The sequence below is a fragment of the Pantoea sp. PNT03 genome, from assembly GCF_014852515.1.
GTDB lineage: Bacteria > Pseudomonadota > Gammaproteobacteria > Enterobacterales > Enterobacteriaceae > Pantoea > Pantoea leporis.
This window is the reverse complement of the sequence record NZ_JACVBT010000001.1, coordinates 1,608,366-1,723,708: the sequence shown is the minus strand read 5'-3', so window position 1 is coordinate 1,723,708 and position 115,343 is coordinate 1,608,366. Positions and strand designations below refer to the sequence as shown.

The following is a 115,343-nucleotide window of genomic DNA, read 5'->3' as shown; positions in this document are numbered from 1 at the left end:
GCTGCAGCTGCTGGCGCGTGAGGGCATTGATATGCCGATCACCGGTTTTGCTTCTTCGCCGGATGATACTGATGATTTGATCGCGATGGTGGGCGGTGCGCCGCTGGTGGTGAAGCTGGTGGAGGGCACACAGGGCATCGGTGTGGTGCTGGCGGAAACGCGGCAGGCAGCGGAGAGCGTGATTGACGCCTTTCGTGGCCTCAATGCCCATATTCTGGTGCAGGAGTTCATCAAGGAAGCGCAAGGGCGCGATATTCGCTGCCTGGTGATTGGCAATGAAGTGGTGGCGGCGATTGAGCGCGAGGCGAAAGAGGGCGATTTTCGTTCCAATCTGCATCGCGGCGGCAAAGCGCGTGCGGTGGAGATCACTGAACAGGAGCGCAAAATCGCGGTGAAAGCCGCCTGCACGCTGGGGCTGGAAGTGGCCGGTGTGGATATCCTGCGCGCCCAGCGTGGTCCGCTGGTTATGGAGGTAAACGCCTCACCGGGACTGGAAGGGATTGAGGGCATTACCGGTTTAGATATCGCCACCATGATGATCACGTGGATTGAGCAGCACGCTTGCCCCGGCTATCGTCCTAAAACCGGCGGCTAACCGGCGCTTTTCAGCGGTTTTCGTGGCATCCAGATCGGTTTTTCCGTAAGCTAAGGCGCTTATTTCTTCACCCCACAGGATATTACGATGGATTCACTGGTCGTTCCGGACATTGACGTGCTGCGTCGCTGGCTGGATCAACAAAATATCACCTGGTTCGAATGCGATGCCTGTCAGGCACTGCACCTGCCGCACATGCAGAATTTTGACGGGGTGTTTGATGCAAAAATTGACCTGGTGGATAACGTTATCCTCTTCTCCGCGCTGGCAGAAGTAAAACCTACGGCGCTGATTCCGCTGGTGGGCGATCTCTCGCAGATCAATGCCAGTTCGCTAACGATTAAAGCCTTTGTTGATATTCAGGACGACAATCTGCCGAAGCTGATTGTCTGCCAGTCGATCAGTACCAGCGCCGGATTAACCTTCGGGCAGTTCTCCCACTTTATGAAGCAGAGTGAAGAGGGCGTTTCCATGGTGATCATGGAAGCCTTTGCTAATCACCTGCTGGTGGTTGAAGAAGAAGAGGAGCGACAGCCGAGCTCCAGCAGCCACGCGATGCTGCACTGAGTTCCCCGCCTCGCTAACTGCCGCTTTTTGCGGCAGTTTTCATGTTTGCCCCACCACTTTTTATTCTGCACTTTGCCCTTTATTGCCAGATATTAGTCGTGCTTTATGCCACTAGTGCCAAACCCCATAGCAGAAACATGCATAACTCATCGCAAAAAGGCGTTTTTTAAGCTGGGATCTGGTGAAGGTGGTGCGGGGGGGCTATTCTTGCGGGGCTGCTTGAGACGTGCAACCTCAGCGCAGGTATAGGTTTTTGCTATTAAACTCCCGCTGAATATTGATTCATTGTGTGCCTGTGATTTAACAGAAAACGCAACGTCCGGATCGCCGTGTATGCAGCGTTGTGATGACCCGCTCAGGAGGAAGTAAAACATGTTCAACCAACGTCAAAAATGGTTGTCAGGTGTGGTTGCTGGTGCATTGATGGCTGCGGCCGGCGGTGTGCAGGCCGAAGGCAGTACGGTACATGTGTATAACTGGTCCGATTATATCGCGGCGGATACCGTGCCGAACTTCGAAAAGCAGACCGGCGATAAAGTGGTGTATGACGTCTTTGATTCCAACGAAGTGTTGGAAGGTAAACTGATGGCCGGTAGCACCGGTTATGACGTGGTGGTGCCGTCGTCCAGCTTCCTCGCGCGTCAGCTGCAATCCGGCGTATTCCAGGAGCTGGATAAGAGCAAGCTGCCGAACTACAAAAACCTTGATCCCGATCTGATGAAGAAACTGGAGCAGCACGATCCGGGTAACAAATTTGCGATTCCTTATCTGTGGGGCACCACCGGCATCGGCTATAACGTCGATAAAGTGAAAGCCGCACTGGGCAAAGATGTGCCGCTGGATAGCTGGGATCTGGTGCTGAAACCGGAAAACCTGGAAAAACTGAAAGGCTGTGGGGTTTCCTTCCTTGATGCGCCGGAAGAGATTTTCGCTACTGTGCTGAACTACCTTGGCAAAGATCCCAACAGCTCTGACGTGAAAGATTACTCTGGCGCAGCCACTGATTTGCTGCTGAAATTGCGTCCGAACATCCGTTACTTCCACTCGTCGCAGTACATCAACGACCTGGCGAACGGCAACATCTGCGTGGCGATTGGCTGGTCGGGCGATATCCTGCAGGCGAAAGATCGTGCGGATAAAGCCAACAACGGCGTGCATGTCGGCTATATCGTGCCAAAGCAGGGCGCTCTGGCATTCTTTGACATGTTCGCGATTCCCAAAGACGCGAAAAATGTGGAAGGCGCCTACCAATTCCTTAATTACATGATGGATCCCAAAGTCATCGCTAATGTTTCCAACAACATGAACTATGCCAACGGTAACAAAGCCTCGCTGCCGCTGATCAATGCGGACGTGCGCAACAATCCGGGCATTTTCCCAACGCCGGATGCCATGGCCAAACTGTTTGTGCTCAAGGTCCAGGATCCGAAACTGGATCGTGTGCGCACCCGTGCATGGACTAAAGTAAAAAGTGGTAAGTAATTCGTTCTGAACGATTATTGCCTGAAGACGACAGCAGAGGCGCAGTAATGGCCTCTGTTGTGCCATTTTTAGCGGCTGGCTGTGCCGCGCGATTTTAGCGCCGGAGAAATGTTAGTGAACGACGCGATTCCCCGCCCCCCAAATAAAACGGCTAAGGCGATGACGCCGCTGCTGGAAATTCGCAACCTGACTAAATCTTTTGACGGCCAGCACGCCGTGGATGATGTCAGTCTGACCATTTACAAAGGTGAGATTTTTGCGCTGCTGGGCGCATCCGGCTGTGGTAAATCGACCTTGCTGCGCATGCTGGCGGGATTCGAACCGCCCACCAGCGGCCAGATTGTGCTGGATGGCCAGGATCTCTCCCATGTTCCGCCGTATCAGCGCCCGATCAACATGATGTTCCAGTCCTACGCACTGTTCCCGCACATGACGGTGGAGCAGAACATCGCCTTTGGCCTGAAGCAGGACAAACTGCCGAAAGGCGAAATCAGCAGCCGCGTTGAAGAGATGCTGTCGCTGGTGCATATGCAGGAGTTCGCGAAGCGTAAGCCGCATCAGCTCTCTGGCGGTCAGCGTCAGCGTGTGGCGCTGGCGCGTAGCCTGGCGAAGCGGCCAAAACTGCTGCTGCTCGACGAGCCGATGGGCGCACTGGATAAAAAGCTGCGTGACCGCATGCAGCACGAAGTGGTCGATATTCTCGAGCGCGTCGGCGCTACCTGCGTAATGGTGACGCACGATCAGGAAGAAGCGATGACCATGGCGGGCCGCATCGCCATCATGAACCGCGGTAAATTTGTGCAGATTGGTGAGCCGGAAGAGATCTACGAGCATCCCACCAGCCGCTACAGCGCCGAGTTCATCGGTTCGGTAAACGTGTTCGAAGGCTTACTGCGCGAACGCGGTGAAGACGCGCTGATCATCGATGCGCCGGGCCTGGTGCATCCGCTGAAAGTGCAGACCGATGTTTCTGTCGTCGATAACGTGCCGGTCCATGTGGCGCTGCGTCCGGAAAAAGTGATGCTGTGCGAAGAGGTGCCTGCCGATGGCTGTAACTTTGCCGTAGGTGAAGTGGTGCATATCGCCTATCTCGGCGACCTGTCGATTTATCACGTGCGCCTGCGCAGCGGCCAGATGATCAGCGCACAGTTGCAAAACGCCCACCGCTACCGCAAAGGCGCGCCAACGTGGGGCGATGAAGTGCGTCTCTGCTGGGACGCCGACAGCTGTGTGGTTCTGACGGTTTAAGGGGGCGATATGAGCCAGATTTCTCAACGCAGCGAGCCCGAAGTGGTGGGCACGCCGCTGCAGCGCTGGGCGACGCGCATCAAGATGCAGCATGGCCGCAAGCTGGTGATTGCCATGCCGTATCTGTGGCTGATCCTGCTGTTCCTGCTGCCGTTCCTGATCGTGCTGAAGATCAGCTTTGCCGATATTGCGCGCGCTATTCCGCCGTACACCGATTTGGTCACCTGGGCCGATGGTCAGCTCAATCTGGTACTCAATCTCGGTAATTACTTCACGCTGACCGACGATCCGCTGTATGCCGATGCGTACCTGACGTCGCTGAAAGTGGCGGGCATCTCCACCATTATCTGCCTGATGATCGGATATCCGCTGGCGTGGGCGGTGGCGCACAGCAAGCCGTCAATGCGCACTATTTTGCTGCTGCTGGTGATCCTGCCATCGTGGACCTCGTTCCTGGTGCGCGTTTACGCGTGGATGGGCCTGCTCAACAACAACGGCATTCTCAACCGCTTCCTGATGTGGCTCGGCGTGATCGATCATCCGCTGGTGATCCTCTACACCAACACGGCGGTGTATATCGGGATCGTTTACTGCTATCTGCCGTTTATGGTGCTGCCAATTTATACCGCGCTGACGCGTATAGATTATTCGCTGGTGGAAGCCTCGCTGGATCTCGGTGCACGTCCGCTGAAGACCTTTTTCAGCGTGATTGTGCCGCTGACCAAAGGCGGGATTATTGCCGGCTCAATGCTGGTGTTTATTCCGGCGGTCGGCGAGTACGTGATCCCGGAACTGCTCGGCGGTCCGGACAGCATCATGATTGGGCGTATTTTGTGGCAGGAGTTCTTTAACAACCGTGACTGGCCGGTAGCGTCCGCGCTGGCGGTGATCATCCTGTTGATTCTGATATTGCCGATTATCTGGTTCCACAAGCATCAGAATCGTGAAGTGGGAGAGAAAGAATGAGCCAGTTACCGACTATTCGCTCTCCGTGGCGCACTGTGATTCTGCTGCTGTGCTTTATGTTCCTCTATGCGCCGATGCTGCTACTGGTGGTTTATTCCTTCAATAGTTCGCCGCTGGTCACGGTATGGGAGAGCTTCTCGTTCCACTGGTACAACGTATTGTTCCAGGATCAGGCGATGCTGGATGCGGTGGGACTCAGCCTGACCATCGCCGCGCTCTCAGCCACCATGGCGGTGGTGCTCGGCACCATGGCGGCGGTGGTGATTGTGCGCTTTGGCCGCTTCCGTGGACACAACGGCTTCGCCTTTATGCTGACGGCGCCGCTGGTGATGCCTGATGTGATCACCGGTTTGTCCTTGCTGCTGCTATTTGTGGCGATGGGCAACACCCTTGGCTGGCCGAGCGATCGCGGCATGCTGACCATCTGGCTGGCGCACGTGACCTTCTGTACTGCTTACGTGGCGGTGGTGATCAATTCGCGTTTGCGTGAACTGGATCGCTCAATTGAAGAGGCGGCGATGGATCTCGGCGCAACGCCGGTGAAAGTGTTCTTCGTGATCACCGTACCGATGATCGCGCCCGCGATCGTTACCGGCTGGCTGCTGGCGTTTACCTTGTCGCTGGACGATTTAGTGATTGCCAGCTTCGTGACCGGCCCAGGCGCGACCACCTTGCCGATGGCGATTTTCGCCACCGTGCGTCGTGGCGTCAATCCGGAGATCAACGCTTTAGCCTCGCTGATTCTGTTTGTCGTCGGTTTAGTTGGTTTTATCGCCTGGCGCTTTATGGCGCACGAAGAAAAGCAGCGTTTACGCGATATTCAGAAAGCAAAACGTGGCTGAAAGCCGTAACATTTGTCACTATAAGAACGGGCTGATTTTATCGGCCCGTTTTATTATGGTTACGGAGCGACACCATGTCGGAAACCCTGAAACACGGTTCAATGATTGACGCTACACCGGTGCCCGTGATGGTGGCGGGCAGCGCTATCATTATTACGCGTTGCCTCAGCGTGTTGATGCTGGCCAACGAACTGGGTTACGACGAACTCGCCAACTTCGTGCATCGCAGCGCGCAAGCCTGGGATTCCACCCTGATCTTTATCGCTAGCCAGCTGATTTTCCTGTTTGAACTGCGCTGCGCCTTTATTCTGATGCGCGGCAACAATCGTGGGCGCTGGGGCTATGTCGCGACGCAAATCATTGTGCTGATCTACATGTTGATGGCATCGGTGGGCTGGATCTACCCGGAAATTTTTAGCATTCCCGGTGAAAGTAATGCGCAGATCATTCATCACACGCTGCTGCAAAAGCTCCCGGATGTGTTGGTATTAGGGCTGCTGTTTGTGCCGGCCAGCAGTCGCGCTTTTTTCCGGCGCCGGTGATACAATCGCCCCCCATTTTTTCTCCCGATTCTGACTACAGGCATTTGCATGCATTGCGCGCTTTATGATGCCGGTCGCTGTCGTTCGTGCCAGTGGCTGGAAAAACCCTATCCGCAACAGCTCAACGACAAGCAGTCGCTGCTGGAACAACTGCTGGCTGAGAAGCCGGTGGACGAATGGCTGCCGCCGGTGCAATCCGCGCAGCAAGGGTTTCGCAATAAGGCCAAAATGGTAGTCAGCGGGAGCGTGGAGCGGCCGATTTTGGGCATGGTGGCGCGCGACGGTGAACCGGTCGATCTCTGCGCTTGTCCGCTCTATCCTGACAGCTTCAGTACGGTGTTCGCGCAGCTCAAACCTTTTATCGCCCGCGCCGGTTTAACGCCCTACAACGTGGCGCGTAAACGCGGTGAGCTGAAATTTCTGCTGCTGACGGAGAGTACGCAGGGCGGCATGATGCTGCGTTTTGTGCTGCGTTCCACCAGCAAGCTGCAGCAGCTGCGCGACGCCTTGCCGTGGCTGCAACAGCAGCTGCCGCAGCTGAAGGTGATTTCCGCTAATATTCAGCCGGTGCATATGGCGATTCTTGAAGGCGACGAAGAGATTGCGCTGACGCCGGATCAGGCGCTGGCGGAGCGCTTTAATCAGGTGCCGCTCTATATTCGCCCGCAAAGCTTCTTCCAGACCAATCCACAGGTTGCGGCCGATCTCTATTCCACCGCACGCGATTGGGTCGCGCAGTTGCCAGTGAGCAGCATGTGGGATCTGTTTTGTGGCGTTGGGGGATTTGGCCTGCACTGCGCAACGCCCGAAATGCAGCTGACCGGCATCGAAATCAATGCTGAAGCCATCACCTGTGCGCAGCAGTCGGCGCAGCAGCTGGGATTAGAAAAAGTGAGTTTTGCCGCGCTGGATTCCACGCAGTTCGCCACTTCACGGGAAGCGGTGCCGCAGCTGGTATTAGTGAATCCGCCACGTCGCGGTATTGGCGCAGAGTTGTGTGCTTATCTCAGTGAGATGGCGCCGGATTACCTTCTCTATTCCAGCTGCAATCCCAGCAGCATGGCGCAGGATATCGCGCGTCTGGCTGATTATGACGTGAGCCGCGTGCAGCTGTTCGACATGTTCCCGCATACCGCGCATTTTGAAGTGCTGTGCTTGCTGAGCAAGAAGGGTGGGACGGCGTAACGTTCACCTGCACGGAGGACGTGCAGAACCTGGCAGGCAGCACGCTCCGCCATCCCATAATGCTTATTCCGGGAACCACTTCTGATTGATTTGCTGCCAGGTGCCGTTGGCTTTCAATGCCACTAACGCGCTGTTCAGCTCGTTCAGCAGCGGCGCATTGCCTTTGCGTACCGCGATACCTAAACCGGTGCCAAAGAAGTCGGTATCGGTGATGTGCTCGCCTACCGCGCTAAGATCGTCATTGGCCTTGAGCCACTGATTCACCACCGCCGTATCACCAAACACGCCGTTCAGGCGACCGTTTTTCAAGTCGAGAATCGCGTTCTGATAGCTGTCATACGCCACCGCAATCACCTCCGGATGTTTCTCCAGCAGGTATTTCTGATGTGTGGTGCCGTTCTCAACGCCAATACGTTTGCCTTTCAGCTGGCTGAAGTCGGTGAACTGGCCTTTATGCGCAATCACAATCGCCGAGTTAGCGTAGTAAGGTTGGGTGAAATCGACCTGCTTGCTGCGATCGGCGGTGATATCCATGCCGGAAATCACTGCGTCATAGCGACGGAATTTCAGCGACGGAATCAGGCTATCGAAGGCGTTGTTGGTGAAGGTGCAATCCGCTTTCATCTGCTGACACAGTGCTTTTGCCAAATCGATATCGAAGCCCACGATTTGGTTGTCGTGATCAAGGGATTCGAACGGGGGATAAGTGGCGGAAGAGGCGAAGCGGATTTTTTCCGCCGCATAAGCATTCATTGCCAGAGTTGCCAGCGCAGCAGCAACGATCCATTTTTTCATTATGTAACTCCTGTAAACCATGCCAGAGACGGAACGGGTTACACGATGCCAGTTAATGAATTTATATGCAATATTTTTGCTTATTAATTTAAACGAACAGCGGGCGCTTTTTTAGTGCGCCCGCAGGGAATAAATCAGTTACGACGCTCAAATGCCAGCGCACGCTTCTCGACCAGACGCATCATCAGCGTCAGCAAGCCGTTAACCACCAGATAGATCAGGCCAGCGGCAGCGTATACCGAGATATCGTAAGTGCGGCCATACAGCAGTTGTCCGTGGCCCATCACTTCCATCAACGTAATGGTGTAGGCCAGCGAGGTACTTTTGAATACCAGCACCACTTCGTTGGAGTAGGACGACAAGGCGCGCTTGAAGGCGTACGGCAGCAGAATGTGCAGCGTATCTTTGCGGTTCATGCCGAGCGCCGCGCAGGATTGCCATTGACCGGACGGAATGGCGCGCACCGCACCGTAAAACAGCTGCGTGGTATAAGCCGCACTGTTGAGCGACAGCGCCAGCAGCGCACATAGCCACGGCTGCGACAGCAGATGCCACAACCAGGGAATGTTCTGGATGCTGGGGAACTGGCCGGGACCGTAATAAATCAGGAAGATCTGCACCAGCAGCGGCGTGCCGGTGAACAGCGTGATATAGCCTTTCACTAGCCAATTCAGCACCGGCACTTTGAGCGCCAGCACGATGGTGCAAAGTACAGAGAGCACCAATGCCGCAATCAGCGATGCCACGGTCAGCGTCAGGCTGGTGTGTAGCCCTTTCAGCAGCTCGGGTAAGTAATCCAGCATGCTTAAGCCCCCCGCTCGAAACGCGTGGTGCGCAATTCAATGCGGCGCAGCACGAACTGACTGAACAGCGTGATAATCAGATAGATCGCCGCCGCCACCAGATACCAGGTAAACGGCTCTTGCGTGCGCGTAGCGATACTTTTGGTTTGCAGCATCAGGTCATTCACGCTGATCAGCGATACCAGCGCAGTATCCTTCAGCAGCACCAGCCATTGGTTACCCAAACCGGGCAGCGCGTGACGCCACATCTGCGGCATGATCAGGCGCAGGAAAATCGCCGACTTCTTCATGCCCAGCGCCTGGCCCGATTCCCATTGACCCACCGGCACCGCTTTCAGCGCGCCGCGCAGGGTTTGTGACGCATAAGCGGAATAGAGCATCGCCAGCGCAATCACACCACACAGGAAGGGACTGACGTCGAAGTTTTCAATTTGCACCTGCACCGGAATAGCGAACAGGCCGAGATTGATGTGGAAGCCATCGGAGAGCGTTAGCAGCAGCTGTGAGGCGCCGAAATAGATAAACAGCACCACCAGAATTTCCGGCAGGCCGCGAATCAGTGTGACCAGCGCGGTACCGAGCCACGCCAGTGGTTTCCAGCGCAGCGATTCCCAGCCAGTAAAAATCATCGCCAGCACAAGGCCGGCGATCAGTGCACAAACGGCAAGGCCGACGGTCATACCGGCGGCGCTTGCGAGTGGAATCATTTCATTCATCAGAAATTACTGCTGGAACCATTTGCTGTAGATGGTTTTGTAGGTGCCGTCAGCTTTGATCTTCTCCAGCGCCGCATTGAACTTGCCCTGCAGCTCGCTGTTGCCCTGACGCACGGCAATACCTAAACCGGTACCGAAGTAATCTTTGTCCGTCACTTTCTCACCCAGCGGCGCGAGGTTGGCGTTCTGCTTCAGCCACTCGTTGACCACGGCGGTGTCACCGAATACCGCATCGATACGACCATTTTTCAGATCCAGCACCGCGTTCTGGTAGCTGTCGTAAGGCACAACGGTGATGTCGCTGTGTTTGTCAGAGAGGTATTTCTGGTGCGTGGTGCCGTTCTGCACGCCTACACGTTTACCTTTCAGCGCGGCCACGTCAGCCATTTTGCCTTTCTGCGCGATGAAGATGGCAGAGTTGTCGTAGTACGGCTTGGAGAACAGCACTTGCTTCTCACGATCTGGCGTGATGTCCATGCCTGCCATTACCGCGTCAAAACGACGGAACTTCAGGCTGGGGATCAGGCTGTCGAACGCCTGATTAGTGAAGGTGCAGGTCGCATCCATCTCTTTACACAGCGCGTTAGCCAGATCGACATCAAAGCCCTGAATTTTGTTGTCAGAGTCGACGAATTCAAACGGAGGATAAGAAGCCTCGGTAGCAAAACGCAATGTCTGTGCCGCTGAAGCGCTCAGGCTCAGGCCAGCAAGGAGGGCAGCAATTACAACTTTTTTCATTAGAAGCATCCTGACTTAATGCGAAAGATAATTAGCAAACGCGTCGGTTTGCGGCTGTGTAAAGTGGCTGGCATCGCCTTGCTCAACAATGTGACCGTTTTCCATATACACCACGCGGCTGGCGGTTTTACGCGCCACTTCCACTTCATGCGTCACGATCACTTGTGTGATGTTGGTTTGTGCCAGCTCACGAATAATGCTGACGATCTGGGCGGTGATTTCGGGATCGAGCGCAGCGGTCGGTTCATCAAACAGCAGCACCTGCGGCTCCATCATCAGCGCACGGGCAATCGCTACGCGCTGCTGCTGGCCGCCGGAAAGATGCAGCGGGAAGCGATCGGCGTAAGGCGTCAGGCGCAGACGGTCCAGCAGCTTTTCAGCACGCGCACGCGCGGCGTTCTTGCTGAGGCCGAGCACGCGGCACGGCGCTTCAATCAGGTTTTGCAGCACGCTCAGGTGCGGCCACAGATTATATTGCTGGAATACCATGCCCACGTTCTGCCGCAGCTCGCGAATCGCGCTGTCGGAAGGGGCTTTGGTGAAATCAAACTGGTTGCCGGCAATCTGCAGGCTGCCGGAGCGCGGTTGCTCCAGCAAGTTGAGGACGCGCAGGAGCGAACTTTTACCCGCGCCACTCGGGCCGAGCAACACCAGCGTTTCACCCTGCGGACAAGCCAGGTTGATATCGAACAGGGCCTGATGGGTACCGTAAAAACAGTTTATGGCGTTTAGTTGAATACTCATGCGCAAAAAATGAATAGTAATTAGTGTCGCGGATTTTAACGTCACCAGAATAGTTATGCAATTGTGGTGGGTTAATATTTATTAAAGAGCAGTGAAACCTCCAAAGCGTAGCACAAAATCGCGCAACTCAAGGTGGATGAGGGCTGGCGAGCCCTATTTTGTTCACAAAATATCAACAAAAAGCGCCGCAAGGATGCGGCGCGCTAAACAATGGTATTAACGGCGGGAAAAGTGAACGGTTACTTTTTCGCTTCCAGCAGCTGCGTCAGCGAACCGCCGCCAGCGTGGGGCACCTGGCCGACATAACGCACATCATCAACCACCCAGCAGGTGCCTTCGTGGATCATCAGCACTTCATCTTGCCAGGTTTTGCTGTCGCGGCTCAGCTCAACCCGCAGCGGAATATTGCGCGCGTCGCGGTTAGGAATGGTGGATGCGCTGGCCACGTCCGCTGAAGTTGGGCCTTGCGCCAGGCTGGAAAAGAGATCGCCGCGGGTCCACGCCGCTGGTTTCGGATTCTGGCTGCTGGCACTCAGCAGCTTTTGATACAGGCGATCGCTCAGGTAAGGGCGATATTTCGCCAGCGTGTTGCTGTCTGGCAAACCTTGCGTCGGCTGGCTGACGCGTAAATCGTAGAACTGTTGCGCCACGCTGTCCGGACCCCCGTCAACGCAGGCAGCGGTGCGCGGGCCATTATCCTTAATCACTGGCTCAACGGTGGTACAAGCACTTAGCAGCAACGCTGCAGGAATAAGCAGCGCAAAGGCATTGTTTCTCATCTCGATTTCCTTATTGTTCACTGGCAAAGCGCCATTTTTAGCATAGAGTATAGCCTTGCTTTTAAGCGCTACGAGCTGATTCAGAAAAGGAGAACACCATGAAATTTTCTACAACGCCCACGCTGGAAGGACACAGCATCAGTGAATATTGCGGCGTGGTCGCCGGTGAAGCGATTCTCGGCGCCAATATTTTCCGCGATTTCTTCGCCGGTATCCGCGATATCGTCGGTGGCCGCTCTGGCGCCTACGAAAAAGAGTTACGCAAAGCGCGCCAGATCGCCTTTAAAGAGCTGGAAGAGCAGGCGAAAGCGCTCGGCGCCAACGCGGTGGTGGGCATCGATATCGACTACGAAACTGTCGGCAAAGAGGGCAGCATGTTGATGGTGAGCGTCACCGGCACCGCCGTGATTATTCGCTAATGCGCGTGGTTGTCCTGCTGGCGATGGCGCTGTTACTCAGCGCTTGTCAGTCATCGATTGAAGCGCGCCACGGTTACTGGGTGGATACCGCGCATCCGGCGCAGGGCGCGCGGCCGCGTATTAAGGTGGTGGTGATTCATTACACCGCTGAGGATTTCTCCAATTCGCTGGCGACGCTGACCGATCGGGAAGTTAGCGCGCACTACCTGATTCCGCAGAATCCGCCGCATAAAAACGGCAAGGGCGTGGTGTGGCAATTGGTGCCGGAAAGCCAACTCGCGTGGCACGCAGGCCCGAGTTTCTGGCGCGGCGCAACGCGTATTAATGACACTTCGGTTGGTATTGAAATCGTCAACAGTGGTTATCGTCGAACCTTAACGGGTTTGCAGTGGCAGCCCTTTACGCCGCAGCAGATCAGCGCGCTGATGGCGCTGGTCAAAGATATCACTCAGCGCTACGGCATCGCGGCGGAAAATGTGGTCGGGCACAGCGATATCGCGCCGCAGCGTAAGCAGGATCCCGGTCCGCTGTTTCCCTGGCAGCAGCTGGCAGAGCACGGTTTAGGCGCTTGGCCCGAGCAGGCAACGGTGCAGCGCTATCTTAACGGACGCGCGGCGGATGAAGGCGTGGATCAGGCAGAACTGCTGGATGTGCTGCAGCGCTATGGCTACGACGTGGCGGCGGCGACCACGCCGCAAATGCAGCGCAAGCTGATTGCGGCGTTTCAAATGCATTTCCGCCCGCGTGATTATCGCGGCATCGCCGATGCAGAAACCCTGGCGATCGCCCGCGCGTTATTAGCGAAGTACGGTGCGGCGCAGTGATACGCGGCATTGGTCGCCATAAATGGCGGCCCTTTGTTTACTGCTGCAGGAATGCCTGCCAGTGCGCCACCAGCCGTTGCAGATCCTGACGGCTGACATCCAGATGCGTGACAATACGCGTTACGGGCCCAACGCTGATTAGCACATCGCCCGACTGCATCCAGCTTTTCAGCGCGTCAACTTTCTCTGTTGGCACCTTCACAAACAGCATGTTGGTGTGCTGATTGAGCACTTCAACACCGATGGCGCTGAGCTGCTCGCCTAACCATGCCGCATTATCATGATCCTCTTTGAGACGCGCGACATTGTGCTTCAACGCATACAACCCCGCCGCGGCCAGAATGCCCGACTGGCGCATGCCGCCGCCGGTCATTTTGCGCCAGCGACGCGCTTGCTCAATGTAGGCCTCATCGCCACACAGCAGCGAACCAATCGGCGTGCCAAGGCCTTTTGACAGGCAGATGGTTAAGGTGTCGCAGTAACGCGCAATCGCTTCCAGCTCCACATTCTGTGCCACCACGGCGTTAAAAATACGTGCGCCATCAATGTGCAGCGCCAGCTTATGCTCGCGGGTGAGAGTCCACGCTTGCTCCAGATAGCTGAGCGGCAGCACTTTACCGTGATGGGTGTTTTCCAGGCTCAGAAGACGGGTGCGGGCGAAGTGGAAATCGTCGGGTTTGATGGCGGCGGCCACCTCCGCCAGCGGCAGGGAACCATCTTCCGCATGCAGAATTGGCTGTGGCTGAATGCTGCCAAGCACCGCTGCGCCGCCGGCTTCATATTTGTAGTTGTGCGCCTGCTGACCCACGATATATTCATCGCCGCGCTGGCAGTGACACAGCAGCGCAACCAGATTAGCTTGCGTGCCGGTGGGGAAGAACAGGGCGGCGGCTTTGCCGCTCAAGCGTGCGGCTTCGACTTCCAGTGCGTATACGGTGGGGTCATCGCGGTAGACATCATCGCCGGTTTCGGCTGCCATCATGGCATCGAGCATGGCAGCACTTGGGCGGGTTACGGTATCACTGCGTAGATCGATCACGTCGCTCTCCTGAAATAAAAAAGCGGGCGAAGTGCCCGCGTTATCATCATGTCTGGCCTGAATTGTTTTACCTCAGCCAGTTGGTTTTCGCCAGCTCCACGATCTCATCACCGCGTCCATTCAGAATGGCACGCATCATGTAGAGGCTGAAACCTTTGGCCTGCTCGGCTTTAATCTGCGGCGGCATCGACAACTCTTCTTTGGCGGTAATCACGTCAAGCAACACCGGGCCATCGTGCGCAAAGGCTTCCTGCAGCGCGCCGTTAAGATCGGAGGCTTTCTCGACGCGAATGCCTTTGATGCCGCAGGCGGCGGCGATGGCGGCGAAATCCGGGTTTTCGAGGTCGGTGCCGTCGGTCAGATAGCCACCGGCTTTCATCTCCATCGCCACAAAGCCCAGCACGCTGTTATTGAAGATCACCAGTTTCACCGGCAGCTTGAGCTGCGCCACCGAAATGAAATCGCCCATCAACATGCTAAAACCGCCGTCGCCACACAGCGCCACCACCTGACGCTGCTTGTCCAGCGACTGCGCGCCCAACGCCTGCGGCATGGCGTTGGCCATCGAACCGTGATTGAACGAGCCGATCAAACGACGTTTGCCGTTCATCTTCAGATAGCGCGCTGCCCACACGGTTGGCGTGCCGACGTCGCAGGTAAAGATGGCGTCGTCATCGGCGTATTCGCTGATTTGCTGGGCCAGATATTGCGGGTGAATCGCCAGCTTATCGTTAGCGGTGGCCAGTTCGTCCAGCCCTTTGCGCGCATCGACATAATGCTCCAGCGCTTTGTCCAAATGCTGACGATCGGTTTTGCTGGTGAGCTGCGGCTGCAGAGCATGCAAGGTGGTTTTGATGTCACCCACCAGCGCCATATCCACATGGCTGTGTGAGCCAAGGCTGCCCGGATTGATGTCGATCTGAATGATTTTGGCATCGGCCGGATAGAAGGCGCGATAGGGGAATTGCGTCCCCAACAGCACTAAGGTATCGGCATTCATCATGGCGTGGAAACCAGAAGAGAAGCCAATCAATCCGGTCATGCCGACATCGTAAGGGTTATCATATTCGATGTGCTCTTTACCGCGCATCGCGTGCACAATCGGCGCTTTCAGCGTTTCTGCCAGCTTCACCACTTCGTCATGCGCGCCAGCGCAACCGCTACCGCACAGCAGGGTGATATTTTTCGCTGCATTCAGCGTTTCAGCTAACGCGGCCACTTCGCGGGCGGTTGGCACCACGTGCGGCAACTGCGGCGGATACCATTCGCTGCGTGCGCTTTCCGGGGCCGGCTGCAACGCCACGTCCCCGGGGATCACAATCACTGATACGCCACGATTGAGAATCGCTTTACGCATCGCAATGCCCAGCACCTGCGGCAGCTGCTCCGGATTGGAAACCAGCTCGCAATAGTGGCTGCATTCGCGGAATAATTCTTGTGGGTGGGTTTCCTGAAAATAGCCGCTGCCAATTTCGCTGGAAGGAATGTGGGCGGCGATGGCCAAAACCGGAACGTGATTGCGGTGGCAATCAAACAAGCCGTTGATGAGATGCAGGTTGCCCGGTCCACAGGAACCGGCGCATACCGCCAATTCGCCGCTGATTTGTGCTTCAGCGCCGGCCGCGAAGGCTGCCACTTCTTCATGGCGCGTCGGCATCCATTCGATGGTGCCCATGCGATTCAGGCTGTCGCTCAGCCCGTTGAGAGAGTCACCGGTGACGCCCCAAATGCGTTTCACGCCGGCGTTTTCCAAAGTTTTTGCCAGCATTGCCGCCACAGTTTGCTTCATCGTTATGCTCCTTTCTGGTGTTGAGCCATCCATGCCGATGGCGAAAACGTGTCAGTCAGAAAGCGTAGACGATGAAGCTGGTGTGCAGGCGTGAAAAAATGCGTTATGCCGAGAACAGGGCGATAAGGATTGGCGCCAGCAAACTCATAATAAAACCGTGCACAATCGCAGCGGGCACGATCTCCAGGCCGCCGGTGCGTTGCAGGATTGGCAGCGTGAAATCCATCGAGGTTGCGCCGCTCAAGCCCAGCGTCATGCTGCGTTGACGGGTTATCAGCAGCGGGATCAGCATAATGGTGATCAGCTCACGCAGCAGGTCGTTGAAGAAGGCGGCGCTGCCTATCACCGGGCCGAACGATTCGCTCATCAGAATGCCGGAGAGCGAATACCAGCCGAAACCGCTGGCTAACGCCAGGCCGGTTTTGATCGGCAGATCCAGCAGCAGCGCGGCCATTACGCCGCCCACCAGCGCACTGCACAGCGATACCAGCGCCACCAGCATGCCGCGACGGTTGATGGTGATTTGACGCAGCGTCATGCCGCTGCTGCGCAGCTGAATACCGACCAGCAATAGCATCAGTATCAAGGCGTATTCACTGATGGTCGAGGCGTTACGCAGCGGCGCCCATTGACTCAAACCGAGCAGAAAGCCCGCCAGCACCGAACCGCACAGCTTGAGCGACTCCAGCGCCATATGCAGACGCGACGGCAGCGCTTGTGGCTTGTGCTGATGACGCCAAGGCCAGCGTCGCTCCAGCAGCCACAGCGCCAGTAGCGAGCAGGCAAGAATGCTCAGCATGCTCACCAGCGCGATGTGGAAAATGGCCAGCAAATTGCTGCTCAGGTTATCGAGAAATGCCAGGCTGGTGCCCATAAAGAACAGAATGATGTAGACCAGCGCGCTCAGCGTGCGGGCAACCGCCTGTAAAAGCGTGGTGTGGCGCAGCGGCAGCAGATAGCCGAAAATCAGCGGCAAAAGGATGATAATCAATCCGTACATGTGAGGTTTCTATCCATGATTTGCGGGCTGCCACGCTAGCGAAAAACGGTTGAAGTGTAAACCTTTTCCCCTGGCGCTGACTTGACCAACGCAGCGTGGCGGACCATGCTCAGGCAAAGTAGCAGATGGAATGTATGATGATTCTGGAACATATCGATATTCACGGTTTTCGCGGTATTAATCGGCTGTCATTGCCGTTGACCAACACCAATGTATTGATTGGGGAAAATGCCTGGGGTAAATCGAGCCTGCTCGATGCATTGACGCTGTTGCTGGCGCCCGCCGCCGAGCCTTATCAGTTTACCGAACACGACTTTCACTTCCCGCCCGGCGATATTGATGCCCGCATGCGCCAGTTGCAGCTGGTATTTCGTTTTCGTGCCCAGAGCGATGATGAGAGTGCGTTGTTTCAGCCCTTCTGGCAGCACGATGAGCATGGCCGCTATATCCGTTTCAGCACGCGTGCTAAACGTCAGGATCAGGGTGTAAAAACCAGCTGGCGTTTCATCGATCAGCATAACGATGTGTTGCCAGCGGCAGGCACCGACGCAGCGTTGGCACATCTGCGCGCTTATTATCCGGTATTGCGTTTACGCGATGCGCGTTTTGGCCGTCGTAACCGCCATGCTGACAACGATGCGGAGCGGCGCGCGACGACGCTGACGGCATTGGCGCAGGAAGTGGAAAAGCTGACGCGCGATTTGGTGGTGCGTCCGCAAACGCTGAGTGACGATCTGCTGCGTCAGGGATTGCATACTATGCAGCAGCTGCTGGAACACTATTTTCTGGTGCAGCAGTCAGGCAGCAGCGCGCCGCGCGTGGCACCGGAAGTTCGCGATGGCAGCGAAGGCTGGCGATCGCTGGATAAACTTAATCACCTGATTGCCGGCACCGAATCACGCAGTCGTCAGGTGATTCTGCTGCACATGTTCTCGCTGTTGATTCAGGCGCACGGCAATGAACAGCTGCCGGCGGGCGCGCATCCGCTGCTGCTGGTGGAAGATCCGGAGACGCGGCTGCATCCCATTATGCTGTCGGTGGCGTGGAATTTACTGGAACTGATGCCGCTACAAAAAATCGCCACCACCAACTCGGGTGAACTGCTATCGCAGGTGCCACTGGAAAATATGTGTCGGCTGGTGCGTGAATCCACGCGGGTGGCGGCATGGCGCATTGGGCCTGAAGGTTTAAGTGCTGAAGAGAGTCGCCGTATCGGTTTCCACATCCGCGTGAATCGTCCGTCGGCGCTGTTTGCCCGCTGCTGGCTGCTGGTGGAAGGCGAGACCGAAGTGTGGATTATCAATGAACTGGCGCGGCAGCGTGGCTATCACTTCGCGGCGGAAGGAGTGAAAGTCATTGAGTTTGCGCAATCGGGCTTGAAACCGCTGCTGAAGTTCGCCCAACGCATGGGCATCGCCTGGCATGTGCTGACCGACGGCGACCAGGCGGGCAGCAAATATGCGGCGACTGCCCGCAGCCAGCTGCCGTCGGCGGCACGGGAAAGCGATCATCTCACGCAGTTTCCGGCACCGGATATCGAACATTTTCTCTATAAGCAGGGTTTCAGCGATGTTTATTACCAGACGGCGCACCTGCCGTTAAACGCGCCGATGAACACGCGGCGTATTATTAGTAAAGCCATTCAGCACAGCTCGAAACCTGAGCTGGCGATTGCCGTTGCGATGGCTGCGGCTGAACGCGGGCCACAGGCGATTCCGCCGTTGCTGGATCAGCTGTTTGCGCGCGTGATGTGGTTGGCTCGCGGCCGGGCGGATTGAGGAAAGGGTGAGATGCGCCAAATAAAAATGCCAGCGTCTGCGGCTGGCATTTTTTTTCGGGAGTGGTCAGAATACGTGAAACAGCATGCGCGTTAAGCGACCGCGGCTTGCGTGGCTTCACAGGGCACGATCAGGCTGGCATGATTGCCTTTTGGTCCTTCATGGACATCAAACTGAACCTGCTGGCCAGCTTTCAGCGTTCTGTATCCCTCCATCTGAATCGTGGAGTAGTGTGCGAAGATATCGTCGCCGCCGCTAATCGGACAGATAAATCCGAAGCCTTTGGCGTTATTGAACCATTTTACTGTACCCGTCTCCATGCTTTTACTTCCCTCGCAAGACATTTTGATAAGTAGGTGAGGTCATCGAAGCTGTGAGTCGAGTTTGTTTAAAACTCAATCAGCTTGTGTTAGTAGAATGTAGAGAAACGGACCTTACCGTCAAGCAAACGGCCCTGGCGGACGGGGATAAATTCATCAAAATTTGAGGCAGTTAACGCTATTGCAAATTTTGTGATACAGGTCGCGCATGTGCTTTTAGGGCCAGTTTTTATCAACTGAAAACCGGCTTGACAGGCATGTTAAACTTTAGGAATGGGCGCAGAGATGTGCACAACCGTAACGCAGAATTTCGACGGAACATTATGGCAAACACAAACGACTGGCTTAATTTTGAACATCTAGCCGAAGATAAAGTACGCGAAGGGTTAAAGCCGCCTTCAATGTATAAAGTCATTCTGAATAATGACGATTATACACCTATGGAATTTGTTATTGACGTTCTGCAAAAGTTCTTTTCTTATGATATTGAACGTGCAACGCAGCTGATGTTGAAAGTTCACTACCATGGAAAAGCAATCTGTGGTGTATTCACTGCAGAAGTGGCGGAGACCAAAGTAGCCCAGGTGAACAATTACGCACGAGATAATGAACATCCGTTGCTGTGTACGCTAGAAAAAGCCTGAAGCCATCTCCATATAGGAGATAGGTTGTCAGAGCGATAATTGGGGGAGGTGCCAAATGCTCAATCAAGAACTGGAACTCAGTTTAAACATGGCTTTCGCCAGAGCGCGCGAGCACCGTCATGAGTTTATGACCGTCGAGCATCTGTTGCTGGCATTGCTCAGTAACCCGTCGGCCAGAGAGGCACTGGAAGCCTGTTCGGTGGATATCGTGGCTCTGCGTCAGGAACTCGAAGCCTTCATCGAACAAACCACGCCGGTGCTGCCTGCCAGTGAAGAGGAGCGCGATACCCAACCTACGCTCAGCTTCCAGCGTGTGCTGCAGCGCGCGGTATTCCACGTCCAGTCCTCCGGTCGCAGTGAAGTCGCAGGCGCGAACGTGCTGGTCGCGATTTTCAGCGAGCAGGAGTCGCAAGCGGCTTATCTGCTGCGCAAACACGAAGTGAGCCGTCTCGATGTGGTGAACTTCATCTCCCATGGTACGCGTAAAGACGAACCCGGCCAGCCGCAGAACAATGCGGAGAATCCGGTTAACGAAGAGCAAGCAGGCGGGGAGGATCGTATGGAAAACTTCACCACCAATCTTAATCAGCTTGCTCGTGTCGGCGGAATCGATCCGCTGATCGGCCGCGATAAAGAGCTGGAACGTACTGTTCAGGTGTTATGCCGTCGTCGTAAGAATAACCCGCTGCTGGTGGGGGAATCGGGCGTGGGTAAAACCGCGATTGCCGAAGGGCTTGCCTGGCGCATTGTGCAGGGCGACGTACCGGAAGTGATGAAAGAGTGCACCATCTATTCACTCGACATCGGTTCGCTGCTGGCGGGTACCAAATACCGTGGTGATTTTGAAAAACGCTTCAAAGCGCTGTTGAAACAGCTGGAGCAGGACAGTAACAGCATCCTGTTTATTGATGAAATTCATACCATCATCGGTGCCGGTGCGGCATCGGGTGGTCAGGTGGATGCGGCGAACCTGATTAAACCGTTGCTCTCCAGCGGCAAAATTCGCGTGATGGGTTCAACGACCTATCAGGAATTCAGCAACATTTTTGAGAAAGATCGTGCGCTGGCGCGTCGTTTCCAGAAGATCGATATCACCGAGCCTTCTGTGGAAGAGACCGTGCAAATTCTTAACGGCTTGAAACCGAAGTACGAAGCGCACCATGACGTGCGTTATACCGCCAAAGCGGTGCGCGCGGCGGTGGAGCTGGCGGTGAAGTACATCAACGATCGTCATCTGCCGGATAAAGCGATTGACGTGATTGATGAAGCCGGTGCGCGTGCGCGTCTGGTGCCCGTCAGCAAGCGTAAGAAAACCGTTAACGTTTCGGATATTGAAACGGTGGTGGCACGTATTGCGCGTATTCCTGAGCAGAGCGTGTCACAAACCGATCGTGATACGCTGAAAAATCTCGGCGATCGTCTGAAGATGCTGGTATTTGGTCAGGATAATGCGATTGAAGCACTGACTGAAGCGATCAAAATGAGCCGTGCAGGTTTGGGCCAGGATCGTAAACCGGTCGGTTCCTTCCTGTTTGCGGGCCCAACCGGTGTCGGTAAAACAGAGGTTACCGTCCAACTGGCAAAAGCGCTGGGTATCGAGCTGCTGCGTTTTGATATGTCCGAATATATGGAGCGTCACACCGTTAGCCGTTTGATTGGTGCGCCTCCGGGCTACGTCGGCTTCGATCAGGGCGGTTTGCTGACTGATGCGGTAATTAAACATCCGCACGCTGTGGTGCTGTTGGATGAGATCGAGAAAGCGCACCCGGATGTCTTCAACCTGCTGCTGCAGGTAATGGACAACGGTATGCTGACCGATAACAACGGCCGTAAAGCAGATTTCCGCAATGTGGTTCTGGTGATGACCACCAACGCCGGTGTGCGTGAGACTGAACGTAAGTCGATTGGCCTGATTCATCAGGACAACAGCACAGACGCAATGGAAGAGATCAAAAAGATCTTCACCCCAGAGTTCCGTAACCGTCTCGACAACATTATCTGGTTCCGTCACCTGTCTCAGGAAGTGATTCATCAGGTAGTGGATAAGTTTATCGTCGAGTTGCAGGCTCAGCTGGATGCGAAGGGCGTATCGCTGGAAGTTAGCGATGATGCGCGCGATTGGCTGGCTGATAAAGGCTACGATAAAGCGATGGGTGCGCGTCCGATGGCACGTGCCGTACAGGAAAATCTGAAGAAACCGTTGGCGAATGAACTGCTTTTTGGTTCGCTGGTTGATGGTGGATCGGTATCAGTAGCGCTGGATAAAGATAAAAACCAGCTTACTTACCACTTCCTGAGTGCGGAAAAACGTAAAACCGAAGGTACTGTACACTAAGCGTTATGCAGATATGAAAAAGGCCGGATGCGAATCCGGCCTTTTTTTGCGCTAAGTATGTGCCATCAGCGCGAGATAGAAATATCTACTTAGCGACTACGGAAGACAATGCGGCCTTTGCTCAGGTCGTACGGGGTCAACTCGACAGTCACTTTGTCGCCCGTCAGGATGCGGATATAGTTTTTGCGCATTTTACCGGAGATATGAGCGGTAACCACGTGCCCGTTTTCAAGCTCTACGCGGAACATGGTGTTCGGTAACGTATCCAGTACGGTACCTTGCATTTCAATATTGTCTTCTTTGGCCATCGAATCCTCTGGGTGTACTACCAAACTGTTGAACCGGCAAGATAATGCCGAATTCCATGATTTATGTAAAGAACCGTTGATGATTTTGCCAACGCTTCGCCGTGCGTCGCGCCGTTGCGCGTGCAGTACGGATAAATTAGGGTGTTTTTTGACGTCTGCGGGGGATTAGCGGGCTAAGAATCTGTAGCAATCGGCATCAGTTGCACAATCAAAACAGCTTCGGGAAATGTGTGAGATTCCCAACCTGGCAATTCCGGCTCGCCACAGCGAAGCGCGGACGACATACCAAACTCGCTTATTGTATCACTTTTGTCGGGAATTGTGTGCAAAACATCGGTGACCGATGTCAAAAAAGGGTTTGTGTGTGCCAGCAACTCTCGGAAACCGGTTGCCACGCCAGCGTTTGCACGTACTGCAGATAATCAACGCGAGGAATTTCCACCGCACCGAGGGACGCGGTATGCGGATTCAGCACCTGACAATCAATCAGCCGGCCCTGATGCGCCTGAAAATGTTGTGCGAACACCCAGAGCGCTGTTTTCGAGGCATTTTCCTGACGACTGAACATCGATTCACCGCAAAAAATTTGCCCCAGCGCCAGGCCATACATCCCGCCGACCAGTTGCTGTTCGCACCAGACTTCAATCGAATGTGCATGGCCCAGTTCGTACAACCGCAACCACGCACGTTTCACTTCGAAAGTGATCCATGTCCCTTCCTGACGGCCGCTGGCGCAGCCTTCCAGCACCTGCGGAAACGCATGATTCATGGTGACGCGATACGGTGAGCGCTTATGGAAGCGCGCCATACTGCGGCTGAGATGGAAAGATTCTGGCAGCATGACCGCGCGGGGATTCGGCGACCACCAGAGAATCGGATCGCCAGGAGAAAACCACGGAAAAATGCCTTGCTGATAAGCATTCATCAGGCGGGCAGGGGAGAGATCGCCGCCCATCGCCAATAATCCATTGGGCTCGCGCAGCGCCATTTCCGGTGGTGGGAAATTTAATGAATCTCGTGAAAGCTGTATCAGTCTCATTGCATCAATCACACTCAGGGCTGTTGGCTAAGACTATAGCGTAAAGCGCTGATGGAAACGCCAGTAGCGGCCTGCTTTTGAGATTAATTCGGCGTGCGAACCGGATTCGATAATTTGTCCCTGATCCATAACGCAAATGCGGTCCATGGCGTCTAAACCACTTAAGCGATGCGTCACCATAATCAGCGTCTTGCCGCGGGTGACGTGTTGCAATAACGCCAGAATTTGCTGCTCGGTGCTGGCATCCAAACCTTCGGTAGGTTCATCCAGCAGCCACAAATCGCCATCATGCAGCAGGGCTCGTGCTATCGCCAGACGACGCAGTTCGCCGCCGGACAACGGTCGACCGCCGTCGCCCATCCACGCATTCAATCCTTCGCTGTGTTCGGCGAGATGGGCCAGACCTACCTTGTTCAACGCATCAACCAGTTGCTCATCGCTGGCATCGGGTTTTGCCAGCAGGAGATTGTCGCGCAGCGTTTGGCTGAACAGATGCACGCGCTGTGTTACCACGCTAATGCGGCGACGCAATGAAGCTTCATCCCAGGTGGTGAGATCGCTATCGTTGAGGCTAATTGAACCTTGCTGCGCTTCCCAACCGCGGGTAATCAGCGCCAGCAGACTGGATTTGCCGCAGCCGGTTGGACCGAGCAGCGCCAAATGCTCACCTGCATTTAACGATAGGGAAAAATTCTGCAACACCGGTTCGGGGCGCTGCGGATAGCTGAAGCGGATGTTTTCCATTTTCAGGCTGATACCTGATGGGCTACTGATTTTTGCGCTGGGAAAACGGATCGCGGCGGGCTGTTCAATGATTTCCTGTACCCGCTTAGCGGCGCTGGTCACCTGCGACAGCGGCAGAAATGCTCCGGCAACCGGGGCCAGCGCTTCAAACGCCGCCAGTCCGCAGAACACAAACAGCGCGATCAATGCGCCCGGCGAACTGTTTCCACCCACGCCATTCGCGGAAATCCATAGCAACAGCGTAACCGTCGCGCCGCTGATGACCAGCAACACACTTTGCGCCAGCGCCTGCAGGCAATGTTGTCTGCGTTGCGCCTGTTGCCACTTCTGTTCATCGCTATCAAGTTGGTCGCGCCACTGTTGTGCTGCACCATAAATTTTCAGCTCAGACAGGCCAGTAATCCAGTGCGTCAACTGCATGCGCCAGTTGGCCTGATGCTGGGCGATTTTGTGTCCGGCTGAGGTGCCAAGCCGCCAGAACAGCGGCGGCATGAGCAACAGCGTCAAAAGCATCATACCGCCGAGCAGCAAAGCTAACGGTACATCCAGCAGCGCCAAACCGCAGGTGACCACCACAATCACCACCGCTGCACCGATTAACGGCGAGATCACACGCAGGTAAAGATGATCGAGTGTATCCACGTCGCTGACAAAACGGTTGAGCAATTCGCCATGACGAAAACGAGCCAGCTGTTCCGGCGATAGGGCGATGACTTTGCTGAAGGTGAATACGCGCAAATGTTGCAGCACGCGGAAGGTGGCATCGTGGCTCACCAGGCGCTCAAAATAACGTGCAGCCGTGCGCGTGATCGCCGCGCCGCGCACGCCGGCAGCGGGCAACATGTAATTGAACGTATAAAGTCCCGCTACGCCCGCCAGCGAAGAGGCGGCAAGGAACCAGCCGGATAAAGTCAGCAATCCGATACTGGCAAGCAAAGTGATAATGGCGAGAATAATGCCAAGTCCCAAACGCCATGGATGACGGCTAAACAGACGCAGGAAAGGCAACAAATTATTCATTATGCGATCTCCTTCTGACGATGCTGCGCCATTTCACGCAAAGGTCCATCTTGTTCAATCAGCTGCTGCCAGGGACCTTGTTGCACCAGTTGCCCGGCCTGCATCACCCACACTTCATCCCAGCTAGGGAGCTCGTTGAGTTGATGCGTGATCATCAGCGTGGTCTGCTGGGTGGCCGCCTGCTGCAGTGCGCGGATAACATGTTGCTCACTTTGGCTATCCAGCCCAGAACCGGGCTCATCAAGCAATAGCAGTTGTGCCGGTTTAAGCAGCGCACGCGCCACGGCAATACGCTGCGCCTGACCGACGGAAAGCCCCACGCCGCCATCGCCTAAAAGAGTATCTAATCCGTTTGGCAGACGACCTAAAAACTCGTCAACGCCCGCGCGCTGCAGAACCGACATGAGCGTCGCGTCATCAATGAGGCTATTAAGCAGCAGGTTTTCGCGTAGCGTTTGCGCGGGTAAATGCGGATTTTGGCCAACCCAGGCAATATATTGTTGCCAGCTATCGCGGTTGATATCACGCAGCTCCTGCCCATTAACCTGCAGTGAACCTTGATAAGGCAGGAAACCCAGCAAGACGTTCATCAGCGCGGTTTTGCCTGCACCGCTTTGTCCTACCAGCGCCACACGACTACCAGTATCGAGAGTGAAATTGAGCGATTGAGAGAGCGCTTCACCGCCAGCAGTCATGACCACCAAATTCTGAGCCTGAATATGCAGCGGTGCAGTAAGAGAAAGCTCGCGAGAAGCGTGCTCTTCGTGTGGATCGGGACTTTCGCGTAGAAACTGGTCCAGCGCATCAGCTCCGCCAATCGCTTGCGCTTTGGCGTGATAAAAGGTGCCTAAGTCGCGCAACGGCTGGAAAAATTCAGGCGCCAGAATAAGTGCCAGGAAACCAGCAAACAGCGTTACGCCGGTGCTGTAATGACCAAAATTCAGTTCGCCGAGATAAGAGAAACCGAAATAGACCGCGACGACAGCAATCGCCAGTGAGGCAAAAAATTCCAGCACGGCAGATGAGAGAAACGCCAGGCGCAATACTTCCATAGTGCGTTGCCGAAAATCGGTGGTGCTGGCGGCAATCGCTTCTTGCTCTGCCGCAGCGCGATAGAACAGGCGCAGCGTTTCACGTCCACGCAGACGATCGTAAAAATCACCACTTAGCCGGGCGAGAGCAACAAAGTTGCGGCGATTGGCATCTGCAGCGCCCATGCCAACCATCGCCATAAATAGGGGAATCAGTGGCGCGGTGACCAGCAGAATCAATCCCGCCGCCCAGTTAATTGGAAAAATGGCGATCAATATGGCTAACGGAATAAAGAGTGCCAGCGACATCTGAGGCAGATAACGCGCGTAGTATTCCTGCATCTCTTCAATTTGTTCGAGCAGCAGCGTAGCCCAACTGCCTGCTGGCTTACCTTGAATCCAGGCGGGACCGAGCACATTGAGTCGATCCAGAACCTGCTGACGCAGCGCACGGCGAATGGCAACGCCGGCGCGATGTCCTGCCATTTCGCGGGCGTAATGCAATCCGGCGCGCAAAACAAAGCATAGCAGCAGCAACAGAAAATCGGTGAGCAGTGATGCGCGCGGTTGCTGCGCGACAAGCAGATTTTGCAGCAGCGAAGCCAGTAACCAGGCTTGGGCGATAATGACCAATGCGCCAGCAAAACCCAGCAGCGAAGCCGCACGTAAGTTGCGCGCACCGTGATTACGTTGCTGACGGAGCCAGCGGAGAAGTTCTTGTTGCCGTGATTTGTTCATGCGATGCCGTTTGGTAACTCAAAAGAGATGTGAATCCCGGATGAAAACCCAGCAATATCGGGCGCGTGAACTGTAGCACGCAGGTAACAAAAAAGGCGACCAAAACTGGCCGCCTTTTAGCGATTATGATCAGGTTATTAACAACTTACTTATCGTTTTTAACCAGTCCATCGAGGAAGCGTTCCGCATCCAACGCCGCCATACAGCCGGTACCGGCAGAGGTAATGGCCTGACGATAAATATGATCCATCACATCGCCGGCAGCGAACACGCCTGGGATGCTGGTTTGCGTGGCGTTGCCGTGCAAACCAGACTGCACTTTGATGTAGCCATTCTCCAAATCCAGCTGACCATCAAAAATTGCGGTATTTGGACTGTGGCCGATGGCGACAAACAAACCAGCGACGTCCAGTGATTCAGCCGCTTCACCTTTGGTAGACAGCAGTTTCAAGCCCGTCACGCCCATTTGATCGCCAACCACTTCATCCAGCGTGCGGTCGGTGTGCAGCACGATGTTGCCATTGCGCACTTTTTCCATCAGACGGTCAATAAGGATTTTCTCAGCGCGGAAGCTGTCGCGACGGTGAATCAGATGCACTTCTGCAGCAATGTTAGCCAGATAAAGCGCTTCTTCAACGGCAGTGTTACCGCCACCAATGACGGCAACTTTCTGATTGCGGTAGAAGAAGCCGTCGCAGGTCGCACAAGCAGAGACGCCTTTGCCTTTGAACGCTTCTTCTGATGGCAAGCCGAGATAACGTGCCGATGCGCCAGTGGCGATGATCAACGCATCAGCAGTGTATTCACCGCTGTCGCCGACCAGACGGAACGGACGGTTCTGCAAATCGACGGTATGAATGTGGTCAAAAATGATCTCGGTGTTGAATTTCTCTGCATGCTCCTGCATGCGCTCCATCAACGCTGGACCGGTCAGATCGTTTGCATCGCCTGGCCAGTTCTCCACTTCGGTGGTGGTGGTGAGCTGACCTCCTTTCTCCAGTCCGGTAATTAACACCGGATTCAGGTTAGCGCGCGCTGCATATACTGCAGCAGTATAACCGGCAGGGCCGGAGCCCAGAATGAGCAGCTTACTGTGTTTGGCCGTACTCATGCGTTCCTCAATTTTTTTTCTGACAACATAGTTTTTGATTGTAGGGAAATTAACGCCGCAAAAAAAGGCTCCAGCAATTTTGTTAACAATCACTGCGAGCGGCGTAGACGATGAGTGCAACTTTTGCACGCGCGTTGCGCCAAAAGGGGGCAATGCTCGGCAATTAGTGGTGCAGCAGCATAAAAATTCTCATTTAAAAACAGCAACCCAGAACTCTATCTGGCATCTTGTACTGAATTTGGATGTTTTACTTTGACAATCGCCTGCGCTTTTGCGAAAACATTGGGAGAAGCAGAGAATATTTAGCGATTCAAAACAGAATTTCATTTCTGTTTTGGGCTGTTTAGCCGAATAAACTCAGCCTGACATTGGTAGTGACGCATGATGTGGACAGACAACATGCGTCATACGGATGGACGCGTTACTGCACAGGCTTATGGTCTTCACTTCAGTAAGGCCCTGAACAATGAGCGTTTTCAGGGTGTGGCAGGTAAAGGGAAGGAATTAAGAGAGACAATAATAATGGTAGACAATAAGAAACGCCCCGGAAAAGATTTAGATCGTATCGACAGAAATATTCTGAATGAACTGCAGAAAGACGGTCGAATTTCTAATGTCGAGCTTTCCAAACGTGTTGGATTATCGCCAACTCCATGTCTTGAGCGCGTGCGCCGCCTCGAGCGTCAAGGCTTCATTCTGGGCTACACCGCGCAGCTCAACCCGCATTATCTGGATGCTTCACTGCTGGTTTTCGTTGAGATTACTCTGAATCGTGGTGCGCCAGATGTGTTTGAACAATTTAACGCCGCCGTGCAAAAACTTGAGGAAACTCAAGAATGTCACCTCGTTTCTGGTGATTTTGACTACCTGCTGAAAACCCGCGTACCGGATATGTCCGCCTATCGTAAACTGCTGGGTGAGACCTTGCTGCGTCTGCCGGGCGTAAACGACACCCGTACTTACGTGGTGATGGAAGAGGTCAAACAGAGCAATCGTCTGGTGATCAAAACCCGGTAGTGCAGGGCAGGTGCAAAGCTTGCAGGATTTCGGTACACTCCTGTGAATTCATACAGGACCAGCGTCGGGCATGCCCGACGTTGTTGCCTTCTTAATTTACAGGCACCTGGAGAGTTCTCTTGAGCCAGGAATATACAGAAGATAAAGATGTTTCGTTACAACCGCTGAGCAGTGGACGTCGTCTGCTGGAAGCGTTGCTCATTCTTGTGGCCTTGTTCGCCATCTATTTGATGGTGTCGCTGGTTAGTTTTAACCCGTCAGATCCAAGCTGGTCACAAACCGCATGGCACGAACCTATCCATAATCTGGGTGGTAGCGTCGGCGCATGGCTGGCCGATACGCTATTGTTCATCTTTGGCGTGATGGCCTACGCCATTCCTCCCGTCATTATTGGTCTATGTTGGATCACCTTCCGCCAACGCGATCGTCAGGATTACATCGACTACTTTGCCGTTGGTTTACGCCTGATTGGCGTGCTGGCCTTGGTGGTAACGACCTGTGGTCTGGCGGCGCTCAACGTAGATGACATCTGGTATTTTGCTTCCGGCGGCGTAATCGGCAGCCTGGTCAGCAATGCGATGGCGCCGTGGTTCAGTTCGGCTGGCGGCACCTTGACGCTGCTGTGCGTCTGGGCTGCCGGCATCACGCTTTACACCGGATGGTCATGGCTGACGATTGCCGAGAAGATCGGCGGCGTGGTGATGGGTGTTCTGACCTTTGCCAGCAACCGTTCACGACATGACGAACCCTGGCAGGAAGAAGAATACGACGACGAAGAGCTTGCTGATGAGGTGTCGCCTCCAATGCATGCTGCACACTCCGTTAATGACGACGATGATGTCTTGTTAGCTAAACCGCGCAAGGTGAGCGAACCGGTTGCTGCGGAGTTGGGCGACGATCCGCTGCTGGCGAAGGCGAGTGCGGCAACTGCCGCTGCAATTGCGGTTACTACGCAAGCTGCACAGCAAACTCCAGCTGCTATGCAGCCTGCTCCAGCCGCATCTGCCGAACCCGACGCAATGCCACGCGTTGCCGAAGCCACGGCTCAGTCGACTCCGGCTCCTCAGCCTGTTGCTGCAGCGCAACAACCAATCGCGCAGCCTTCTGCTCCGCTCTATCGTTTCGAGATGCCAGGTGAAGCAGCACCTTCACCGTTTTCGCCGGCTGATGATGATGAGGGCCCGAGCATGGGCAACTGGCAGGATGCCGCTTCATCTTCTGCACCTTTAAACAGTCTCGCCGCCGCTTCACTTGCCGCTGGAGCAGTCAAAGCAGCGACATCACCTGCTGCTTATTCACCTGCCTTCGATATCGTACCTGAGCGTGATTACAACCCGCAGGTGAAGCAGGGCATTGGTCCAGAGTTGCCGCGTCCAAACAAAGTTAAGTTGCCAACACGACGTGAGTTAGCTTCGTACGGCATTAAGTTGCCTTCGCAGCGTATGGCGGAAGAGCAGGCTAAAGATGCTGAGCAGCAACAGCCAGAAGTCACTGCGTCTTACAGCGTTCCTCCACAGGAACAGGATGTTGAGCTGCAAGAGGCGCAGTTGCGTGAAGCCTTCGCGTCGCAGCAGCAGAATCGTTACGGTGAAAGCTGGCAGGAAGCGTCTGAGCCTGATGATGGGGATGCATTGCAGCAGGCTCAACTTGCACGTCAGTTCGCCGATCAGCAGCAGCAACGCTATACCGAACCTGAAGTGAAGGAAGCACCGGTATTTAATCTGGATACGTCGTCTGCCTTTGATTTTTCACCAATGAAAGATTTGGTCGACGATAGCCCGAGCGAGCCACTGTTCACTATTTCTGCATCGCCAGAGCCGGAAGAGCCCGCGCCGTGGCAACAACCTGCTGCGCCGGAGCCAGCGCCATTGCCGTCGTTGAGTGCTGAATCCAGCCCATGGTCGTCGCCGGAACAGGAAGCTTATTCTGCGCCGCCTGCACCAGTGAAACCTGCTGCGCCGGTGCAGGACAGCTTGTTCCATCCGTTCCTGGTTCGCCATGAACAGCCGCTGGAAAAACCTTCTACGCCGCTGCCCACGCTGGATCTGCTCACGTCACCACCGGCAGAAGAAGAGCCGGTGGATATGTTTGCGCTGGAGCAAACCGCGCGGCTGGTTGAAGCACGCCTGGCTGATTATCGAGTAAAGGCGGAGGTTGTAGGTATTTCACCTGGTCCGGTTATTACCCGCTTCGAGCTCGATTTAGCGCCAGGCGTTAAAGCTTCCCGTATTTCTAACTTGTCGCGTGACCTGGCGCGTTCTCTGTCTGCGGTTGCAGTGCGCGTGGTGGAAGTGATTCCAGGTAAGCCTTACGTCGGGCTTGAACTGCCAAATAAACATCGTCAAACCGTTTATCTGCGCGAAGTACTGGATTGCCCTAAATTTCGTGAAAACCCGTCACCGCTTGCAGTGGTGTTGGGTAAAGACATTGCTGGCCAGCCGGTGGTGGCTGATTTGGCGAAAATGCCGCACTTGCTGGTTGCCGGTACCACCGGTTCCGGTAAATCAGTGGGCGTTAACACCATGATCATCAGCATGCTGTATAAAGCCACGCCGGAAGAAGTGCGCTTTATCATGATCGACCCGAAAATGCTCGAGCTGTCAGTCTACGAAGGCATCCCTCATTTGCTGACCGAAGTGGTTACCGACATGAAAGATGCGGCCAACGCGCTGCGCTGGAGTGTTGGTGAAATGGAGCGTCGCTATAAACTGATGTCTGCGCTGGGCGTGCGTAATCTTGCCGGCTATAACGAGAAGATTGAGCAGGCTGCCGCGATGGGTCGACCGATTCCGGATCCGTTCTGGAAACCGGGCGATAGCATGGACACCACACCGCCGGTGCTGGAAAAACTGCCTTATATCGTGGTGCTGGTCGATGAATTTGCCGATCTGATGATGGCGGTCGGTAAGAAAGTCGAAGAGTTGATTGCTCGTCTGGCTCAGAAAGCGCGAGCGGCGGGTATTCACCTGGTGCTGGCGACACAGCGTCCGTCGGTTGATGTGATTACCGGCCTGATCAAAGCCAACATCCCGACGCGTATCGCCTTCACCGTTTCCAGCAAGATCGACTCACGTACCATCCTCGATCAGGGCGGTGCAGAATCGCTGCTGGGGATGGGTGACATGCTGTACATGCCGCCAAACTCCTCAATGCCTGTACGTGTGCATGGTGCATTCGTGCGCGATCAGGAAGTGCATGCGGTGGTTCAGGACTGGAAAGCACGCGGTCGCCCGCAATACATCGAAAGCATTACTGCTGGTGAAGAGAGCGAGAGTGCAGCTGGCGGAATGATGGGCGATGAAGAGCTGGATCCGCTGTTTGACCAGGCGGTCTCTTTCGTGGTGGAAAAACGTCGTGCCTCCATTTCTGGGGTTCAGCGCCAGTTCCGTATCGGTTATAACCGTGCCGCACGTATCATCGAGCAGATGGAAGCGCAGGGCATCGTTTCTGAACCGGGACATAACGGCAACCGCGAAGTGCTTTCGCCGCCGCCACACGAGATGTAATTTATCGCGTGCAGTTGTCTGCTTATGGGCCAGTTAACACTGGCCCATTGTTTATCTGTTGGTCGATCCCCATATCTTCGGGAGCTTTCGGCTTTTTCTCCTGTCGAAGAGACAGGATGGCAACTACGTTTAATGCTGTAAGTGTCGGGAAACAATGAATAAGGAATCGAATCAGATGAAATTACGCGTTATTGCCTGTGGCCTGTTGGCCAGTTTTGTTTCCGCATCAGTATTGGCGGATGCGTCCAGCGATCTGCAACAGCGTCTTAATAAAGTGAACAGCTTCCATGCCAGCTTCAGTCAGAAAGTGACCGATGGCAGCGGCGCCAACGTGCAGGATGGTGAAGGCGAGCTGTGGGTGAAGCGCCCAAGCTTGTTTAACTGGCACATGACCGCGCCGGATGAAAGCGTAATTATTTCTGATGGCAAAAATCTGTGGTTCTACAATCCCTTCGTTGAACAAGCCAGCGTTAGCCTGTTGCAAAATGCAGCCAGTAATACGCCGTTTATGCTGATTGCGCGTAACCAGCCAAGCGACTGGAAACAGTACAACATCAAGCAGCAGGGCGATAATTTTGAGCTAACGCCGAAGAGCAGTGATGGCAACCTCAAGCAGTTCACCATCAATGTGACATCGTCTGGCACCATCAATAAGTTCAGCGCGATTGAGCAAGATGGTCAGCACAGCGATTATCAGCTGAAGAGCCAAAACAACGGCGCTATTAGCCCAGACAAATTCACCTTTACGCCGCCAAAAGGGGTAACGGTGGACGATCAACGTCAGTGAGGTCACGGTGAGTAACCTGTCTCTGGATTTCGCTCCATCGAATGAGTTTCAGCCGCTGGCCGCTCGTATGCGGCCGGCGACGCTGCAACACTACATTGGGCAACAGCATTTGCTGGCGCCCGGTAAACCGCTGCCGCGCGCCATTGAGGCCGGGCATCTGCATTCGATGATTTTGTGGGGACCGCCTGGGACAGGGAAAACGACATTAGCCGAGATTATCGCCCATTACGGTAAAGCTGATGTTGAGCGCATTTCTGCTGTCACTTCTGGCGTGAAAGAGATTCGTGAAGCGATCGAGCGTGCCCGACAAAATCGTCAGGTGGGTCGACGCACCATCCTGTTTGTCGACGAAGTCCATCGCTTTAACAAAAGTCAGCAGGATGCTTTCCTGCCGCATATTGAAGATGGCACCATTACGTTTATTGGTGCCACCACTGAAAATCCCTCGTTTGAACTCAATTCCGCGCTGCTATCCCGTGCCCGCGTATATTTACTCAAGTCTCTTACCACTGCTGATATTGAACAGGTTCTGCTGCAGGCGATGCAGGATGACGAACGCGGTTATGGCAAAAGCGATATTGTGCTGCCGGATAATACGCGCCGTATGATAGCGGAACTGGTTAACGGTGATGCGCGTCGGGCATTGAATACGCTGGAAATGATGGCGGATATGGCTGAAAGCAATGCCGAAGGCCAGCGTGAATTAACGCCACAATTACTCAACGAAGTTTCCGGTGAAAGAGCGGCGCGTTTTGATAACAAAGGCGATCGTTTCTACGATCTGATCTCCGCTCTGCACAAGTCTGTTCGCGGTTCAGCACCTGATGCGGCACTTTACTGGTATGCAAGAATCATCACCGCCGGCGGCGATCCGCTGTATGTCGCACGCCGTTTGCTGGCTATCGCCTCGGAAGATGTGGGTAACGCCGATCCGCGCGGCATGCAGGTTGCGCTAGCGGCCTGGGATTGCTTTACGCGCGTCGGTCCAGCCGAAGGCGAAAGGGCGATTGCCCAGGCGATTGTCTACCTTGCCAGCGCACCCAAAAGTAATGCCGTTTACACCGCTTTCAAAGCCGCGATGCGCGATGCGCGCGAATTTCCTGACTACGATGTGCCGGAACATTTACGCAACGCCCCTACCAAATTGATGAAAGAGATGGGGCTGGGCAAAGAGTATCGTTATGCGCACGACGAGACTAACGCCTATGCCGCTGGCGAAGTCTATTTCCCGCCTGAAATGGCGCAGACGCGCTACTATCAACCGACTAATCGCGGGCTCGAAGGGAAAATTGGCGAAAAACTCGCCTGGCTGGCTGAGCAGGATCAAAATAGCCCGATAAAACGCTACCGCTGATAAACACCTTACGGTAAGGTGAGCAAGGATTTCATTGCATTCCATAGGGATGCAAGTCCCGCCATTCGTTCAATCAACCTTTTATTACACAGGATTAGCATGCTCGATCCCAACCTGCTGCGTAACGAGCCAGACGCAGTCGCAGAAAAACTGGCACGCCGAGGATTTAAACTGGATGTGGAAACCTTACGTTCGCTTGAAGAGCGTCGTAAAGTCTTGCAGGTAGAAACCGAAAATCTGCAGGCTGAGCGTAATTCCCGATCCAAATCCATCGGTCAGGCCAAAGCACGTGGGGAAGACATCGAGCCGCTGCGTCAGGAAGTGAACGCGCTGGGCGAACGCCTGGATGCGGCTAAAGCAGAACTGGATGCCCTGCAGAACGAAATTCGTGACTTTGCCCTCGCATTGCCAAACCTCCCGGTTGACGAAGTCCCGTTGGGTAAAGATGACAGCGAGAACCAGGAAGTCAGCCGCTGGGGCCAGCCGCGCCAGTTCGATTTCCCGGTGAAAGATCATGTTGAGCTGGGTGAAGCCGCCAAAGGTCTGGACTTTGCCGCCGCGGTGAAACTGACGGGTTCACGTTTCATTGTAATGCAGGGCCAGATTGCGCGTCTGCACCGTGCGCTTAGCCAGTTTATGCTTGATCTGCATACGCAGCAGCACGGTTATCTTGAAACCTATGTTCCGTATCTGGTGAATCAGGAAACGTTGTATGGCACCGGACAGCTGCCGAAGTTTGGTGAAGATTTGTTCCATACTAAGCCGCTGGGCGAAGAAGCGGGTAGCAGCAACTATGCGCTGATCCCTACCGCTGAAGTGCCGCTGACCAATCTGGTGCGTGATGAGATCGTTGAAGAAGAATCTTTGCCGCTCAAACTTGCTGCGCACACGCCATGCTTCCGTTCTGAAGCCGGTTCGTACGGGCGCGATACGCGTGGTTTAATCCGTATGCACCAGTTCGATAAAGTGGAAATGGTGCAGATTGTGGCGCCTGAAACCTCCATGGATGCACTGGAAGAGTTGGTGGGCCATGCAGAGAAAGTGCTTCAGTTGCTCAATCTGCCATACCGTAAAGTGCTGCTTTGCACCGGCGATATGGGCTTTGGCTCTTCCAAGACCTACGACCTGGAAGTTTGGCTGCCAGCACAGGACACCTATCGTGAAATCTCCTCTTGCTCCAACATGGGTGATTTCCAGGCTCGTCGTATGCAGGCGCGCTGCCGTAGCAAAACCGACAAGAAACCGCGTTTGGTGCACACGCTGAACGGTTCTGGTCTGGCGGTGGGTCGTACTCTGGTGGCTGTGCTTGAAAACTATCAGCAAGCAGATGGCCGCATTGAAGTGCCAGAAGTACTTCGTCCTTATATGGGCGGACTGGAATTCGTTGGCTAATCAACGCGCAATTATATAAACCCGGCAATGCCGGGTTTTTTGTTTCTTAAGCGGCAAAATAATTATTTTTTAGTCGGAATTAATAAGAAATAAACGTTATCGACAATAAATGGCTATTAATCATTAAAAATCGTAAATTCAAATAGATAGATGCCAGACTTGTATCCCTCCTCATGCCTCTAACCCTCTGAAGATAAAAAAAATAAATTGTTCCGCAGCAAATCGTGCGGCGACGAATTTTTGCACATTGACTTTAAGATAGCCGATGGCAAACTGCGCGCAATTATCGTCATTTCTTTTGGTTTTATTCCCTATGTCAACCTGGTCGCGCCCCGTCGTTTTGCTGCTTTGCGGCTTAATGCTTATGACGGTGTCTATCGCTGTGCTTAATACGCTGGTACCGCTCTGGCTTACCCATGATCAATTGCCAACCTGGCAAGTGGGAATGGCTAGCTCATCGTATTACACCGGAAACTTGCTGGGCACCTTGCTCGCGGGCTGGTTGATTACTCGTTATGGTTTTAATCGCTGTTTTTACCTCGCCAGCGTGCTTTTTGCCGTAGCGACCATGGGCATGGTGATACTGGATGGTTTCTATAGCTGGACATTACTGCGCTTTACCGCAGGTGTCGGTTGTGCACTGATTTGGGTGGTGGTTGAGAGTGCCTTGTTATGCAGCGGTACCGTGCGTAATCGCGGTCAGTTGCTGGCGGCTTATATGATCATCTATTACCTCGGCACTGTTGCAGGCCAGTTGCTGGTGAGCCGCGTGTCAACCGAGCTGCTCCACGTGATTCCATGGGTGACTGCACTGATTATCTGTGCGGTATTGCCGGTAGTATTTGTGCATGTCAATTCCAGCGCTGCGACAGAAGAAGCTTCAACGGGGCGCCTTTGGGTTATGTTGCGTCGTCGTAGTTCTCGTCTCGGCATCAATGGCTGCATTATTTCCGGTATCGTTCTCGGCTCACTTTATGGCTTGATGCCATTGTATCTGTCACATCAGGGCATGAGTGATGCAAACGTCGGTTACTGGATGGCGTTACTGGTCAGCTCCGGCATTGTCGGTCAGTGGCCGGTAGGACGTTTAGCCGATCGCTTTGGTCGCCTGATGGTGCTGCGTGTGCAAGTGTTTGTGGTTATCCTGGGTGCGATTGCTATGTTAGGTGATACTGCGATGGCGCCAGCGCTGTTTGTGCTGGGTCTTGCGGGTTTTACACTTTATCCGGTGGCGATGTCCTGGGCGTGCGAAACCGTCGCGCATCATGAGTTAGTGGCAATGAATCAGGCGTTACTGTTTAGCTATACCGTGGGCAGTTTGGTGGGGCCGGGAATGACGTCAATGCTGATGCAAAATTACTCTGACCGCCTGCTGTTTGTGATGATTGCTGCAGTTGCACTGGTTTATCTGGTGATGTTACTGCGCAAAGCCGATCATCAGGCTACTCCGGTCGCACATGCTTAACGCATTCCCATGAAATAGTAAAAAGGGGAGCCGGTGGTTCCCCTTTTGTTTGCGGTTAATACATCACTTCATGGCCGTAGCTGGCGAGGATATTCTTCACTCGCTCCATGGTTTCCTTGCTCGGCGGCTTAACACCATCCAGCTTGTACTCTTCGCCCATGGCGATCCATTTGTGTTTGCCTAACTCGTGGTAAGGCAGCAATTCGATCTTCTCTATGTTATCCATATCTTTGGTAAACTCACCCAAGCGATGAACGGAGTCATCATCATCGGAGTAGCCAGGCACCACTACAAAGCGGATCCAGGTGCGTTTGCCTCTCTTCTGCAGATAGCGCGCAAAGTCCAGCGTACGATGATTGGAAACGCCCACCAGAATCTGATGCACATCATCGTTAATCTGTTTTAAATCGAGCATTACCAAATCAGTGGCATCAAGCAATTCATCGATCACCGGATCGTAGCGACGAACAAAGCCGTTAGTGTCGAGACAGGTATGAATGCCTTCTGCCTGGCAAGCGCGGAACCAGTCACGCACGAACTCCGCTTGTAAGATCGCTTCGCCACCCGACGCCGTCACGCCACCGCCAGATGCATTCATGAAGTGACGATATGAGAGCGCATCCTTCATCAACTCTTCAACGGTAACTTCTTTACCGCCATGCGTGTCCCATGTATCGCGGTTATGGCAATACAAGCAGCGCATGAGGCAGCCCTGAAAAAAGGTAATGAAGCGGATGCCTGGGCCGTCAACGGTGCCGCAGGATTCAAAGGAGTGGATACGACCGATGGTTGACATTGCGATGAGTTCTCCAGGTGGGCCTGAATATCAGGCAGCACAATCTATGTTGTGCTCTAACAGTGAAAGTCGATTTTGCCAGGTCGCCAGCACCAGCAAACTGGCAAAACGGACTTGTGGAGAAAAGGCTCCCGCAGGAGCCTTTCAATCTCAGTGAACTACGATTACAGCGACTGAGTGAACGTACGGGTAATTACATCTTTCTGCTGCTCTTTGGTGAGCGAGTTGAAGCGCACAGCATAACCGGATACGCGAATGGTCAGCTGCGGATACTTTTCAGGATGTTCCATCGCATCCAGCAACATCTCACGGTTCATCACGTTAACGTTCAGATGCTGACCGCCCTCAATATTGGCTTCATGGTGGAAATATCCATCCATCAGGCCAGCAAGATTGGTTTTACGCACGTTATCATCTTTACCCAGCGCATTTGGCACGATGGAGAAAGTATAAGAGATGCCGTCTTTCGCGTAAGCAAAGGGCAGTTTCGCGACGGAGGTCAGTGAAGCCACCGCACCTTTCTGATCACGGCCGTGCATTGGGTTAGCACCCGGACCGAATGGCGCACCCGCACGACGTCCGTCTGGCGTATTACCGGTTTTCTTACCGTAAACCACGTTAGAAGTGATGGTCAGCACTGACTGAGTTGGCACCGCGTTACGGTAGGTTTGCAGTTTCTGAATTTTCTTCATGAAACGTTCAACCAAATCGCACGCCATGTCATCAACGCGAGAGTCGTTATTACCAAATTGCGGATATTCGCCTTCAATTTCAAAGTCTATCGCTAGACCATCTTCATCACGGATGGTTTTCACTTTGGCGTATTTGATGGCAGAAAGTGAGTCAGCCGCAACAGACAGACCCGCGATACCACAGGCCATGGTGCGATAAACGTCACGATCGTGCAGCGCCATCAGTGAAGCTTCGTAGCTGTACTTATCGTGCATGTAGTGAATGATATTCAGGGAGGTGACGTACTGCTTAGCCAGCCAATCCATGAAGTGATCCAGGCGCTCCATCACGATGTCGTAATCAAGAATCTCGTCAGTGATTGGTGCTTCTTTCGGACCCACCTGCATTTTCAGTTTTTCATCAACGCCACCGTTGATTGCGTAAAGCAGGGTTTTTGCCAGGTTGGCACGCGCACCGAAGAACTGCATCTGCTTACCGACAATCATTGGGCTAACGCAGCAGGCGATAGCATAGTCATCGTTGTCGAAGTCAGGACGCATCAGGTCATCATTCTCATACTGCAATGAGGATGTATCGATAGACACTTTTGCGGCGTATTTCTTAAAGTTAACCGGCAGTTTTTCTGACCACAGGATGGTCATATTTGGCTCCGGAGATGGCCCCATGGTGTAAAGCGTATTCAGGAAACGGAAGGTGCTTTTAGTCACCAGAGTACGACCATCGACGCCCATACCCGCCAGTGATTCTGTTGCCCAGATTGGGTCACCGGAGAACAGCTCATCGTATTCAGGCGTACGCAGGAAGCGCACCATACGCAGTTTCATCACCAGATGGTCAATCAGTTCCTGTGCTTCTTCTTCAGTCAGTTTTCCGGCCTGAATATCGCGCTCGATATACACATCAAGGAAGGTGGATACGCGACCAAAGGACATTGCCGCACCGTTCTGAGATTTCACCGCCGCGAGATAGCCATAGTAAGTCCACTGAACGGCTTCTTGAGCATTGGTAGCGGGCAGCGAGATATCTGAACCATACTTCGCAGCCATCTCTTTGATCTGACCCAGTGCGCGGTGCTGTTCAGAGATCTCTTCACGCAGGCGAATGGTGGCTTCGAGGTCAACGCCATTCTCCATATCGCTCTGCAGAGAATTGAACTGCGCAACTTTGTCTTTCATCAGAAAATCGATGCCGTACAGCGCAACGCGGCGATAGTCACCGATGATACGACCGCGGCCATAGGCATCCGGTAAACCCGTCAACACGCCTGATTTACGGCAGCGCATGATGTCAGGGGTGTAAACATCGAACACGCCCTGGTTATGGGTTTTGCGGTAATCAGTGAAGACTTTTTTCAGCGCGGGATCAAGTTCGCGGCCATAAACCTTGCAAGAACCCTCAACCATTTTGATGCCGCCAAACGGGATGATGGCACGTTTCAAAGGTGCTTCAGTTTGCAGGCCAACGATTTTTTCCAGCGATTTGCTGATGTAGCCGGCATCATGAGAGGTGATGGTTGAAGCCAGATCGGTGTCAAAATCTACCGGCGCGTGGGTGCGGTTCTCGATTTTGATGCCTTCAAGTACACTGTCCCACAGCTTAGTTGTGGCCGGCGTCGCGCCAGCGAGGAAGGATTCGTCGCCTTCATACGGTGTGTAGTTTTTCTGGATAAAGTCACGGACGTTGACGCTGTTCTGCCATTCGCCGGCGCTAAATCCTTCCCAGGCTGACGCCATTTTTTCATTCAGTTCGGACATGATATACCTGCCTTATTTAGGGAGACTTTGACGTATGGCGCGCTGACTCAGCACGCCCGTACCAATTCATCAATGCACCGGCTCATCGCCACGCAGATAGATTACCCAGTAGGTCAAACCGACTAATAATCCGCCGCCAATAATGTTGCCGATGGTCACGGGAATCAGGTTGTTAACAATAAAGTCACTAACGCTTAGTGATGGGAACTGTGCTGCGCTTGCACCAGCCATTTGCCAGAATTCCGGGCTGGAAAAATCACGGATAACGATGGCCATCGGGATAAGGAACATGTTGGCAATACTATGTTCAAAACCGCAGGCAACAAACATCGCCACCGGTAGGATCATCGCAAACATTTTGTCCATCAGACTGCGGCCGGAATAACTCATCCACACCGCCAGGCAAACCATCAGGTTGGCGAGCGTGCCGAGACTCACTGCTTCAATAAAGGTGTGATGCATTTTATGGTCAGCGGTTTGCAGGACATTCAAACCCCAGGCACCATTCGCCACCATGTGTTCACCGGCTAACCAGATCAGCGCGACAAAGAACAGCGCACCAAACAGGTTACCGATATAGACCGTCAACCAGTGTCGACCGAGTTGCAGCCAGGTGATACGGCCGCTGGCTTTTGCCACCACGATCAAAACAGTTGAGGTGAACAGGTCAGCACCGCACACCACGACTAACATTAAACCGAGCGAGAAACAGATACCGCCGATCAGTTTTGCTATGCCGTAGGGCATTGTTCCACTTCCGGTGGTCGCAGTGATATAGAAGACAAATGCGATTGAGATAAATACGCCAGCAGTGATGGCAAGGAAGAAGGTGGTTAAAGGACGTTTAGTAGCTTTATATATGCCGGCTTCTTCTGCAACTTTCGCCATTGCCGCCGGTAATAATGAATTAAAAGGGTTGTCAGCTTTCACACTAACGCTCTCCAAAAATTGCCTGTAAAGATATTAACAAAGGAGTATAGGTCAGAAATTGATGTGGATCATATTTGACCGGAAGGTAGCTGATAAGCGAAGCGTAAATGCGTCTGAGTGCTGCTTAAATTATTGAATTTATTGCAATAAATAATTTTTAATTTATGCAAAATAAGTTGAAGGTGGCTGCGGGCAAGACTAGATTTTGTTAAATATCATTAACGATTAAAGCTGAATTGTTATTTAATAATGCACTTAAATCTCTTTGTATGATCAATATAAAAAATGGCACTGATTTTTTCAGCGCCATTGACCAATACCCTAATTTCTATAAATGGAAATTTAAGCGTTAAGGCTATTTTTGTGACCAATAACGACGTTTAGCTGTCTGCAGCTTTTCATAGGCAGCGAGTAATGATTGATGCGCAGGGAAAGCTTTCAGATCCAGATCGACCGCTTGCAATCCATAGAAGGGCGCTTCGCCACTGATTGCCGCTGAAGCAGCCTCAACAGCAGCCTGGCCGTACATACGAATAAAGGCGCGATGATATTGTAGCGGATCGCGTTCCTCTTCCATTGCCAGCAGCAGCAAGGTTTGCAGACAGCGGTAGTAGTTTGCGCGCTCTTCACTAAAGATGGACTGATTAAACTCCATCGTCCATTCAGTCCAGATCAGAGCCTGATCCAGGTCGCCGCCGGCCAGCGCCAGCATGGCTTTCAGCTCGCCAATACGTAGCGTGTACCAGCCATTATCTTTGCCTGATGCCAGACCCAGCAGCTCGCGCACGCGAGTAAAGTCATCATGACCTTCCTCATCCAGTTGCACAATCAGCTCGAGATAGGCTTCGGGTTCCCATTGGCTGTCTGGCAGCGCCAGCAGGGTTTTGCGCAGTGGTGCGCCCATGCTGTTATTTGCCAGCAGCAGATCTTCTGCTGGATAAATATCAGACATGCCCGGCACGATAATGCGGCAAGCGTAAACACTCAGATGTTCATAGTCAGCGATATAGACTTCTTTATCTTCCGCACGGAAGATCGCCATTAGCGTATCAAACTCTTCGTGAGTGGTACCCGCAAAGCTCCAGTCGACGAAAGGATAATCGGCATCGTCTTTAAACATATCCCATGAAATCAGACCGCTTGAATCGATGAAATGCGTTTCCAGGTTAGCGTGTTCCGCTACCTCTTCATCATCGAACGTCGGCGGTGTGAACACGTCGAGATCTTTCAGACCACGGCCCTGCAGCAGTTCAGTAACGGTTCGCTCAAGTGCGACGCCAAAGTCCGGATGTGCGCCAAACGAAGCGAAGCAGGTACCATTTGCTGGATTGAACAGCACAACGCAGATAACCGGGTATTTGCCGCCGAGTGACGCATCGTATGAGAAGATTGGGAAACCTTCTGCTTCCAGACGTTCAATTGCTTCAATTACGCCAGGATAACGCTGCATCACCTCTGCTGGAATTTCTGGCAGGCTGATGGATTCGGCGATGATGCGATTCTTAATATGACGCTCAAACACTTCAGAAAGACCCTGCACACGCGCTTCGTTCGCAGTGTTACCGGCAGACATACCATTCGAAACGTACAGATTACCGATGATGTTCATCGGGATATACACTGTTTGCTGGTCAGATTGACGGGTAAATGGCAGGCCACAAATTCCACGCTCGTCATTGCCGGATTGCAGATCAATCAGCTCAGAAGCACCCAGGCTCTCATCAGGATCATAGAACTTGCGCAGGCGCGCATCCAAAATGCCTTCTGGCAGGCTGTCGTCCTCGGTGAGCGGGAACCATTTTTCATTTGGATAGTGAACAAAATCGCCATTAGCGATGGATTCACCCAACCAGAAATCGGCGAAGAAATAGTTAGTAGAGAGGCGCTCAAAATATTCGCCCAGCGCTGAAGCCAGAGCGGCTTTTTTGCTAGCACCTTTGCCATTTGTAAAGCACAGCGGGCAGTCGCGATCGCGAATGTGTACTGACCAGACGTGTGGCACCGGATTCAGCCAGGAAGCTTCTTCAATGTTGAAACCAAGGTCTTGCAGTTTCTGCTGAAAGCGAGCAATGGAATCTTCCAGTGCGGCGTCTTTTCCGGGGATAAACGTTTGCGTCATGGTGGCGCTCTCTTAAGTCAATGGGGTGGGCGTAAAGCGCGCAATAATACGGGTTTTATGCGTGCTTCGCTATTCAGTCGGCCAAATTTATCTCAGACTGGTTAAGGTTGTTACGCCATTCCGCTTGCCGATTTTTCTTTCTGGAACAACCTCACAAAATTCCATGGCTTAATGCATTTATGACATAAGCTGCGGTGAAGCTGGCTCTGGAAATGTGATCGCTGCCGGATTAATGATTGCAGCCATCTGGAGGCAATGATAAAACCGGTTGGGTATTCATAACCGTTCGATATGACAGTGGTGAGGGGAAATGACTCAGGTTTATAATTTTAGCTCTGGCCCGGCTATGCTGCCGGTAGAAGTGCTCCGTCGCGCAGAGCAAGAACTGACAAACTGGCACGGATTAGGCACCTCGGTGATGGAGATCAGTCACCGCAGTAAAGAGTTTATTGCTGTTGCAGAAGCGGCAGAACAAGATTTTCGCGATCTGCTGAAGATCCCAGCCAACTACAAAGTTTTATTCTGCCATGGCGGTGCGCGTGCGCAGTTCGCGGCCATTCCCGGCAACTTGCTGGGTGATGCAAAAACCGCGGATTATATTGACGGCGGTTACTGGGCTCACAGCGCAATTAAAGAAGCTGAGAAATTCTGCTCGCCAAATACCATTGATATCAAAACTACGCGTGATGGTAAGCGTGCTTTATTACCAATGCGTGAATGGCAGTTAAATGATGATGCGGCTTATGTCCATTTCTGCCCGAACGAAACGATTGATGGCAATGCTATCGATGAAGAGCCGGATTTTGGCGATAAAGTCGTAGTTGCCGATCTCTCTTCTACTATTCTGTCTCGTCCAATCGATGTAAGTCGCTATGGCGTGATCTACGCTGGCGCGCAAAAAAATATCGGCCCGGCGGGCTTAACCTTAGTGGTTGTGCGCGAAGATCTGCTAGGCAAAGCACAACGTTATGTGCCTTCTATCCTTGATTACAAGGTGCTGGCCGAAAATGAATCGATGTTTAACACTCCGCCGACTTTCGCATGGTATCTCTCTGGCCTGGTATTCAAATGGCTGAAAGAGAAGGGCGGCGTGGCTGAGATGGACAAGCTGAATCAGGCAAAAGCCGACTTATTGTATGGCGTGATTGATAACAGTGCGTTTTATCGCAACGATGTCGCAAGCGAAAACCGTTCACGTATGAACGTGCCATTCCAGTTAGCCGATTCCTCATTGGACAAAGTGTTCCTGGAAGAGTCTCTCAAGGCTGGGCTGCACGCGTTGAAAGGCCATCGCGTGGTTGGCGGTATGCGTGCATCGATCTACAATGCGATGCCGCTGGAAGGGGTTAAAACGCTCACTGAGTTCATGGTCGACTTCGAACGTCGCCACGGCTAATTGCTTTTTCATGCCAGCTTGTCTGGTATCAGACCCCGTCACTCGATGGGGTCTCGTATTTTCTGGAGATTTGGTTTCACATGCAGGACTCCCTGACTCTACAACCGATTGCTCGCGTTGACGGCACGGTAAACTTACCGGGTTCAAAAAGCGTCTCGAACCGCGCACTCTTGCTGGCCGCGCTGGCAAAGGGCACCACCCGCCTGACTAACTTGCTTGATAGCGATGACGTTAAGCACATGCTGAATGCCCTCAAAGCGCTGGGTGTCAGCTATACGCTCTCAGACGATCGCACCGTATGCGAAGTAGTAGGTAACGCGGGCCCTTTACATGCTGAAAAACCGCTTGAGCTGTTTCTCGGTAACGCAGGTACAGCGATGCGACCTTTGGCTGCCGCGCTCTGTTTGGGCGAGCAGTCAATCGTTCTGACTGGCGAGCCACGCATGAAAGAGCGTCCGATTGGTCATCTGGTTGATGCACTGCGTCAGGGCGGAGCAAAGATTGACTATCTCGAACAGACCGATTACCCGCCAGTGCGTCTTAATGGTGGTTTTGTTGGTGGGGAAGTCAGCGTCGATGGCAGTGTATCCAGCCAGTTCCTCACGGCATTGCTAATGACCGCGCCACTGGCGCAGCAAGACACCATCATCACCATAAAAGGCGATCTGGTTTCTAAGCCTTACATTGATATCACCTTGCACCTGATGCGCTGCTTTGGTGTGGATATTGATAATCAGGACTATCAGCGTTTTGTGGTTAAAGGGCAGCAACAGTACCAGTCTCCGGGCGATTATCTGGTGGAAGGTGATGCGTCTTCTGCATCATATTTCCTCGCTGCCGCTGCCATTAAAGGGGGTACCGTACGTGTAACCGGTATTGGCCGCAACAGCGTGCAGGGCGATATCCGTTTTGCTGATGTGCTGGAAAAGATGGGCGCAGTGATTGAGTGGGGAGATGACTATATCTCTTGCACACGCGGATCGCTGACGGCAATCGATATGGATATGAACCATATTCCCGATGCGGCAATGACAATTGCAACTACTGCACTCTTCGCTCAAGGCACCACGTTGATGCGCAACATCTATAACTGGCGCGTAAAAGAGACCGACCGCCTTGCTGCGATGGCGACTGAGTTACGCAAAGTGGGGGCGGAAGTAGAAGAAGGGCAAGACTTTATTCGTGTCACACCGCCAGCTCAGTTGCAACATGCGGACATCGGTACTTACAACGATCACCGTATGGCAATGTGCTTCGCACTGGTGGCTCTGTCCGATACGCCGGTAACCATCCTTGATCCAGGCTGCACTGCGAAAACCTTCCCGAGCTATTTCCAGCAGTTGGCGAAAATCAGTCATACTTCCTGATCGTTTAACCCGGTGCACTGCGCCGGGTTTCTTTGCTCTCTTCTGGCCTTATCAGGCGGAAATTGTTCTGAATCTGTCTATATTTCTAGCGCTGTCTACGCTAAAGGGTAACTAACCCGACGCAGGCAGCGTATAATGCCGCGCAATCCAGGCGGCCTGGAAGGGCTGACAATAAGCACGCAGCAACAGGAGAGAACAATGACGGCAATCGCCCCGGTTATTACCATCGATGGGCCAAGTGGCGCGGGTAAAGGGACTTTATGTAAAGCGATGGCGGAGTCGTTGCAGTGGCACTTACTGGATTCTGGCGCTATTTATCGCGTTTTAGCATTGGCCGCACTTCACCATCAGGTGGATATTGAGTCCGAGGAAGCATTAGTACCGATGGCTGCGCATCTTGATGTGCGTTTTCTATCGGTTGACGGTGAAATGCAGGTGGTTCTTGAAGGTGAAGATGTCACCGGTGAAATCCGCACGCAAGAAGTCAGCAACACCGCATCGCGCGTTGCCGCTTTCCCGCGGGTGCGTGAGGCATTGCTTCGACGCCAACGTGCATTCCGCGAAGAGCCCGGTTTAATCGCTGATGGACGCGATATGGGAACCGTGGTTTTCCCTGATGCGCCAGTGAAAATATTCCTCGACGCCAGCTCGGAAGAGCGTGCGCATCGCCGTATGCTACAGTTGCAGGAGAAAGGCTTTAATGTTAACTTTGATCGCCTTTTATCCGAGATAAGGGAACGCGACGACCGCGATCGTAATCGTGCCATCGCCCCTTTAGTGCCTGCCACAGATGCTCTGGTACTGGATTCAACCAGTATGTCGATTGAGCAAGTGATTGAAAAGGCGCTTGATTATGCTAAGCGTAAGTTGGGCATTTAATCTTTCGGCAACCGAATTGCTGTAACCCTGTACCAAGGACCCGGTGCAGGGCATGTGAAACAACCCCATCCGACAATGAAGTCAGGTGGACGTTAAATTGAAGAATCCTAAGATTATCAATATGACTGAATCTTTTGCTCAACTCTTTGAAGAGTCCCTGAAAGAAATCGAAACCCGTCCGGGTTCCATCGTTCGTGGCGTTGTTGTCTCTATCGACAAAGACGTAGTTCTGGTTGATGCGGGTCTGAAATCTGAATCTGCAATTCCTGCAGAGCAGTTCAAGAACGCAGCCGGCGAACTGGAAATCCAGGTAGGCGACGAAGTTGACGTTGCGCTGGACGCAGTAGAAGACGGCTTCGGTGAAACCCTGCTGTCCCGTGAGAAAGCTAAACGTCACGAAGCTTGGATCACGCTGGAAAAAGCTTACGAAGACGCTGAAACTGTTACCGGTGTTATCAACGGCAAAGTTAAAGGTGGCTTCACAGTTGAGCTGAACGGTATTCGTGCGTTCCTGCCAGGTTCACTGGTAGACGTTCGTCCGGTTCGCGATACTCTGCACCTGGAAGGCAAAGAGCTTGAATTCAAAGTAATCAAGCTTGATCAGAAACGTAACAACGTCGTGGTTTCACGCCGTGCAGTTATCGAATCTGAGAACAGCGCTGAGCGCGATCAGCTGCTGGAAAACCTGCAGGAAGGCATGGAAGTTAAAGGTATCGTTAAGAACCTCACTGACTACGGTGCATTCGTGGATCTGGGCGGCGTTGATGGCCTGCTGCACATTACCGATATGGCTTGGAAACGCGTTAAGCATCCGAGCGAAATCGTCAACGTGGGCGACGAAATCACTGTTAAAGTGCTGAAGTTCGACCGCGAGCGTACCCGTGTATCTCTGGGCCTGAAACAGCTGGGCGAAGATCCTTGGGTTGCTATCGCTAAGCGCTATCCAGAAGGCACTCGCCTGACTGGTCGTGTAACCAACCTGACTGATTACGGCTGCTTCGTAGAAATCGAAGAAGGCGTTGAAGGTCTGGTACACGTTTCAGAAATGGACTGGACCAACAAAAACATCCATCCGTCTAAAGTTGTAAACGTAGGCGATGTGGTTGAAGTAATGGTTCTGGACATCGATGAAGAGCGTCGTCGTATCTCCCTGGGTCTGAAGCAGTGCAAATCTAACCCATGGCAGCTGTTCGCTGAGACCCACAACAAAGGCGATCGCGTTGAAGGTAAAATCAAGTCAATCACTGACTTCGGTATCTTCATCGGCCTGGACGGTGGCATCGACGGTCTGGTTCACCTGTCTGACATCTCCTGGAACGCGACTGGCGAAGAAGCCGTTCGTGAGTACAAAAAAGGCGACGAAATCGCTGCCGTTGTACTGCAGGTTGATGCAGAGCGCGAGCGCATCTCTCTGGGCGTGAAGCAGTTGGCTGAAGATCCATTCAACAACTACATCACCCTGAACAAGAAAGGCGCTATCGTGACTGGTAAAGTCACTGCAGTTGACGCGAAAGGTGCTACAGTAGAATTAGCTGACGGCGTAGAGGGTTACCTGCGCGCTTCTGAAGCTTCTCTGGACCGCATCGAAGACGCAACTCTGGTTCTGAGTGTTGGCGACGACGTTGAAGCTAAATTCACCGGCGTTGACCGTAAGAACCGCGTTGTGAGCCTGTCTGTTCGTGCTAAAGACCAGGCTGATGAGAAAGAAGCTATCAACACTGTTAACACCAAACAGGATGAAGGCAGCAACTTCTCTAGCGCGATGGCTGAAGCGTTCAAAGCGGCTAAAGGCGAGTAATCGACCTAAGGCACCGGACGATGAAAATCGTCCGGTTTCGGTAAAAGCTGTCATACCTTTCCAAATAAGGATTAACCGGAGGTTACATGACCAAGTCAGAACTAATTGAGAGACTTGCTGGCCAGCATACTCATATTCCGGCGAAAGTCGTTGAGGATGCGGTCAAAGAGATGCTTGAGCACATGGCCACTACGTTGGCCCAGGGCGAGCGCATTGAAATCCGGGGATTCGGCAGCTTTTCTTTGCATTACCGTGCACCGCGTACGGGTCGTAACCCGAAAACGGGCGACAAAGTGGATCTGGAAGGTAAATACGTTCCCCACTTTAAGCCGGGCAAAGAATTGCGTGACCGTGCGAACATCTACGGCTAAGCCGTTACCGAACGATAAAAACGACACTCTAGGGTGTCGTTTTTTTTTGCTTCACTCTAGGGTGTCGTTTTTTTTTGCTTAGAGTATGCGGAATTGAGATCTGCTTTCCAAAATGAAGTCTCATCAATGTAATCTCTGCAAAAGTCTCGGAATCCATCGCGACACACTCTCTTTTCAATGAAGTAAATCCCTGCTTTTCTCGGCACACTCTTCCGCCAATGAGGGAGAGTAATGATGCATATGAACTGGATTTTTCTGGCCAGATTGATGATTGCCTCGGCATTGCCGTTGGGCATATTGCCGCACATACCCGCAGCCAACGGAATAGTCATCATGGTTGTATTCGCTGTGGCGCTTGGGTTGATGCCAATCACGTTGCTACGGCTTGCAGGGATTGCTCTCTTAATGGTGGCCTGGACATTGACTGAAGCCCGCCAGATGGTCAATGTCATTGGGGATCTGACTGCCGCCACAATTGAAGCCACTGTACGGGTGACTGAAGTTCGTGAACAGAAGCAGCAATTAACCGTGCAAATCTTGCGTGTCGGTCAGCGTTATCAGTTTCCACCTCTCTTTGTCACGCTCAATAATGCTTCGATGGAGCAACCGTACTGTGCCGGTCAGAGCTGGCAGATGAAACTGCGACTGCGTGCCGTCCACGGCAGATTAAATGAAGGCGAGTTCGATCTGCAGCGCTTTGCCTTGTCTAATCACACGCCGCTGCAAGGGCGCATCATCAGTCAGCAGGTGGAATCGCTAACTTGCAACTGGCGGACGCGTTTAATTAATCATCATCTACCCGCATTCGATACGCTCAAACAACCGGCAATTATGCAGGCTTTAGCGTTTGGTATACGTACCAACATGACTGAAGAGCAGCGACAGTTGCTGCGGGAAACAGGTACTGCCCACTTGATGGCAATCTCGGGAATGCATATTGCATTAGCTGCCAGCGTTGGATGGCTGTTGGCGCGTGCTATCCAGGTAATTTTGCCGGGTCATTTGATTGGTCATTTATTTCCGCTGCTGGTTAGTGTTATGACCGCAGCGACTTACACGTGGGTTTCTGGCAGTCATGCACCGGCCCAGCGCGCGATGATCGCGCTCATATTATGGATAGGGATGCGCAGCGCCGGTTGGCAGCTCAGTGGCTGGCAAGTCTGGACGTTATGTATCGGCGCTTTGCTGGTACTGGATCCATTAACTGTGCTGTCAGAAAGCTTTTGGTTGTCGGCACTGGCGGTCGCGATGCTGATTACCTGGTATCAATGGTTTCCATTAACACATCGCTTTCGCGCAAATCGTCGATGGCTGTTATTGCAATTGCTACATCTGCAGTTAGGAATGATGATCCTCATGGCTCCACTACAAATCTTCCTGTTTCAGGGAATAAGCCTGAGTGCGTTATTAGCAAATCTGATCGCGGTGCCGGTTGTGTCTTTTGTCACGGTGCCACTAATATTGCTGGCAATGCTATTGCCAGTGCCGCTGATTTCAACGGGATTATGGTCTCTGGCGGATCTTTCCATAAGCCAGGTCATGCTCCTGCTGCAGTGGTTACCCGCTGGCTGGTGGGCATGGAGCGATACGTTACCTGCTGTCGTGCTGCTGTGGGTAGGATTAGTTCTCTGGCGCAGCAAGCTGATTTATCGCAGTGTGATGCCGTGTTTTAGCCTGATACTCGCAATCATCCTCTGGCGCAGCACTGCACAGCGTGATGACTGGCAAATCGACATGATTGATGTGGGGCATGGCCTGGCGATTGCCATTACACAGGGCAATGAAGTGGTGTTATATGACGTTGGACCGGGTTGGAAACAGGATGATGCCGGATCGCGCGTCATTCTGCCATGGTTGCAGTATCACGGTAGAAGCCTCCATTCTTTGATACTAAGCCACAAGCATCTTGATCACCGTGGTGGGCTACACTCATTGCTCAAAGTTAATCCAGCGGTAGCAATTCGTAGTGCCCTGGCGGAAGACGGACACCTGCCATGCTTCCGTGGTCAGCGGTGGCAGTGGGGCAAATTGCAATTTACCGCTTTGTGGCCGCCGGAGAATCAGACCCAGGGACAAAATAACGATTCCTGTGTGGTGCGAGTCGATGACGGGCTCTTTAGCGTGTTACTCACCGGGGATATTGAGTTAGAAGCCGAGAGAAAAATTGTCGCGCTGGAAAAAGAGGCTCTGAACGCGACAATTTTGCAGGTTCCGCACCATGGTAGTCGGACTTCATCAGGCGCATTACTGTTACGTAATGTTGCTGGGAAAGCAGCATTTGCTTCGGTGGCGCGGTATAACGCCTGGCGTATGCCTGCGCCAGCCGTGGTGCAACGCTATCGTCAGCAAGGCTATATGTGGTACGACACGGCACAATCGGGTCAGATTCATGTGGGTATCAGACAAGGTCATTGGCAAATTAAGGGCTTAAGAGAGCAAATAATGCCTCGATGGTACCATCAGTGGTTTGGCGTCAAACGCGATTCCAGGTAGAATGAGCGGCTATTTCAAACAGCGTGAATAAATAATGCATCAAGATAAAGATCTCTCAACGTGGCAGACATTCCGTCGACTCTGGCCGATGATTGCGCCCCACAAGGCTGGCCTGTATGTGTCAGCGGTGGCGCTGATACTCAATGCGGCAGGCGATACCCTGATGCTCTCTCTGTTGAAACCTTTACTGGATGATGGCTTCGGTAAAGCAGACAGATCCGTAATGCTGTGGATGCCGCTAGTGGTAATTGGCCTGATGCTGGTACGTGGCGTGACCAGCTATATCTCCAGTTACTGCATCTCATGGGTGTCCGGCAACGTGGTCATGAATATGCGTCGCCGCCTGTTCGGCCATATGATGGGCATGCCGGTAACCTTCTTTGATCAGCAATCAACGGGGACGCTGCTGTCACGCATCACCTACGATTCTGAACAGGTGGCCTCTTCCTCTTCCAGTGCACTGGTTACGGTGGTGCGTGAAGGGGCCTCAATCATTGGCCTGTTCATCATGATGTTCTATTACAGCTGGCAGCTGTCTTTGATTCTCATTGTGCTGGCACCGATCGTCTCCTTTGCTATTCGTACTGTTTCCAAACGTTTCCGCAGCATCAGTAAGAACATGCAGAACACCATGGGACAGGTCACCACCAGCGCCGAACAGATGCTAAAAGGGCATAAAGAAGTGCTGATCTTTGGTGGCCAGGAAGTGGAAGCCAAGCGTTTTTCTCAGGTCAGTAACAGGATGCGCCAACAAGGCATGAAACTGGTGTCAGCATCTTCAATCTCTGATCCGGTAATCCAGTTGATTGCCTCGCTGGCACTGGCATTTGTACTTTATGCCGCCAGTTTCCCAAGCGTGATGGAAACGCTGACAGCCGGTACCATCACCGTGGTCTTCTCATCAATGATCGCCCTGATGCGTCCGCTCAAGTCACTGACCAACGTGAATGCACAGTTCCAGCGCGGTATGGCGGCTTGTCAGACGCTGTTCTCGATTCTTGACAGTGAGCAGGAAGTGGATAACGGCAAGCGTGAAATGGATCGTGCTAAGGGTGATGTGGAATTCCGCAACGTGACCTTTACCTATCCAGGCCGTGAAATTCCTGCGCTGCGTGATATCAACCTGTCGCTGCCTGCCGGTAAAACCGTTGCACTGGTCGGCCGTTCTGGCTCTGGTAAATCCACTATGGCCAGCTTGCTGACGCGCTTCTACGACATTGATAGCGGTGAAATTCTGCTGGATGGCCACGATCTGCGCGAATACACCCTGCGTTCACTGCGTAATCAAGTGGCATTGGTTTCCCAGAACGTTCATCTCTTCAACGACACCGTCGCCAACAACATTTCTTATGCCCGTAATGGTCAATACACGCGCGAGCAAATCGAGCAGGCTGCGACCATGGCGCATGCAATGGACTTCATCCAGAAGATGGATAATGGCCTTGATACCGTTATTGGTGAGAATGGCGTGCTGCTTTCCGGTGGTCAGCGTCAGCGTATTGCGATTGCGCGTGCGTTACTGCGCGACTGCCCGATTTTGATTCTCGATGAAGCCACATCAGCGCTCGATACCGAATCTGAGCGGGCGATTCAGGCCGCACTTGATGAGCTGCAGAAAAATCGCACCTCACTGGTGATTGCGCACCGTCTGTCGACCATTGAGAAAGCCGATGAGATCGTCGTAGTTGAAGATGGTCGCATTGTCGAACGCGGTACTCACAGCGTGCTGCTTGAACAGAAGGGCGCCTATGCGCAGCTTCACAAACTGCAGTTCGGTCAATGATTGAACGCATCTGGAGCGGGCGTTCGCCGTTATGGCTGCTGCTATGGCCGCTGAGTCTGCTTTATGGGGCGATCACCCTATTGATTCGCCTCAGCTTCCAGCGCGGTTGGCGAAAAAGTTGGCGCGCGCCTTGCCCTGTGATTGTGGTGGGGAACCTCACCGCAGGTGGGAATGGTAAAACGCCTGTAGTGATTTGGTTGGTGCAGGCGCTGCAACAACGTGGAGTACGTGCTGGCGTGGTGTCGCGGGGTTACGGCGGAAAAGCTGAACGTTATCCGCTGCTGGTTACCGCTGAAACGCCCACGGCGCAGGCCGGCGATGAACCTGTGCTGATCGCTCAACGCACGCAAGTGCCGGTCGCCGTTGCGCCACGGCGGCGTCTGGCGGTAGAAGGCTTGCTCGCTGCGCACGATCTGGATGTGATTATCACCGATGATGGCCTGCAGCATTACGCGCTGCAGCGCGATCGCGAAATCGTGGTGGTGGATGGGATGCGTCGTTTTGGCAATGGCTGGTGGTTACCGGCTGGGCCGATGCGTGAACGCGCCTCACGACTTAGCACCGTAAATGCGGTGATCGTTAACGGCGGCGATGCGCAGGCGGGCGAAATTGCGATGTCATTGCAGCCCGGTCTGGCGGTCAACCTGATCAACGGTGCAAGCGTGGCGTTAGCGCAATTGCCGGAAATTGTCGCGATGGCCGGCATAGGTCATCCGCCGCGCTTCTTCAACACGCTTAAGCAGCAAGGCATCAAGCCAGTGGCTGAAATTGCCTTCGCCGATCACCATGCTTACAGCGAAGACGAATTGCGGCGTCTGACTCAGGCAGATCAGTGCTTGCTGATGACGGAAAAAGATGCGGTAAAATGCCGTAGTTTTGCTCGCCCAAACTGGTGGTATTTGCCGGTTGATGCGCATCTGCAAGGCGCGGCGGTGACAACCTTGTTAGACGATATCACCCATCTCTGCACTACCGCGCGAGACGCCCGTTCGCGCTAACCACCAAAAAGGGAATGGAGTTATGAACCTCGTCGCTTCCCTCTCGTTGCAAACTGCTCGTCATCTGCATCTGGCTGCTCAGGGACTGTTACGTCCTTTAGGCCGACGTGCGCGCTTTGCTGATATACACGCGACTGTGCGTCAGATGTCTTTGCTGCAAATTGATACCATCAATGTGGTGGCACGCAGTCCTTATCTGGTGCTGTTTAGCCGCCTTGGCGCGTATCAGACCAACTGGCTGGAAGAGGCGCTGGCCTCGGGCGCATTATTTGAATATTGGGCTCATGAAGCCTGTTTTATTCCTTTCGAAGATTACCCGTTGCTGCGCCACCGCATGCTGGAACCGCAGCGACTGGGCTGGAAGTACAACCAACGATGGGTTGAGGAACATCAACAGGAAATCACTGACCTACTGCAACACATCTCCGTCAACGGCCCAGTGCGAGCAGCCGATTTCAGTAATGATAAACAGACCAAACCGGGCTGGTGGGCGTGGAAGCCGCATAAGCGTCATCTGGAGAATTTGTTCAGTGCGGGTCAGTTGATGGTGGTGGAGCGGCGCAACTTCCAGCGGGTTTACGATCTGCACAGCCGCGTGATGCCGGACTGGATTGATGAACAGCATGCGTTAAGTGAAGACGAAGCGGTGTTACAGATGCTGAGTCACAGCGCATGCAGTCTCGGCATTTTCCGTGGCAGTTGGTTAGCCGATTATTACCGGCTCAAACGCGCACCGCTCAAGTCATGGCTTGAGGATGCGGCTGCGCGCGGAGAAATTGTGCGTGTTGAGGTCGAGCAACTGGGCGAAATGTGGTTACACCACGCATTATTGCCGCTGCTGGAAAAGCCACTCTCTGCCACACATACCGCGCTGTTGTCACCCTTTGATCCAGTGGTTTGGGATCGTCGTCGCGCGCTGGAGCTGTTTAATTTTGATTACCGCATTGAGTGCTATACGCCTGCGGAAAAGCGCAAATATGGTTATTTTGTCCTGCCGGTCCTGCATCGCGGATTATTGAAAGCGCGCATTGATGCCAAAATGGAGCGTCAGGCGCAGCAATTAGTGGTTCGTGCATTCTGGCTGGAAGAGGGCACACGCATCAGTAACGCTTTCCTTAATGACGTCCAAAAAGCCATTAATCGCTTCGCCGCGTGGCAAGGCGCCAACCAAGTGATCATCGAAAATGCGCCGGCAGAACTGCTGGCTGCCTGGTCAACTCGCTGGTCGATTGGTGAATAAAGCTGCCATTTGTCCGGCTTGAGTGCGTCATTCACGCGCACGCTATTATGCTATGCTACCCGTCTGAATCGGTCCTGAATGGAGAAGATTATGGATCACCGTTTACTCGAAATCGTTGCTTGCCCGGTATGCAACGGAAAACTCTATTTCAACAAAGAGCAGCAAGAGCTGATCTGTAAACCGGATGGCCTGGCTTACCCGGTACGTGACGGTATTCCAGTGCTGCTGGAAGTGGAAGCGCGTACGCTGTCTGTTGAAGAGATTCATCCATGAGTTTTGTTGCCATTATTCCTGCGCGTTACGCTTCAACGCGTCTGCCCGGCAAACCGCTGGTGGATATTCAGGGTAAACCGATGGTGCTGCACGTTATGGAACGCGCCCGTGAATCGGGTGCCGATCGCGTGATTGTCGCCACCGATCATCCGGATGTGGCAGCGGCGGTAACGGCGGCCGGCGGCGAGGTGTGCATGACGCGGGTCGATCATCAGTCCGGCACTGAGCGTTTGGCCGAAGTGATCGAAAAGTATCAGTTTGCCGACGACACGATCATTGTTAACGTGCAGGGCGACGAGCCAATGATCCCGGCGGAGATTGTACGTCAGGTGGCAGGTAATCTGGCGCAATCTGAAGCCGGGATGGCGACGCTGGCGGTGCCGATCACCGATGCAGAAGAAGCCTTTAACCCGAACGCGGTGAAAGTGGTGATGGACGCCAAAGGTTATGCGCTCTACTTCTCACGCGCCACCATTCCCTGGGATCGCGAGCGTTATGCGCGTTCGCGCGAGCAGATTGGCGACACGCTGCTCCGCCACATTGGCATCTACGCCTATCGCGCCGGTTTCATTCGTCGCTACATCGCGTGGGAACCTTGCCCGCTGGAGAACATTGAGTTGCTCGAACAGCTGCGCGTGCTGTGGTACGGTGAAAAGATTCACGTCGCGGTGGCAAAAACTATCCCAAGTGTTGGGGTGGATACGCCGGAAGACCTTGAGCGGGTTCGTCTCGCTATGCAGGGTTAATCTCCGACCGGCCAGCGGCTCTCGCTGGCCTGAAAGTTTGATCTGGCGCTAAGCTTTGCGCCGCCATCACCTCCAGCATATTCCAGCCCTTTGACGTCGGAGGATATTGCATGGAACAGCTCCGTTCAGAACTCGCGTTGGTGCTTGGTGAAAGCATCAGTCGTCTCGAAACCATTAGCGAGCAGGCGCACACGCGGCTGTATGCGCTTTACGATAACGCCGGTAAACCGATGCCGCTGGTGGCAAAGTATTTTCGTCATCAGGGACGCGCTGCGCTGGAAGCTAAAAAACTGACCATGCTCGGCCATGATGGCTTGATCGCCGTGCCTGCCGTGTTTGGTCTGGTGCTCAGCCAGCAAAAGCCGGTACATGAAATGTTGCTGATGGCACGCTTTAACGGTGTTTCTGCGGAAGCTCCGGCCCGCAGCGCAGCGCGCTGGGAACAGCTGTGCGAACAGATCGTCGAAGGCGTGCTGGCGTGGCATCGTATTGACAGCCATGGCTTAGTCGGCAGCGTGGACAGCGTGCAGGAGAATAACTGGCCCGCATGGTATCGCCAGCGAGTGGATGTGTTGTGGTCAACGCTGGGTTATTTGTCACCGCCGTTTTTTACACTGGAAGATCGTCAGATTCTGTTTCGCAGCCGTCAGCTATTACCGCGTCTGTTCAACGGATTTGACGATCCCTGCGTATTGATGCACGGCAACCTGCGCTTAGCCAGTATGTTAAAAGATGCGCACAGCGATCAGCTTATTGCCATGATGCAGCCGGGCAACATTCTCTGGGCACCGCGCGAATACGATCTGATGCGCCTGGCGGATAGCGGCGCAGAAGCGTCACTGCTGCAGCACTATCTGCAGCGCGCGCCCGTGGCGGAAGGTTTTCTCTGGCGGCGCTGGTTGTATCAGCTGTGGGATTGCGTCGACACGTTGGTCAGCAGCGGACAGTTTGACCGTCCGCGCTTCGATCACGCCCGCGCGCAATTACTCCCCTGGCTGGGTTGAGGTGAGATCGTCACCGCGCAGCTTCTGCCAGGTTTGTCCCAGCGTTTCATAGATCGCACGCTCACTGTGTGCCAGCCACAGCGGTGACGGAATAGCGCGTTCCCACCAGTTTAGCGGCGAGGTCACTGCCAACTGATTTGCCGGTGCGGCCAGCGGATTCATGCCGGCACTTTGAAAGAAATGCATGGCACGCGGCAGATGGTTGGCGGAAGTCACCAGTAAGAACGGGTGTTCACCAATCGTCTGTTTCACCGCGCGTGCTTCACCAATCGTATCCCTTGGTTGATCCAACTGAATAATCGCTGCTGATGGCACGCCCAGACTTTCCGCCACTTCGGCCGCCACGCTGGCGCTGCTGCGTGGGTTTTCGCCGGCTGCTGCGCCAGTAAAGATCATTTTGGCCTGCGGATAGCGACGCCACTGACGCACGCCTTCGGCCACGCGCGGCAGACTGTTATTAATCAAGTTGGAACTCGGTGCCCAATTCGGATTGAAGGTATAGCCGCCGCCGAGCACCACGATATAATCGACCGGCTCGTTACCGTTCCAGGTGGGATAATGATTTTCCAGCGGTGACAGCAGGCGATCGGCAACCGGCTGCAGGCTCAAAATCAGCAGCAGCAGCCAGCTACAAGAGATGAGGATTTTGCCGCTTTTTTGCCAGCGGCTGAACCAGAGCAGCAAAAGTCCTGCCGCCATCAGTAATAACAGCAGCGGCAAGGGAAGCAACATCCCGCCAATGACTTTTTTAAAAGCGAAAAACATCGAATATGGCCTCTTTTGTCCAAAAAAACAGCTGCCAGACGGTTACTGCGGCATGAAAGGTTCATTCTTGTTGAGCCTGTGACAAAATAGCACAAGTTGAATGCAGCAAAGCGGAGCCATCATCATGCAGGATCGTAACTTTGACGATCTGGCGGACAAATTCTCACAGAACATTTATGGCACGCGCAAAGGGCAAGTGCGCCAGGCGATTGTCTGGGACGAACTGGAAGCTCTGTTACCGACATTGCCTGCCGGATCCTTGAAGGTGCTGGATGCCGGCGGCGGCGTGGGACAAGTCTCAAGCGGCCTGGCGGCGCGCGGTCATCAGGTTGTGCTGTGCGATCTCTCTGCTGAGATGCTGAAGCTGGCGGAAGCCCATGCGCTTGCCGCGGGTGTGAGCCACAACATGCAATTCAAACAAATTAGCGTCCAGCAGGTGGGCGAACATTTGGATACGCAGGTTGATCTGATATTGTTTCACGCGGTGTTGGAATGGGTCGCGCATCCGGAAGAGGTGCTGCAGGCGCTGTGGCACACGCTCAAGCCCGGTGGCGTGCTGTCGTTGATGTTTTACAACGCGCACGGCTTAACCTTCCGCACCCTGACGCTTGGCAACTTCGGCTATATGCGCGCCAATATGAGCAAACGTAAAAAGCGCACGCTGTCGCCCGATTTCCCGCGCGATCCGGATGATGTGACGCGTTGGCTGACAAACTGCGGATTTGAAATTGAACGGCGTGCGGGTATTCGCGTCTTCTGTGATTACATGAAGCCGCAGCCCGGCGCAGGGAAGAGCGTTGAGGAAATCATTGAGATGGAACGGCGTTTCTGTCGCCAGGAGCCCTTTTTAAGCTTAGGGCGCTATATCCACGTGACCGCGCGCAAACCCAGCCAGAAGGATCAACTATGAGCGAATTTTCCCAGACGGTCCCCGAATTGGTGGCATGGGCGCGCAAGAACGACTTTTCGCTTGCGCTGCCGGTAGAACGTCTGGCCTTTTTGCTGGCCATCGCCACCTTAAACGGTGAGCGCATGGACGGCGAGATGAGTGAAGGCGAGCTGATTGACGCGTTTCGTCACGTTAGCAAAGCATTCGAACAAACCCACGAAACTGTGCAGGTCCGTGCCAATAACGCCATCAATGACATGGTGCGTCAGCGCTTGCTGAACCGCTTTACCAGCGAGCTGACGGAAGGGCACGCCATCTATCGCCTGACGCCACTCGCCATCGGCATTACCGACTATTACATCCGCCAGCGCGAGTTCTCCACGCTGCGCCTGTCGATGCAGCTGTCGATTGTGGCGCAGGAGTTGAAACGTGCCGCAGATGCCGCCGAAGAGGACGGTGATGAATTCCACTGGCATCGTAACGTGTTTGCGCCGCTGAAATATTCGGTGGCGGAAATCTTCGATAGCATCGACATGACGCAGCGTCTGATGGATGAGCAGCAGCAAGCGGTGAAAACCGATATTGCCGATCTGCTTAACAAAGACTGGCGCGCGGCGATTTCCAGCTGTGAAATGTTGCTGTCGGAAACGTCCGGTACGCTGCGTGAACTGCAGGATACGCTGGAGGCGGCCGGCGATAAGCTGCAGGCCAACCTGCTGCGCATCCAGGATGCGACGCTGAGCAGCCCGGATCTGGGCTTTGTCGATAAGCTGGTGTTTGACCTGCAAAACAAGCTCGATCGCATCATCAGCTGGGGCCAGCAGGCTATCGATCTGTGGATCGGCTACGACCGCCATGTACACAAGTTTATTCGTACCGCCATCGACATGGATAAGAACCGCGTGTTTGCTCAGCGTTTACGCCTGTCGGTGCAAAACTATTTCGATCAGCCGTGGGCGCTGACCTACGCCAATGCCGATCGTCTTTACGATATGCGCGATGAAGAGATGACGCTGCGTAATGACGAGGTGATGGGCGAGCTGCCGCCGGAAATGGAATACGAAGAGTTTAATGAGATTCGCGAGCAGCTGGCCGCGATGATCGAAGAGGCGCTGCAGATTTATAAGCAGGAGCAGAAGCCGCTCCATCTGGCCACGGTGATGCGCGACTATCTGTCGCAGTATCCGCGCGCGCGCCACTTTGATCTGGCGCGTATCGTCATCGATCAAGCGGTGCGACTCGGCGTGGCCGAAGCTGATTTAGCCGGTCTGCCTGCGCAATGGCAGGCCATTAATGATTACGGAGCCAAGGTGCAGGCACATGTCATCGACAAATATTGAACAAGTGATGCCAGTCAAACTGGCATTGGCTCTGGCAAACCCGATTTTCCCGGCGCTCGATAGCCAGTTACGCGCGGGTCGCCACGTTGGCATTGAAGAGCTGGATAATCACGCCTTCCTGATGGATTACCAGGAATATCTCGAAGAGTTTTACGCGCGCTACAACGTTGAGCTGATCCGCGCGCCGGAAGGCTTCTTCTATCTGCGTCCGCGTTCAACCACTTTGATTCCACGCTCGGTGTTGTCCGAGCTGGATATGATGGTGGGCAAAATTCTTTGCTATCTCTATCTCAGCCCGGAACGTCTGGCGAATGAGGGGATTTTTACCCAGCAAGAGCTGTACGACGAACTGCTGTCGCTGGCCGATGAGAGCAAGCTGCTCAAGCTGGTCAATCAGCGTTCTACCGGTTCCGATCTTGATCGCGCCAAGCTGCAGGAAAAAATGCGTGCGTCGCTGAGCCGCCTGCGCCGTCTCGGCATGGTGTGGTTTATGGGCAACGACAGCAGCAAATTCCGCATCACCGAATCAGTGTTCCGCTTTGGCGCCGACGTGCGCAGCGGTGACGATGCGCGTGAAGCGCAGCTGCGCCTGATACGTGACGGTGAAGCGATGACGCTGGAAAGTGCGCCGGCTGCGGCTGAGAACGATGAAGCAGATAACGATATTGACGCTGAGAGCGACGCGAGTGATAACGCGGAGGATGAACAAGCATGATTGAACGCGGTAAATTTCGTTCGCTAACGCTGATCAACTGGAACGGCTTCTTTGCCCGTACTTTTGATCTTGATGAACTGGTCACCACGCTTTCGGGCGGTAACGGTGCGGGTAAATCCACCACCATGGCCGCCTTCGTGACGGCGATGATCCCAGACTTAACCTTGCTGCACTTCCGTAACACAACCGAAGCCGGTGCAACTTCCGGTTCGCGTGATAAAGGTTTGCACGGCAAGCTACGCGCCGGCGTCTGCTATTCGGTGCTGGATGTGGTCAACTCACGCCATCAGCGCGTGATTGTTGGTGTACGTCTGCAGCAGGTGGCGGGACGCGATAAAAAGGTCGATATCAAACCATTCAGTATTCACGGCTTGCCGAGCGATTCACAGGCTACGGATATGCTGACCGAAATCCTTAATAACCGCCAGGCGCGCGTGTTGCCGCTGACGGAAGTAAAGGAGCGCGTGGAAGCACAGGAAGGCGTGCAGTTCAAACAGTACAACTCGGTCACCGATTACCATGCGGTGCTGTTCGAGCTCGGAGTGGTGCCGCGTCGTCTGCGTAACGCTAGCGATCGCAGTAAGTTTTATCGCCTGATTGAAGCTTCGCTGTACGGCGGTATCTCCAGCGCTATCACCCGTTCACTGCGCGATTACCTGCTGCCAGAAAATGGCGGCGTGCGTAAAGCCTTCCAGGATATGGAAGCTGCACTGCGGGAAAACCGTATGACGCTGGAAGCGATTCGCGTCACCCAATCCGATCGCGACCTGTTTAAGCATCTGATCTCGGAAGCCACCAACTACGTTTCCGCCGACTACATGCGCCACGCCAACGAGCGTCGTATTCACCTCGACGGTGCGCTGCAGCTGCGTAATGAGCTGTTTACCAGCCGCAACCAGCTGATTTCCGAACAGTATCGCCACATTGAAATGGCGCGCGAGTTGTCCGAGCACAGCGGTGCTGAGAGCGATCTGGAAAGCGATTATCAGGGCGCTAGCGACCACCTGAATCTGGTGCAAACCGCCATGCGCCAGCAGGAAAAAATCGAGCGTTACGATGCCGATCTGGAAGAGCTGACCTATCGCCTCGAAGAGCAGAACGAAGTGGTTGCCGAAGCGCGCGAAGTGCAGGAAGAGAATGAAGCACGCGCCGAAGCGGCTGAAGTGGAAGTCGATGAGCTAAAAAGCCAACTCGCCGATTTCCAGCAGGCTCTCGACGTGCAACAGACGCGGGCAATCCAGTATCAGCAAGCCTTGCAGGCGTTGGAAAAGGCGCGTACGCAGTGTCAGCTGCCTGATTTAACTATCGATAACGCGGCCGAATGGCAGGAAACCTTCCAGGCGCGTGAAGAAGAAGCCACCGAGCGCCTGCTGCGTCTGGAACAGAAACTGAGCGTCGCCGAAGCGGCACACAGCCAGTTTGAGCAAGCGTTAGCGTTAGTTACCAGCATCGCCGGTGACGTCAGTCGTCAGGATGCGTGGCAAGTGGGGCGCGAATTACTGCGCGACGCTGGCAATCAGCGCCACCAGGCCGAACAGCTTTCCTCGCTGCGTCTGCGCCTCAATGAATTAGAAACCCGTCTGCGTGAGCAGCATGATGCTGAGCGTTTGCTGGCGGATTTCTGCAAACGTCAGGGCCAGCAATACGATGCGGATGCGCTGGACGGCTTGCAGCGTGAACTCGAAGCGCAGATTGAGCAACTGAATAGCAGCGTTGCCGATGCCGGTGAACGCCGCATGTTGATGCGTCAGGAGCTGGAGCAGCTGCGTGAACGCATCACTGCGCTGACCGCGCGTGCGCCACACTGGCTGGCGGCGCAGGAAATCCTGACGCAGCTGAGCGAGCAAACCGGTCAGGAGCTGAGCAGCAGCCAGCAAATCACCGAATTTATGCAGCAACTGCTGGAGCGCGAGCGTGAAACCACGGTTGAGCGCGACGAGCTGGCCGCGCGTAAGCGCGAAGTTGAACAGCAGATTGAACGTCTGAGCCAACCTGGCGGTGCGGAAGATGCGCGCCTGACGCAGCTGGCGGAACGTTTTGGCGGCGTGCTGCTGTCGGAAATTTATGATGACGTTACGCTGGATGACGCACCGTACTTCTCGGCGCTATACGGTCCATCGCGCCACGCCATCGTAGTGCCAGATCTGTCGCTGGTGCGCGACCTGCTCGACGGTTTAGACGAGTGCCCGGAAGATCTCTATCTGATTGAAGGCGATCCGCAAGCCTTTGACGACAGCGTATTTAGCGTCGAAGAGCTGGAAAAAGCGGTGGTGGTGAAAGTGGCTGAGCGTCAGTGGCGCTACTCCCGCTTTCCGAAAGTGCCGCTGTTTGGTCGCGCGGCGCGTGAAAACCAGCTTGAGTTGCTGAACAACGAACGTGAACAGCTGGCTGAGCGTTATGCCACGTTGTCGTTTGATGTACAGAAAACCCAGCGTCTGCATCAATCCTTCAGCCGCTTCATCGGTAGCCATTTAGCGGTGGCGTTTGATGAAGATCCGGAAGCGCAGATTCGTCAGCTTAACAGCCGTCGTGGCGAGCTGGAGCGGGCGCTGGCGCAGCATGAAAATGACAATCAGCAGCAGCGCGCGCAGTTTGAACAGGCAAAAGAGGGCGTCAGCCAGCTGAACCGCCTGTTGCCGCGCGTAAATCTGCTGCTCGACGACACGCTTGGCGATCGCTGTGAGGAGATTCGTGAGCGCGTTGAAGAAGCACAGGAAGCCGCGCGCTTCCTGCATCAGCACGGCAGCAAACTCAGCAAGCTGGAGCCGCTGATTGCGGTTCTGCAAAGCGATCCGCAGCAGCACGATCAGCTGCAGCGCGACTATCAGCAGGCACAGCAGCAGCAGCGTGATGCGCGTCAGCAAGCCTTTGCGCTGACCGAAGTGGTGCAGCGCCGCGCGCACTTCAGCTATGAAAGTTCGGCTGGCATGTTGGGTGGCAACAGCGATCTCAACGAGCAGTTGCGTCAGCGTCTGGAGCAGGCGGAAGGCGAGCGCAGCCGCGCACGCGAACGTCTGCGTGGGCATCAGGCGCAGCTGACGCAGTATTCGCAGGTGCTGGCATCGCTAAAAAGTTCATACGATGCCAAACGCGACATGCTGAAAGAGTTGCAGCAAGAGATGCAGGATATCGGCGTGCATGCCGATGCCAGTGCAGAAGAGCGGGCGCGCATTCGTCGTGATGAGCTGTATAGCGCGCTAAGCCACAACCGTGCGCGTCGCAACCAGCTGGAAAAACAGATCACCTTCTGTGAAGCCGAAATGGACAGCCTGCAGAAAAAACTGCGCAAGCTGGAACGCGATTATCATCAGATTCGGGAGCAGGTGGTCAGCGCGAAAGCGGGCTGGTGCACGGTATTGCGTCTGGTGAAAGAGAATGGCGTTGAGCGTCGTCTGCATCGTCGCGAGCTGGCCTATCTCAGCGGCGATGAGCTGCGTTCGATGTCGGATAAGGCGCTGGGTGCGCTGCGTCTGGCGGTGGCGGATAACGAACATCTGCGCGATGTGCTGCGTATGTCTGAAGATCCGAAACGTCCGGAACGTAAGATTCAGTTCTTTATCGCGGTGTATCAGCATCTGCGCGAACGTATTCGCCAGGACATCATTCGTACCGACGATCCGGTTGAAGCCATCGAGCAGATGGAGATTGAGCTGAATCGTCTGACCGAAGAGCTGACGGCGCGTGAACAGACGCTGGCAATCAGCTCACGCAGTGCGGCGAACATCATTCGTAAAACCATCCAGCGCGAGCAAAACCGTATTCGCCAGCTGAACCAGGGGTTGCAGGCGGTAAGCTTTGGTCAGGTGCGCAGCGTGCGCCTCAACGTGAACGTGCGTGAAGCGCACTCAACGCTGCTGGATACGCTGTCGGAAGAGCATGAACAGCATCAGGATCTGTTTACCAGCAACCGATTAACCTTCTCGGAAGCGCTGGCGAAACTTTATCAGCGCCTGAATCCGCAGATCGATATGGGCCAGCGCACGCCGCAAACCATCGGCGAAGAGCTGCTCGACTACCGCAACTATCTTGAGATGGAAGTGGAAGTGAACCGTGGTACTGACGGCTGGCTGCGTGCAGAAAGTGGCGCGCTCTCTACCGGTGAAGCGATCGGTACCGGGATGTCGATTCTGGTGATGGTGGTACAGAGCTGGGAAGAGGAATCACGTCGTCTGCGTGGCAAAGATATTTCGCCGTGTCGTCTGCTGTTCCTCGATGAAGCGGCACGTCTTGATGCGCGTTCGATCGCCACACTGTTTGAGCTGTGCGAACGTCTGGAGATGCAGCTGATCATCGCGGCGCCAGAGAACATCAGCCCGGAAAAAGGCACCACCTACAAACTGGTGCGTAAAATGTTCAATAACACCGAACATGTGCATGTGGTTGGGCTGCGCGGCTTCTCGGCAGATCCTGCACCGAGCAAGGATCAAAGTCCTAAGGTCGGTCTTGAATATGAGAATTCATAGCGCTTAATCTGGTTAAAAAACAGCACTACGTTTAATCTGTATGCGGCATCTGCACTGAGAGGCAGATGCCGTTTTTTATTCGTATACTCAACATTATGAGTATGGCTGTACATGGCGATCACAGGGCGCTATGTCATTGGTGAGAAGGGGGCAGGGATGTTGCTAAACAATAAGAGCAAAATGAGTCGTGCTGCAGTAGCACTCGGTTTGTCACTGGTACTATCGCCGCTGGCTGTGAGCCATGCGGCCATCACCTCCACGCTACCCAATTCAACGCACCACAGTTCGATGTCGGTTGCTGCCAGCCAGCAGCAGATTCAGCAGGCGTTCAGCGCCACTGAACAACCTTTCTACCTGCCCGGTTTAGCCGGCATTTATGCGTCGCGCGATATGGCTCCGCTGTGGCAAGACCCGCAAGCGGTACAGGCTTTTCAGCAGCAATTGGCGGAAGTGGCGCTCTCTGGCGTGCAGCCGCAATTCACCCGCTGGGTTGAGCGTCTGACCAATCCGAACATCAAAGGCCTGGCGCGCGACATCGTGCTCAGTGATGCGATGCTTGGCTATCTGCAGTTTGTTGCCAATGTGCCGACACAGGGCGAAACCTGGCTCTACAGCAATGTGCCTTACAAGCTGACCATGCCATCTCTGGCGGCCATCAATCAGTGGCAAAATGCGGTGAACGGCGGCGGCAGCCGGACTTTTGTGGTCTCGTTGCAACCGCAGCATCCGCAATATGCGCCAATGCATAATGCGCTGAAAACGCTACTCACCGATGATCGCCCGTGGCCACAGCTGCGTGATACCGTTACGCTACGCCCAGGGCAGATCAGTAATGATGTGCCTGCGCTGCGTGAGATTCTGCAACGCACCGGCATGTTGACCGCCAGCCATAGTACTACGCCAACGCCGGCGGAAGACGCGGTGCCAACTGCGCCGGTTCCGGTGAGCCAAAGCAATCAGCCGGTGGCGGTGAGCCCGTCTGCGGCAAACTTTGATGATATTGATGCGGCTCCGGCACTCGCTGCGACGCCTGAAGTGGCCAATAATGTGGCTGCTAATCCGACGGCAACCGGACCCAACGTCTATGACGCTGCGCTGGTGGAGGGCGTTAAACGCTTCCAGCACTGGCAGGGATTGGCCGATGACGGCGCGATTGGTCCACGTACCCGTGAATGGCTGAATGTGCCGCCGCAGATGCGTGCTTCGCTGCTGGCGCTCAACATACAGCGCCTGCGTCTGCTTCCGGATGATATGCATAACGGCATCATGGTGAACATCCCAAACTATTCGCTGACTTACTACAACAACGGCGCCACCATTTTGTCATCACGCGTGATTGTGGGTCGTCCTGACCGCAAAACGCCGCTGATGCGTAGCGCGCTGAATAATGTGGTGCTCAATCCACCGTGGAACGTGCCAACCACGCTGGTGCGCCAGGATATTGTGCCGAAGGTGAAACAGGATCCGACTTATCTGTACAAGCACGGTTATACGCTGTTGTCGGGCTGGAGTGCGGATGCGGAAGTGATCGATCCTTCGATGATTGACTGGCGTATGGTGTCGGCCGCGAGCTTCCCGTATCGCATTCGACAGGCGCCGGGCGCAACCAACTCACTGGGTCGCTACAAATTCAACATGCCGAGTTCGGATGCGATTTATCTGCACGATACGCCGAACCATAACCTGTTCCAGCGCGATATTCGTGCGCTCAGTTCGGGCTGTGTGCGCGTGAATAAAGCCTCAGAACTGGCCGATCTGCTGTTGCAGGATGTGGGCTGGAACGACGGCCGTATCTCAGACACCTTGAAAGAGGGAAATACCCGTTACGTGCCGATTCGCCATCGTATTCCTGTGAACCTTTACTATTTAACCGCATGGGTCGCAGATGACGGCCAGCCGCAATATCGTACAGATATTTACAATTATGATAATCCCGCCCGTTCCGGTAGTCAGGTACTGCATAAAGCCGGTCAGTTGTTACTCTAGTAATTGATTTGGCTGTTTTCTCTTCACATGAATTTAACCAAGACCAGTCTCGAAAATTTGATTTTGAGCTGGTTTTGGTCTTCTGCAACATATTCTGGGTTGACTGAGTCTTAGGCGGACGTTAATGTTCGGCCTTGTGTACTTTTCGCACATATTTTATCCGCTTTAGATTAGGTAACCTCGCTTCATGGCTAATATTGATTCTCAACGTCGTCGATTACTCTTGATTGGAGGCGCAGCAGCAGGATTATCACTGCTTCCTGGCTCCGCTCTGGCTTCGCTTTCCACCGCCCGCCCACGAGTATTGACGCTTAGTAACCTTCACACCGGTGAAACCCTTAAAACAGAGTTTTTTAACGGTAAGCGTTATGACAAGGATGAGTTAGCCCGCTTAAATCACTTCTTCCGTGATTACCGCGCCAATCAGGTGAAGACCATCGATCCCCATCTTTTTGACCAGCTTTACCGCCTGCAAACATTGCTGGATACGCGCAAGCCGGTGCAGTTGATCTCGGGTTACCGCACCTTAGCCACCAACACCATGCTGCGTGAATCGGGCCCGGGCGTGGCGAAAAAAAGCTATCACACTAAAGGACAAGCGATGGATTTCCACATTGAGGGAATTTCGTTGAGCAATGTTCGCAAAGCGGCGTTATCTATGCGCGCCGGTGGTGTAGGATATTACCCGCGCAGCAACTTCGTACACATAGATACCGGGCCCGCAAGGCACTGGTCCTGATACCGGCAGCGCTGCGTGTGTCGGTCATGGAGCGCTATGAACTACCAAATTATTCCGGTTACGGCTTTTTCCCAAAACTGTTCAGTTATATGGGATGACGAAACTCAACAAGCCGCACTGGTCGATCCCGGCGGCGATGCGGAAACCATCAAAGCCGTACTGGCAGAGCGTGGTCTAACGCCGTCGCAGATCCTGCTCACGCATGGACATCTTGATCACGTTGGTGCCGCTGCCGAGCTAGCGGCACATTATCAGGTGCCCATTGTCGGTCCGCATCCGCTCGATGCTTTCTGGCTAGATAATCTGCCCACACAAAGCCGTATGTTCGGTTTGCCCGAGTGTGCGCCGCTCACGCCCGATCGCTGGCTGGAAGAGGGTGAAACTGTGCAGGTTGGCAATGTCACGCTGGAAGTGCTGCTTTGTCCGGGCCATACGCCGGGACATATCGTGTTCTTTGATCGGGCTGGGCGTCTTCTGATTTCGGGAGATGTGATTTTCAACGGTGGCGTTGGACGCACCGATTTCCCACAGGGCAGCCACAGCGACCTGATCGATGCGATTAGAACCAAGCTGTTGCCGCTAGGCGATGATGTGACTTTCGTGCCTGGGCACGGTCCTATCTCGACGCTAGGCCGCGAACGCATCAGCAATCCGTTCCTGCAAGAATAAAATATGGGCCCTTTTGGCCCATTTGTTGTTATTTGCCGCCTGATTTATAAAACTGCGACAATCGCCTCACACAGCGCCGACATGTTGTCTGGCGTCATGCCTGCCACGTTAACGCGACCCGAGTTCACCGCATACACGCCAAACTCCTCACGCAGACGCACTACCTGATCTTTGGTCAGGCCGCTGAATGAGAACATGCCGTTCTGCTTGATGATGAAGCTAAAGTCTTGATTAGCGCCTTTCTCCGCCAATGTGTTCACAAACAGCTGACGCATGCGCTGGATGCGCTGACGCATATCGGCCAGCTCCTGAATCCAGATGGTGCGCAGCGCGTCATTGCTGAGGATGGTAGCGACGACCGCCGCGCCGTGTGACGGCGGGTTAGAGTAGTTGGCGCGAATGGTGTATTTCACCTGGCTAAACGCAGTTTTGGCCACGTCGCTGCTCGCTGCAGCCAGCGTTAATGCACCTACACGCTCATTATACAAACCGAAGTTCTTCGAGTAAGAGCTGGCAACAATCAGTTCCTGATGTGAGGCGGCAAAAATACGTAACCCTTGCGCATCTTCATCCAGGCCGCGCGCAAAGCCCTGATAGGCGAAATCAAACAGCGGCAACCATCCTTTCTCTAGCGACAGTTGCGCCAGCTGTTGCCATTGCTCTGCAGACGGATCAACGCCGGTTGGGTTGTGGCAGCAGCCGTGGAACAGCACTACATCGCCTGCTTTGGCTTCCTGCAGCGATGCCACCATGGCGTCGAAATCCAGGCTGTGGCTTGCGGCATCGTAATAATCGTAATCACACACTTCAAGGCCAGCAGCGTTGAACACATTGTTATGGTTCGGCCAGCTTGGGTTGCTCACCCAAACGCGCTTGACGCTGGTCTGGTTTGCCAGAAAATCTGCCGCTACGCGCAGGGCACCGGTGCCGCCTGGCGTTTGTGCGGTACAGGCGCGACCCGCAGAAATCAGCGCGCTCTCTTTGCCGAACAGCAACTCCTGCGTGCATCGTGCGAAATCCGCCAGACCATCAATGCTCAGGTAGTTCTTGGTGGTTTCATTTTCCAGCAAATACTGCTCAGCTTTTTTAACACTGGTGAGCACCGGCGTTTTACCGGTTTCATCTTTATAAACACCAATGCCAAGATTGATTTTATTCGGCCGGTCATCGGCACGAAAAAGGTCAGCCAGTCCCAGAATAGGATCGGCGGGTGCGGCAGAGATCGATTCAAACATGAGTCAGTTCCGTTTAGGTGAACTTTAGCGAAATGAGCTATCAGGTTAACGTCAGTCGGCACGCTTGCCAACCGCTGATATAAAAAAGAAATATGTCGGTGAGATAAAGTAGAAAAGCTAATTGCGAAGCCGATCACTGAAATGCAAAACGGAGCCCAAGGGCTCCGTTTTTAGGTATTACGCAATGCTAATCGGGTGATTAGAACTGGTAAACCAGGCCAACGCCAACTACGTCGTCGGTGCTCACGCCCTGAGCGCGGGTGTAATCGTTGTCATCCAACAGGTTGATTTTGTAGTCAACATAGGTAGACATGTTTTTGTTGAAGTAGTAGTAGGTACCCACTTCGATGTATTTAACCAGGTCAGCATCCCCACCCGCGAAGGTTGCACCGTTAGCGGTGTTACCATTCAGCTGCTTGCCTTTAGACTGCAGGTAAGCGATGGATGGACGCAGACCGAAGTCGAACTGGTACTGTGCAACCACTTCGAAGTTCTGAGTTTTGTTAGCAACCTGACGAGCGGTGCTACCGTAAGCAGTGGTGTTACGTGATTCACCGTAGAATGCTGCCAGGTATACGTTGTTCGCGTCATATTTCAGACCGAAACCGTATGCGTCAGCTTTGTCGCCGTTACCATCTGCAATCTGAGCGTTAGTACGGTCAGAAGAGAAGTAAGAACCTACTGCGCTAACACCCATACCGGTGTCATACGCTACAGAAGTACCCCAGCCGTCACCGTTCTGAGCCAGTGGATCACGAGAACCTTCGTTTTTGCCCTGGTACTGTGCTGCGAAGCTCAGACCTTGGACCAGACCGAAGAAGTTGCTGTTACGGTAAGTCGCCAGACCGCTTGAACGACCAATCATGAAGTTGTCGTTGTCTTGATACAGCGTATCGTCACCGAATACTGGCAATTGGTCAGTGTAGGACATTGCGTCATAAATAACGCCGTAGTTACGACCGTAGTCGAATGAACCTGCATCACCAAATTTCAGACCTGCAAAGCCCAGACGGGTTTTGTTGCCATCCTGAGCGTCGCCGCCTTCGGTGTTGTTAGCCTGAATGTTATATTCCCACTGGCCGTAACCGGTCAGTTGGTCAGTGATCTGAGTTTCACCTTTGAAACCGAAGCGAACATAAGTTTTGTCGCCATCATCGCCAGCGTTATCAGAGAAAGAGTGACGTGCATCGACTTTACCGTACAGGTCCAGCTTGTTGCCGTCTTTATTATAGATTTCTGCTGCGTTTGCTGCGCCGGCAGCTAACAGAGCAGGGATAACCACTGCAAGAATGTTGCGCTTCATCATTTTTTATTACCCTCATTGGAGTTATTTGGACATCTGCCACTGCTGCCAAGAAATCTTTACAGAACCTTGAAAGAAGTTTGATGTCTCCTGTGTCTGCACGCATCTTTCCATCACAGGGTTGCTAATTCTAGCCCGAAGATGATTCAAATCTCGCAATTAAGTATCAAAAGGAAAAATTGTATGACAATTTGTAAAAATTCGGGAACTTTGTGAGAGAACTCTAAATTTACAAAAATAAAAAAAGGCCGGCTAGGCCGACCTCTTTATATATATGAATTACTTATAATTAATCGCTAAATTTAGAAATTCGCGTTGCGAGGGGTACGTGGGAAGGGGATAACATCCCTTACATTTTGTACGCCGGTGACATAGGCGATTAATCGTTCGAAACCTAATCCAAAGCCGGCATGTGGCACGGTGCCGTAACGGCGCAGGTCACGATACCACCAATAATCTTCTTTATTGAGGCCCATTTCTGCCAGACGTGCATCCAGCACATCCAGACGCTCTTCACGCTGTGAACCTCCGATGATTTCGCCGATGCCCGGCGCGAGAACATCCATCGCCGCTACGGTTTTGCCATCCTCGTTCATGCGCATATAGAAGGCTTTAATGTCTTTCGGGTAGTTTTTCACTACCACCGGCGCTTTGAAGTGCTGCTCTGCGAGATAACGCTCGTGTTCGGATGAGAGATCCACGCCCCAGGAAACCGGGTTCTCAAAGCTCTGGCCGCTTTTCAGCAGGATTTCAACCGCATCGGTGTAATCCACCTGAGCAAAGTCGGTCTGTACGAAACGCTCCAGACGCGCAACCGCATCCTTGTCTACACGCTCAGCAAAGAACGCCATGTCGTCGGCGCGCTCGTTCAGCACAGCCTGGAACACATATTTCAGCATGGATTCTGCCAATGCGGCCGCATCATCCAGCGTCGCGAACGCCACTTCCGGTTCGAGCATCCAGAATTCCGCCAGGTGACGGCTGGTGTTGGAGTTTTCGGCGCGGAAAGTAGGACCAAAGGTATACACCTTAGACAGCGCACAGGCGTAAGTCTCGGCGTTGAGCTGGCCCGATACGGTCAGGAAGGCTTCTTTACCGAAGAAGTCTTTATCGAAATCGATTTTGCCCTGCGGATCGCGCGGCAGGTTTTCCAGGTCCAGCGTCGACACGCGGAACATCTCGCCGGCACCTTCGGTATCCGAAGCGGTGATCAGCGGAGTAGAAACCCAGAAATAGCCGTTTTCGTGGAAGAAGCGATGCAGCGCCTGCGCCAGCGTATGACGCACGCGCGCCACGGCGCCTACAAGGTTGGTACGCGGACGCAGATGCGCCACTTCTCGCAAATATTCGATGCTGTGACGTTTCGCCGCCATCGGATAGGTATCCGGATCGTCAACCCAGCCAGTAACTTCAACGTTAGTCGCCTGCAGCTCGAAAGCCTGGCCTTCGCCCGGCGATTCGACCACTTTACCGGTAATGATTACCGAGCAGCCGGTGGTCAGACGCAGCACTTCATCCTGATAATTATTCAGAGAATTATTGACGACGGCCTGAACGGGATTAAAGCAGGAACCGTCGTAAACGGCGATAAAGGAAAGACCAGCTTTGGAATCTCTTCGGGTACGCACCCAACCACGTACGGTGACTTCACTGTCAACCGCGACACGGCCGTGCAGTACATCCGCTACAGGCACAACGCTCATAAAGTTCTCTCTATATATAAAAGAAGGTGGATAAAAGCCCTTTTTCAGGGTTTTGCTATGTTACTTGCGAGCCCACAGGAAACAAGCAAAATTGCCGGGTAAACAGGAGATTTGTTGCGTGAGAGCAGGGCGCAAGCGCCCTGATATAAGAATCAGCTGGCTCTTTTGACCAGCGGCAGATCGAAGGCTTTGCGCAAGGCGCGCACGAAGGCTTTATCCTGGCAAATGGTTTTGCCGGGGCTGTCGGAGAGTTTTGCCACCGGTTTGCCATTGCAGCTCACCAGTTTGATCACGATATTCAGCGGCGTAACGCCCGGAATATCGCAGGACAAGCGTGTTCCGATACCGAACACCACGTTGGCACGTTGGCCGAAGTGACGATAGAGCGCCAGCGCTTTGTCCAGATTGAGGTTATCCGAGAACACCAGCGTTTTGCTTTTGGGATCGATATCCAGCCGCTGATAGTGCGCAATGGCTTTTTCACCCCATTCCAGCGGATCGCCGGAGTCATGGCGCAGGCCTTGATAACGATGCGCAAAGCCCGGGCCAAAATCACGCAGGAAAGCATCCATGGTAATGCAGTCGGTTAAAGCAATACCTAACTGATCGTTATACTCATCCAGCCAGGATTGCAGCGCCGCACGTTGGCTGTTCGCCAATACCGGGCTGATTTGCTGGTGCGCCTGGAACCATTCATGCGCTTGTGTACCCACCGGATTAAGCTGCAGGCGACGCGCCAAATCGTAGTTGCTGGTGCCCACCAGCCACGGAAACTCCGCTTTAAGCGTAGCGACAATTGCTTCCTGTACCGCTTTGGAGTAGCGGCGCCGCGTGCCGAAATCCATTAGCTGGAAGCGCGACATATCCCAATCGCCGACCTGCTGACGGAAATTCGTAAGCTTATGCTGCAAGTGCGCAACCGCCTGATCCACACCCATCTGCGGCGTGCGATGGCGATGCACCACTTCACTGATCAGCGCCAGCAACGGCACTTCCCACAAAATCACTTCACGCCACGGCCCGCTGATCTGAATGGTCAGATGGCCGTTGTTGTTACGTACGTTGACTTGTGAGGGATCGAGGCGGAACTGGCGTAGCCAGTCAAGGTAATCGCGTTGGAAGAAAGGCAGCCCGCTGAGGTAGTGATACTCATCGTCGCTCAGGGCGAGCGTTTGCAGGGTTTCAATTTGTGCGCGGATCTCGTCCGCATAAATACCGAGCAGTTCGTCGCCACGGCAGCGAAATTCCGCCGTAACCGGGACATCATAATAGCGATGATAGACGGCCTGCTGCATGTGAAGCTTATACGCATCGGTATCAAGCAGCGTGGTCAAAATCGGGGAAGCATGTCCAGTCATGGTGCGTTTCAGCATCCTCTTCCGCGGAGCAGAGCCCGGTGTTCAACAAAGTCATAAAGACGCAGGAGTATAAAACAGTAATGACCGCGATCACACCATAATTGCGGGTGGCAGGTCGAGGGTCATTTGTGCCATTGTTAATGAATTGTAGCCTTTTCAACGAACGCACGCATTGACCGTGGCAACAGAGGCACAACCCGCTTAGACTTTGACGGGTCAACATATTAACGATTTAACGATGCGAGAAGGACTCATGACGCAACAGCCGCAAATTAAATATCGCCACGATTACCGTGCGCCGGACTACACCATTACCGATATCGACCTGACTTTTGATCTGGATGCGGCTTCGACGCGTGTTACAGCGGTCAGTCAGGTGAAGCGTTTGGGCGCTACCGATGCAGAACTGCGTCTGGATGGTGAAGACCTCACGCTGGTATCGCTGGCGGTGGATGGCAATCCGTGGCCGCATTACCGCGAAGAAGAGGGCGCGTTGTTCATCAACCAGTTGCCGGACAACTTCACTCTGACCATCATTAATGACATTCATCCGGATAAAAACACCGCGCTGGAAGGGTTATACCAATCCGGCGATGCGCTCTGTACCCAATGTGAAGCCGAAGGTTTCCGCCATATTACGTGGTATCTCGATCGCCCAGACGTGCTGGCGCGCTTCACCACCACCATTATTGCCGATGCCGCGCGTTATCCTTATTTACTCTCCAACGGTAACAAGCTGGAGAGCGGTCGCCATGAAGATGGCCGCCATTGGGTGAAGTGGCAAGATCCGTTCCCGAAACCGTGCTACCTGTTTGCGCTGGTGGCGGGTGATTTCGACGTATTACGTGATAGTTTTACTACGCGTTCAGGCCGCGATGTGGCGCTGGAGATCTTCGTCGATCGCGGCAACCTTGATCGTGCTGATTGGGCGATGACCTCGCTGAAAGCCAGCATGAAGTGGGATGAAGAGCGCTTTAACCTTGAGTACGACCTCGACATCTTTATGATCGTCGCGGTGGATTTCTTCAATATGGGGGCGATGGAGAACAAAGGCCTTAACGTCTTCAACTCCAAATATGTGCTGGCGAAAGCCGAAACTGCCACTGACAAAGATTACCTCGGCATTGAAGCGGTGATCGGTCACGAATATTTCCACAACTGGACCGGCAACCGCGTGACCTGCCGCGACTGGTTCCAGCTCAGCCTGAAAGAGGGGCTGACAGTATTCCGCGATCAGGAGTTCAGCTCCGATCTCGGTTCGCGCGCGGTGAACCGTATCGATAACGTACGTGTGATGCGCGGTGCGCAGTTCGCGGAAGACGCCAGCCCAATGGCGCACCCGATCCGTCCGGATCAGGTGATCGAAATGAACAACTTCTACACCTTAACGGTGTATGAGAAAGGGTCAGAAGTGATCCGCATGATGCACACCTTGCTGGGCGAAGAGAATTTCCAGAAAGGCATGCAACTCTATTTCGAGCGTCACGATGGCAGCGCCGCCACCTGCGATGATTTCGTGCAGGCGATGGAAGATGCCTCGAACGTCGATCTGTCGCAGTTCCGCCGCTGGTACAGCCAGGCGGGCACGCCAATCCTGACGGTGCGCGATGACTACAATCCAGAGCTGGAACAGTACACGCTGCATGTCACCCAGCGCACGCTGGCCACCGCCGAGCAGAAAGAGAAGCTGCCGCTGCACATTCCGCTGGATATCGAACTGTACGATAACGAAGGCAAGGTGATCCCGCTGCAGCATAACGGTCATCCGGTGCATCACGTGCTGAACGTCACCGAAGAGTTTCAGACCTTTATTTTCGATAACGTTTACTTCCAGCCGGTGCCATCGCTGCTGCGTGAATTCTCTGCGCCCGTGAAGCTCGACTACAAATGGAGCGATGCGCAACTCACCTTCCTGATGCGCCACGCGCGTAACGACTTCGCGCGCTGGGATGCGGCGCAAAGCCTGCTGGCAACCTACATTCGCCTCAACGTCGCACGTCATCAGCAGGGCCAGCCGCTATCGCTGCCGCTGCATGTGGCTGATGCGTTCCGCGCTGTGTTGCTGGATGAGCAGGGCGATCCGGCGCTGAAAGCGTTGATTCTCTCGCTGCCGTCTGAGAATGAAATCGCCGAACTGTTTGATGTCATCGATCCGCTGGCGATCTCAGCGGTACGCGATGCGCTGGTGCGTACGCTGGCTAAAGAGCTGAGTGACGAATTCTTTGCGCTCTATCTGGCCAACCAAAGCAGCGAATACAAAATTGAGCACGCGGAGATTGGCAAGCGCACGCTGAAAAATGTCTGCCTCGGTTACCTGGCCTTCGCCGATGCGGCACAGGCGGACAAGCTGGTGCAGGCGCAATATCAGCAGGCAAACAACATGACCGATGCGTTAGCGGCGCTGTCTGCAGCGGTGGCGGCGAACCTGCCGTGCCGCGATACGCTGCTGGCGGCCTACGATGAGCGCTGGCATCAGGATGGTCTGGTGATGGATAAATGGTTTGTGCTGCAAGCCACCAGTCCAGCGGCGGACGTGCTGAGCAACGTGCGTGAGCTGCTGAATCACCGTTCGTTCACCATGGGCAACCCGAACCGCATCCGTTCACTGATTGGTGCGTTCGCGTCTGGTAATCCCGCGGCGTTCCACGCTAAAGATGGCAGCGGTTATCAGTTCCTGGTGGAGATGTTGACCGATCTCAACACGCGCAACCCGCAAGTGGCTGCACGCATGATCGAGCCGCTGATTCGCCTGAAACGCTACGATGCCGATCGTCAGGCGCTGATGCGTAAAGCGCTGGAAACGTTGAAAGGGCTGGATAAGCTGTCGGGCGATTTGTACGAGAAAATCACCAAGGCGTTAAACGCGTAAGAAAACCATGCGTAATAAATTGCGCCGCTACGAATAAATGTATGCATTCGTAGCGGCGCGATTTATCGCGCGTCTTTAATTAACTCTGCTGCGCAAACTTCAACGGCTGTTCTGACGAGCCGCGCTTCATCACCCGATCCAGCACTTCCGCTTCCAGCTCTGCCAGACGTGCCGATCCGCGACGGCGTGGGCGCGGTAAGTCGACGATCAAATCCAGGCCAATCTGGCCTTCCTCAATCAACAATACGCGATCGGCAATAGCCACCGCTTCGCTGACATCGTGCGTCACCAGCAGCACGGTGAAGTTATGCTGCTGCCACAGCGACTCAATCAATCCCTGCATTTCGATACGCGTCAACGCATCCAGCGCCCCGAGCGGCTCATCGAGCAGCAGCAAACCTGGGCGGTGAATCAGCGCACGCGCCAGCGCCACGCGCTGTTTCTGCCCGCCAGACAACGCGGCAGGCCACTCGTTGGCGCGATCCGCCAATCCCACCGCTTCGAGTGCTTCCAGCGCGGCGGTGCGCCATTCGCGGCCTTTCAGTCCCAGCCCAACGTTATCAATCACCTTTTTCCACGGCAGTAAGCGTGAATCCTGGAACATCAAACGCGTATCTTCGCGTGCCTCAGATAACGGCGCATTGCCCGCCAGCAACGCCCCGCGCGTGGTGGATTCCAGACCCGCCAGCAGACGCAGCAAGGTACTTTTCCCGCAGCCGCTACGGCCGACCACGGCGACGAACTGCCCGGAGGGGATGTGCAGGTCGATATTATTCAGGATGGTACGATCGCCATATTGCTTGCTGACGCCATTCACGCCAACCGGTGTACCGCGATTTAAGCGCGCCGGATTTAGGGTTGCGTTGCTCATGCGTTCTCCTTCACTTGGTAAGCCGGATGCCAGCGCAGCCAGACGCGCTCCAGCAGTTGTGCCGCGACGTCGGCGAGTTTGCCGAGCAGGGCATAGAGAATGATGGCCACCACCACCACGTCGGTTTGCAGGAATTCACGGGCATTCATCGCCAGATAACCAATGCCAGAGTTAGCGGAAATGGTTTCGGCGACAATCAGCGTCAGCCACATTAGGCCAAGGGCAAAACGTACGCCAACCATAATTGAAGGCAGCGCACCCGGCAGAATCACCTGAATGAACAGGCTCCAGCCAGACAAGCCGTAGCTGCGCGCCATCTCGACTAAACCCCGATCAATATTACGAATGCCGTGATAAGTATTCAGGTAAATCGGGAACAGCGTGCCCAGCGCCACGAGGAAAATCTTGGCGGATTCGTCGATGCCGAACCATAAAATCACCAGCGGAATCAGCGCCAGATGCGGCACGTTACGCAGCATCTGCACCGAGGTATCCAGCAAGCGTTCGCCGACGCGCGAGGTGCCGGTAATCAAACCCAGAATCAAACCAATCGAGCCACCAATAGAGAAACCGATGGCAGCACGCCAGCTGCTGATCGCCAGGTTTTGCCATAGTTCTCCGCTCACCGTCAGCTTCCAGAAGGTGATGAGGATGTTTTCCGGCGACGGCAAAATGCGCGTCGACAGCCAACCCACTTGCGATGCCAGTTGCCACAGCGCAATCAGCACCACCGGTAAAACCCAGGGCAGTACAGCATTCGTTAGCTGTTTTTTAACGTTCGCCATCATCTGCTCCTTTAGCTCTGCGACACTTTTTGCGGTGTGAAATCGTTGGCCACCGCTTCACCGTGCGCTTGCACCACGCGCGGCTTCGGCACTTCCGGAATCGCCAAATCGAGGTGCGGGAACAGCAACTCACCTACGCGATAAGCCTCTTCCAGATGCGGATAGCCGGAGAGAATAAAGGTCTCGATGCCGAGATCCTGATACTCCTGCATGCGCGCCGCCACGGTTGGGCCATCGCCCACTAACGCGGTACCTGCGCCGCCGCGCACCAGGCCGACACCGGCCCACAGATTCGGGCTGATCTCCAGCTTGTCGCGACGTCCACCGTGCAGTGCGGCCATGCGCTGCTGGCCTACCGAATCGGTGCGCGCAAACGCGGCCTGCGCTTTGGCAATGGTGGCATCGTCGAGATGGGCAATCAGGCGATCCGCCGCTTGCCACGCTTCTTCATTGGTTTCGCGCACAATCACGTGCAGACGAATCCCGAAGCGCACGGTGCGGCCTTGTGCCGCCGCTTTGGCGCGCACTTGCTCAATCTTCTCTTTAACTAACGCCGGCGGTTCGCCCCAGGTGAGATAGACATCGACCTGTTCAGCGGCCAGATCCTGTGCGGCATCTGATGATCCGCCAAACCACAGCGGCGGACGCGGTTCCTGCACCGCTTTAAACATCAGACGCGCACCGCGCACCTTCACATGCTTGCCTTCGTAATCGACGGTTTCGCCTTCGCTTACCCGCCGCCAGACGCGGGTAAACTCAGCGGACTCTTCATAGCGTTCACGGTGATCGAGGAACACGCCATCGCCGGCTAACTCTTCCGGATCGCCGCCGGTGACCAGATTAAACAGCGCGCGACCATTCGACAGACGATCCAGCGTGGCGGCCTGACGCGCCGCCTGCGTCGGTGAAATCACGCCCGGACGCAGTGCGACGAGGAAACGCAGACGCTGCGTAACCGGAATCAATGACGCCGCCACCAGCCAGGCATCTTCACAGGAGCGGCCGGTAGGGATCAGCACGCCGCCGAAGCCAAGGCGATCCGCTGCCTGCGCAATCTGTTGCAGATAACCATGATCAACCGGGCGCGAACCTTCCGCGGTGCCAAGATAGTGGCCATCGCCGTGCGTCGGGAGAAACCAAAATACGGATACGCTCATGATTAATTTCCTTTAGGCTGGGCGGATTGTGGATGCCAGATGCGGTCAGCAATATTCACTTTTACCGGCATCAGATGATTGGCATAAAACAGATCGGCCGTTTGCTGTTGGGCCTGCGCGGTATGGGCGCTGACCGGCGTAATGGTGGTCGGTGGACGATGGTCGAGATAGCTGGCAATCACCGGTTTCGGTAAGCCCATCGCATTCGCCAGCAGATCGATACTCTGGTCGCGCTGGCTGCGCGTTAACGCATCGGCTTCGCTGAAGGTATTCAGGACCTGCTGCACAAAGGCGCCGTTCGCCTCGGTGTATTTGCGCGTGGCTAAATAGAAGGAGCCGGTTTGATTGAGTTTGCTGCCGTCGGCCAGCACGCGCACGTTGCCTTGCAGCAGCGCGGCAGAGTAGTAAGGATCCCAAATCGCCCAGGCATCAACGTCACCTTGCTGGAACGCGGCGCGCGCATCGGCAGGCGTCAGATAGGTTGGCTGAATGTCTTTAAAGCTCAGTCCGGCCTGTTCCAGCGCACGCAGCAGCAGGTTGTGCGAGCTGGAGCCTTTCTGGAACGCCACTTTATGCCCTTTCAGTTCGGCCACGCTGTGAATTGGGCTGTCTTTCGGCACTAAAATCACTTCGGCTTGCGGCTTGGGTGGCTCCGAGCCGACATACAGCAGATCGGCACCTGCGGCCTGAGCAAACAGCGGCGGGATGTCGCCGGTGCTGCCCAAATCGATGCTATCGACGTTAAGCGCCTCGAGCATCTGCGGGCCCGCCGGGAATTCCACCCACTTTATGTTGGTGCGCGGGAAGCGCTGCTCCAGCAGCTTGTGGGTTTTCGCCAATACCATGCTCACCGAACCTTTCTGGTAACCGATACGCAACTGTTCTGGTGCGTCGGCGGCCTGCGCGCTCACGCTCAAGGTGAGCAGCGCCGCGACGGCTGGCATGAGTAAACCCGTCAATATCCTTTTCATCTCTCTTCCTTTATACCGCTTGTGCGTAAGGTGGGTGGCGACGATGCAGCGCGTGCCAGAAGGTATCCAGCGCTTCATCAATGCGTTGCGACAGCAGCGGATCGAGCAGCGGCTGGCGGTCGTAATCGGTAATCTGGCCGTCAGTGGCGAACACGCCGTGCAACACTTCCTGTGCCTTCAGTGCGTTGAGTACCGGCTTCAGCGCGTAATCCACCGCCAGCAGATGTGAAGCGCTGCCGCCGCTGGCCAGTGGCAACACCACTTTGTGTTCCAGCGCGCGCTCGGGCAGCAGATCGAGCAGGGTTTTCAGTGCGCCGGAAAACGAAGCCTTATAAATAGGCGTGGCGACAATTACGCCATCCGCCAGCGCCAAATCGGCTTTCAACGCGGCCAATGCGGGAGAATCGAAGCGTGCATAGAGCAAATCTTCAGGCTGGAAGTTGTGAATATTCCATGGAATCACTTCGACACCGCGCGCTTCCAGCGCGTGCTGGCACAGGCTCAGCAGCGCAGTAGAGCGTGAAGGGAAGCGAGGGCTGCCCGCCAGCGTAATAACCCGCATGGTCACTCCTTATAACTTAAAGTTATTGATTATCTGATATTCAGAACTGATGTGTTCAATACTGTCAGAGCAGGCAGCGAGGCTTAAATGATTTATCTGGTAATCCTAAGTCGCAAAATGGGATAGCCAGTAGCATATAAAGAGGGGATGAAAACGCAGGTTTCAGGCGCTTAGGTATAATCTGAAAAGCGAGGCTGCGAGGGTGCAGTTATATAAATCCTGCGGCCTCAGTGAATGACGTTAATGATTAAAGGGCGTGATGCATGGGTAAAACAGAGTAGTAACCAGAGAAATATATTTATACAGACCGCGCAGTTACCGATTGCATGCAGTGCTTGATATTGAAAGTTATGGAAAAAGATAAACAATTCTCCACTATTCACTCCCTCATGAATCGGATAAAACTGAGCAACAGTTGTTTATTTCCTAATTTACCGTGGTTTTTATTTCACGAAATTTATGTCTAAACGCGAATAAAGGTTAATAAAATACGCACTATTCAACCCGCTTGTTACAAGTCATGCAAATTTTCGCCGATCAACATCACACTTCATGCAGCTGCGCTGAACAATTAATTTCGTAAGTTACATGTTAATGCTAATCGTGGTTGGAATTACAATTCCAGGCCTGTTTATAATCGGTTGAGCTAATTTCCGCTAGAACACGATAACGATATTTCACTTATTTATTTACGCCCGCGTTTTGTGGCGTGAACTGCCGTTGCGGCAAACCAATTTATTTTTAGGGAGATATATATGGGTAGTTCTTCATTTGCTCAGGATTTAACTGAGCAGCGGGTCGCGCCTGCCACCTTCAATCGCATCTCACCCTCACCTAACGCTGCAGAAGAGCTGGTATGTTACTGGCTGCAACCCGATGCTGCGGGATCGCATCTCACCTCGTCATTGCTGCCGACCTTTCCGCACAGCACGCCGGCTCAAGATGATTTCCTGCTGTTCAGCGCGGAACGCAGCGCCTTGCCGGCCAACCTGCTGCAGGACGTGGCAAAGCTCAGTGACCAGCGTCCCGAGCTGAACTGTTTTGTGGTCTCACTGGCGAAGCGCGAGCTGGCGAACGGTTTACACTCTTCTCTGCAGCTGTTTCAGCAACTGCATGCGCAGCGCTGGTGGCAGCAGGGCGGCTTTGTGGTGATCTTGCGTGCTGGACTGGCCCGCGCGGGTGGGCCGCTGACGCGTATTCAGGATGTGATGCTGGCCGGATTACTGCATACACAAACGGCGTGGGTGCTCGATTACGCCAGTGAAGCGTCGCTGACCACTCAGGTAGAAGCCTCGCCGCGCTTAACCTATCAGCAATTTATTACCGATTATGAAAAACTCACACGATTGTCACACTATATTCCGGAGCGAAACCGCTATCGGGAAAGTTATTTACGCAGCGGCTTATTACAATTAGTCCAGCACGAGTTGAGTGGTGCCGATAAATTCTCAGATAATACCCGCCATGCATTAACCTACTTTGCGGAAAACTTCCCGGCCAAAGGTGCAATGGAAAAACTCATGTTGAAACAACCTGACATCTATTTCGCCATGATGAAAATGAGAAAAAATCTGGGCGCTTAGCACCAACGTTAATTTTAAGAATAACTCCGGTGTGCGCGTGAATACTTTTATGTCACGCTTAAGGCCACTGAGATAATCCCCAGATGCCAAAACACCTATGTCTATAAAACGTAACGCGATTGCCAACTATGTTGGTCAAATCTATCTGACGCTGTCAGGTATTTTGGTTGTACCACTTTATATTCAACACTTAGGTATGGAAGCCTACGGTTTAGTGGGCTTCTTTTCGATCTTATTAACCTGGCTGCAATTACTCGATGCCGGTGTTTCGACCACCTTGATGCGGGAAGCGGCGCGCTATCGTGCTAATCAGGCGGAATTTGTCTGGTTCCCGGCGCTGTTTGCCACGCTGACCAAATTCTTCTTGTTCTCCACGATTGTGCTGGTGGTGTTGGGTTGGTTGGCGACGCCATGGATTGCCACGCACTGGCTGGATGCGCGTCATCTTCCGGCGGGCGATGTGGTGATTGCCGTGGCGATTATGGTGATCACTGCGGCGATACGCTGGCGCACCAGTCCGTATCGCAGCGTGATTGTGGGCTTCGAACATCAGGTGTGGCTGAACGGCGTCAACCTGATTATCACCACCTTGCGCACCTTCGGCGCGGTGCTGGTGATTCAATTCTTCTCTAATGCGGTATTGGCGTTCTTTGTCTGGCAGTTGCTGGTGTCGATTGCCGAAGCGGCCTGCTGTATCTACAAATCCTGCCAGCTGATCCCCAAAGCGGCGCGCAAAGAGAAGCGCGGCGATCTGAAAGAGGTGCTGAAACCCTTTATTCGTTTTGCGCTCAGCGCGGCATTTTCCAGTGCGGTGTGGACCTTTATTTCGCAAATTGACCGACTGGTGCTCTCCAAGACGCTGCCGCTGAGCGAATACGGTTCGTTTACCGTGGTGGCGACTGCCGCAACTGGCATTCTACTGCTGAGTAGCCCGATCATGCAGGCCATCGTGCCACGCATGACCGGCATGAAAACCCGCAAAGAGGGCGATGCGGAGTCCTTGAAACTTTACCGCTACACTACGCAGGCGGTGGCGATCTTTATGGCGCCGCTCAGTATCACCATCGCCTGTTACGCCGGCCCGCTGCTGTGGGCGTGGACGCAGAAAAGTCAGATTGTTGATGAGATGTCATTTGTCCTTAGCCTGTACGCATTAGGCAGCGGCATTCAGGCCATCTGCGGTTTGCTCTATCACCTGCAATACATCAACGGCAACCTCAAGCTGCACATGAAAGGCTTCACCTGCTTTGCCGTGCTGCTGGTGCCGCTCAACATCTGGTGTGCCATTCACTACGGCGCACTGGGCACCGGTTGGCTGTGGCTGGGCCAAAACATCTTCTATCTGGTGGGCTGGGCGTGGCTGGTGCATCGCCGCTTTGCGCCGGGCATTCATTTCACCTGGTTAACCCGCGACGTGATGCTGATTTGGGCGGTTTCTGCGGCTGTCGCCTGGCTGAGCACCTTGCTGCCGATCGAGTGGAACCAAAATCGCTGGCTCAACCTGCTGTGGCTTGGCCTGATTGGCGCATTCAATCTCGGCGTCTGTTGTCTGCTGCATAGTGTGGTGTTGAAGCGTCTCAGAATTCCGTTGTTTAACGTTGAGGAAAGAGGATGAGCATGATGTCATCTCACAGTATCCCTACGGTTTCGGTCATCATACCGAACTGGAATTGCGCGCCCTGGCTGCCAGAAGCGATGGGTTCATTGTTGCGTCAGTCATCGCCGCCGGAACAGATCATTGTTATCGACGATGGTTCCAGCGACAGCAGCGTAGCCTGGCTCACGGCGTTTGCGGCCCAGCATCCGCAGGTGATCCTGCTGAGCGGTGAGCGCGGCGGCGTCAGTGCCGCGCGTATGAAAGGGCTCTCTGTCGCAACCGGTGATTTTGTTTACTTCATGGATGCGGATGATTTTGTCTCCACCGATTTGTTCGCCGACTTCCGTCGCGTGCAGGCGCGCCATGAAGATATCGATCTGTTCTGCTTTGGCGCGAAAATGTTTTTTGATGTGCCTGCCGCGCAGCGCCACTATCAAACCATTCACCAGCGTCATGTCAGTGGATTGCTGCCCGGCGGCAGCACCAGTTTACGTACGCTGATGCAGCATCAGTCGGCGCATCGCGTCGTGTGGAGCAGCATCATTTCGCGTCGCTTGATTGATCAACTGGCGCTGCAGTTTCTGCCGATTCAAAACCATGAAGATGCGCCTTACATGTTTGCGCTCTATCTGCAGGCGCGTAACATTTATTGCACCAGCCAAAGCTACTACTACAAACGCTTTATGCTGACGTCGCTGTCGCAAAGCACGCGCGATTTTTCCTATGTGAAAAATTACTTTATTGCGCGTGAAAGCAGCGAACAGTTCCTGCGCGATCGGCATCTGCCGGTGGATGCAGCGTTGCTGGATAGCTATTACCAAACGGTGATGCACAGCTGCCTGGCGCAGATGCGCAAAAATCACATGGTGATCCCAACGGATTGGCAACCGCAGGTGAATCAGCTGGTGCGCAATGTATTGCAGCAAAGCGCGCGTCTGAAGCTGATGTGGTATTGCCCGACGATTTACAGTGGTTTGCAGGCGTGTCGCGAACAGCTTGGCCGCTATTCTGCACGACGCTGATAACGATCAAATTGTGATGCAGTAGAACAATTTACTTTTGCGCCAGCGCACCTTACCATTCTGGCGCACATTTTCCCGTGCACCCCGACTTCCCTGGTTTCCGTCATTGAGGAGAGTGCATGTTATATCCTATCGTCCGGCCAGCGCTGTTTAAGCTTGATCCTGAGCGTGCGCACGAACTCACCTTTCAACAACTGCGTTTTATTAGCGGCACCCCGCTGGAAGGGCTGATTCGCCAGTCGCTGCCATCACGTCCGGTAACCTGCATGGGATTAACCTTCCCGAACGCGCTCGGCTTAGCGGCCGGTCTCGATAAGAATGCCGAGTGCATTGATGCCTTCGGCGCGATGGGCTTTGGTTTTGTCGAAGTGGGAACGGTAACGCCGCTGGCGCAACCGGGAAATGATAAACCGCGTATGTTCCGCTTAGTGCCTGCCGAAGGGATTATTAACCGCATGGGGTTTAATAATCTCGGCGTTGATCATCTGATTGCCAACGTTAAAAAGTCGCGCTTTAAGGGCATTCTCGGCATCAATATTGGCAAAAATAAAGATACGCCGGTCGAGAAAGGCAAAGACGATTATCTGATCTGCATGGAAAAGGTATATGCCCACGCCGGTTATATCGCCATCAATATTTCGTCACCCAACACGCCAGGATTACGCACGCTGCAATATGGCGAAGCGCTGGACGATCTTCTTTCTGCCATCAAATTAAAACAGCAAGAACTACAACAAAGGCACCTTAAATATGTGCCGGTGGCGGTAAAGATCGCGCCGGATCTGACTGAAGAAGAATTGATCCAGGTTGCCGACAGTTTGGTGCGCCACAATATTGATGGTGTGATTGCCACCAATACCACGCTTGATCGTTCGCTGGTGACCGGCCTTAAATATGCCGAAGAAATGGGCGGATTAAGTGGTCGTCCGGTGCAGTCACGCAGCACCGAAGTGATTCGCCGCCTGGCGCAAGAGCTGCAGGGCCGCTTACCTATTATCGGCGTCGGTGGTATTGATTCGCTGGTTTCTGCGCGTGAGAAAATTACCGCGGGTGCAACATTAGTGCAGATATACTCTGGATTTATTTATAAAGGCCCAGGCTTAATTAAAGATATCGTGACCCACCTCTAAGACATTTCCCACTTTACTGTGCCGAGGGGTTTATTTATCCCTTCGGCTCGTTTATATTTTGTCCTGCTGATGCATTTTTCAGCTTTTTCTCAGATTTATTATTTTAATTAAGCGCCGTTTAGCGCAGCGATAAACCACAGGGCAGATCATGAAAATCAAACCTGATGACAACTGGCGTTGGTATTTCGACGCTGATCATGACCGCATGATGCTGGATTTAGCCGACGGCATGTTATTTCGCTCGCGCTTCTCGCGCAAAATGCTGACGCCTGATGCCTTTAATGTCAGCGGTTTTTGCGTTGATGACGCCGCGCTCTATTTTAGCTTTGAAGAACGTTGCCGTCAGAGTGGATTAAAAGGCGATCAGCGTGCGGAATTAGTGTTAAACGCGCTGGTGGCCAGTCGTTTTCTCAAACCCCTGATGCCAAAAAGCTGGCACTTCACGAATCATGCGCACAGCTGGCAGCCCGCTGCGGGCGATATGGTGGCGGTGACGCTGGCTGATAGCGGCGAACAGGCACAACTGTTTGTGGTTGAAAGCGGTGAAAATGCCGCGCTGTGCTTATTAGCGCAAAACGCGCTAACCGTGGCGGGTAAAGGTATGCAGTTGGGTGATGCGATTAAGATCATGAACGATCGTCTGCGTCCGCAGCAGCAGGAACAAACCGCCCACTTTGCGCGGGCGGTGTAATCGGCTTACGCCAGTTCGATATCGCCTGCCGGAATACAGCTGCAGCTTAAGATGGTACCATCCGCGCGCACCGCGCTTTTCTTCAGTGCTTTCACTTCACCCGCCACCAACGTCACTTTGCAGCTGCCACAAATCCCGGCGCGGCACGAGTAGGGAATGCGGAAACCCTGCATTTCCAGCTGTTCCAGCAGCACTTGCTGATTGTCGCCGCTAAAGCTCGAACCCTGATAATCGATGGTCACCGCGCTGCGGCTGCTGGCGGCTGGCGCCAGCGTTTCGACCACGACGCCCGCACCGTAAGCGCGTGGGGTTTGCTTCTCGATAATGGTCACCGCGTCGCCGACGCGAATAATGCCGCTATTAAGGGCGATCAAATTCAGGCCGAAATCGATATCGCCGCTGCCATCCTGCGCGCTGCGAAAACTCTGCAAGGTCGAGAGCGGTTCGCCATCAGGATGTTTACGGCCGCTTTCGGTACCGACGGTGGTAAACACGCAGCGGCTGCACGGTTTCGGCATCTCAAAGGTGATCTCGCCAATTTGCAGGCGTTTCCAGCTATCTTCTTCCCAGGCAGCCGCGCCGCTCACCACCAGATTGGGACGGAACTGCTCAACGCGCACGCTGGCCGGACAGCGCTGTTGCAGATCCTGCAACGAGGCCATATTCACTAACAGGTAAGGAAAACCGTCGGCGAAACTCAGTGGCACATGATCAAAACGCTTCACGCGGCGCGTCGGTTGCACGCCGGTCCAGCGCAGCTGCACCGGACGCGGGAAGAAGGTGCTTAACCAGTTGTTGATCGCGTCAGGTGCAATATGCGCGGTGAAATGGTTGCCCCAGACTTCGGTGGGTGACTGCTCAGCGGTGAAATCAGCGAAGCGGATCAGCGCCTGCGAACCATCCGGTGCCTGCAGAAACAGCCCGTCCGGCAGCAGCGCCGGGGTAAAGCGCACCATTTCCGGAAACTGGCGGGCGGTCACGAACGTGCCGTCCCGTTCGGTCACCATAAAGATGCGATCAAAGCCCAGACCGCTTTCCAGCACCTGCGCATGTGACAGTTGCAGACCGCGCATAGATTTAACGGGATGGATGTAAAGGCGTGAAAGCGTAATCATCACCACTCCAAAAAAGGGGTCATAAGTTTTAAAGAAGCTAACTTTATGACATAGCACGCTGATTCGCTATAATGCGCAGCAATTTAAGCAAGAGTAAAAAGTGACGATATGAATTCTCTGTTTGCCAGTACGGCGCGTGGGCTCGAAGAGCTGTTGAAAAGTGAGCTAGACGCGCTGGGTGCGCAGGATTTGCAGGTGGTGCAGGGCGGCGTCCACTTTCAGGCCGACGACCATGTAATGTACCAAAGCCTGCTGTGGAGCCGTCTGGCTTCACGCATTTTGCTGCCGCTGGGAGAATTTGGCGTCTGGAGCGATCTCGATCTTTACGTGGGTGCGCAAAGTATCCCGTGGACCGAGATGTTCGACAGCAACACCAGTTTTGCCATCCATTTTAGCGGCACCAACGAGGTGATCCGCAACAGCCAGTTCGGTGCGCTGCGCATTAAAGATGCCATCGTCGATAGTTTTACCCGCCAGAATCTGGAGCGCCCGAACGTAGATCGTGAACAACCGGGCATCCGCATCAATGCGTGGCTCAACAAAGATCGCGTCAGCATCGCGCTGGATCTGAGCGGTGATTCACTGCATCAGCGCGGCTATCGCCAGCAAACCGGCGCAGCGCCGTTAAAAGAAACCTTAGCGGCAGCCATCGTGATGCGTTCCGGTTGGCAGAGCAGCACGCCGCTGGTCGATCCGATGTGTGGTTCCGGTACGCTGCTGCTGGAAGCGGCGTTGATCGCCTGCGATCGCGCGCCTGGCCTGCTGCGTACCCATTGGGGCTTTAATCGCTGGAAGAAACACAATCAGGCTGCGTGGCAGGAAGTTCATGCTGCCGCGAAAGAGCGCGCACGCGTGGGTACCGCCGCTGCGACCGCCCGTTTCTTTGGCTACGATAATGACAGCCGCGTGCTGGAATCGGCGCGCGCCAACGCCCGTCGTGCAGGCGTGTTCGAGCTGTTCACCTTTGCGCAGCAGGATGTGATTAAGCTGAAGAATCCGCTGGCGGGCAAAGAGATTACCGGCACGGTATTGAGCAATCCGCCGTACGGTGAGCGTCTGGAAAGCGAACCGGCGCTGATTGCGCTGCACAGCCAGCTGGGCCGCATCATGAAGCAGCACTTCGGCGGCTGGAATCTGTCGCTGTTCAGCGCCTCGCCAGAGCTGCTGAGCTGCTTGCAACTGCGTGCCGATCGTCAGTTTAAAGCCAAAAACGGCCCGCTGGAGTGCGTGCAGAAAAACTATCAGCTGGCTGCAACCAGTGCAGAAGGCGGCGCGCAGATCGCGGAAGATTTTGCTAACCGTCTGCGCAAGAACCTGAAGAAGCTGGATAAATGGGCGCGTCAGTCGAATATCGATTGTTATCGTCTGTATGACGCCGATCTGCCTGAGTACAACGTAGCGGTCGATCGTTACGCTGATTGGGTGGTGATTCAGGAGTATGCGCCGCCGAAAACCGTGGACGCCAACAAAGCGCGTCAGCGTCTGTTCGATGTGATCAGCGCTACGCTGAGCGTGCTGGAGATCCCGGCCAATCGTCTGGTAATGAAGACCCGCGAGCGCCAGAAGGGCAAAAGCCAGTATCAAAAGCTGGGCGAGAAGGGCGATTTCTTCGAAGTGCAGGAATTTGATGCGCGCCTGCTGGTGAATCTCACCGATTATCTGGATACTGGTTTGTTCCTCGATCACCGTATCGCGCGCCAGATGCTGGGCAAAATGAGCGCAGGCAAAGATTTCCTCAATCTGTTTGCGTATACCGGTACCGCCAGCGTACACGCCGGTTTAGGTGGCGCGAAAACCACCACCACCGTGGATATGTCGCGTACTTATCTGGAGTGGGCCGAGCGCAACCTGCGCCTTAACGGTTTAACCGGCCGTAATCATCGCCTGATGCACGCCGATTGCCTGAGCTGGTTGCGTGAGAGTGACGAACAGTTCGATTTGATCTTTATCGATCCACCAACGTTTTCTAACTCTAAGCGCATGGAAGACGATTTCGACGTGCAGCGCGATCACATGATGCTGATGCAGAACCTGAAACGTTTGCTGCGTCGCGGTGGCACCATTATGTTCTCCAACAACAAGCGCGGCTTCAAAATGGATCTCGACGGCTTAGAACGTCTGGGTCTGCAGGCGCAGGAAATTACCCAAAAAACGCTGTCGCAGGATTTCGCGCGCAACCGTCAAATTCACAACTGCTGGCTGGTTAGCCACGCCGGTAAGGAATAAGTTTTATGTCACTGATCAGTATCCATGGCGCTTACCTCTCGTTCAGCGATGCGCCGCTGTTGGATAACACCGAACTGCATATCGAAGAGGGCGAACGCGTCTGTCTGGTTGGCCGTAACGGCGCCGGTAAATCGACGCTGATGAAAATCATCAACGGCGAACAGCCGCTGGATGACGGCCGCATCATTTATGAGCAGGATTTGGTGGTGGCGCGTCTGCAACAGGATCCGCCACGCAACATTACCGGTTCTGTTTATGACTTCGTTGCCGAAGGCGTGGCCGAGCAGGCGGAGCATCTCAAGGCTTATCACGCGATTTCCCATCTGGTGATGGAAGATCCGAGCGAGAAGAACCTGAACGAGATGGGCCGTTTGCAAACCATCCTTGACCATCAGAATCTGTGGCAGCTGGATAGCCGCATCAACGATGTGCTGCAGCAGATTGGTCTGGATGCGGATACCGAGTTGTCTTCGCTGTCTGGCGGCTGGCTGCGTAAAGCGGCGTTGGGCCGCGCGCTGGTGAGCAACCCGCGCGTACTGATGCTCGACGAACCGACCAACCACCTTGATATCGAAACCATTGATTGGCTGGAAACGTTCCTCAAGACATTCACCGGCAGCATCATCTTCATTTCGCATGACCGTTCGTTTATTCGCAACATGGCGACGCGCATTGTCGATCTTGATCGCGGCAAGCTGGTTTCCTGGCCGGGCAACTACGATCTGTTCCTGACCGGCAAAGAAGAAGCGCTGCGTGTCGAAGAGATGCAGAATGCCGAGTTTGACCGCAAGCTGGCGCAGGAAGAAGTGTGGATCCGTCAGGGCATCAAAGCGCGCCGCACGCGTAACGAAGGCCGTGTACGTGCCCTGAAAGCGCTGCGTAACGAGCGCTCTGCACGTCGTGAAGTGATGGGCAAAGCCAATATGCAAGTCGGCGAAGCGGCACGTTCAGGCAAAATCGTGTTTGAGATGGAAGATGTCAATTACAGCGTGGGTGGCAAAACCCTGGTGAAAGACTTCTCTACTCAGGTGCAGCGTGGCGACAAAATCGCCCTGATTGGCCCGAACGGTTGCGGTAAAACCACCTTGCTGCGTTTGATGCTGGATCAGCTGAAAGCCGACAGCGGCCGCGTGCATTGCGGTACCAAGCTGGAAATCGCTTACTTCGATCAGCACCGCGCTGAGCTGGATCCGGATCGTACCGTGATGGATAACCTCGCTGAAGGTAAACAGGAAGTGATGGTTAACGGCAAACCGCGCCACGTGCTCGGTTATCTGCAGGACTTCCTGTTCCATCCGAAACGCGCCATGACGCCGGTGCGCGCCTTGTCCGGCGGTGAGCGTAACCGCCTGCTGCTGGCGCGTCTGTTCCTCAAGCCAAGCAACCTGCTGATTCTTGATGAACCGACCAACGACCTCGACGTCGAAACGCTGGAATTGCTGGAAGAGCTGGTGGATGGTTATCAGGGCACCGTGATGTTGGTGAGCCACGACCGTCAATTCGTCGACAACACCGTGACCGAGTGCTGGATCTTTGAAGGCAACGGCGAAATCGGCACCTTTGTCGGTGGCTATCACGATGCTCAGCAGCAGCGCGCAGCCTATAAGCAGGGCAAAGCCTCGCAGGCTAAACCGGCTACACCGGTGAAAACCGCTGAGAAAAGTGACGCCGCCAAACGTCCGGCCAACAAGCTAAGCTATAACCTGGCACGTGAGCTGGAACAGCTGCCACAAAAACTGGAGCAGTTGGAAACCCGCATCGGTGAGTTGCAGGCTAAAATGAGTCATCCAGATTTCTTCAGCCAGCCACACGATAAAACCCAGCCGGTTCTGGATGCGTTAGCGCAAACCGAGCAGGAGCTGGAAGTGGCGTTCGAACGCTGGGAAGAGCTGGAAGCACTGAAAAACGGCGCGTAATCGGAAGGAGTCAGCATGTGTGCAGCGGATCAAGCGCATCAGTGGAGTCTTTGTCCACAGTGTGATTTAACAGTAAAGCTGCCCGCTGTACCGGTTGGCAGCCGTGCGCGTTGCCCGCGTTGTCACACCACGCTGCAAGCCAACTGGCAGGAGCCGCGTCGACGTCCGACCGGCTACGCCTTTTCGGCGCTGTTCATGCTGGTGCTGGCCAATCTGTTTCCTTTCATCAATATGCACGTCGCGGGATTGAGCAGCCAGATATCGCTGCTCGAAATTCCCCAGGTGATGGATCGCGAAGATTACCGCAGCCTGGCAACGCTGTTTCTGCTGTTTGTGCAGGGCATTCCTGCCTTCTGCATGATCACCATTATTCTGCTGGTCAATAACGTCCGCATGCCGCACAACCTGCGGCTTGGGTTGGCGCGCGTGCTGTTTCAGCTGCGTAGCTGGGGCATGGCGGAAATTTTTATGGCTGGCGTGCTGGTCAGTTTCGTTAAGCTGATGGCGTATGGTGAGATTGGCCTCGGCAGCAGTTTTTGGCCGTGGTGTCTGTTCTGCGTGTTGCAATTGCGCGCTTTTCAATGTGTTGATCGCCGTTGGGTGTGGCACCGCATCAATCCGTTACCGCCGCTGCCGAAAACGCCGCTGGCCGGTGTTAGCGGCCTGAAGCAAGGTTTGCGTAGCTGCCCGTGTTGTACCGCGATTCTGCCCGCTGACCAACTGGCGTGCCCGCGTTGTGGTATGAAGGCGCATGCGCGCCGCAAGCACAGTCTGCAATGGACGCTGGCGCTGCTGATCACCTCGGTGATGCTCTACATTCCCTCGAATATCATGCCGATCATGGTGACCGAAACGCTCGGTTCGCAATATCCTTCGAACATTATGGCCGGGGTAATTTTGCTATGGAGCGACGGTTCGTGGCCGGTGGCGCTGGTGATCTTCATCGCCAGTATCATGGTGCCTTCGCTGAAAATGCTGGCGATTGCCTGGCTGTGCTGGCACGGCAGCGGACGCGGTGGGCGCGATGATGAAAAGATGCACGTGGTTTATGAGGTGGTTGAATTCGTTGGCCGTTGGTCAATGATTGATGTGTTTGTAATCGCCGTTCTCTCTGCGCTGGTGCGGATGGGTCGGCTGATGAGCGTGTATCCTGCGCCGGGCGCGCTGCTGTTTGCCATGGTGGTCATCCTCACCATGTTTGCCGCAATGACCTTTGATCCGCGCCTGCTGTGGGATCGACAACGAGAAACTGAACGTAAGGAGCCGCGTCTTGACGGACAACCATCACGGGACTGCTAAGGTCGACCAGATTAAACGCTGGTCGCCGGTCTGGATTGTACCTATTGTCACGCTGTTAATCGGCGGATGGATTCTTTTTTATCACTTCAGTCATCAGGGCCCGGAAGTGACGCTGATTACCGAAAATGCGGAAGGCATCGAAGCCGGTAAAACCACCATTAAGAGCCGCAGCGTCAACGTCGGTGTGGTGGAAAGCGCGGTTCTGACCGACGATTTGCACCATGTAGAAATTAAAGCGCGTCTTAATTCGGGCATGGAAAAGTTGCTACAGGGCGACAGCGCATTTTGGGTGGTGAAACCGCAAATTGGTCGCGAAGGCATTACCGGATTGGGCACGCTGCTTTCCGGTGCCTATATCGAGCTGCAGCCGGGCGCGAAGGGCGATAAGCCGGAACGTTATCAACTGCTGGATGCACCGCCGCTGGCGCCGCCGGATGCCAAAGGCATTCGCATAACGCTCGACAGTAAAAAAGCCGGTCAGCTTAATGCGGGCGATCCGGTGCTGTTCCGCGGTTATCGCGTAGGTTCAGTGGAAACCAGCAACTTTGATACCGATAAACGCATGATGACTTATCAGCTGTTTATCTCGGCGCCTTACGATCGCCTGATCACCACCAACGTGCGTTTCTGGAAAGACAGCGGTATTGCCGTCGATATGTCTGCATCAGGCATGCGCGTAGAGATGGGATCGCTCACTACGCTATTCAGCGGCGGCGTCAGCTTTGATGTGCCGGACGGCGCTGAGCTGGGCCGGGCGGCGGAGAACAAGGCGGAATACCATCTGTACGACGATCAGCGCAGCATCCAGGATTCGCTCTACAGTGCTCATACCGATTTCCTGCTGTTCTTCACCGATTCAATTCGCGGCTTGCAGGTGGGCGCACCGGTTGAGTTCCGCGGCATTCGTTTGGGTACGGTGTCACAAGTGCCTTATATGATTCCGGGCGTGAATCAGGCGCTGAATACGGATTATCGTGTGCCGGTGCTGATTCGCATTGAGCCGGATCGGTTTGTTAATCGCCTGGGCGGAGATTTCAATCTTGAGCAGCATCTGCAGGATGGCAAAAAACGCGGTCTGCGTGCGACGCTGAAAACCGGCAACCTGCTGTCTGGCGCGCTATTTATCGACCTCGATTTCTACGATAACGCACCGGCGTATCAAGGCCCGAATCAGGTGGCTGGCCTGGAAGTGATTCCAACCGTCAGCGGCGGCCTGGCGCAGATTCAGCAGAAACTGATGGCGGCGCTGGATAAGATCAACGGCTTGCCACTTAATCCAGTGCTGAATGAAGCCACAGGTACCTTGAAAGAGAGCCAGCGCACCCTGCAGCGGCTGCAGAAAACGCTGGATAACCTTAATCAGGTCACGGCGAATCCGGCGATGAAAACCCTGCCTTCAGACATGCAGCAAACCCTGCGCGAACTGAACCGCAGCATGAAAGGGCTGCAGCCAGGTTCACCGGCTTACAGCAAGCTGGTGGGCGATATGCAGCGGCTTGATCAGGTACTGCGAGAACTGCAGCCGGTGCTGAAAACGCTGAATACCAAAAGTAACGCGCTGGTGTTTGAGGCCAAGCCGGGCCAGGATCCACAGCCAAAGAGGGCGAAACAGTGAAAAAAGGGCTAATTATCGGGGCGCTGTTGCTGCTGGCAGGCTGCAGCAGCACCATTGAAAATACCTATTATCAGCTGCCTGCGGGCAGCAATGTGGCGCGCGTTGAAAGTGCCGCGGGCACTGGCCAACCGATGATTTGGGTTGAGCAAGTAACGGTACCGGATTACATGGCGGGCAACGGCCTGGTCTATCAGACCAGCGATGTGAAGTACGTGATTGCAGCCAATAACCTGTGGGCCAGTCCGCTCGATCAACAGCTGCAGCAAACGTTGATCAGTAATCTCAGTAAAGCGCTACCTGGCCGCCTGGTTGCCGGTGCGCCGCTGGGGGATACGCACGATACGCTGTCGGTAAACGTTACCGGTTTCCAGGGACGCTACGATGGACAAGTGGTGGTGAGTGGCGAATGGTTACTGCAGCATCAAGGACGCCTAATCAAACATGGCTTTAATCTGACGCTGCCGCAAACCGAAGATGGCTATGATGCGCTGGTACGTACTCTGGCTCTCGGCTGGCAGCAAACCGCACAACAAATCGCAAATAGTGTCGTTTCGCTAAATTAAGATTTGTTCGATACTTATGCTAAGTCCTTGATTTACTGTAGTGTGATCGCAGTCAAATCAGGGGCTTTTTTTATTGCCTAATCAGCCAGATAGACAATCAACTGACAATTCTACATGGCACTTTAACGTCAAAAACATGACATTGGCGTGAATTTTGCGCATTGACCTTTCTTCTGCATCGGGTTAGAACATTACTGTGGTTGAACATTATATCGCCACTCTTTCTTTCCACCCAGATTCCACCAGACCTGAAATGAGGGAAACGAGGCATGAAGAGACAGAAGAGAGACCGCCTGGAACGAGCACATTCACGAGGCTACCAAGCCGGTATTACGGGCCGCTCGAAAGAGATATGCCCTTATCAATTGATCGATGCACGGTCTCACTGGTTGGGAGGTTGGCGTCAAGCCATGGAGGACAGGTCAGCGGTGGCCTAGCACTGCTGGATGTCTAACATTATGGAAGAAACCTCCGCTGCGTGCGGAGGTTTTCATTTGGAAGGATTAGAAAGCTGAGGTGTCTTTGAACAGACCCACTTTCAAATCGGTCGCAGAGTAAATCAGGTTCCCGTCAACGAAGACTTCGCCATCTGCCACGCCCATCACCAGTTTACGGTTAATCACACGTTTGAAGTGAATTTTATAGGTCACTTTTTTGGCGGTAGGCAGGACTTGTCCAGTGAACTTCACTTCACCCACGCCCAACGCGCGGCCTTTACCTTCTGCGCCCAGCCAGCCGAGGTAGAAACCCACCAGCTGCCACATCGCATCGAGGCCGAGGCAACCCGGCATTACCGGATCGCCAATGAAGTGGCAGTCAAAGAACCACAGGTCAGGGCGGATATCCAGTTCGGCTTCGACGAAACCTTTATCGAATTTACCGCCGTCTTCGGTCATTTTGACCACGCGGTCCATCATCAACATGTTGTTGGATGGAAGCGGCGGTCCATTTTCGCCAAACAGTTCGCCGCGACCCGAGGCAATCAGGTCTTCTTTACTATAGGATTCGCGTTTATCTACCATGTTCTCAATATGCCTTCTTTTAGTGAAGCCCGAATATTAGCGAACAGTTGTACGCTGAGCAATGTTATCAGCTGTGGTTGAACCAGTTGAGCCAACGTAGTGGCCACGGACGCAGGCGAGCTTCCTGCTGGTTCAGCTGGGTAATACGTTCCTGAATGGTACTAAGCAGAGATTCGCCGCTTTCACTCTGCCAGGCAATGCCGGTCAGCAGCGGCAACGCTTCATCTACGCTCTCAATGGCCCAAAGATGGAATTGTCCGGCCTTAACCGCTTCCACAACATCCTGATTCAGACTGAGATGGCGCGCGTTACTGGCAGGGAAAATGACACCTTGCTTGCCGGTCAATTCACGTGAATGACAGATTTGGAAGAAGCCTTCAATTTTTTCGTTCAGGCCGCCGACGGGCTGCACGTTACCAAACTGATCAACTGAGCCGGTCACCGCAATCTGCTGGTTAACCGGCTGATTAGCCAGCGCACTGATTAACGCACAGAGTTCGGCCAGCGAGGCGCTGTCGCCATCCACTTCGGAATAGGATTGTTCAAACACCAGTGAAGCGGAGAAGGGCAGCTGTTGCTCTAGTTCCAGCTCGGCAATCAGGTAGGCTTGCATAATCATCATGCCTTTCGCATGGATGTTGCCACCTAATTCGGCTTTGCGCTCCACATCGGTGAACTCGCCATCGCCCGGATGTACCACACAGGTAATGCGCGAAGGTTCTCCCCATGGACGCGGATGGCCTGGGAACTCAACCACCGAAAGGCCGTTAATTTGCCCAACCACTTCGCCTTCGGTTTCAATCATGATCTGATTAAGCAGGATTTCATCACGCATGCGATCGGCGAGGAAGCCTTCACGCCATTGGCGCGCTTCCAGCGCTTCTTTCAATGCTTCGCCATTGATGCTGTCGCCATGCAGCGCCGCTTCTTGCAGCTGGCGACGCAGCCAGCGCGGGCAAAGCGGCAACGTGTCTTGATCACCGGTCATGCGTGCTGCTTCGGTGATCAACAATGGCCAGAAATCGGCTTCAGGCTGCGCTAATCCGGCTTGTTCGGCTTGCGTTAGCGTCCACTGGCACCATGACGTCATGTCATCTTCGTCGAGAATTTGTAAGCTCTCTTCGAATTCGCTATACAGCGCCATCTCATGAACTTCGACGTCCATTTCCTGGAAGGCCGCCAGTGCATCACGGTCGCCACACAGTACCAGACGCAGTTGCAACGGTAGCGGGGGAATGGCGACGGGCAATGGTTGACGCTCATCCTGTGAATACCAATCGAAGCGACCTTGCTCAATACACTTACGCAAACGCAGCCACAGCAGCGGCTGTGCCAGTAAAGTGTTGACCGCAAGAATCAACGTACCGCCATTGGCGCGATGCAGTAAGCCCGGTTCAGGCTGCACACGGTCTTTATATTGACGTACGCAACCGAACAACTGTTCAGCTTCAATCCAGTCGGCGAAATGCACGCCGCCCTGACTGGTGAAGGGGCGATTGATATCGGTTGGCGCTAGAAGACTGACGGTATCACCCATCACATGATAGTCGCCACCGTAAAGAGAAATCTCATCCGGCTGGAAACGTTGCGCCGCATCGGCGATGCAGGCCAGGTAATCGCTGTTTTCCTGACTGCGTAACAGCAGCAGCGGAAAACCCAGGGTTTGATGATGCAAATGCGCCAGCGCATTCAGCAGACGCGGCTGAACCGCGGCAAGACTATCGCAATCTTCCAGTGAGACGTTCGAGAAAATGGATTGGTAGCGGTCGCTATCCGGCTGCAGGGCTTGCCACGTAATTTGAGTGCTGGTCAAAATATTCGCATTAGTCTGATTTAGGAAAAGCGCGATTATACAGGAATCAACCTGGTTAATCACGGCGGAGTTCCGGCCCGGATTGTGACGGCTGCAACATGTTTTTCCTTGCTGCATCCAGGAAAAAAGCTGTTATTCTTAGTTTGTTACGTGATCACGATGAGATTCCGATGAAATACCAGCAACTCGAAAATCTTGAAAGTGGATGGAAGTGGAAATACCTGGTGAAAAAGCATCGGGAGGGTGAACTGATCACCCGTCATCTTGAGCTTAGTGCGGCGCAAGCTGCGGTCGATACGTTGTTGTCGATGGAAAACAGCCCGGTTGAGGTTAACGAGTGGATCGCCCAGCACATTCATCCAGATTTGGAGAATCGTCTCAAGCAGACAATACGTGCACGTCGTAAACGTCACTTTAATGCTGAGCATCAGCACACGCGTAAGAAATCGATCGATCTGGAATATCTGGTGTGGCAGCGTCTGGCAGGATTGGCGCAGCGTCGCAGTAATACGCTGTCAGAAACCATAGTTCAGTTAATTGAAGATGCTGAACGCAAAGAGAAGTACGCCAGCCAGATGTCTACGCTGAAGCAAGATCTGCAGGCGATCCTCGGAAATGGTGGCTCGGAAAAAGAGTAGAATCCTTTTCGTTCTCATTACATTCAGCCATAAAAAAACCCCGCCTTAGCGGGGTTTTTTACTGCGTGATAACTTAAGCCTGTGGCTGAGTTACAACGTCTTTGATACCTTTCACGTCGATTTCAACGCGACGGTCTGGCGCCAGGCAGTCGATCAGGGCATTGCGGCCTTTCACGCTGTCACAGGTGTTGCCAGTAACTGGGTTGGATTCGCCCATACCGCGTGCAGAGATCTTGTTAGAAGGGATACCTTTAGATACCAGGTAATCAACTACAGATTGCGCGCGCTTCTCAGACAGTTTCTGGTTGTACTGCTCTGAACCGATGCGATCGGTGAAGCCCAGTACTACAACAGAGCCGTCTTTCGGATCCATTGAGCTCAGCTGGCTGTACAGCTGATCAAGAGCCTGCTGACCTTCTGGCTTCAGAGTAGATTTGTTGAAGGTGAACAGAACGTCAGACTTCAGGGTGAAACGCTTGGTTTCAACAACTGGCGCTGGAGCTGGAGCTGGAGCTACAACTGGCGCTGCATCTTCATCCTGACCGAAACGGTAAGAAACGCCTACGCTCAGCATGCTGTTGTCTGGACGTGCACCAACGGTACCTGCGTCACCGATGTTGTTAACCCACTGGTAGTCCAGGCGAGTTGCCCAGTTTTTGGTCAGTGCGTATTCAACACCAACAGCAGCCAGCGGAGAAACGCCGGTGTCGTGGTCGCTGATGCGGCCAGTAGTTGGGTTGGTCTGAGTAGAGTCAGCACGCCATACCATACCACCCAGACGGGTGTAGACATCGAAGTCTTCGGTAATTGGGTAGCTCAGTTTAGCAGCCAGCTGAACGCCTTGTGCTTTGAATGCGCCATTGGTCACGGTACCTTTGTTAGGCATACGGCCCAACCAGTCGTAGCCCAGCTCGAAGCCCAGGTACGGGTTCGCCTGATAACCCAGGAATGCACCAGCACCCAGCTGAGATTCATGAGTTGGACCGTTGTTGTTCTCATAACCGTTACCGTAGTAACCAGTATCGTGATACTGAGACCAGCCCAGTTTAGCACCGGTGTACCAGGTGTTATCTTTAGGTGCGGCCTGCGCTACGGTAGCGAAGCCAGCCAGTGCCACTGCAATTGCGATAGCTGTCTTTTTCATTTTTGCGCCTCGTTATCATCCAAATAGGCAATGAGCAAAAAGGTTGCTCTTTGTGTTAATCCTTCGCCGGGTCTAAACGCTCGCTTTTGACTCTACCGAAAAAACGGAGGTTATTGAGCACCCTGGCGAGCTAAAGTCTACAACGAGATTGGAAACTTACAAGTATGATGTGACGCCGGGCAGCAAAAAAACAGCGATTTATACACACATTTTAACAAAACATATGGCTAAATCTTCGGTCTTAGAAAACAAAAAAGCGTCTAAGCCATTGTCATAGCTGGCGGGAAAAGAATCAGTAGCTTAGATGCAACTTTTGCAAAAAAAATGCTGAGAAAATTCCTGGATTTACTTAATGAAACAAATCTGAGGGAATTTTTGACGCATTAGGTTGTCTGGAATGAGCATATTGACGTCCCTGTGGACGCAAAATCAGACCGAGTGCTTCACCTTCCGCCGCTGCTTGTTCCAATTCTAAACGCTCTTCATCACTCAATTCGTACGGAATCCAGGCAAGCACGACGCTGTAGTTACCTGTACGTAATGCCTTCACCATACTTTCAACGGTGTTAAAACGCTCAGATTCGGTGATATGCATACTCTTTTCTAACGGCAATCCCGACTGCTGCATCCAGCTACGATTTAGCTTATGAGCCGGAGTGAGCCACAGCTGCCAGCGCGATTGCTCGCTCAACTGTTTTAGTACCGGAAGCAGCATAAGTTGCATCATTTCAGGTTGTTCGCTGGAGCGCAGTTCAGTGATTCCACCCAGCGAAGGTTGCGCTAAGCCAGGTGAAGCGAAACGATGTGAACGATCAGCAGGGCCAGAGAAATGAGTACGCATAATTTAATCACTCAGTAATGAACTGTATGGATGTACAGTAATGACTTCCTGGATAAAGATCAACCTCAATTTCTGAAAACGCCTCGCAATTTCTGCACAAGATCCCGCACTCCTGCTTTTATTCATTGAACAGCTAAATCGTTTTTTTTATCTTCTAACCAGATGAATCTGCGAGCTTTTATAGGAAATTTCCCGCGCATGGAATCCATTGGAGGGGGCGTTATGAAGAGATATAACCCGGTAGTTGAGCAATCGAAAGCGCAGTTGGCGGCATTAGGTAAAATTGAATCGCGTACGCAATTTGGGGGGTATGCGCTGACTATTGAGAAGGTGATTTTTGCTTATATCAATGAAGATGCGCTTTATCTCCGAGCCAGCGAGGCGCTTCACGTCTATAACGCACAGCGTTCACTCGAACCGCTGATTTACCGCAAGCGTGGCGTGCCGGTGACCTTAAGCTACTTCAAAGTAGATACACAGTTATGGCAAAACCCCGAACAATTATTGCAGTTATCGGCTAGCTCATTGCGCGCCGCACAGGAGGAAGCGGCTACCAGACTTGTCTCGCTGCGATTGAAAGATCTGCCGAATTTAAGCCTGCGACTGGAGCTGATGCTGCATAAGGTGGGGATCAGTTCGGTGCGGTTGCTGTGTGAAACAGGATCGCGACAAAGCTGGCTGAAACTACGCGCGGTGAATAAGCACATTGGGTTAAAAACGCTGCTGGCGCTGGAAGGTGCAATATCAGGACATCATGAGGCGGCGTTACCCAGCGCCATCCGGCAAGAGCTCTATGCCTGGTATTTAAAAATGCTCCGCCAGCATGCGGCGGCGGAGCATCAGCAGCCTTAATCGTTGACGAGGGTGCGGCGTAGACGGGCAATTTCGGGCAGCAGCGCGACCAACAATCCCAATTGCTGAATCACTAATGGTGCGCGTGTATCCGGGCTGTTTTTCATCTCGCTCATGCGCTGCATTAGCGCCTGCTGCATCTCTGTGGCTTGCGTATCCGTAACCTGATCGATCTGCAGCACATCTTCTATGAAGCAGACCGCGTCATCCAGTAAGGTCAGCAAGGTACTATCTGCCAGCTGTTCGCGATGCGCTCCCAGCGCCGAGATATAGCTGAGGAAGGAGTGGTTCAGACACAGCAGTCGAAACGCATTCTCACGTAACGGTTGTTGTAGCTTAAGTTCACCACTGATGTTTGACACCACTGACGCTAGCTCAGCATCGGCGTTATGCGCATCGCGACGTGCCACGCGATAAGCCAGGCGATTGTCCTTGCCTTGATGGTATTGCTCCATAATCGCATCCAGATAGCGGCAGTTGGCATCCAATGTTCGATCGGCAACGGCGGTGATTTTGCGAAAACGCCAGTCAGGCCAGACAAAAGCCACCGCTAGCCATGCCAGGCCACAGCCAAGCAAGGTATCCACCACGCGCGGTAGCGCCACTTCAAAGCCTTCGCCGAGCAAATTGAAGCACAGCAGAACCAGCAAGGTGATAAACAACGTGGCTTGCGCATATTGAATCTGGCGGAATGCGAAGAACAGCACGCCGCTCAGCACAATTAGCACCAGCTGACCTTCAATCGAGGGCACCAGCCACAAGACCGGCAGGCCGATGGCGATGCCGGCTAAGGTACCGCCGATACGCAAGGCGAGGCGGCGTCGGGTGGCGTTGTAATTGGGCTGGCAGACGAACAGGCTGGTCAGCAAGATCCAGTAACCGCGATCGACGCCGGTGATTTGAATAAAGGCGTAGCCAACACACAATACCAGCGACATACGCACTGCATGGCGGAACAGGGCCGATTGTGGGCTGAGATGGCGACTCAGGCGTAAGCGGATATCCGCCCAGCCGCTGAGCCCTTCGCGTGACAGATGGTGATCGCTCTGCGGGGACGGTTCGGCCAGCATCTGCTCTGACTCAATCGATGCCAGTTGCGCATCAATGGCACGCAGATTACGCAGCAGCCAGAACAGTGCGTGAATGTGTGGATCCTGCGGCTCGTTCTGCTGAAGGCGTTGCAGCGCGGTTTCCAGCCGTTCAAAGGTGCGTTCAAAATGGCTGTCGTGATGCCACGGCTGACGCAGCAAAATGGTCTCCGCCAGTTGCCGACACGCGCGCGCTTGCATGTTCATCAGGCGCTGGAAACGGAACAGCACTTCGTTGTAACGCCAGTTATCACGCAGCAAATGATATTGCAGATGCGAGGAGCTGGCGCGTTCATGGATATCCTGCGCGACAAAATAGTAGTGCAGGCTGCGACGCGTGCTGCGTGAACCGCGGTCGCCACGCAAACGACTTTGAATGGTGCTTTTAGTGAGATTGAGCTGGGCCACCAACTGGCTGTTGACCATCGCCGTGGCAACCAGCGTAGCGTCATCCTGATCGCCGCCATCGGGATCAAACAGGTTTGCTTTGGCTTCAAGATAGCGCGCCAGCTGGGAAAAACTGCCTGCCAGCTGTTCCTGCACCGGACGCACCGGAAACATCAAATGACCAACAAAGGTCAGCAAGTTGTACCAAAGGGCACCGATCAACAGCAGCGCTGGCTGCATCCACCACTGTGGGAACAAGCTGATGCCCAGCATGGTATAAACCGCAATCAGCAGCGCACCAAAGGCGATGGTGGCATAACGCTGTCCCAGCGCACCGAGCAAAATAAAGCCCCAGCTGGAAAGCGCCAGACCCAGAGCAAACGCCCACGGATGGGGGAACAGCAGTTCCACCGACACCGAAGCAATACAGAAACACACCAGGGTGATCAAAAGATTGCGTACACGCCCAATCCAGCGATCGTCGAGATCCGCCAGCGCCGCGGCGACCACGCCGAGCGTCAGCGGAATGGTCCACTCGATTTGGTGCAGCCACCACGGTACCGCCGCGCATCCGGTTAAGGCAAAGAAGATGCGCAGCAAGTAGCGCAGGCTGCTGTTAAACAGATAACGTCGCCAGCCTGGCAAGGCGTCATGAATCATTGAACGGCCTCAGTAGCGGCGACGCGCATTGGCTTCACGCGCAGCCTGCGCTTCTTCAACGGAGACCACGCGACGGCCAACCGGCCACAGCGCAATCGCGGCAATTTTGAAGTTGGCGATGCCAACAGGAATGCCGATGATGGTCAGACACTGCACGATACCGGCCGAGATATGCGCAAGACACAACCACCAGCCAAACAGTATCAGCCAGAAAATGTTAAGGAAGGTGCCGCCGGTATTCATCACATGGCTTTTACTGTCGGGACGCAGCACATCGACATGCACCGCTTCGTTGCCAAAGGGCAGCAGAGACAGTTTGGTGATTTCCCAGCAGGAACGCGTCAACGGCAGCGTAAAAATCAGCACGATGCTCACCAGCGTGGCAAACAGCCAGCTGAGGGTGGTGAAAAAGCCGCCGAGAATGAAATTAAGAATGTTAAGTACGGTACGCATAAACGTGTTTTTCCTTTTGCAATCCGCAATATGTGGCGCCAAGTTTAGCTCTTTTTAAGGCTGGAGCGCCAAGAGTCTGACAGGTAAACTGCGCGATATCGAATTCCACATGACGGTGCGGACATGGAACTGAAAGCAACATCAATGGGTAAACGTCTGGCACAGCATCCCTATAATCGGGTGCGCTTGCTGGCCGCCGGCGTGGAAGTCAGTGGCGATCGCCATGAATATCTGATCCCGTTTAACCAGTTGCTCAACATTGCCTGTAAACGCGGCATGGTGTGGGGCGAACTGGAGTTTCTGCTGCCAGATGAGAAAGTGGTGCGCCTGCATGGTACCGAATGGCAGGAAACGCAGCGCTTTTTCCACTACTTGCAGCACGCCTGGCAGCAGTGGAGTAAGGAGATGAGCGAGGTGAGCGCGGAGGTGCTGGTCGCGCTGGAGCAGGAAATTCTCGCCTTCACCCAACAGGATCGCTGGTTGAAACGCAGTGAGCTGAGCGCGTTAAAAGAGAGCATTACGCGCCAGTTTTCTGCCTTGCCGTTGCCTCTCGCGCGCATTGCCGAGTTTGACAACTGTCGTGAGCGCTGGGAATTCTGCCAGCAATGGCTGGAGCAAGGTGAAGCGGCGATCCGCCAACGCAATCGTCAATGGACCAGCAAGATCCTCAGCGACTATCACGAATTCTTTTCCACGGTTGAAACCACGCCGCTCAATCCATCGCAATGCGAAGCTGTAGTGAATGGCGAAGACGCGCTGCTGGTGCTGGCGGGGGCGGGCAGTGGCAAAACCTCGGTGCTGGTGGCGCGCGCCGGTTGGCTACTGAAACGCAAGCTGGCGCAAGCGGATCAAATTCTGTTGCTGGCGTTTGGTCGTCAGGCGGCAGAAGAGATGAATGACCGTATTCAAACGCGCCTTGGTGAAAGCGCGATTCAGGCGCGTACCTTCCATGCGTTGGCGCTGCATATCATCCGCGAAGGCAGTAACAAACAACCGGTGATTAGCAAGCTGGAAAGCGACAGCAAGGCGCGGCGACAGTTGCTGATAGAGACCTGGCGCGAGCAGTGCAACAGCAAAAAAGCGCAGGCCAGCGGCTGGCGTCAGTGGTTGCAGGATGAGCTGGAGTGGGAGATTCCCGAAGGTCCCTTTTGGCAAGATGACAAACTGGCGCAGCGCATCGCATCGCGCATGGAGCGCTGGCTGGGCTTGATGCGCATGCACGGCGGCGCGCAGGCGGCAATGATCGCGGATGTGGCAGAAGCGCAGCGCGATAATTTCAGCAAGCGTGTCAAACTGATGGCGCCACTGTTAAAGGCATGGAAAAGCGCGCTGAAAGAGGAGGGCGCGGTCGATTTCTCCGGGCTGATTCATCAGGCGATTGCCATTCTGGAGAAAGGGCGTTTTATCAGCCCGTGGAAGCATATTCTGGTCGATGAGTTTCAGGACATCTCACCGCAGCGAGCCGCACTGCTGACGGCGCTGCGTCAGCAAAACAAGCGAACCAGCCTGTACGCGGTGGGCGATGACTGGCAGGCAATCTATCGCTTTAGCGGTGCCGAAATGAGTTTGACCACCGCGTTCCATCACTATTTCGGCGATGGCGATCGCTGCGTGCTGGATACCACCTATCGCTTTAACGATCGTATTGGTGAGATAGCCAATCGCTTTGTACAACAGAACCCGCATCAGCTGCGCAAGCCGCTGAACAGCTTGAGCAAAGGTAATAAAAAATCGGTGACTTTGCTGCCGCAGGATCAACTGGAAGCGCTGTTCGATAAACTGAGCGGTTATGCCAAACCCGAAGAGCGCGTACTGCTGCTAGCGCGTTACCACCATTTGCGGCCGGCAATCCTCGATAAAGCTAAAACGCGCTGGCCAAAGTTAAAGCTGGATTTCATGACGATCCATGCCAGCAAAGGACAACAGGCGGATTTTGTTATTGTATTGGGGCTGCATCAGGGACGCGACGGTTTCCCGGCACAAGCGCGGGAATCCATCATGGAAGAGGGTTTGCTGCCGCAGCCGGAAGATTTCCCGGATGCGGAGGAGCGACGGCTGGCGTATGTGGCGATGACGCGTGCGCGCCAGCAGGTGTGGCTGATGTTCGATAAAGATCGGCCTTCGGTATTTGTCGAGCACCTGCGCGAATTAGGTGTGCCACAAAGCCGTAAGGCCTGATGATTAGGGTTTCAGGCGTTCGGCGAGATAACGCTGATAGTCTGGAATCTGAATCTCAATCTGTTGGGCAAACTTCGGTGACTGGATAATAAAATCTGCGGTGGTGCGGTTATTGGCCACCGGGATATTCCACACCGTGGCGAGGCGCAGCAGCGCTTTGACATCTGGATCGTGCGGCACCGCATTCAGCGGATCCCAGAAGAAAATCAGCACATCAATTTTACCTTCCGAAATCAACGCACCCACTTGCTGATCGCCGCCCATCGGGCCGCTTAGCATGGCGTTAACATCCAATCCGGTATGACGATTAATCAGATTGCCGGTGGTGCCGGTAGCGTACAACACATGCTGTTGCAGCGTGCTTTGGTTGGTTTGCACCCACTCCAGCAGCGAGGCTTTACAGTGATCGTGTGCAACGAGGGCGATATGTTTCTGAACCTGAAGGGTACGAACGGTCTGCTCCATAGGGCTTCCTGTTTCTTCTCATGCATTATGTGTTAATGCAGGAGTTTACCCCTGGCGTTTCATCACTATCAACTTGCGCGTAAGGTTTTCATCCAGCTAATAAAACGCAGACGTGTGGCGGCATCAAAACGCTTGAACCAGCCATGCAAAGAGGGAAGATCGCTAACGTCTTGCCAGGCGTAATCCAGATTCAACTGCGCCTCGCTGGCGCTCAGCGAATGTAAGGCAAAACGCGGAACCGAAGCGGCGTGGGCATCACGATTATAATTCACCATCGCCTTTTCGAAATCGTTATCACCTGGCTTCGGCAAATGGTCGCGCAGGCTGGTGATTTCTATGCCGCGTTCATCAATCAGTTGAAAGTTGAGGGTTTTGTCGAAGGTGGTACGTTCACGACGATTAGTGAGCGCAGGCAAGCGAATTGCCACCGAATGGGCATTGGCGCTGAAAGTGACAATCATCGGCACGGATTGAAAGTGCGCGGCGTCAGTGCCCGGTTTTTCCACACGAAACAGAAACTGATGCTGCCCACGATCCAGCTCAAGGCTGCCTGCGCCTTTCAACAGCGAACCAGAAATTTTACGCCCGTCCAGCACCAGCAGTTCGATCTCGGGATCGAGCTTGAGAGTGATGGCCTGGCATGAGGCTGATACGAGCAACAGCAGTAAACCCGTAGCAGTTAAAGACAGCTTCATTTCAACTCCCGGCAGAAGGGGGTAAATCGATTATGTGTAGCAAAGTATTACATTATGGCAGTAAATTTACATTTTTACATATTTATTCGTGCTGCTGCGCAAAGTTCTGGTGACCAACAGTTGCAGCCTGATGCGCAATGCCATCTACACTTAAGCGAATGAACCAGGAGAAAAAAGATGAATGATCAAACGATTCGCGATGTGCTGACTAAAACCAAACGTATCGCGTTAGTGGGCGCCAGCGACCGCACCGATCGCCCGAGCTATGGCGTGATGAAATATTTGCTTGATCAGGGATACGAGGTGATTCCGGTGAGTCCTAAATTGGCGGGACAGCAACTTCTTGGTCAAACCGCCTATGCCACGCTGGCGGATGTACCTGGAAAAGTGGATATGGTAGATGTGTTTCGCAATGCCGAAGCGGCATGGGGCGTAGCGCAGGAAGCGATCGCCATTGGTGCGGATACGTTGTGGTTACAGCTGGGCGTGATTAATGAGCAGGCGGCGGTGTTGGCGCAAGACGCGGGTATGACCGTGATAATGGATCGCTGTCCAAAAATTGAAATTCCTCGGCTGGGGATTAGGCACTAAAACAGAAACGGCGACCTGAGTCGCCGTTTGATTAATGCCTCAGGCTGGGTGCCTGCAGCTGTTGCCGAATTGACGCGGCCAGCTCATCCATTGAAGGTTGTTCGGGATGTTCGAAGGAGGTTTCCCCCGCCAGCTGAACTTCAGCGACATAGGTATGCACCTGATCGCCTTCTTCATCTTCCATCACCACATGATACCAGGGCGCGGCGCGCAGCGTTTCGCTGGCAGCGACATCATCAACTTCTGGCTCATCAAGCGAAAACTCCGGATCGACATCCACGATAACGCCGAGCACCCCGGAGAGACGATGTCGGACCTGCTGTCCAATTCCAAATTTAGTCGTAATCATTGTGACCTCCCAAAAGACTGCCCTGTAACCAATATGGAGGCAGGGACAGCGTTTTCAAGTCACAGCACGCGGCAGGCAAAACCTTTCAGATAAAGCCCTTCAGGATAGCTGGCGATCACTGGATGGTCGGCTGCCTGACGGAACTGCTCTATAAATTGTACATCACGACCGGCATCAACGGCGGCATCAGCGATGATTTTCTGGAACAAATCGGTTGGCATCAGGCCAGAACAGGAGAAGGTCAGCAATACGCCACCGGGATTCAACAGCTGAATGGCCAGCATATTGATATCTTTATAGCCGCGACACGCGCCCATCAACTGGTTCTTGTTCTCTACGAATTTCGGCGGATCCATGACGATCAGGTCGAACTTTTCGCCGCTGTCGCGATAACGACGCAGCAGTTTGAACACATCGTCACGCACAAACTGGGCACGCGACACATCCAGACCATTGAGTTCAACGTTCTGTTTCGCCACGTCGAGTGCGTCTTGCGAAGTATCAACGCTAATCACTTCACGACAGCCGCCCATCAAGGCAGAAACCGCAAAACCACCGGTGTAAGAGAAGCAGTTCAGCACGCGTGCATTATCTGAGTAGCCACGCGTGGCAAAACGGCTGTCACGCTGATCAAGGTAATAGCCGGTTTTATGACCGCCCTGAATATCCACCAGCAGCTTCATACCGTGTTCAGTAATCGGCAGCAGCGGTGGCGGCAGTTCACCCGAAACCGGCCCTTGCGCCAGCTCCAGTCCCTCTTTTTTACGCACTGCCACATCTGAGCGATCGTAAATAGCGCAATCCGGGAAACACTGCTGTAAGGCGGAGACGATGGCCGGACGCTGATACTCGGCACCCGCAGACAACAGCTGCATCACCAGGAAGTTGCCGAAGCGATCGATGGTTACGCCCGGCATGCCATCAGACTCACCGGCAATCAGGCGATAGCTGTCCAGCCCATCACGTTTCGCCAGCCAGTCACGCCACAGCTGGGCTTGCTCAAAGCGGCGCACGAAGAAGGTGATGTCGATTGACTCATCCTGTTGCCAACTCCAGACGCGTGCGCGAATTTGTGATTGCGGAGAATACGCGGCGCGAGCCAGCCATTTGCCATTGCTGTCACAGATATCAATGGTTTCACCAGACTGGGCTTTACCTTCCATACGTGCAACGGCACCAGAGAACACCCACGGATGGCGGCGGAGCAGGGATTTTTCACGTCCCTTTGTGAGAATCAATCGAACGGTCATAGTTTGCTATGCTTACCTGAAAAAATGAGGCGCCATTTTCCGGCGGATGGCGGCAAATTGCAACGCAAGCTGATGAGAGAACGTAATGGCTACCACATGCTGTAAAATTTGGGTGCACGGCATCGTGCAGGGCGTGGGGTTTCGCTACCACACCCAAGCGCAGGCCAGAGAATTGAATCTTAACGGTTATGCGCACAATCTGGCGGACGGCAGCGTTGAAGTGCTGGCGTCCGGTGAGGCGCAGCAGGTCGATGCATTAATCAGTTGGCTCAAAGCGGGTGGGCCGCGGAGCGCGCGGGTGGATAAAGTGCTGGTGGAGCCGCATCAGCCCAGGGAAATGCCTACGCGATTCACCACCGGCTGATTACAAGCATTTCGCCGGTTTTGGCAATCCGGCAATTTTGGTCGCCTGCTTCGCCGGGCCTTCCGGGAAAAGACGGAACAGATAGCGGCTGTTGCCTTTCTCCTCGCCATACTTTTGCGCCATGGCTTTCACCAGCATGCGCACCGCCGGCGACGTATTAAATTCCTGGTAAAAGTTGCGCACAAAGTGCACTACTTCCCAGTGCGCGTCACTCATCACGATCGCTTCTTGCTCCGCGATGGCAGCAGCCAGCGGCTCGCTCCAGTCCGCGCTATTTTTCAGATAGCCTTCCGCATCGGTGGCAATCTCTTTACCAGCAAAATTCACAGTCATTCCTCATGGCGTTAATCGACACATTGTAAATTCGCCCGGCCATAAAAAGCAAAAACCCCGCCGAAGCGGGGTTTGATAACTCTTGCGGCAGCTTAATCGCGGTTAGCGAAGCCCAGCAGGCTCAACAGGCTAACAAAAATGTTATACAGCGAAACATACAGGCTTACGGTAGCGCGAATGTAGTTGGTTTCACCACCGTGAATAATGTTGCTGGTTTCCCACAGGATGGCACCGGCAGAGAAAAGGATGAACAGGGCGCTAATCGCCAGATGCAGCGCAGGCAGTTGCAGGAAGATATTAGCAACCACCGCCACCAGCAGCACGACAAAGCCGGCCATCATCATGCCACTCAGGAATGACATATCGCGGCGCGTGGTCAATACGTAGGACGAGCAACCGAAGAACACCAGCGCGGTGCCGCCCAGCGCCATAGCGATCACATCACCCATGCCTGCAGTGAGGAACGAGCTCAGGATTGGACCAAGGCAGTAACCGAGGAAGCCGGTGAAAGCGAAGGCCGCCAGAATACCTGCCGGGCTGTTAGCCAGTTTATGCGTCAGGAACATCAAGCCATAAAAGCCGACCAGCATCAGAATCAGGCCCGGTGAAGGTAAGGCAAACACGGTGCTGAGTGTGGCGGTGACGGCCGAGAAGGCCAGCGTAAAGCCAAGTAACAGATAAGTATTGCGCAGCACCTTGTGGGTGCTGACTAACGATTGCTGCGACGAGCTAAAAATTCTTTCCATCATGCGCTCCTTAAAGAGAGAAACACCAAATATGGCACGAGGATACGCAGCGCCTGAAAGACAGAAAAGGCGTTTTACCCATCTTTACGCGATAAATTGCTGTTTCGCTGAGCAGAATGGCGAAATTGACGCCGAAAAAATAGAATTTGGCTGTTTTTCAGCCGAACGATTCATTGCAGGCTTTACATCGTTATGGGGGATGTTTATAGTGCGCCTCATTGCGGAGGGGTGGCCGAGTGGCTTAAGGCAACGGTCTTGAAAACCGTCGATGGGAAACCATCCGAGAGTTCGAATCTCTCCTCCTCCGCCATTCACTCTTGCAGAGTGACGCAACAAAAAAATCCCCGGAGGGATGGCCGAGTGGCTTAAGGCAACGGTCTTGAAAACCGTCGATGGGTAACCATCCCAGAGTTCGAATCTCTGTTCCTCCGCCATATTAAAGAAGCCCGCAGAAATGCGGGCTTTTTGCTTTTCTGCGTTCACAAATTCCGAAAAACATCGCGTTGCTTTTCCATCTGCTGCCGTTCCCCGACGCCACGCGCGTTAACTGCTATATTCCATGCACGGTTTTTTGCAAACATCTGGCGATTTTCCGATGCAAGCTGAGTTACACTGTGCGGTAATTCGCTCTTTGGCGAGCTAATCGTTTGAAAGCCAGAGTGTTTCACTGATGAATTATGGAATAGGCACAATGATCAAGAAACTGAGTCTTTGCGCGTTGTCAGTCATCGCTGCGCTCCCGATGGGCATGTCCGCCTATGCTGCGGATGGAGATATGCAACTCCAGCAGGTGCTGATGTTAAGCCGTCATAACCTGCGTGCGCCGCTCGCCAACAACGGCAGCGTACTGGAACAATCCACCAAAAAGAGCTGGCCGCAGTGGGATGTCGCGGGCGGTGAGCTCACCACCAAAGGTGGCGTGCTGGAAGTCTACATGGGGAATTATACCCGTCAGTGGCTGGCACAGCAGGGCTTAGTCCAGAACGGGACTTGCCCGGACAGCAGCAACATCTTTGTCTACGCCAACAGCCTGCAGCGCACCGTGGCGACCGCGCAGTACTTTATCACTGGCGCCTTCCCTGGCTGTGATATCGCGGTCACGCATCAGGATGCGATGGGCACCATGGATCCGATCTTCAATCCGGTCGTCACCGACGGCAGCGATGAATTCAACAAGAAAGCCCTGGCTGCTATGACCGCCGCCAATGAAAAGCTGGCACTGAAGCCTGCCTTCCAGCATCTGGAAAAAATCGTCGATTACAAATCTGCCCCGGCCTGTAACGGCAAAAAGCAGTGTGATTTGAGCAGCGGCGATAACACTTTCAGCGCGGATAACGGTAAAGAGCCGAACGTAAGCGGTCCGCTGAAAATCGGCAACTCGCTGGTGGATGCGTTTACGCTGCAATATTACGAAGGTTTCCCGGCCGATCAGGTTGCCTGGGGCCAGATCAAAACGCCTGAACAGTGGAAAGAGCTGGCGTCGATCAAAAACGGTTATCAGGATGCGCTGTTCGCCTCTCCTGAAGTGGCGCGCGAAGTGGCCGCACCGCTGGTGGATTACATCCGCAGCCAGTTAGTCGATCAGGATAAAGCCAACGCGCCAAAAGTGACGCTGATGGTTGGTCATGATTCCAACATCGCCTCCTTACTCAGCGCACTGCAGGTTAAGCCTTATGAACTGCCGGGCAACGATGAGAAAACGCCGATTGGCGGCCAGGTAGTATTCGAACGCTGGCACGATGTGAAGAACAACAAAGATCTGCTAAAAGTTGAGTATGTCTATCAAACGGCCGATCAGCTGCGCGATGCCGATGTGCTGAGCCTGAAAAATCCACCGAAGCGCGTCACGCTGCAACTGGCGGGCTGTGAAACGGATGCCAACGGCTACTGCAGTTGGGATCAATTCATCGGCGCATTGAATGGCGCTCTGCAAGGTACGCCACTGCAGCCTGCTGCGGCAGAACAGCCAGCACCTGCGGCCGCAGCACCAGCCGCAGATGACGCTAAGCAGAAAGCCGATCAGACTGCTGCGGAT

General features: G+C 54.0%; 98 protein-coding genes and 2 tRNA genes (2 of these 100 cut by a window edge). 58 read left to right on the top strand and 42 right to left on the bottom strand.

Annotation, left to right across the window (positions count from 1 at the left end; all coding sequences use genetic code 11):
- From rimK to rlmC, 8 genes are all read left to right on the top strand, one after another.
- On the top strand, nt 1-595 hold the 3' portion of the coding sequence (gene rimK / locus IB226_RS08095; RefSeq protein WP_110865824.1) for a 30S ribosomal protein S6--L-glutamate ligase. It extends 308 nt beyond the left edge of the window; the window shows 595 of its 903 coding nt (coding positions 309-903); its start codon lies off the left edge, out of view; its stop codon occupies nt 593-595.
- Between the two features lie 87 nt (nt 596-682).
- The gene (locus IB226_RS08090; protein WP_008102469.1) at nt 683-1,162 is read left to right on the top strand and encodes a YbjN domain-containing protein; all 480 of its coding nucleotides are present in this window, start codon (nt 683-685) and stop codon (nt 1,160-1,162) included.
- A gap of 372 nt (nt 1,163-1,534) precedes the next feature.
- Entirely contained in the window at nt 1,535-2,644 is a 1,110-nt protein-coding gene (potF, locus tag IB226_RS08085) for a spermidine/putrescine ABC transporter substrate-binding protein PotF (RefSeq protein ID WP_192234450.1), read from the top strand.
- A 114-nt stretch (nt 2,645-2,758) separates the two neighbouring features.
- Nucleotides 2,759-3,892 (top strand): putrescine ABC transporter ATP-binding subunit PotG, encoded by a 1,134-nt coding sequence (gene potG / locus IB226_RS08080; protein ID WP_158238594.1) that lies wholly within the window; start codon nt 2,759-2,761, stop codon nt 3,890-3,892.
- A 9-nt stretch (nt 3,893-3,901) separates the two neighbouring features.
- Nucleotides 3,902-4,858: a putrescine ABC transporter permease PotH gene (gene potH / locus IB226_RS08075; protein WP_101760984.1), complete on the top strand. Its 957-nt coding sequence runs from the start codon at nt 3,902-3,904 to the stop codon at nt 4,856-4,858.
- Nucleotides 4,855-5,700 (top strand): putrescine ABC transporter permease PotI, encoded by an 846-nt coding sequence (gene potI / locus IB226_RS08070; RefSeq protein WP_101760983.1) that lies wholly within the window; start codon nt 4,855-4,857, stop codon nt 5,698-5,700. The genes potH and potI overlap by 4 nt, the downstream gene beginning before the upstream one ends.
- A gap of 74 nt (nt 5,701-5,774) precedes the next feature.
- Nucleotides 5,775-6,242: a YbjO family protein gene (locus IB226_RS08065; protein ID WP_192234448.1), complete on the top strand. Its 468-nt coding sequence runs from the start codon at nt 5,775-5,777 to the stop codon at nt 6,240-6,242.
- 48 nt (nt 6,243-6,290) lie between these two features.
- Entirely contained in the window at nt 6,291-7,427 is a 1,137-nt protein-coding gene (rlmC, locus tag IB226_RS08060; protein WP_192234446.1) for a 23S rRNA (uracil(747)-C(5))-methyltransferase RlmC, read from the top strand.
- 63 nt (nt 7,428-7,490) lie between these two features.
- Here rlmC and artJ (IB226_RS08055) read toward each other — a convergent pair whose 3' ends face one another.
- The 6 genes from artJ (IB226_RS08055) to IB226_RS08030 all read right to left on the bottom strand — a co-directional run bounded on the left by artJ (IB226_RS08055) (nt 7,491) and on the right by IB226_RS08030 (nt 12,002).
- Entirely contained in the window at nt 7,491-8,222 is a 732-nt protein-coding gene (artJ, locus tag IB226_RS08055; RefSeq protein WP_192234444.1) for an arginine ABC transporter substrate-binding protein, read from the bottom strand.
- A 134-nt stretch (nt 8,223-8,356) separates the two neighbouring features.
- Nucleotides 8,357-9,025 carry an arginine ABC transporter permease ArtM gene (gene artM, locus IB226_RS08050; RefSeq protein ID WP_192234441.1) on the bottom strand — a complete coding sequence of 223 codons (669 nt, stop codon included), beginning with the start codon at nt 9,023-9,025 and terminating at the stop codon, nt 8,357-8,359.
- A gap of 2 nt (nt 9,026-9,027) precedes the next feature.
- Nucleotides 9,028-9,741, bottom strand: a complete 714-nt coding sequence (artQ, locus tag IB226_RS08045; RefSeq protein WP_192234439.1) for an arginine ABC transporter permease ArtQ — start codon at nt 9,739-9,741, stop codon at nt 9,028-9,030.
- Nucleotides 9,742-9,747: 6 nt separating this feature from the next.
- The gene (gene artJ / locus IB226_RS08040; RefSeq protein ID WP_008102446.1) at nt 9,748-10,479 is read right to left on the bottom strand and encodes an arginine ABC transporter substrate-binding protein; all 732 of its coding nucleotides are present in this window, start codon (nt 10,477-10,479) and stop codon (nt 9,748-9,750) included.
- 15 nt (nt 10,480-10,494) lie between these two features.
- Nucleotides 10,495-11,223, bottom strand: coding sequence for an arginine ABC transporter ATP-binding protein ArtP (gene artP, locus IB226_RS08035; protein WP_192234437.1), 729 nt, complete (start codon nt 11,221-11,223; stop codon nt 10,495-10,497).
- 239 nt (nt 11,224-11,462) lie between these two features.
- Nucleotides 11,463-12,002 carry a lipoprotein gene (locus IB226_RS08030; protein WP_101760977.1) on the bottom strand — a complete coding sequence of 180 codons (540 nt, stop codon included), beginning with the start codon at nt 12,000-12,002 and terminating at the stop codon, nt 11,463-11,465.
- A gap of 98 nt (nt 12,003-12,100) precedes the next feature.
- On the opposite strand from IB226_RS08030, the gene IB226_RS08025 reads away from it, so the two are divergent.
- The gene (locus tag IB226_RS08025) at nt 12,101-12,421 is read left to right on the top strand and encodes a heavy metal-binding domain-containing protein (RefSeq protein ID WP_007887640.1); all 321 of its coding nucleotides are present in this window, start codon (nt 12,101-12,103) and stop codon (nt 12,419-12,421) included.
- The gene (locus IB226_RS08020; RefSeq protein WP_192234435.1) at nt 12,421-13,245 is read left to right on the top strand and encodes an N-acetylmuramoyl-L-alanine amidase; all 825 of its coding nucleotides are present in this window, start codon (nt 12,421-12,423) and stop codon (nt 13,243-13,245) included. The genes IB226_RS08025 and IB226_RS08020 overlap by 1 nt, the downstream gene beginning before the upstream one ends.
- 37 nt (nt 13,246-13,282) lie before the next feature.
- Here the strand turns inward: IB226_RS08020 and ltaE are convergent, their stop codons facing one another.
- From ltaE to IB226_RS08005, 3 genes are all read right to left on the bottom strand, one after another.
- Nucleotides 13,283-14,284: a low-specificity L-threonine aldolase gene (ltaE, locus tag IB226_RS08015; RefSeq protein WP_192234433.1), complete on the bottom strand. Its 1,002-nt coding sequence runs from the start codon at nt 14,282-14,284 to the stop codon at nt 13,283-13,285.
- A gap of 67 nt (nt 14,285-14,351) precedes the next feature.
- Nucleotides 14,352-16,073 carry a ubiquinone-dependent pyruvate dehydrogenase gene (gene poxB / locus IB226_RS08010; RefSeq protein WP_192234431.1) on the bottom strand — a complete coding sequence of 574 codons (1,722 nt, stop codon included), beginning with the start codon at nt 16,071-16,073 and terminating at the stop codon, nt 14,352-14,354.
- A gap of 103 nt (nt 16,074-16,176) precedes the next feature.
- Entirely contained in the window at nt 16,177-17,073 is an 897-nt protein-coding gene (locus IB226_RS08005) for a lysine exporter LysO family protein (RefSeq protein ID WP_192234429.1), read from the bottom strand.
- Between the two features lie 137 nt (nt 17,074-17,210).
- Here IB226_RS08005 and IB226_RS08000 point away from each other — a divergent pair, with 137 nt between their 5' ends.
- Nucleotides 17,211-18,851, top strand: a complete 1,641-nt coding sequence (locus IB226_RS08000; RefSeq protein ID WP_192234547.1) for an ATP-dependent endonuclease — start codon at nt 17,211-17,213, stop codon at nt 18,849-18,851.
- A gap of 92 nt (nt 18,852-18,943) precedes the next feature.
- On the opposite strand, the gene cspD is transcribed toward IB226_RS08000, so the two are convergent.
- On the bottom strand, nt 18,944-19,171 hold the full coding sequence (gene cspD / locus IB226_RS07995) for a cold shock-like protein CspD (RefSeq protein ID WP_007887624.1): 228 nt from the start codon (nt 19,169-19,171) through the stop codon (nt 18,944-18,946).
- A gap of 323 nt (nt 19,172-19,494) precedes the next feature.
- On the opposite strand from cspD, the gene clpS reads away from it, so the two are divergent.
- Together clpS and clpA are read left to right on the top strand one after the other, a co-directional pair.
- A complete protein-coding gene (gene clpS, locus IB226_RS07990) occupies nt 19,495-19,815 on the top strand; it encodes an ATP-dependent Clp protease adapter ClpS (RefSeq protein ID WP_007887621.1) in 321 nt (106 codons plus the stop codon).
- A 55-nt stretch (nt 19,816-19,870) separates the two neighbouring features.
- Entirely contained in the window at nt 19,871-22,150 is a 2,280-nt protein-coding gene (gene clpA, locus IB226_RS07985) for an ATP-dependent Clp protease ATP-binding subunit ClpA (protein ID WP_064740732.1), read from the top strand.
- Between the two features lie 89 nt (nt 22,151-22,239).
- On the opposite strand, the gene infA is transcribed toward clpA, so the two are convergent.
- The 5 genes from infA to trxB all read right to left on the bottom strand — a co-directional run bounded on the left by infA (nt 22,240) and on the right by trxB (nt 28,141).
- On the bottom strand, nt 22,240-22,458 hold the full coding sequence (gene infA, locus IB226_RS07980) for a translation initiation factor IF-1 (RefSeq protein ID WP_002211347.1): 219 nt from the start codon (nt 22,456-22,458) through the stop codon (nt 22,240-22,242).
- 346 nt (nt 22,459-22,804) lie between these two features.
- Nucleotides 22,805-23,497: a leucyl/phenylalanyl-tRNA--protein transferase gene (gene aat / locus IB226_RS07975; RefSeq protein WP_192234427.1), complete on the bottom strand. Its 693-nt coding sequence runs from the start codon at nt 23,495-23,497 to the stop codon at nt 22,805-22,807.
- Between the two features lie 33 nt (nt 23,498-23,530).
- On the bottom strand, nt 23,531-25,261 hold the full coding sequence (cydC, locus tag IB226_RS07970) for a cysteine/glutathione ABC transporter ATP-binding protein/permease CydC (protein ID WP_192234425.1): 1,731 nt from the start codon (nt 25,259-25,261) through the stop codon (nt 23,531-23,533).
- Nucleotides 25,261-27,030, bottom strand: a complete 1,770-nt coding sequence (gene cydD / locus IB226_RS07965; RefSeq protein ID WP_192234423.1) for a cysteine/glutathione ABC transporter permease/ATP-binding protein CydD — start codon at nt 27,028-27,030, stop codon at nt 25,261-25,263. The genes cydC and cydD overlap by 1 nt, the downstream gene beginning before the upstream one ends.
- 145 nt (nt 27,031-27,175) lie before the next feature.
- Nucleotides 27,176-28,141 carry a thioredoxin-disulfide reductase gene (trxB, locus tag IB226_RS07960; RefSeq protein ID WP_061717155.1) on the bottom strand — a complete coding sequence of 322 codons (966 nt, stop codon included), beginning with the start codon at nt 28,139-28,141 and terminating at the stop codon, nt 27,176-27,178.
- A gap of 522 nt (nt 28,142-28,663) precedes the next feature.
- Between trxB and lrp the strand changes: the two genes are divergently transcribed.
- The 6 genes from lrp (at nt 28,664) to IB226_RS07930 (ending at nt 37,662) form a co-directional block, all read left to right on the top strand.
- Nucleotides 28,664-29,158, top strand: coding sequence for a leucine-responsive transcriptional regulator Lrp (lrp, locus tag IB226_RS07955; protein ID WP_006118610.1), 495 nt, complete (start codon nt 28,664-28,666; stop codon nt 29,156-29,158).
- Nucleotides 29,159-29,277: 119 nt separating this feature from the next.
- Nucleotides 29,278-32,664, top strand: coding sequence for a DNA translocase FtsK 4TM domain-containing protein (locus IB226_RS07950; protein WP_192234421.1), 3,387 nt, complete (start codon nt 29,278-29,280; stop codon nt 32,662-32,664).
- A gap of 175 nt (nt 32,665-32,839) precedes the next feature.
- A complete protein-coding gene (gene lolA / locus IB226_RS07945; RefSeq protein WP_008102417.1) occupies nt 32,840-33,451 on the top strand; it encodes an outer membrane lipoprotein chaperone LolA in 612 nt (203 codons plus the stop codon).
- A gap of 7 nt (nt 33,452-33,458) precedes the next feature.
- Complete coding sequence (locus tag IB226_RS07940; protein ID WP_110865839.1) at nt 33,459-34,805, top strand: replication-associated recombination protein A; 1,347 nt, start codon at nt 33,459-33,461, stop codon at nt 34,803-34,805.
- Between the two features lie 99 nt (nt 34,806-34,904).
- Nucleotides 34,905-36,197: a serine--tRNA ligase gene (gene serS / locus IB226_RS07935; protein WP_101760965.1), complete on the top strand. Its 1,293-nt coding sequence runs from the start codon at nt 34,905-34,907 to the stop codon at nt 36,195-36,197.
- Nucleotides 36,198-36,510: 313 nt separating this feature from the next.
- Nucleotides 36,511-37,662: an MFS transporter gene (locus IB226_RS07930; protein WP_110865841.1), complete on the top strand. Its 1,152-nt coding sequence runs from the start codon at nt 36,511-36,513 to the stop codon at nt 37,660-37,662.
- A gap of 55 nt (nt 37,663-37,717) precedes the next feature.
- Here the strand turns inward: IB226_RS07930 and pflA are convergent, their stop codons facing one another.
- From pflA to ycaO, 4 genes are all read right to left on the bottom strand, one after another.
- The gene (pflA, locus tag IB226_RS07925) at nt 37,718-38,458 is read right to left on the bottom strand and encodes a pyruvate formate lyase 1-activating protein (protein ID WP_101760963.1); all 741 of its coding nucleotides are present in this window, start codon (nt 38,456-38,458) and stop codon (nt 37,718-37,720) included.
- A 164-nt stretch (nt 38,459-38,622) separates the two neighbouring features.
- Nucleotides 38,623-40,905 (bottom strand): formate C-acetyltransferase, encoded by a 2,283-nt coding sequence (gene pflB / locus IB226_RS07920; protein WP_192234419.1) that lies wholly within the window; start codon nt 40,903-40,905, stop codon nt 38,623-38,625.
- A gap of 69 nt (nt 40,906-40,974) precedes the next feature.
- Nucleotides 40,975-41,835 carry a formate transporter FocA gene (gene focA / locus IB226_RS07915; protein ID WP_192234417.1) on the bottom strand — a complete coding sequence of 287 codons (861 nt, stop codon included), beginning with the start codon at nt 41,833-41,835 and terminating at the stop codon, nt 40,975-40,977.
- Between the two features lie 355 nt (nt 41,836-42,190).
- Nucleotides 42,191-43,954, bottom strand: a complete 1,764-nt coding sequence (gene ycaO, locus IB226_RS07910) for a 30S ribosomal protein S12 methylthiotransferase accessory factor YcaO (RefSeq protein ID WP_101760960.1) — start codon at nt 43,952-43,954, stop codon at nt 42,191-42,193.
- A gap of 310 nt (nt 43,955-44,264) precedes the next feature.
- Here ycaO and serC point away from each other — a divergent pair, with 310 nt between their 5' ends.
- From serC to IB226_RS07850, 12 genes are all read left to right on the top strand, one after another.
- Nucleotides 44,265-45,350 carry a 3-phosphoserine/phosphohydroxythreonine transaminase gene (gene serC, locus IB226_RS07905; RefSeq protein WP_192234415.1) on the top strand — a complete coding sequence of 362 codons (1,086 nt, stop codon included), beginning with the start codon at nt 44,265-44,267 and terminating at the stop codon, nt 45,348-45,350.
- 80 nt (nt 45,351-45,430) lie between these two features.
- On the top strand, nt 45,431-46,717 hold the full coding sequence (gene aroA / locus IB226_RS07900; RefSeq protein ID WP_192234413.1) for a 3-phosphoshikimate 1-carboxyvinyltransferase: 1,287 nt from the start codon (nt 45,431-45,433) through the stop codon (nt 46,715-46,717).
- A gap of 198 nt (nt 46,718-46,915) precedes the next feature.
- Nucleotides 46,916-47,596, top strand: a complete 681-nt coding sequence (gene cmk / locus IB226_RS07895; protein ID WP_192234411.1) for a (d)CMP kinase — start codon at nt 46,916-46,918, stop codon at nt 47,594-47,596.
- A gap of 121 nt (nt 47,597-47,717) precedes the next feature.
- Nucleotides 47,718-49,394, top strand: coding sequence for a 30S ribosomal protein S1 (rpsA, locus tag IB226_RS07890; RefSeq protein WP_052025984.1), 1,677 nt, complete (start codon nt 47,718-47,720; stop codon nt 49,392-49,394).
- An 86-nt stretch (nt 49,395-49,480) separates the two neighbouring features.
- Nucleotides 49,481-49,765 (top strand): integration host factor subunit beta, encoded by a 285-nt coding sequence (gene ihfB, locus IB226_RS07885; RefSeq protein ID WP_003849360.1) that lies wholly within the window; start codon nt 49,481-49,483, stop codon nt 49,763-49,765.
- A gap of 234 nt (nt 49,766-49,999) precedes the next feature.
- Nucleotides 50,000-52,258, top strand: a complete 2,259-nt coding sequence (locus IB226_RS07880) for a DNA internalization-related competence protein ComEC/Rec2 (protein ID WP_192234545.1) — start codon at nt 50,000-50,002, stop codon at nt 52,256-52,258.
- Nucleotides 52,259-52,292: 34 nt separating this feature from the next.
- Nucleotides 52,293-54,041: a lipid A ABC transporter ATP-binding protein/permease MsbA gene (msbA, locus tag IB226_RS07875; protein WP_101760956.1), complete on the top strand. Its 1,749-nt coding sequence runs from the start codon at nt 52,293-52,295 to the stop codon at nt 54,039-54,041.
- Complete coding sequence (gene lpxK, locus IB226_RS07870) at nt 54,038-55,039, top strand: tetraacyldisaccharide 4'-kinase (RefSeq protein WP_101760955.1); 1,002 nt, start codon at nt 54,038-54,040, stop codon at nt 55,037-55,039. The genes msbA and lpxK overlap by 4 nt, the downstream gene beginning before the upstream one ends.
- Before the next feature lie 22 nt (nt 55,040-55,061).
- Nucleotides 55,062-56,279, top strand: a complete 1,218-nt coding sequence (locus IB226_RS07865) for a winged helix-turn-helix domain-containing protein (protein ID WP_192234409.1) — start codon at nt 55,062-55,064, stop codon at nt 56,277-56,279.
- Nucleotides 56,280-56,369: 90 nt separating this feature from the next.
- The gene (locus tag IB226_RS07860; protein ID WP_007887424.1) at nt 56,370-56,552 is read left to right on the top strand and encodes a Trm112 family protein; all 183 of its coding nucleotides are present in this window, start codon (nt 56,370-56,372) and stop codon (nt 56,550-56,552) included.
- Entirely contained in the window at nt 56,549-57,298 is a 750-nt protein-coding gene (gene kdsB / locus IB226_RS07855; RefSeq protein WP_101760953.1) for a 3-deoxy-manno-octulosonate cytidylyltransferase, read from the top strand. Before IB226_RS07860 ends, kdsB begins: the two co-directional genes overlap by 4 nt.
- Before the next feature lie 110 nt (nt 57,299-57,408).
- The gene (locus IB226_RS07850; protein ID WP_101760952.1) at nt 57,409-58,302 is read left to right on the top strand and encodes a YcbJ family phosphotransferase; all 894 of its coding nucleotides are present in this window, start codon (nt 57,409-57,411) and stop codon (nt 58,300-58,302) included.
- Here IB226_RS07850 and elyC read toward each other — a convergent pair.
- Nucleotides 58,282-59,067: an envelope biogenesis factor ElyC gene (gene elyC, locus IB226_RS07845; protein ID WP_192234407.1), complete on the bottom strand. Its 786-nt coding sequence runs from the start codon at nt 59,065-59,067 to the stop codon at nt 58,282-58,284. The genes IB226_RS07850 and elyC overlap by 21 nt on opposite strands.
- Before the next feature lie 124 nt (nt 59,068-59,191).
- On the opposite strand from elyC, the gene cmoM reads away from it, so the two are divergent.
- The 7 genes from cmoM to IB226_RS07810 all read left to right on the top strand — a co-directional run bounded on the left by cmoM (nt 59,192) and on the right by IB226_RS07810 (nt 69,868).
- Entirely contained in the window at nt 59,192-59,977 is a 786-nt protein-coding gene (gene cmoM / locus IB226_RS07840) for a tRNA uridine 5-oxyacetic acid(34) methyltransferase CmoM (RefSeq protein ID WP_192234405.1), read from the top strand.
- Nucleotides 59,974-61,296, top strand: coding sequence for a chromosome partition protein MukF (gene mukF / locus IB226_RS07835; RefSeq protein WP_007887410.1), 1,323 nt, complete (start codon nt 59,974-59,976; stop codon nt 61,294-61,296). The genes cmoM and mukF overlap by 4 nt, the downstream gene beginning before the upstream one ends.
- A complete protein-coding gene (mukE, locus tag IB226_RS07830; RefSeq protein ID WP_192234403.1) occupies nt 61,277-62,011 on the top strand; it encodes a chromosome partition protein MukE in 735 nt (244 codons plus the stop codon). The genes mukF and mukE overlap by 20 nt, the downstream gene beginning before the upstream one ends.
- Nucleotides 62,008-66,474: a chromosome partition protein MukB gene (mukB, locus tag IB226_RS07825; RefSeq protein ID WP_192234401.1), complete on the top strand. Its 4,467-nt coding sequence runs from the start codon at nt 62,008-62,010 to the stop codon at nt 66,472-66,474. Before mukE ends, mukB begins: the two co-directional genes overlap by 4 nt.
- A gap of 156 nt (nt 66,475-66,630) precedes the next feature.
- Complete coding sequence (ldtD, locus tag IB226_RS07820) at nt 66,631-68,460, top strand: L,D-transpeptidase (RefSeq protein WP_101760947.1); 1,830 nt, start codon at nt 66,631-66,633, stop codon at nt 68,458-68,460.
- Nucleotides 68,461-68,647: 187 nt separating this feature from the next.
- Nucleotides 68,648-69,199 carry a YcbK family protein gene (locus tag IB226_RS07815; protein WP_101760946.1) on the top strand — a complete coding sequence of 184 codons (552 nt, stop codon included), beginning with the start codon at nt 68,648-68,650 and terminating at the stop codon, nt 69,197-69,199.
- Between the two features lie 36 nt (nt 69,200-69,235).
- A complete protein-coding gene (locus IB226_RS07810; RefSeq protein WP_192234399.1) occupies nt 69,236-69,868 on the top strand; it encodes an MBL fold metallo-hydrolase in 633 nt (210 codons plus the stop codon).
- Nucleotides 69,869-69,912: 44 nt separating this feature from the next.
- Here the strand turns inward: IB226_RS07810 and IB226_RS07805 are convergent, their stop codons facing one another.
- The 4 genes from IB226_RS07805 to pncB all read right to left on the bottom strand — a co-directional run bounded on the left by IB226_RS07805 (nt 69,913) and on the right by pncB (nt 75,467).
- Entirely contained in the window at nt 69,913-71,103 is a 1,191-nt protein-coding gene (locus IB226_RS07805; protein ID WP_192234397.1) for an amino acid aminotransferase, read from the bottom strand.
- Nucleotides 71,104-71,302: 199 nt separating this feature from the next.
- A complete protein-coding gene (gene ompC / locus IB226_RS07800) occupies nt 71,303-72,409 on the bottom strand; it encodes a porin OmpC (RefSeq protein ID WP_304622218.1) in 1,107 nt (368 codons plus the stop codon).
- Nucleotides 72,410-72,708: 299 nt separating this feature from the next.
- On the bottom strand, nt 72,709-74,109 hold the full coding sequence (asnS, locus tag IB226_RS07795; protein ID WP_101760942.1) for an asparagine--tRNA ligase: 1,401 nt from the start codon (nt 74,107-74,109) through the stop codon (nt 72,709-72,711).
- 152 nt (nt 74,110-74,261) lie between these two features.
- The gene (gene pncB / locus IB226_RS07790) at nt 74,262-75,467 is read right to left on the bottom strand and encodes a nicotinate phosphoribosyltransferase (RefSeq protein WP_192234395.1); all 1,206 of its coding nucleotides are present in this window, start codon (nt 75,465-75,467) and stop codon (nt 74,262-74,264) included.
- Nucleotides 75,468-75,720: 253 nt separating this feature from the next.
- Here pncB and pepN point away from each other — a divergent pair, with 253 nt between their 5' ends.
- The gene (pepN, locus tag IB226_RS07785; RefSeq protein ID WP_192234393.1) at nt 75,721-78,336 is read left to right on the top strand and encodes an aminopeptidase N; all 2,616 of its coding nucleotides are present in this window, start codon (nt 75,721-75,723) and stop codon (nt 78,334-78,336) included.
- Between the two features lie 79 nt (nt 78,337-78,415).
- On the opposite strand, the gene ssuB is transcribed toward pepN, so the two are convergent.
- From ssuB to ssuE, 5 genes are read right to left on the bottom strand one after another with little or no spacing between them, the layout of a single operon-like run.
- Complete coding sequence (gene ssuB / locus IB226_RS07780; RefSeq protein ID WP_192234391.1) at nt 78,416-79,207, bottom strand: aliphatic sulfonates ABC transporter ATP-binding protein; 792 nt, start codon at nt 79,205-79,207, stop codon at nt 78,416-78,418.
- Nucleotides 79,204-79,992, bottom strand: a complete 789-nt coding sequence (gene ssuC / locus IB226_RS07775; protein WP_192234541.1) for an aliphatic sulfonate ABC transporter permease SsuC — start codon at nt 79,990-79,992, stop codon at nt 79,204-79,206. Before ssuC ends, ssuB begins: the two co-directional genes overlap by 4 nt.
- Nucleotides 79,993-80,003: 11 nt before the next feature.
- Nucleotides 80,004-81,149: an FMNH2-dependent alkanesulfonate monooxygenase gene (ssuD, locus tag IB226_RS07770; RefSeq protein ID WP_008102354.1), complete on the bottom strand. Its 1,146-nt coding sequence runs from the start codon at nt 81,147-81,149 to the stop codon at nt 80,004-80,006.
- 2 nt (nt 81,150-81,151) lie between these two features.
- The gene (locus IB226_RS07765) at nt 81,152-82,120 is read right to left on the bottom strand and encodes a sulfonate ABC transporter substrate-binding protein (RefSeq protein WP_304622217.1); all 969 of its coding nucleotides are present in this window, start codon (nt 82,118-82,120) and stop codon (nt 81,152-81,154) included.
- Nucleotides 82,121-82,130: 10 nt separating this feature from the next.
- Nucleotides 82,131-82,682, bottom strand: a complete 552-nt coding sequence (gene ssuE, locus IB226_RS07760) for an NADPH-dependent FMN reductase (protein ID WP_110865858.1) — start codon at nt 82,680-82,682, stop codon at nt 82,131-82,133.
- 755 nt (nt 82,683-83,437) lie between these two features.
- Here ssuE and IB226_RS07755 point away from each other — a divergent pair.
- From IB226_RS07755 to IB226_RS07735, 5 genes are all read left to right on the top strand, one after another.
- Nucleotides 83,438-84,265, top strand: a complete 828-nt coding sequence (locus IB226_RS07755; RefSeq protein WP_192234389.1) for a hypothetical protein — start codon at nt 83,438-83,440, stop codon at nt 84,263-84,265.
- Between the two features lie 97 nt (nt 84,266-84,362).
- Nucleotides 84,363-85,880 (top strand): lipopolysaccharide biosynthesis protein, encoded by a 1,518-nt coding sequence (locus tag IB226_RS07750; RefSeq protein WP_137385508.1) that lies wholly within the window; start codon nt 84,363-84,365, stop codon nt 85,878-85,880.
- 2 nt (nt 85,881-85,882) lie between these two features.
- Entirely contained in the window at nt 85,883-86,884 is a 1,002-nt protein-coding gene (locus tag IB226_RS07745) for a glycosyltransferase (RefSeq protein WP_225608161.1), read from the top strand.
- 119 nt (nt 86,885-87,003) lie between these two features.
- Entirely contained in the window at nt 87,004-88,014 is a 1,011-nt protein-coding gene (gene pyrD, locus IB226_RS07740) for a quinone-dependent dihydroorotate dehydrogenase (RefSeq protein ID WP_192234385.1), read from the top strand.
- A gap of 148 nt (nt 88,015-88,162) precedes the next feature.
- Nucleotides 88,163-88,705 carry a cell division protein ZapC gene (locus IB226_RS07735; RefSeq protein ID WP_101760931.1) on the top strand — a complete coding sequence of 181 codons (543 nt, stop codon included), beginning with the start codon at nt 88,163-88,165 and terminating at the stop codon, nt 88,703-88,705.
- 5 nt (nt 88,706-88,710) lie between these two features.
- Here the strand turns inward: IB226_RS07735 and IB226_RS07730 are convergent, their stop codons facing one another.
- Entirely contained in the window at nt 88,711-89,820 is a 1,110-nt protein-coding gene (locus IB226_RS07730; RefSeq protein WP_192234383.1) for a YcbX family protein, read from the bottom strand.
- 108 nt (nt 89,821-89,928) lie between these two features.
- Here IB226_RS07730 and rlmKL point away from each other — a divergent pair, with 108 nt between their 5' ends.
- From rlmKL to rmf, 6 genes are all read left to right on the top strand, one after another.
- The gene (gene rlmKL / locus IB226_RS07725; RefSeq protein ID WP_192234381.1) at nt 89,929-92,046 is read left to right on the top strand and encodes a bifunctional 23S rRNA (guanine(2069)-N(7))-methyltransferase RlmK/23S rRNA (guanine(2445)-N(2))-methyltransferase RlmL; all 2,118 of its coding nucleotides are present in this window, start codon (nt 89,929-89,931) and stop codon (nt 92,044-92,046) included.
- Between the two features lie 5 nt (nt 92,047-92,051).
- Nucleotides 92,052-93,962, top strand: coding sequence for an ABC transporter ATP-binding protein (locus IB226_RS07720; protein WP_137385513.1), 1,911 nt, complete (start codon nt 92,052-92,054; stop codon nt 93,960-93,962).
- A 15-nt stretch (nt 93,963-93,977) separates the two neighbouring features.
- Nucleotides 93,978-95,261: a membrane integrity-associated transporter subunit PqiA gene (gene pqiA / locus IB226_RS07715; RefSeq protein ID WP_192234379.1), complete on the top strand. Its 1,284-nt coding sequence runs from the start codon at nt 93,978-93,980 to the stop codon at nt 95,259-95,261.
- A complete protein-coding gene (gene pqiB / locus IB226_RS07710) occupies nt 95,233-96,876 on the top strand; it encodes an intermembrane transport protein PqiB (protein WP_192234376.1) in 1,644 nt (547 codons plus the stop codon). Before pqiA ends, pqiB begins: the two co-directional genes overlap by 29 nt.
- Nucleotides 96,873-97,439, top strand: coding sequence for a membrane integrity-associated transporter subunit PqiC (gene pqiC, locus IB226_RS07705; protein WP_101760925.1), 567 nt, complete (start codon nt 96,873-96,875; stop codon nt 97,437-97,439). Before pqiB ends, pqiC begins: the two co-directional genes overlap by 4 nt.
- A gap of 269 nt (nt 97,440-97,708) precedes the next feature.
- Nucleotides 97,709-97,876: a ribosome modulation factor gene (rmf, locus tag IB226_RS07700; RefSeq protein WP_071531634.1), complete on the top strand. Its 168-nt coding sequence runs from the start codon at nt 97,709-97,711 to the stop codon at nt 97,874-97,876.
- A gap of 66 nt (nt 97,877-97,942) precedes the next feature.
- Here rmf and fabA read toward each other — a convergent pair whose 3' ends face one another.
- Nucleotides 97,943-98,461: a bifunctional 3-hydroxydecanoyl-ACP dehydratase/trans-2-decenoyl-ACP isomerase gene (gene fabA / locus IB226_RS07695; protein ID WP_101760924.1), complete on the bottom strand. Its 519-nt coding sequence runs from the start codon at nt 98,459-98,461 to the stop codon at nt 97,943-97,945.
- Nucleotides 98,462-98,528: 67 nt separating this feature from the next.
- The gene (locus tag IB226_RS07690; RefSeq protein ID WP_192234374.1) at nt 98,529-100,391 is read right to left on the bottom strand and encodes a Lon protease family protein; all 1,863 of its coding nucleotides are present in this window, start codon (nt 100,389-100,391) and stop codon (nt 98,529-98,531) included.
- A 53-nt stretch (nt 100,392-100,444) separates the two neighbouring features.
- Between IB226_RS07690 and matP the strand changes: the two genes are divergently transcribed.
- A complete protein-coding gene (gene matP / locus IB226_RS07685) occupies nt 100,445-100,912 on the top strand; it encodes a macrodomain Ter protein MatP (RefSeq protein WP_008101445.1) in 468 nt (155 codons plus the stop codon).
- A 73-nt stretch (nt 100,913-100,985) separates the two neighbouring features.
- Here the strand turns inward: matP and ompA are convergent, their stop codons facing one another.
- Nucleotides 100,986-102,056 carry a porin OmpA gene (gene ompA, locus IB226_RS07680; RefSeq protein ID WP_101760922.1) on the bottom strand — a complete coding sequence of 357 codons (1,071 nt, stop codon included), beginning with the start codon at nt 102,054-102,056 and terminating at the stop codon, nt 100,986-100,988.
- Nucleotides 102,057-102,405: 349 nt separating this feature from the next.
- Complete coding sequence (sulA, locus tag IB226_RS07675; RefSeq protein ID WP_101760921.1) at nt 102,406-102,897, bottom strand: SOS-induced cell division inhibitor SulA; 492 nt, start codon at nt 102,895-102,897, stop codon at nt 102,406-102,408.
- A 222-nt stretch (nt 102,898-103,119) separates the two neighbouring features.
- Between sulA and IB226_RS07670 the strand changes: the two genes are divergently transcribed.
- On the top strand, nt 103,120-103,749 hold the full coding sequence (locus IB226_RS07670; RefSeq protein ID WP_101760920.1) for a TfoX/Sxy family DNA transformation protein: 630 nt from the start codon (nt 103,120-103,122) through the stop codon (nt 103,747-103,749).
- Here IB226_RS07670 and yccS read toward each other — a convergent pair.
- Both yccS and IB226_RS07660 read right to left on the bottom strand, forming a co-directional pair.
- The gene (yccS, locus tag IB226_RS07665; RefSeq protein WP_192234372.1) at nt 103,746-105,884 is read right to left on the bottom strand and encodes a YccS family putative transporter; all 2,139 of its coding nucleotides are present in this window, start codon (nt 105,882-105,884) and stop codon (nt 103,746-103,748) included. The two genes, IB226_RS07670 and yccS, sit on opposite strands and share 4 nt — an antisense overlap.
- A gap of 9 nt (nt 105,885-105,893) precedes the next feature.
- A complete protein-coding gene (locus IB226_RS07660; protein WP_008101434.1) occupies nt 105,894-106,337 on the bottom strand; it encodes a YccF domain-containing protein in 444 nt (147 codons plus the stop codon).
- Nucleotides 106,338-106,460: 123 nt separating this feature from the next.
- On the opposite strand from IB226_RS07660, the gene helD reads away from it, so the two are divergent.
- Entirely contained in the window at nt 106,461-108,515 is a 2,055-nt protein-coding gene (gene helD / locus IB226_RS07655; protein ID WP_192234370.1) for a DNA helicase IV, read from the top strand.
- Nucleotides 108,516-108,518: 3 nt separating this feature from the next.
- Here helD and IB226_RS07650 read toward each other — a convergent pair whose 3' ends face one another.
- Both IB226_RS07650 and IB226_RS07645 read right to left on the bottom strand, forming a co-directional pair.
- On the bottom strand, nt 108,519-108,980 hold the full coding sequence (locus IB226_RS07650; protein WP_101760917.1) for a methylglyoxal synthase: 462 nt from the start codon (nt 108,978-108,980) through the stop codon (nt 108,519-108,521).
- 68 nt (nt 108,981-109,048) lie between these two features.
- Complete coding sequence (locus tag IB226_RS07645) at nt 109,049-109,675, bottom strand: DUF2057 family protein (protein WP_192234368.1); 627 nt, start codon at nt 109,673-109,675, stop codon at nt 109,049-109,051.
- Nucleotides 109,676-109,852: 177 nt separating this feature from the next.
- Here IB226_RS07645 and IB226_RS07640 point away from each other — a divergent pair, with 177 nt between their 5' ends.
- Nucleotides 109,853-110,266 carry a CoA-binding protein gene (locus IB226_RS07640; protein ID WP_192234366.1) on the top strand — a complete coding sequence of 138 codons (414 nt, stop codon included), beginning with the start codon at nt 109,853-109,855 and terminating at the stop codon, nt 110,264-110,266.
- Between the two features lie 31 nt (nt 110,267-110,297).
- Here IB226_RS07640 and hspQ read toward each other — a convergent pair whose 3' ends face one another.
- Nucleotides 110,298-110,615, bottom strand: a complete 318-nt coding sequence (gene hspQ, locus IB226_RS07635) for a heat shock protein HspQ (protein ID WP_008101422.1) — start codon at nt 110,613-110,615, stop codon at nt 110,298-110,300.
- A 59-nt stretch (nt 110,616-110,674) separates the two neighbouring features.
- Nucleotides 110,675-111,865 carry a 23S rRNA (cytosine(1962)-C(5))-methyltransferase RlmI gene (rlmI, locus tag IB226_RS07630; protein WP_101760914.1) on the bottom strand — a complete coding sequence of 397 codons (1,191 nt, stop codon included), beginning with the start codon at nt 111,863-111,865 and terminating at the stop codon, nt 110,675-110,677.
- Between the two features lie 85 nt (nt 111,866-111,950).
- Here rlmI and yccX point away from each other — a divergent pair, with 85 nt between their 5' ends.
- Entirely contained in the window at nt 111,951-112,229 is a 279-nt protein-coding gene (yccX, locus tag IB226_RS07625; RefSeq protein WP_101760913.1) for an acylphosphatase, read from the top strand.
- Here the strand turns inward: yccX and tusE are convergent, their stop codons facing one another.
- Both tusE and yccA read right to left on the bottom strand, forming a co-directional pair.
- Nucleotides 112,230-112,556: a sulfurtransferase TusE gene (gene tusE, locus IB226_RS07620; protein ID WP_101761038.1), complete on the bottom strand. Its 327-nt coding sequence runs from the start codon at nt 112,554-112,556 to the stop codon at nt 112,230-112,232.
- 98 nt (nt 112,557-112,654) lie between these two features.
- Nucleotides 112,655-113,308, bottom strand: a complete 654-nt coding sequence (gene yccA / locus IB226_RS07615; protein ID WP_192234537.1) for an FtsH protease modulator YccA — start codon at nt 113,306-113,308, stop codon at nt 112,655-112,657.
- Nucleotides 113,309-113,530: 222 nt separating this feature from the next.
- On the opposite strand from yccA, the gene IB226_RS07610 reads away from it, so the two are divergent.
- From IB226_RS07610 to agp, 3 genes are all read left to right on the top strand, one after another.
- Nucleotides 113,531-113,618 (top strand) — tRNA-Ser (locus IB226_RS07610).
- Nucleotides 113,619-113,654: 36 nt separating this feature from the next.
- Nucleotides 113,655-113,742, top strand: a tRNA-Ser gene (locus IB226_RS07605).
- Nucleotides 113,743-113,999: 257 nt separating this feature from the next.
- Nucleotides 114,000-115,343: the 5' portion of a bifunctional glucose-1-phosphatase/inositol phosphatase gene (agp, locus tag IB226_RS07600; protein WP_192234364.1), read on the top strand. Its footprint extends 276 nt past the window's final position; 1,344 of the gene's 1,620 nt are visible here — the first part of the coding sequence; its start codon is at nt 114,000-114,002; its stop codon lies beyond the right edge, outside the window.

Excerpts from the sequence above, each read along its gene's own strand:
- IB226_RS08090 (WP_008102469.1), top strand. The coding sequence starts at position 683 with ATGGATTCACTGGTCGTTCCGGACATTGACGTGCTGCGTCGCTGGCTG.
- potF (WP_192234450.1), top strand. The coding sequence starts at position 1,535 with ATGTTCAACCAACGTCAAAAATGGTTGTCAGGTGTGGTTGCTGGTGCA.
- potH (WP_101760984.1), top strand. The coding sequence starts at position 3,902 with ATGAGCCAGATTTCTCAACGCAGCGAGCCCGAAGTGGTGGGCACGCCG.
- potI (WP_101760983.1), top strand. The coding sequence starts at position 4,855 with ATGAGCCAGTTACCGACTATTCGCTCTCCGTGGCGCACTGTGATTCTG.
- IB226_RS08065 (WP_192234448.1), top strand. The coding sequence starts at position 5,775 with ATGTCGGAAACCCTGAAACACGGTTCAATGATTGACGCTACACCGGTG.
- rlmC (WP_192234446.1), top strand. The coding sequence starts at position 6,291 with ATGCATTGCGCGCTTTATGATGCCGGTCGCTGTCGTTCGTGCCAGTGG.
- artJ (WP_192234444.1), bottom strand. The coding sequence starts at position 8,222 with ATGAAAAAATGGATCGTTGCTGCTGCGCTGGCAACTCTGGCAATGAAT.
- artM (WP_192234441.1), bottom strand. The coding sequence starts at position 9,025 with ATGCTGGATTACTTACCCGAGCTGCTGAAAGGGCTACACACCAGCCTG.
- artQ (WP_192234439.1), bottom strand. The coding sequence starts at position 9,741 with ATGAATGAAATGATTCCACTCGCAAGCGCCGCCGGTATGACCGTCGGC.
- artJ (WP_008102446.1), bottom strand. The coding sequence starts at position 10,479 with ATGAAAAAAGTTGTAATTGCTGCCCTCCTTGCTGGCCTGAGCCTGAGC.
- artP (WP_192234437.1), bottom strand. The coding sequence starts at position 11,223 with ATGAGTATTCAACTAAACGCCATAAACTGTTTTTACGGTACCCATCAG.
- IB226_RS08030 (WP_101760977.1), bottom strand. The coding sequence starts at position 12,002 with ATGAGAAACAATGCCTTTGCGCTGCTTATTCCTGCAGCGTTGCTGCTA.
- IB226_RS08025 (WP_007887640.1), top strand. The coding sequence starts at position 12,101 with ATGAAATTTTCTACAACGCCCACGCTGGAAGGACACAGCATCAGTGAA.
- IB226_RS08020 (WP_192234435.1), top strand. The coding sequence starts at position 12,421 with ATGCGCGTGGTTGTCCTGCTGGCGATGGCGCTGTTACTCAGCGCTTGT.
- poxB (WP_192234431.1), bottom strand. The coding sequence starts at position 16,073 with ATGAAGCAAACTGTGGCGGCAATGCTGGCAAAAACTTTGGAAAACGCC.
- IB226_RS08005 (WP_192234429.1), bottom strand. The coding sequence starts at position 17,073 with ATGTACGGATTGATTATCATCCTTTTGCCGCTGATTTTCGGCTATCTG.
- IB226_RS08000 (WP_192234547.1), top strand. The coding sequence starts at position 17,211 with ATGATTCTGGAACATATCGATATTCACGGTTTTCGCGGTATTAATCGG.
- cspD (WP_007887624.1), bottom strand. The coding sequence starts at position 19,171 with ATGGAGACGGGTACAGTAAAATGGTTCAATAACGCCAAAGGCTTCGGA.
- clpS (WP_007887621.1), top strand. The coding sequence starts at position 19,495 with ATGGCAAACACAAACGACTGGCTTAATTTTGAACATCTAGCCGAAGAT.
- clpA (WP_064740732.1), top strand. The coding sequence starts at position 19,871 with ATGCTCAATCAAGAACTGGAACTCAGTTTAAACATGGCTTTCGCCAGA.
- infA (WP_002211347.1), bottom strand. The coding sequence starts at position 22,458 with ATGGCCAAAGAAGACAATATTGAAATGCAAGGTACCGTACTGGATACG.
- aat (WP_192234427.1), bottom strand. The coding sequence starts at position 23,497 with ATGAGACTGATACAGCTTTCACGAGATTCATTAAATTTCCCACCACCG.
- cydC (WP_192234425.1), bottom strand. The coding sequence starts at position 25,261 with ATGAATAATTTGTTGCCTTTCCTGCGTCTGTTTAGCCGTCATCCATGG.
- cydD (WP_192234423.1), bottom strand. The coding sequence starts at position 27,030 with ATGAACAAATCACGGCAACAAGAACTTCTCCGCTGGCTCCGTCAGCAA.
- trxB (WP_061717155.1), bottom strand. The coding sequence starts at position 28,141 with ATGAGTACGGCCAAACACAGTAAGCTGCTCATTCTGGGCTCCGGCCCT.
- lrp (WP_006118610.1), top strand. The coding sequence starts at position 28,664 with ATGGTAGACAATAAGAAACGCCCCGGAAAAGATTTAGATCGTATCGAC.
- lolA (WP_008102417.1), top strand. The coding sequence starts at position 32,840 with ATGAAATTACGCGTTATTGCCTGTGGCCTGTTGGCCAGTTTTGTTTCC.
- serS (WP_101760965.1), top strand. The coding sequence starts at position 34,905 with ATGCTCGATCCCAACCTGCTGCGTAACGAGCCAGACGCAGTCGCAGAA.
- IB226_RS07930 (WP_110865841.1), top strand. The coding sequence starts at position 36,511 with ATGTCAACCTGGTCGCGCCCCGTCGTTTTGCTGCTTTGCGGCTTAATG.
- pflA (WP_101760963.1), bottom strand. The coding sequence starts at position 38,458 with ATGTCAACCATCGGTCGTATCCACTCCTTTGAATCCTGCGGCACCGTT.
- pflB (WP_192234419.1), bottom strand. The coding sequence starts at position 40,905 with ATGTCCGAACTGAATGAAAAAATGGCGTCAGCCTGGGAAGGATTTAGC.
- ycaO (WP_101760960.1), bottom strand. The coding sequence starts at position 43,954 with ATGACGCAAACGTTTATCCCCGGAAAAGACGCCGCACTGGAAGATTCC.
- serC (WP_192234415.1), top strand. The coding sequence starts at position 44,265 with ATGACTCAGGTTTATAATTTTAGCTCTGGCCCGGCTATGCTGCCGGTA.
- aroA (WP_192234413.1), top strand. The coding sequence starts at position 45,431 with ATGCAGGACTCCCTGACTCTACAACCGATTGCTCGCGTTGACGGCACG.
- cmk (WP_192234411.1), top strand. The coding sequence starts at position 46,916 with ATGACGGCAATCGCCCCGGTTATTACCATCGATGGGCCAAGTGGCGCG.
- rpsA (WP_052025984.1), top strand. The coding sequence starts at position 47,718 with ATGACTGAATCTTTTGCTCAACTCTTTGAAGAGTCCCTGAAAGAAATC.
- ihfB (WP_003849360.1), top strand. The coding sequence starts at position 49,481 with ATGACCAAGTCAGAACTAATTGAGAGACTTGCTGGCCAGCATACTCAT.
- IB226_RS07880 (WP_192234545.1), top strand. The coding sequence starts at position 50,000 with ATGCATATGAACTGGATTTTTCTGGCCAGATTGATGATTGCCTCGGCA.
- msbA (WP_101760956.1), top strand. The coding sequence starts at position 52,293 with ATGCATCAAGATAAAGATCTCTCAACGTGGCAGACATTCCGTCGACTC.
- lpxK (WP_101760955.1), top strand. The coding sequence starts at position 54,038 with ATGATTGAACGCATCTGGAGCGGGCGTTCGCCGTTATGGCTGCTGCTA.
- IB226_RS07865 (WP_192234409.1), top strand. The coding sequence starts at position 55,062 with ATGAACCTCGTCGCTTCCCTCTCGTTGCAAACTGCTCGTCATCTGCAT.
- IB226_RS07860 (WP_007887424.1), top strand. The coding sequence starts at position 56,370 with ATGGATCACCGTTTACTCGAAATCGTTGCTTGCCCGGTATGCAACGGA.
- kdsB (WP_101760953.1), top strand. The coding sequence starts at position 56,549 with ATGAGTTTTGTTGCCATTATTCCTGCGCGTTACGCTTCAACGCGTCTG.
- IB226_RS07850 (WP_101760952.1), top strand. The coding sequence starts at position 57,409 with ATGGAACAGCTCCGTTCAGAACTCGCGTTGGTGCTTGGTGAAAGCATC.
- elyC (WP_192234407.1), bottom strand. The coding sequence starts at position 59,067 with ATGTTTTTCGCTTTTAAAAAAGTCATTGGCGGGATGTTGCTTCCCTTG.
- cmoM (WP_192234405.1), top strand. The coding sequence starts at position 59,192 with ATGCAGGATCGTAACTTTGACGATCTGGCGGACAAATTCTCACAGAAC.
- mukF (WP_007887410.1), top strand. The coding sequence starts at position 59,974 with ATGAGCGAATTTTCCCAGACGGTCCCCGAATTGGTGGCATGGGCGCGC.
- mukE (WP_192234403.1), top strand. The coding sequence starts at position 61,277 with ATGTCATCGACAAATATTGAACAAGTGATGCCAGTCAAACTGGCATTG.
- mukB (WP_192234401.1), top strand. The coding sequence starts at position 62,008 with ATGATTGAACGCGGTAAATTTCGTTCGCTAACGCTGATCAACTGGAAC.
- ldtD (WP_101760947.1), top strand. The coding sequence starts at position 66,631 with ATGTTGCTAAACAATAAGAGCAAAATGAGTCGTGCTGCAGTAGCACTC.
- IB226_RS07815 (WP_101760946.1), top strand. The coding sequence starts at position 68,648 with ATGGCTAATATTGATTCTCAACGTCGTCGATTACTCTTGATTGGAGGC.
- IB226_RS07810 (WP_192234399.1), top strand. The coding sequence starts at position 69,236 with ATGAACTACCAAATTATTCCGGTTACGGCTTTTTCCCAAAACTGTTCA.
- IB226_RS07805 (WP_192234397.1), bottom strand. The coding sequence starts at position 71,103 with ATGTTTGAATCGATCTCTGCCGCACCCGCCGATCCTATTCTGGGACTG.
- ompC (WP_304622218.1), bottom strand. The coding sequence starts at position 72,409 with ATGATGAAGCGCAACATTCTTGCAGTGGTTATCCCTGCTCTGTTAGCT.
- asnS (WP_101760942.1), bottom strand. The coding sequence starts at position 74,109 with ATGAGCGTTGTGCCTGTAGCGGATGTACTGCACGGCCGTGTCGCGGTT.
- pncB (WP_192234395.1), bottom strand. The coding sequence starts at position 75,467 with ATGACTGGACATGCTTCCCCGATTTTGACCACGCTGCTTGATACCGAT.
- pepN (WP_192234393.1), top strand. The coding sequence starts at position 75,721 with ATGACGCAACAGCCGCAAATTAAATATCGCCACGATTACCGTGCGCCG.
- ssuB (WP_192234391.1), bottom strand. The coding sequence starts at position 79,207 with ATGAGCAACGCAACCCTAAATCCGGCGCGCTTAAATCGCGGTACACCG.
- ssuC (WP_192234541.1), bottom strand. The coding sequence starts at position 79,992 with ATGGCGAACGTTAAAAAACAGCTAACGAATGCTGTACTGCCCTGGGTT.
- ssuD (WP_008102354.1), bottom strand. The coding sequence starts at position 81,149 with ATGAGCGTATCCGTATTTTGGTTTCTCCCGACGCACGGCGATGGCCAC.
- IB226_RS07765 (WP_304622217.1), bottom strand. The coding sequence starts at position 82,120 with ATGAAAAGGATATTGACGGGTTTACTCATGCCAGCCGTCGCGGCGCTG.
- ssuE (WP_110865858.1), bottom strand. The coding sequence starts at position 82,682 with ATGCGGGTTATTACGCTGGCGGGCAGCCCTCGCTTCCCTTCACGCTCT.
- IB226_RS07755 (WP_192234389.1), top strand. The coding sequence starts at position 83,438 with ATGGGTAGTTCTTCATTTGCTCAGGATTTAACTGAGCAGCGGGTCGCG.
- IB226_RS07750 (WP_137385508.1), top strand. The coding sequence starts at position 84,363 with ATGTCTATAAAACGTAACGCGATTGCCAACTATGTTGGTCAAATCTAT.
- IB226_RS07745 (WP_225608161.1), top strand. The coding sequence starts at position 85,883 with ATGATGTCATCTCACAGTATCCCTACGGTTTCGGTCATCATACCGAAC.
- pyrD (WP_192234385.1), top strand. The coding sequence starts at position 87,004 with ATGTTATATCCTATCGTCCGGCCAGCGCTGTTTAAGCTTGATCCTGAG.
- IB226_RS07735 (WP_101760931.1), top strand. The coding sequence starts at position 88,163 with ATGAAAATCAAACCTGATGACAACTGGCGTTGGTATTTCGACGCTGAT.
- IB226_RS07730 (WP_192234383.1), bottom strand. The coding sequence starts at position 89,820 with ATGATTACGCTTTCACGCCTTTACATCCATCCCGTTAAATCTATGCGC.
- rlmKL (WP_192234381.1), top strand. The coding sequence starts at position 89,929 with ATGAATTCTCTGTTTGCCAGTACGGCGCGTGGGCTCGAAGAGCTGTTG.
- IB226_RS07720 (WP_137385513.1), top strand. The coding sequence starts at position 92,052 with ATGTCACTGATCAGTATCCATGGCGCTTACCTCTCGTTCAGCGATGCG.
- pqiA (WP_192234379.1), top strand. The coding sequence starts at position 93,978 with ATGTGTGCAGCGGATCAAGCGCATCAGTGGAGTCTTTGTCCACAGTGT.
- rmf (WP_071531634.1), top strand. The coding sequence starts at position 97,709 with ATGAAGAGACAGAAGAGAGACCGCCTGGAACGAGCACATTCACGAGGC.
- fabA (WP_101760924.1), bottom strand. The coding sequence starts at position 98,461 with ATGGTAGATAAACGCGAATCCTATAGTAAAGAAGACCTGATTGCCTCG.
- IB226_RS07690 (WP_192234374.1), bottom strand. The coding sequence starts at position 100,391 with ATGCAGCAAGGAAAAACATGTTGCAGCCGTCACAATCCGGGCCGGAAC.
- matP (WP_008101445.1), top strand. The coding sequence starts at position 100,445 with ATGAAATACCAGCAACTCGAAAATCTTGAAAGTGGATGGAAGTGGAAA.
- ompA (WP_101760922.1), bottom strand. The coding sequence starts at position 102,056 with ATGAAAAAGACAGCTATCGCAATTGCAGTGGCACTGGCTGGCTTCGCT.
- sulA (WP_101760921.1), bottom strand. The coding sequence starts at position 102,897 with ATGCGTACTCATTTCTCTGGCCCTGCTGATCGTTCACATCGTTTCGCT.
- IB226_RS07670 (WP_101760920.1), top strand. The coding sequence starts at position 103,120 with ATGAAGAGATATAACCCGGTAGTTGAGCAATCGAAAGCGCAGTTGGCG.
- yccS (WP_192234372.1), bottom strand. The coding sequence starts at position 105,884 with ATGATTCATGACGCCTTGCCAGGCTGGCGACGTTATCTGTTTAACAGC.
- IB226_RS07660 (WP_008101434.1), bottom strand. The coding sequence starts at position 106,337 with ATGCGTACCGTACTTAACATTCTTAATTTCATTCTCGGCGGCTTTTTC.
- helD (WP_192234370.1), top strand. The coding sequence starts at position 106,461 with ATGGAACTGAAAGCAACATCAATGGGTAAACGTCTGGCACAGCATCCC.
- IB226_RS07650 (WP_101760917.1), bottom strand. The coding sequence starts at position 108,980 with ATGGAGCAGACCGTTCGTACCCTTCAGGTTCAGAAACATATCGCCCTC.
- IB226_RS07645 (WP_192234368.1), bottom strand. The coding sequence starts at position 109,675 with ATGAAGCTGTCTTTAACTGCTACGGGTTTACTGCTGTTGCTCGTATCA.
- IB226_RS07640 (WP_192234366.1), top strand. The coding sequence starts at position 109,853 with ATGAATGATCAAACGATTCGCGATGTGCTGACTAAAACCAAACGTATC.
- hspQ (WP_008101422.1), bottom strand. The coding sequence starts at position 110,615 with ATGATTACGACTAAATTTGGAATTGGACAGCAGGTCCGACATCGTCTC.
- rlmI (WP_101760914.1), bottom strand. The coding sequence starts at position 111,865 with ATGACCGTTCGATTGATTCTCACAAAGGGACGTGAAAAATCCCTGCTC.
- yccX (WP_101760913.1), top strand. The coding sequence starts at position 111,951 with ATGGCTACCACATGCTGTAAAATTTGGGTGCACGGCATCGTGCAGGGC.
- yccA (WP_192234537.1), bottom strand. The coding sequence starts at position 113,308 with ATGGAAAGAATTTTTAGCTCGTCGCAGCAATCGTTAGTCAGCACCCAC.